The sequence below is a fragment of the Pseudomonas sp. W3I7 genome, from assembly GCF_030816095.1.
Classification (GTDB): domain Bacteria; phylum Pseudomonadota; class Gammaproteobacteria; order Pseudomonadales; family Pseudomonadaceae; genus Aquipseudomonas; species Aquipseudomonas salomonii.
Genome location: NZ_JAUSXP010000001.1, coordinates 5,595,758 through 5,711,100, shown reverse-complemented (window position 1 = coordinate 5,711,100; position 115,343 = coordinate 5,595,758). Strand labels below are relative to the sequence as shown.

Here is a 115,343-nt window from a genome sequence, read left to right as displayed (position 1 = left end):
CCGCCGAAGAAGAGCGCTTCGTACGCGACAAACATGCAAAGAACCGCATGCCCTACGAATCGGCGAAGTTCTGCCTGGAACAAGCCGGCATCAAGCCTTCCGACGTTGACGTGGTGGCGATTCCGTTCGCCCCGATCAGCCTGTTCGGTGAGGCGCGCTGGCACTACGCCAAGCGTTACTGGTACGCCCCGGACCGCGCCCTTGACGCGATCCTGATGGGCAACCGTCGCTACAAGCGCTACCGCAACAAGATCGTCTGGTGCCTGGAGCAACTGGGCTTCGATCCGAAGAAAATCAAGATCGAACCGGTTGAACACCACCTGGCTCACGCCTCCAGCGCCTACCACTGCTCGGGTTTCCAGGAAAAAACCGCGATCCTGGGCATCGACGGCAAAGGTGAGTACGCCACCACGTTCTTCGGCTACGGCGAAAACGGCAAGATCCACAAGATCAAGGAATTCTACGACCCGGACTCCCTCGGCGGCCTGTACGGCGCGATCACCGAGTTCCTCGGTTTCGAGATGCTCGACGGCGAGTTCAAGGTCATGGGCATGGCGCCCTATGGTGACGCCAGCAAATACGATTTCTCGCGCCTGGCCTCGTTTGAAAACGGCGAGTTGGTGATCAACACCGACTACGCCAACGTCATCGGCCTGCGCCGTTATAAAGAGAAGGGCAAGGGGTTCTACTTCTCGCCGAAACTGATCGAGTGGCTGGGTCCCAAGCGCGAAGGCGACATCGCCGACGAGCCGTACATCCACTACGCGGCCAGCATGCAGGCGCTGTTCGAGAAGCTGGCCTTGCAGATGATTGACCACTACCTGGGCGACATCCTCAAGGACACCGGCAAGCTGGCATTCGCCGGTGGTTGCGCGCTGAACGTCAAGCTGAACCAGAAGATCATTGCCCGCGATGACGTTAAAGAGCTGTTCGTGCAGCCGGCGTCCGGCGACGCCGGCACCGCGGTTGGCGCGGCGGCCTATGTGTCCCACGCCCGTGGTGTGCCGGTGGAGAAGATGGAACACGTCTATCTCGGCCCGTCCTACAGCAACGAAGACGTGATTGCCGCGTGCGCCAAGCACGAAAGCAAGCCGGTATGGCGCAAGATCGAAAACATGCCCAAGCGCATCGCCAAGATCATGGTCGACGGCAACCCGGTGGCCTGGTTCCAGGGCCGCATGGAGTTTGGCCCGCGTGCGTTGGGCGGTCGTTCGATCATCGGTTGCCCGAGCGCTACCGGCGTGGCTGACCGTATCAACCACCAGATCAAGTTCCGCGAGCGCTGGAGGCCTTTCTGCCCGTCGATGCTCGACACCGTGGCTCCGCAGATGATCAAGGTCGATCACCCGGCGCCGTTCATGACCTTCACCTTTGAAGTGTCCGAAGAGTGGAAAACCCGCGTACCGGAAGTGGTCCATGAAGATGGCACCTCCCGCGCCCAGGTGCTCAAGCGCGAATACAACCCGCGTTACTACGACATGATGAAAGAGCTGGAAGTATTGACCGGCAACGGCGTGTCGTTGAACACCTCGCTCAACCGCCGTGGCGAGGCGATGATCTGCTCGCCGACCGACGCGCTGAACATGTTCTTCGGCTCCGACCTGCAGTACCTGATCATGGAAGACATCCTGGTCGTCAAAGACGGCGTGGACCCTTATGACTCGGTCGGCTGAACGCCACGTCCTGCAGTTCTGCCACGGCTATGACGGGCCGTTCCTGGACTGCGCGCGGCAGTACGCCAGCCTGTTCGCAGGCACCGGCTACAAGGTGACCACGGTGTTTCTCACCGGGGTCGCCGACCCCGATGTCGCCGCCGGTTGCGCCTCTGATGAAGTGCTGTTCATGGAGTTCAGCTCCAAGGCCATTCGTGGCCTCAAGCTGGGCGCCATCCGTGAATTACGCAAGATCGCCGCATCGCGCAACTTCAGTTTCTGCATTGCCCACCGCTTCAAGCCGATCTACATCGCCTTGCTCGGTACACGCCTGCCAGTGATCGGCGTGCATCACGCCTTTGGTGATTATCAGCGCCGCAGCCGCAAGCTGTTTGCTTCGATTTTCAGCAAGCGCTTGAGCTTGCTCGGTGTGTCCGATGCGGTGCGCGACGATATGCGCCGCTGCCTCCCGGCCTGGCCGGCGGCCCGTATCCAGACCTTGTATAACCGCATCGATGTGCAGGCCATGCAAGCGTTGCAGGTGTCAGCCGATGAGGCGCGTGATGCCTTGGGGCTGTCGCCGGATGAGTGGGTGGTCGGCAATGTCGGCCGCCTGCACCCGGACAAGGATCAAGCCACCTTGCTCAAAGGCTTTGCCTTGGCCTTGCCGCATTTGCCGGCGCAGAGCCGGTTGGCGATCCTCGGCACCGGCCGCCTGGAGAAGGACCTCAAGTCGCTGGCCCGCGAGCTGGGCATTGCCGAACAGGTACTGTTCCTCGGCCAGGTGCCGGATGCGCGCCGGTATTTCCGTGCATTCGACGTCTTTGCCCTCAGCTCCGACCATGAGCCGTTCGGCATGGTGCTGCTGGAGGCCATGGCCGCTGGCGTGCCGCTGCTCGCCACGTCGTGTGGCGGCGCGCGGGAAGTGGTTGAAGGCGTGGGCATCCTGTTTCCGTTTGGCGATGCCGACCACTTGGGGCAGGGCCTTCGGCATTTGGCCGCGATGGATCGTCAGCAGCACCAGCAGTGCGCCCAGATGATGCTTGAGCGCCTGCACCAGCGGTTTTCGGATCAGGCCGTGCGCGATACCTTCTGGCAGTTGCCTGCTGTCACCGAACTGACCGCGAGGGCTTGATGCTCAATCGATTCCAAGGCTTTCGCGAGCGCGGTTGGTCGGTCGTCGACGCGCCAACCTACAGCGATGCCTGGCAGCGTTTTGGCGGCAGTGTCGCCACCCATCCGCAGGTGGTCGAGCGTCTGGCCGGGCTGGCCGAAATTCCGGTGCGCTATTTGGCCTGGGAGCAGGGCGGTGAACTTAAAGCCTGCATTGCGACCTGGGGGCGCGACCTGGCGTTGTCCAAGGACGTGCTCAAGCGCAATGGCAAAAAAGGCTTGTTCGACCTCGGCAACGCCGAGTTGATCCTGCCCGCCGCCGTCGATGCCCAGGCGCCGCTGCGCCATCGCGCGCGCTACCTGTCGGCCCTGAATGAAGACCGTTTTACCGGTATCAAGCTTCAGGCCGAACAGTTGGCCATGGCGCGTACGCCTGAAGAACTGTCGAAAAAGTTTCGCTATAACCAGCGCCGCGAACTGCGCCTGCTGGAAGAAGCGGGCGGTGTGGTGCGGCCGGTGCAGGATTTCTCCAGCGCCGAGCTGGCGGCGATCTACTGCGACCTGTTCCAGCGCCGCTGGGGCTTCGCGGCCACCGGTGCCGCGCACATGGCGCAGGTGATCGAGCTGCTGCGTGAGTGGCTGATCGGATCGGTGATTTTCCTCAACGATGCGCCGATTGCCGTGCAACTGGTGTATCGCGTTGAAGCGCCGCAGTGGGTCAGCGTCGAATACATCAATGGCGGCGTAGACCCCGAAACCCGTGCCTTCAGCCCCGGCAGCGTGCTGAGCTTCCTCAATACGCAAAGTGCCTGGGAACAGGCGCGGGAAGTCGGCAAGCCCCTGCGCTTTTCGTTCGGCCGCGCGGACCGTGAGTACAAGGACCGCTGGTGCAACCCCGTGCCGGTGTTCACCGTATGAGTGCCTCGACAAGCCGCAAGCAGGCGCTGCTCAAGCGCCATCGCCGCAATAAGCGCATCGGGCTGCTGGTCAGCTTGCTGGTGCTGATTGCGGTGGGTGTGCTGGTGGCCTGGTGGTTGCCGCTGCTGTTGGCGGTGCTGGCCTGGGTGGCCCATGAAGCCTGGTTCGCCGACCATCTGTTTTACTCGCCCAAAGACGACTATCAGTATCAATTTGCCGCCGATACCGAACAGCCCAAGGTGACCCTGGACAAAGGCCGGTTGGTGCTGGGCCAGGCGCTGGAGCTGGCGGGTGATGAGACCTTGGTCCTCGCGCTGCGGCTCAAGAGCAACCTGCTGGGGCGTTTTATCGACCCGTCTGTCGCGTTGCCGGGCGGCGACCGCCAAGTGTTCGAGCGCGGCGTCAACGGCCTGCGCTACCTCAACCTCACCGGCCAGGCGCAAGCCTTGCTGGCTGGGCAGTTGCTATTGCGTGGCCGGTTTTGCCGAGTACAGGGTGAGCCTGTGCTGTCGGTATTCCGCCAGCCGGATGTGCGTCAACAGCGGGTGATGGTGATTGCACCGCATGCCGACGACGCCGAACTGGCTGCCTTTGGCCTGTACAGCCAGGCAGCACAGCCCTGGATTGTGACGCTGACCGCCGGTGAGATCGAAGCCGAGCATTATCAGCACATGGGCCTGGGCAAGCCTGAAGCGGCGCGCCTCAAGGGCCGGCTGCGAGCCTGGGACAGTATTGCCGTGCCACGCTGGGCTGGCGTGCCGCAGGAACACTGCGTTCAGCTCGGGTACTTTTGCCTGCAGTTGGCGGCGATGAAAGCTGAGCCTGGGCGCGCCATTGCGTCGCGGGAAGCCGAGTTGAGCGATATTCGCCTGTTTCGCCAATTCAACCCGTTCCCGCTGCCCGCCGATGCCGACGGCCAGCCGACCTGGAACAACCTGCTGGCGGACCTGCGTGCCGTGCTGTTGAGGGCGCGTCCTGAGGTCATCGTGTTGCCGCATCCGGTGATCGATCCGCACCCCGACCATATCTGCGCGCAGCAAGCGGTCTTGGAAGCCTTGCAGGGCCTGGAATGGCAGCCGACTACCTTGCTCGGCTACGCCAACCACCTGCATGACAACGACCGCTGGCCGATGGGGGATTCGGGCAATAGTGTCGCTTTGCCGCCATGCTTCGATTCCTCTTACATTTTGCAACCATATTGCCTGCCAGTATCGGAGGAGCGGCAGTGTGAAAAGGCCATGTCGCTGGGCATGATGCATGACTTGCAACCGCAGATGCCGTTCAAACGGCGGGTGCGGCGAGTCGTACAGCGTCTGCTGGCTGGAAGGGCCGTCTCGCCGTGGGGTGAGAACGAGTTTTTCCGCAAGGCCATTCGGCGTCATGAACTCTTTTGGTTCATCAAGCACAAGTAACGTTAAGCAACGTGGTGGCGCGTAGCGCGCCCCAGTATCAAATGACAGTGAGTCCCCCTTGAGCAATCCGTGCCCCCGCATCCTTTTCATTATTCCTTACTTTGGCCGCTGGCCATTCTGGATGCCGTTTTTTCTCGAAAGCTGCCGCCACAACGCTGACATTGACTGGTTGCTGTTCAGCGACTGCCCGATGCCGGCCAATGTGCCGGACAATGTCCGCATCGAAAGCATCACCTTTGCCGATTACTGCGCGCTGGTTTCCCAGCGGCTGTACATCCATTTTGCGCCGCAAGCGCCGTACAAGCTGTGCGACATCAAGCCGGCGCTGGGGCATATCCACGCTGACCGCCTCAACGGTTACGATTTTTGGGCGTTTGGTGATCTGGACCTGATCTACGGCAACCTGCGCGAGTATTTCACCGCCGAGCGCCTGGCCAGCTATGACTTGTTTTCAACCCACGAGCGGCGGGTCGCCGGGCATTTGTGCCTGATGCGCAACACGCCCCGCAAGCGGCATGCGTTCATGCACATCAAGGATTGGGAGGCGCGTTTTACCGATCAGGCGCATCATGCGCTGGATGAAGGCGCCTTCAGTCGGATTTTCCTGTGGCGCAAGAATTTCCCCAAGCCGCTGTTCGAGTTGGTCGGCAAGTTAAACCCATGGCGTCGGCGCAGTGAGTTCACCGAGGCGTTCAGCACGCCCGGTGGTGTGATCAAATGGCACGACGGCAGTGATCGCTTCCCGCATCAATGGTTCTGGAACAAGGGCCGCCTGACCAACGACAGGGATGGTGAACGGGAATTTCCGTATTTCCATTTTGTCTGCTGGAAGCGTAATCAGTGGCCGTTGCTACCGGAACCTGACGCCGAGTACGTCGAGACGCTGGCGGCTGAAACAGCCTGGGTGGTTGATGCCACAGGTTTCCATCGAGGAGAGTTATGAGTCGGCGTTTCAAGGTCCTGCAACTGCAGCCTGACTACAATGTTAAATCCCATGACTTTGCCGACCTGGCCGAGCAGATCGTCAAGGCATTGCCTGCCGAGCGCTACGAGGTCACCGCCGCGTTCCTGCGTGGCAAGCCGGCGCCTGGCGAACCGGTCAGCCGGGCGGCCAAGTCGGTCTACTTCGAGTTTTCCGACAAGTCGCTCAAAGGCTTGCGGCTGCGCGCCATGTGGCAACTGTATAAGTTCTGCCGTCGCGAACAGTTCGACGTGGTGGTGTGCAACCGCTTCAAGCCGGTCAACATGATGTTGCAGCTCAACCGTTGGTTGAAGATCCCGCTGTGCATCGGCATCTCCCACGGTTTTGGCGAGTATGACCGCCTGTACCGGCGCAAGCAGGCGCAGCGCTGGATCGACGCGCACTGGCGCTTTGTCGGGGTGTCACCGGCGGTCAAGCAATACCTGCTCGATTGCCAGTGCGGGTTTACCGACCAGAATACCTACGCGATTACCAACGCCATCGACATCGAACAGGCCGAAGGCTTGCAGCATTCACGCACGCGCGCGCGCGAGTTGCTGGGCATCGACCCTTCGGTGCGCTTGATCGGCGCCTTGGGCCGGCTGGTGCCGGTCAAAGGCCACACCTATTTGCTGCAAGCGTTCGCGGCGCTCAAAGACAAATACCCAACCGCGCAGCTGGCGATCATTGGCGCCGGGCGCGAAGAGGCCAACCTGGCCACGCAAATCCAGAGCCTTGGCCTGGATGGGCGCGTGCACCTGCTGGGCTTCAAGGAAAACGCGCTGCAATACGTGCGTGCCTTTGACATTTGGGCAATGCCGTCGCTCGCAGAAGGCCTGGGCCTGGCGCTGCTGGAAGGTATGAGCGGCCGCCTGCCGGTGATTGCCTCCAGCGTGCCGGCCATGTTGCCGTTGATCGAAGGCGCCGGTGGCCTGGCGGTGGAGCCGGCCAATGTGCCCCAGTTGACCGAGGCGCTGGACACTTACCTGGCGCTGTCCGACGAGGCGCTGGCACAAAAAGGCGAGCAGGCCTACCAGTACCTTCAGGCGCAACACGACATTGAGGTATTCCGTCAGGAGTACCTGGAGCTGATCGATTCAGGGTTGGCTCAAGCACGCGGGAAGAATGTATGAACCAGAGTCAGCCCTTGGTCACGGTGATCATTGCGTCGTATAACCATGCGCCCTACATTGAGGAAAGTATCCTCAGTGTATTGAACCAGACCTATCCCAACATCGAACTGCTGGTGGTCGACGATGGCTCGACAGACGACAGTGTCGAGCGCATCCGTCGCCTGCAGGAACAGCATACCTTCGACTTTCGTGTGCAGCAGAACCAGGGGCTGACCAACACCCTCAATGGCGCGATTGCACGGTCCCAGGGGCCGCTGATCGTGCCGTTCGGTTCGGACGACATCATGATGCCCGAGCGCATCGCAACCCAGGTGGCCTATATGGATGGCAAGCCTGAGGTGGGCATCTGCGCGGGGAATATCGAGCTGATCGACTCCCACGGCGAGCTGTTCCCGGAGAAGCGCCAGCGCCGTGATGTGCCGTTTCGACGCCTGGATTTCGACGACATGTTCCTGGAGCGCAAACCTTACCCGCCGGCGCCTACGCTGATGATCCGGCGTGAAGCGCTGGAAAAGGTCGGTGGGTTTGACCCGCAGATTCGCCTGGAAGACTTGCTGATCGAGTTGAAGATTACCCACGCCGGGTACTTCATTGATGGTTTGAACGTGGTGATGGCGCGCTACCGCAAGCACGCCACCAATTCGTACAAGAATCATCGCTTCATGATCGATAACATCCTGCGCACCTACGCGTTGTTCAGTGATCACCCGCTGTACGACGAGGTGCGTTACAAATTCCTCAGCTCCATGTTCCTCAAGACCTCCAACCGCAACCGTGCATTGGCGCGGGAGTTGTTGGCGCAGATCCCGTTTCGAGCCTGGAACAAGAAGACGTGGCGCGGCTTGGCTCGCTTGTATTTTTCCCCGCTGGAAAAAGACTGATACCAAGAGCAGCGCGGTACACCTCTGCTGGGTATACCGCAATCTAAATGTGGGAGCGGGCTTGCTCGCGAATGCGGTGGATCAGTCGACATCTTCGGTGACTGACACTCCGCATTCGCGAGCAAGCCCGCTCCCACATTTGGCCCAATACAGCCTCAGGGATCAGGTCGGCTGTCAGGCCGCCGGGCGCGCGAGTGTCAGCACCTGTTCGCGGATTTTCTGCGTGGCGTGCGGCGAAGCCACCGAGGCATAGCCCTTGGCCAATTGCTCAAAGTGCGCTTCGAACAACCAATTGCGATCCTGCGCATAGCGTTGCATATGCTTGAGGTTGCGCTGGCGCAGCGTGTTGCGCAGCGCTGACGGATAGACGCGCATATCCGCCACGTCGATCAGGCCGAACTCTCCGTCTTCCAGCAGCAATACATTGCCCAGGTGCAGGGAGCGGAAGTAGACACCGCGCTCATGCAACTGGGCCATAAACCGGCCGAACCGTTCGATCAGCGATTCGCGCAGGCTGCTGTCCAGGCTTTGCAAGGCCTGGCGCAACGTCAGGCCCGGCAGCGGCTGGTAACGCACGGCGGTGCTGCCGTCGTGCAGGCTGTACAGGTCAAGGATCGGCGGTGACACAATGCCCAGTGCCTGGAGCTGTTCGCTGTTGCAGGCAAACCGTTCCGAATACGGATTGAATGTGCCCGAGGTGTACCAGCGTCGAGCCCTGAACAGCTTGAGGTAGCTACCATCGCCCAGGCGCAGGACTTTAGGCCCCAGGCCATCTTCCTCGACGATATGGGCGCCTTCGCACAGGGCTTTGAATGCCTGTGGCTTGGGCGTGCTCACCACAATGCGCAGCAGGCTATGGCGCCGCTTGGCGATGCTCAGGCCGGCAATCAGAGCGAGGGGGATCCACAGCAGAAACCAGTGCTCCTTGGGCCGCGACAGGATGCCACCGCCTTCGGTGAGCCCCGCGCCAATGCCGTAGGCCAGCAGCGAGGAGGTCAGGATAAACAGCGGCTGCGCGCGTTCCTTAAGCCCTGCGTACAGCCCGCGGCCCAGCATGAAGATCCACGGGATAAAGCCGATGATGCCGACGTAATAAAGCACGCCCAAGGCAAAGCTGTGGGGTTCGCGCAGCGGTTCAAAATCGTAGTTGGCAGGTTTCACATACAGTTCGGAGTCGTAGCTGTGGCCGAGCCATGGATGGTCGGAGATGCGTTCGAGGATGATTTGCCAGATTTCGAAGCGGAATGAGCTGCCGCGCTCGGTGATATGTTGCGGGTAAAACAGCAGCAGGCCGGCGGCCGCCAGCACCAGGGCGGCAATCATCAGCGCCGAGCGCCGGTTGCGGCTGAGCAGGCCCATCCAGAGAACTGCCATCACCAGTGCAACCAATGGCGTCCTGGAACCGGTGGCCAGAATTGCCAGGGCCATGACCGCCAGGGCAGGTGCACTGAGCCACAGTACGCGCAAGCGTTTGGTGGTGACGCAGAGGTACAGCCAATACACGCAGAAAAAGCCGAACAGGTGGGAGCTGAGCAGCGGATTGTCCAGGGCGCCCAGGCCGCCAATCATGCGCATGCTCGGCGCAAAGCCTTTGACGAATGCCACCAGATTCAACAGCGTCACCACCAGCGCAATCACGGCGGCGCTGAAGAAGATCGGCTTGAACAGGTCATTGCGGTAATGCAGCAGCAGCCCGCAGCCGGCAAACAGCATGAACGTCTGCAACGGGATCTTGAACAGGTTCGAGTCGCCAGTGGGCTCCGGGCTCCAGAGCACCGTGATCATGGCCCATGCGCAAAACGCCGTGAAGGCAAGCACCAGCGGCTCGCGCAGTAACGCTTTGAGTTCCCGTGGGCGCAGGCACAGCAGGAGCAAGGCCGGCAGGGCGAAGAAAATGTAGAAGCCGCGATGCATGACATTGCGGTTGTTGACGAAGAACAGCGAGCTCAGAAGCAACAACAAGCCAATGGGCAAAATCCAGAGGACCAGGAAGTCGAAAACGCGATTTGTGCCATAGGTAAGGCGCTTGGAGTGCATACAGTAAAGCCGTTCCAGAATAGAGAAAGCCGACCATGTTAAGACAGTGGCTATATAATGTCGCCCTTTGGGTCCAGCCGGGCCGCGGGTTACGTCGGGTGCAAGTACAACAGAGAAGCTGTGCTAAAGTCAGCCTCCTTTTTCAAAACGCCGCGTGATATGACCGACTCCAGTCCGAGCGCAAGCCCTTCGAGCTTGAAAATATACTTCCGCCTGCTCATGTACGTTAAGCCCTACGCCGGCTTGTTCGCGTTGAGTATTGTCGGATTTCTGATTTTCGCGTCGACCCAGCCTATGCTGGGGTACATCCTCAAGTACTTTGTCGACGGCCTATCCAACCCTGACGCCGTGCTGTTCCCCAGCGTACCCTTCCTGCGTGACATGAAATTGTTGCAAGCCGTGCCGTTGCTGATCATTTTGATCGCTGCCTGGCAGGGCTTGGGTTCGTTCCTGGGCAACTACTTGCTGGCCAAGGTATCCCTGGGCCTGGTCCATGACCTGCGCGTGCAGTTGTTCAACAACCTGCTGACGCTGCCCAACCGCTACTTTGACAACCACAACTCCGGGCACCTGATTTCGCGCATCACCTTCAACGTCACCATGGTGACGGGCGCGGCCACCGATGCCATCAAGGTGGTGATCCGTGAGGGCATGACGGTGATCTTCCTGTTTGCCTCGCTGCTGTTCATGAACTGGCGCCTGACGCTGGTGATGATCGCCATCCTGCCGTTGATTGCGGTGATGGTCAGCACGGCCAGCAAGAAATTCCGCAAGCAGAGCAAGAAAATCCAGGTGGCCATGGGCGATGTGACCCACGTGGCTTCGGAAACCATCCAGGGCTATCGCGTGGTGCGCAGCTTCGGCGGTGAAGTCTACGAAGAGAAACGCTTCTTCAAGGCCAGCCAGGGCAACACCGACAAGCAACTGCGCATGACCCGCACCGGAGCCATTTACACCCCGTTGCTGCAACTGGTGATCTACACCGCCATGGCGGTGCTGATGTTCCTGGTGCTCTACCTTCGTGGTGACGCATCGGCCGGTGACATGGTGGCTTACATCACCTTGGCCGGGCTGTTGCCCAAGCCGATCCGCCAACTGTCGGAAGTCAGCTCGACCATCCAGAAAGGCGTGGCCGGTGCTGAAAGCATCTTCGAACAGCTGGACGAAGAGCAGGAAGTGGATCGCGGCAGCGTCGAGCGCGACAAGGTCAGCGGCCGCCTGGAAGTGCGTAACCTGAACTTCACTTACCCAGGCACCGAGCGCCATGTGCTCAAGGACATCACCTTTACCGCAGAGCCTGGGCAGATGATTGCCCTGGTGGGCCGTTCCGGCAGCGGCAAGTCCACACTGGCCAGCCTGATCCCGCGTTTCTACCATCACGAAAGCGGCGAAATCCTGCTCGACGGCGTAGAGATCGAAGACTACAAGCTGCTCAACCTGCGCAAGCACATTGCCCAGGTGACCCAGCATGTCACGCTGTTCAGCGACACCGTGACCAACAACATCGCCTACGGCGACCTGGCCGGCGCCCCACGGGCCGACGTTGAAGCGGCGGCGGCGGATGCTTACGCCAAGGACTTCATCGACCAGTTGCCAAAAGGCTTCGATACCCAGGTGGGTGAAAACGGCGTGCTGCTGTCCGGCGGCCAACGTCAGCGCCTGGCAATCGCCCGGGCCTTGCTGAAGAACGCGCCACTGCTGATTCTGGACGAGGCCACCTCGGCCCTCGACACCGAATCCGAGCGGCACATTCAGGCGGCCCTGGACAAGGTCATGCAAGGCCGCACGACCCTGGTGATTGCCCACCGCCTGTCCACCATCGAGAAGGCCGACCTGATCCTGGTGATGGACGACGGCCGGATTGTCGAGCGCGGCAGCCACGCCGAGCTGCTGGCACAGAACGGCTACTATGCCCGGCTGCATGCCATGGGCCTGGATGCCCCGGTGCCGGCCGACATCACCTGAATTAAAGGTGTGGATGCTTAATGTGGGAGCGGGCTTGCCCGCGAATACGGTGGATCAGTCGATATCTTCGGTGACTGACACTCCGCATTCGCGAGCAAGCCCGCTCCCACATTTGTTCCTTAGTGAATTCACTGCTGTGTCCTTCATCTTCTGTCACACCCTCCACAAGCCTCCCATAACCCTGTGCTAATATCGCGCCCCTGTTCATTTTGTATGTGGGTTGCTCCATGAAGTTGTCCATGCCGCGATTCGATCAAGCCCCTGTCTTGGTGGTCGGCGATGTCATGCTCGACCGTTACTGGCATGGCGGTACCTCACGGATTTCCCCTGAGGCACCGGTACCGGTAGTCAAGGTCGAGCAAATCGAAGACCGTCCAGGTGGCGCTGCCAACGTTGCCCTCAATATTGCCGCCCTCGGCGCCCCGGCCTCCCTGGTGGGTGTGACCGGCGACGACGAAGCCGCCGACAGCCTGGCCAACAGCCTGCGCGGTGCCGGCGTGCGTGCGTTGTTCCAGCGCATTGCCCATCAGCCGACCATCGTCAAGCTGCGGGTCATGAGCCGTCACCAGCAATTGCTGCGTATCGATTTCGAAGAACCCTTCGCCACCGACGCCCTGGCCCTCAGTGGTCAGGTCGACGAGTTGCTCGAAGGTATCAAGGTGCTGGTGTTGTCCGACTACGGCAAAGGCGCCTTGAAAAACCACCAGATGTTGATCCAGGCCGCCAAGGCCCGTGGCATTCCGGTTCTGGCCGATCCCAAGGGCAAGGACTTCTCGATTTATCGGGGTGCCAGCCTGATCACGCCGAACCTCAGCGAGTTCGAAGCCATCGTCGGCGGTTGCGCCGATGAGCATGAGCTGGTGACCAAGGGCGCGGCGCTGATGGCCGACCTCGACCTGGGCGCCTTGCTGGTCACCCGTGGCGAGCACGGCATGACCCTGCTGCGCCCGGACCACCCGGCGATGCACTTGCCGGCGCGTGCCCGTGAAGTGTTCGACGTCACCGGTGCCGGTGACACGGTCATCTCCACCCTGGCGGCCTCGATTGCGGCCGGTGAAGAACTGCCCCACGCCGTGGCCCTGGCCAACCTGGCGGCGGGCATTGTGGTCGGCAAACTGGGTACCGCGGCTATCAGCGCGCCTGAGCTGCGCCGGGCGATCCAGCGTTCCGAAGGCTCGGAGCGCGGCGTGCTGGGGATCGAGCAATTGCTGCTGGCCATTGATGACGCCCGTGCCCACAAAGAAAGCATCGTGTTCACCAACGGCTGCTTCGACATCCTGCATGCAGGTCATGTGACTTATCTGGAACAGGCGCGCGCCCAAGGCGACCGCCTGATCGTGGCGGTCAACGACGACGCATCCGTCAGCCGCTTGAAAGGCCCGGGCCGCCCGATCAACAGTGTCGATCGCCGCATGGCCGTATTGGCCGGTTTGGGCGCGGTGGACTGGGTGATCAGCTTCTCTGAAGGCACCCCGGAAAACCTGCTGGCCCAGGTCAAGCCGGACGTGCTGGTCAAGGGTGGCGACTATTCTGTCGACCAGGTTGTGGGGGCCGACATCGTCAGCGCCTACGGCGGTACGGTCAAAGTGCTGGGGTTGGTTGAAAACAGCTCGACCACGGCCATTGTCGAGAAGATCCGCAACAATGAGTAATGCTCAAAAGTGGGTGTTGATCACCGGAGGTGCCGGCTTTATCGGCTCGCACCTGGTCGATGCGCTACTCGCCAAGGGCTATGCCGTGCGGGTGCTGGATGACTTGTCCACCGGCAAACGCAGCAATCTGCCGCTGGATAACCCCCGCGTAGAGCTGATTGAAGGCAATGTCGCCAATGCCGAGCTGGTGGCGCAAGCTGCCATCGGCGCCACCGCCGTGGTGCACCTGGCCGCAGTGGCCTCAGTGCAGGCCTCGGTGGATGATCCGGTGAGCACGCACCAGAGCAATTTCGTCGGCACCCTGAATATCTGCGAAGCCATGCGCAAGGCCGGCGTGAAGCGCGTGGTGTTTGCCTCCAGCGCGGCGGTATATGGCAACAACGGCGAGGGCGCTTCGATTGACGAAGAGACCACCAAGGCGCCGTTGACGCCTTATGCGTCGGACAAGTTGGCGGGTGAGCACTACTTCGATTTCTATCGCCGCCAGCATGGCCTGGAGCCGGTGATTTTCCGTTTCTTCAACATCTTCGGGCCACGCCAGGATCCGTCATCGCCGTATTCCGGCGTGATCAGTATCTTCAGCGAGCGCGTGCAGCAGGGTGTGCCGATCAGCGTGTTCGGCGACGGCGAGCAAACCCGGGATTTCATGTACGTGGAAGACTTGGTGGATGTGCTGGTCCAGGCCATCGAAGCACCCGAAGCGCCACTGGGCGCGATCAATGTGGGATGGAACCGCACGACCACGCTCAAGCAGGTGTTGCAGGCGCTGGAAGAGGTGGTGGGGCAGTTGCCGGTGATCACTTACGGGCCGGCGCGCTCGGGGGATATTCGCCATTCGCGGGCGAATAACCAGCGCTTGTTGGCGAGCTTTACGCTGCCGGAGCCTACCCCGCTGAAGGTCGGCCTGGAGCGGCTCCTAAAGGCTTGATGCATTCCAATGTGGGAGCGGGCTTGCTCGCGAATGCGGTGGTTCAGTCACATATGCATCGACTGACACTCCGCTTTCGCGAGCAAGCCCGCTCCCACATTTGGATCGCAGCACGGCAGCCCAATAGGTAGGTGCCTTCAGCCCCTGGCCTTTTTCTTCGGCACGATCTTGCGCAGCACACGCTGCGCCAATCGCTTCAACTTCGACTCTTTCTCGGGCGCCGCCAAGCCTTGCTGACGCAGCCAATCCTTCCAGCGAATGCGCTCATCGCGCACCAGCCAGCCTTCCTGCTGGGCGAAGCTTTCTGCCAGGTATAAGCCGCGTGTGCTGGCCGGATACAGCTGGTCTTTCTTGACGGTGTACAGCTCGGCCAGCGGCTGGCCATCCTTCAGCGGCATCAGGTACAGGTCGGGCCGCTGACGGTCCAGGCGCGCTACGAGTTGGTCGCCTTCGAGGCGTTCATCCACATGGAACAGGCTCAAGGACTTGGCTTCCTTGGGGACTTCCAGGCGCAAGTCATAAATCAATTGCAGCGACGCGGTCGGCAAATGCACATACGCCCGTGGGCGCTCGATCAATTGCATGGTGGCGCAGCGCACCGGGCGGGCGGCGCCGGACAGCGGGCTCAAGCGAAACGGCAGGGCTTCACGGTAATGCAGGGCGGCGGAGTAGGGCGCGGGCAGCCAGGTGTCATTGAAGCGCCCGCCCAGCCAGCCTTCGGGTGTCTCCAGCAGGCATTCTTCAGCAATTTCCTGGATGGCGGTGTGCAGCGGCAGGTTCAGTTCGTGGGCGGGGACGTAGCCGGAGATCAGCTTGAGCACCACGTCGCCACGGTCCTGGCGGCGTTGGCGCACCAGTACCCAGTAATCCTTGTTCTGCCAATGCAGGGTCAGGCGCACCGACACGCCGAGGTTGGCCAATTCCAGGGCGAAACGTTCAGGGTCTGCCACCCTCCACCGGCTTGCGCCGTTGCAGGGTCTGGGCGAAGTTGAGCGGCATGCCCACGCTCTGGTAACTCAGGCCTTCGGGGGTGGCTTCGACGTGCAGCGGCAGTGTCTTGAAGTTGCTGGGGTTTTTTCTAATCAGCGTTCGCGGCATGTCGGCTCCTTCTTGCGACGGGGTCGGCCGCGTGGGCGGCATCAGAGTTGACGGATGACTTGGGCAGCGGTCGCCACGTTGTGGGCCAGGTGCAGCGGGTTAATGGTCCCGACAATAGCACTGGCGACACCCGTTTGCGCAAACAACAGCATGAAACTGGCATGAATTGGATCCATTCCTGGCTCAAGACACACGTGGCCGCTGGCCAGGGCCTTTTTCACCAGGATGCCTTTGCCGTGGGCGGCGGCGTAATCGATCACGGCTTTCTCGGCCTGTTCATTCAGATTGTAGGTGACCATCGCGCAATCACCTTGTTCCAGAGCCTTCACGCCCCCTTCTACGGTTTTGCCGGAGAAGCCGAAACCACGGATCTTGCCCTCTTTTTTCAGCTGCGCCAGGGTTTCATACACCTCGCAATCGTTGAGGATATGCAAGTCATTGCCATCAGAGTGCACCAGCACCAGATCGATGAAATCCGTTTCAAGTCGTTTCAAGCTGCGCTCGATGGACATCCGCGTATGTGCGGCGCTGAAATCATGATGGGACACGCCGTCGGCAAACTCTTCGCCAACCTTGCTGACAATCACCCAATCGTTGCGCTGACCGCGCAACAGCGGCCCCAGGCGTTCCTCACTGCGGCCGTAAGCCGGCGCAGTGTCGATCAGGTTGATGCCCAACTGCTGGGCCTGGCGCAGCAACATCCGCGCTTCATCGTCATTGGGGATCTGAAAACCGTTGGGGTATTTCACCCCTTGATCACGGCCCAGCTTGACGGTGCCCAGGCCCAGTGGCGAAACCAGCAGGCCGGTGCTGCCCAGCGGGCGATGCAGGTCGTGCAGGGTTGGCAGGCTCATGGCAACAGTTGCTCCCAGGCAGGTTGGCCGAGGGCCGGTTTTGGAAATTCAGGCAGCGCGTCGCTGGCGCTTGGGCGGATGCCGTCGCGTTCGAGGGCGTTGAGCACGCGATCGGCGAAGTCCGGTGCCAGCGCCAGTTTGGTCGGCCAGCCCACCAGCAGGCGGCCCTGTTCGGCGAGGAAGGCATTGTCGGGGCGGCTCAGGCCCGATTGCAGCGGCTCGGCACGGTCGACGCGCAGGGTGGCCCATTGGGTCTGGCTCATGTCGATCCACGGCAGCAACTGCCCGAGTTCTTTTTGCGCAGTGGCGATCTGTTCTTGTGGTGTGCGGGCCACGCCATCCGCTTCGGCGATATCGCCGCCCATGTACCACACCCAGTTGCCGTCGGCAGCCGGGTGAGTGGTGATGGTGAGGCGCGGCTTGGTGCCGCCGCCCAGGCAGTGCGCATACAGCGGCTTGAGGCCCGGGCCTTTGGCGATGATCATATGCAGTGGGCGGGTTTGCATGGTCGGCTGGCTCAGGCCCAGCGCGCTGAGCAGGCCAGCCGTGCCGCCACCGGCACTCAGCACGATGCGCTGGGCGCGGATCTCGCGGCCATCGACCTTCAGGCCCACCAGCGTGTCGCCTTCCAGCAGCGGTTCGATATGTTGCCCGGCGAGCAGGCCGTCGCCGGCCAGTTGCGCCAGGCGTTCGATCAGGCTGGGCACATCGATGACCAGTTCGGCCAGGCGATAGACCTTGCCCTTGAAGCGCCGGTCTTGCAGCGCAGGCGGCAATTCGTCGCCCTTGACCTGATCGACGCGGCCACGCACGGCTTTACTGGCGAAGAAGCTGGTGAGGTTGCCGGCGATCGTGCCGGGCGACCACAGGTAATGGGCTTCGGAGAGCAAACGCACGCCGGTCAGGTCCAGCTCGCCGTTACCCGCCAGGGCTTCGCGCCAGCGGCGCGGCATGTCGGCAATGGCTTCGGACGCACCGGTGAGGGCGCCGTGCAGGGCGTATTTCGCGCCGCCGTGAATGATCCCCTGGGACTTCACGCTTTGCCCGCCGCCCAAGGTAGCGCTTTCCACCACCACCGTGGAAAACCCCTGGCGGCGCAGGCGTGCGTTAAGCCAGAGGCCAGCAACCCCGGCGCCGACAATCAGAACGTCGGTGGAAATAACGGATGGCATCGGCGACCTCAGTGTTCAAGACAAGAGGCGCAGTATACAGGCTGTTACGTGGCGGTCAGTGCCCGGCGGTTTTCGAGAACAGCTGAATCACCACCACGCCCAGCACAATCAGGCCCATGCCCAGCATGGCCGGTACATCCAGCTTCTGCCCGTAGATAAACAGCGCGGCGATACTGACCATCACAATGCCCAGCCCGGCCCAGACCGCGTAGGCGATGCCTACCGGCACTGTGCGCACCACCAGCGTGAGCATCCAGAAGGCCACGCCATACCCCACAATCATCAGCAACAGCGGAATCGGCGTGCTCAAGCCCTTGACGGCTTTCATGGAAACGGTGGCGATCACTTCCGAGCAAATGGCAATGGCCAGATAAACGTAGGCAACATTCATGGGGGAATCCTCGGTGTGATACGTGCTTGATTAGGTCCGCATTTTAACCCTTCGTCAGATGAGATAAAGTCATTACCTATCCGATTTAAAGATGGGTTGAGTCATGAGCGTGCAATGGAACCTGGAACAGATGCGCCTGTTTGTCAGCGTCGCCGAGCAGCGCTCGTTTTCGGCGGTGGCGCGTGGGCAGCGCAAGGCGCAATCGGCAGTGAGCAATGGGATCGCCCTGCTGGAAGCGGACTTGGGTTTGAGCCTGTTCGAGCGCAGCAGCGGCCGTCAGCCCCGCCTGACTGAAGCCGGCAGTGTGTTGCTGGAAGAAGCGCGTGAGGTGCTGCGCCAATGTGAACGGCTCAATGGAAGGGCGTTGTCACTGACCCGTGGTGAAGAAGCCTGCCTGCGCCTGGCCCAGGATGAAGCCATGCTGTTCCAGCCGGTGCTCGACAGCCTTGAAGCGCTGGCCCGGCAATACCCGCTGCTGGAAGTGCAACTGTCCAGCGCCGCGCAAGGCGATGTGGCGCGCAAGCTGGTGGAGCGCAAGGCCGACCTGGGTTTGCTGTTCTATCACGACCAGATCCCCGAAGCGCTTGAGCGGCGGGTGGTGGGCAGTGTGGAAATGGTCACGGTCTGCGGCGTGAATCATCCGCTGGCCCAGGACAACTACGTGACCTGCCAGCGCCTGGCGCAGTTTCGCCAATTGCTGATGTCGACCCAGACCAGCGTGTACCCCGGCAGCGAAGCCGCGAGCCCCTTGGTGTGGCGTGCCGACAGCTTCTACGTTTTGGCCGAATGGCTGATGAGTGGCCTGGGCTGGGCCTGGCTGCCTCGGCACATCGTGCAGTACCCGGCCTATCAACAGCAGATGGTCGAGCTGGACAGCGAATGGACGCCGCCGGCGCTGGTGGTGGAGCTGGTCTGGCGCCGCGATGAGCATTTGGGCCCGGCCGCACGCTTTTTGACCGAGCGATTTGCCGAGTGCTTGCAGGCGATCGACTGAAAAAGCCGATAAACTCCGCCGCCATGAATAGAACTCTCTACAGCTGTCTGTTTTACCTGGCGCTGCCGTTGGTGGCTTTACGTCTGTGGCTGCGCGCGCGCAAGGCGCCGGCGTATGCAAAACGGATAGGCGAGCGGTTTTCCTATGGCCTGCCGGTGATGCAGCCGGGCGGGATCTGGGTGCACGCGGTATCGGTAGGTGAAAGCATTGCCGCCGCGCCGATGATTCGCGGGCTGATGGAGCGCCACCCGACGCTGCCGATCACCGTCACCTGCATGACGCCCACCGGCTCGGAGCGTATCCAGGCGCTGTTCGCCAATGAACCGCGCATTCAGCACTGTTACTTGCCCTATGACTTGCCTTGCGCCGCCAAGCGTTTTCTTGATCGTGTACAGCCCAGGCTCGCCGTGATCATGGAAACCGAGCTGTGGCCCAACCACATTCATGCCTGCGCTCAACGCGGTATTCCGATAGCGCTGGCCAATGCGCGGCTGTCGGCACGCTCGGCCAAAGGTTATGCGCGCTTCGCCAAGCTGACCGCGCCGATGCTGGCCGAGATGAGCCTGTTTGCGGTGCAGACACACACCGAAGCCCAGCGCTTTCTAAGCCTGGGCGCGCGACCTGAAACCGTTGAAGTCACCGGCTCGATCAAGTTCGACCTGACCATCGACCCTCAGTTACCGGTACGCGCCGCCGCCTTGCGCGAGCAATGGGGCGCCACCGAGCGCCCGGTGTGGATCGCCGCCAGCACCCACGAAGGCGAGGATGAAGTGGTGCTCGCCGCCCATCGCCAACTGCTCGAAAGCTACCCCAATGCGCTGCTGATTCTGGTGCCGCGTCATCAGGAGCGCTTCGGCCCGATGTTCGAGTTGTGCGGGCAACAAGGCTTTGCCACGGTGCGCCGCTCCAGCGCTGAGCCGGTGACGGCGCAGACCTCCGTGCTGCTCGGCGACACCATGGGCGAGCTGCTGTTTCTTTATGCGCTGGCCGACAGCGCCTTCGTAGGCGGCAGCCTGGTGCCCACCGGCGGCCACAACCCACTGGAACCGGCGGCGCTGGCCAAGCCTGTGATCATGGGGCCGCACCTGTTCAACTTCCTCGAAATCAGCGCGATGATGCGCGAAGCCGGGGCGTTGCGTGAGGTGGAGGATGCGCAAGGATTGGCCGAAGCTGTGCGGCAGTTGTTCGAACTGCCGCAGGATGCGCGCAAGATGGCAGAGGCGGGATTGAAGGTGATGCAGGCCAATCAGGGCGCGCTCAAGCGTTTGCTGGATGGTTTGGACAAACTGCTCAATCACTGAACCAACACGGACCAACATGTGGGAGCTGGCTTGCCTGCGATAGCATCACCTCGGTGCATCAGAAGTACCGAGGTGTCTGCATCGCAGGCAAGCCAGCTCCCACACAAGCCAGCGCCCACATTGTTTTTGCTGTGTTGTTAATACCCGGGGCGGGCTTTGAGCTGCTCGGCGGCGGCCTTGGCCAGATCCGGCGGCAGGAAATCCTTGTCCGGGTTGTAATCAGCCTTGAGGTAACGCGTCAGGTCCTGCAAATCCCCTGGGCTCAGCGTGCCGGCCGCCTGCTTCAAGCGCAGGTTGTCGAGAATGTAGTCGTAGCGGCTGTTGTTGTAGTTGCGCACCGACGAGTACAGCTGGCGCTGCGAGTCCAGCACATCGACGATATTGCGCGTACCCACCTGATAACCGATTTCCGTGGCTTCCACCGCGCTCTGGTTGGAGATGATCGACTGGCGACGCGCCTGCACCTGCTCCACGTCGGTGTTCACTGCACGGTGCAGATTGCGGGTGTTTTCTACTACCTGGCGGCGCAGGCCTTCGCGTTGCTGTTCGGTCTGGTCGAGGCGGGAATAGGATTCGCGCACCTGCGAGCTGGTCAAACCGCCGCTGTAGATCGGGATATTCAGGCGCAGGCCGATGGTGCGCTGGGACACATCACCGCCGTACGGCACGGGCAACTGGTTCGGGTTGCTGAAACCCAGCGCGTCGTTGTCGCCTTTCTCGTATTGCGCCACGGCGTCGAGGGTCGGCAAGTGGCCGGCCTTGCGCTGGCGCAGGGTTTCTTCGGCAGCGGTCACGGCGTAGTTGCTGGCCAGCAAGTTCAGGTTCTGGCGGCCGGCGGTTTCAACCCAGGACTTGGCGTCGTTCGGCGCCGGTGGCAGCACCGGCAGCGTGTGCACGATGCCCTGGATCGCATTGTACTGGCGGTTGGTCAGGGTGATCAGCGCTTCAAAGGCGTCGTCCACCTGGCGCTGGGCGACGATGCGGTTGGCGCGGGCGGTGTCGTAGCTGGCCTGGGATTGCAGCACGTCGGTCTTGTCCGACAGGCCCACATCAAAGCGTTCGTTGGACTGGTCGAGCTGGCGCTTGAAGGCGTTTTCTTCGGCCTTGGTCGAGGCCAGGTTGTCCTGGGCGCGCAGCACGGCGAAGTAGCTTTCGGCGCTTTGCAGGATCAGGTTCTGTTCGGTCGCCGAGAGTTGCAGCGCAGCTTGTTCGTTGACGGCTTCGGCGGCTTGCAACTGGAACCAGCGGTCAGCGCGGAACAACGGCTGGCTCAAGGTCGCACGCCAGGAGTGCGCGTCACGGTTGGCGGTGGCTGCCGGTTGGTGGATCTGGGTGCGCACGTTGTTGCTGTCGGCACCGGCCGACAGGTTGGGCAGCAAGCCGGCGCGGGCCTGGGGCACCACTTCTTTTTGCGCGCCGTATTGCGCACGGGCGGCGGCCAGGTCGGCGTTGTTGTTCACCGCTTCCTGGTAGACGCTGACCAAGTCGGTTTTGGCGGACAAGGGCGCTTCAGCTGCCCAGACCATTCCATTGGTCGCACAAGACACGGCAAGAGCCAGTGAGAGTTTGCGCAGCATGAGGCGATCCCTAGTGTGAATATTACGGCTGTAATTAAGCGCCCAAGGCTAAGGCTGGCCATTCCTGGCGTCAAGCATTGTGACGACGCCCGAGTGTAGTGGCGCTGACCCCGCGCAACAATCCCGTAATCACGCCATTCATCACGCTGAATACAGCGCTATTGGCAATTTGCCCACGCCATGGTCTAGACTGGCCGCGTTCTTGTCGGGGTGCCTTGTTGGAAGGCTGAGATCGGTAAATACCGGATCCCGTTGAACCTGATCAGGTTAACGCCTGCGTAGGGAACAAGATTTCTCGTCACCCGGCGAGTCCTCTTGTGCTTCGTCCGGGATGTTGTTCGACAATCGAACAGCCCTCGTGCCTTGCACAGCACTGGTTTCAGTGCGTCCATCCGTCACAGGTTCGCTCCGACAAAAATCCACCGCCTGGATCAGTTGGAGAGCCCGTGATGAGTACAAGACCAAAAAACAACACCGTGCATTTGAGTGAGTCGGCCAAGGTCGACACAGGCTCCGTGCAGCCGTTTACCCGCTCGCAGAAAATTTATGTGCAGGGCTCGCGTCTCCCGATATCCGCGTGCCCATGCGCGAAATCAGCCTGGACGTGACACCCACCGAGTTCGGCGGTGAAATCAACGCCCCCGTGGTGGTCTACGACACCTCCGGCCCTTATACCGACCCAAATGTCATTATCGACGTGCGCAAAGGCCTGGCCGATGTGCGCTCGCCGTGGATCGAAGAGCGCGGCGACACTGAGCGCCTTACCTGCCTGAGCTCAAGCTACGGCCAGGAGCGCCTGGATAACCCGGACCTGGCCTACCTGCGCTTTGCCCACCTGCAAAACCCGCGCAAAGCCAAGGCCGGCGCCAACGTGAGCCAGATGCACTACGCGCGCAAAGGCATCATCACGCCGGAGATGGAGTACGTCGCCATCCGCGAAAACATGAAGCTCGAAGAGGCCCGTGCCAGCGGCTTGCTCAAGCAGCAGCACCCGGGCCACAGCTTTGGCGCGAGTATCCCGAAAATCATCACGCCTGAATTTGTCCGCGAAGAAATCGCCCGCGGTCGCGCGATCATTCCGGCCAACATCAACCACACCGAACTGGAACCGATGATCATCGGCCGTAACTTCCTGGTGAAGATCAACGGCAACATCGGCAACAGCGCCCTGGGTTCGTCCATCGAAGAAGAAGTGGCGAAGATGACCTGGGGTATTCGCTGGGGCTCGGACAACATTATGGATTTGTCCACCGGCAAACACATCCACGAAACCCGCGAGTGGATCATCCGCAACTCGCCGGTGCCGATCGGCACCGTGCCGATCTACCAGGCCCTGGAAAAAGTCGACGGCGTGGCCGAAGACCTGACTTGGGAGCTGTTTCGCGACACGTTGATCGAACAGGCCGAACAGGGCGTGGATTACTTCACGATTCATGCCGGTGTCTTGCTGCGTTATGTGCCGCTGACCGCCAACCGCGTGACCGGCATCGTCAGCCGTGGCGGCGCGATCATGGCCAAGTGGTGCCTGGCTCACCACAAGGAAAACTTCGCTTACACGCATTTCGAAGAAATCTGCGAAATCATGAAGGCCTATGACGTCAGCTTCTCCCTCGGCGACGGCCTGCGCCCAGGCTCGGTGGCCGATGCCAACGACGCAGCGCAGTTCGGCGAGCTGGAAACCCTGGGCGAGCTGACCAAGATCGCCTGGAAGCACGACGTGCAAACCATGATCGAAGGCCCCGGCCACGTGCCGATGCAGTTGATCAAGGAGAACATGGACAAGCAGCTCGAATGCTGCGACGAGGCGCCGTTCTACACCCTCGGCCCGCTGACCACCGACATTGCGCCGGGCTACGACCACATCACCTCGGGTATTGGTGCGGCGATGATCGGCTGGTTCGGTTGCGCCATGCTCTGCTACGTCACGCCCAAGGAACACTTGGGTTTGCCGAACAAGGATGACGTGAAGACCGGGATCATCACCTACAAGATCGCCGCGCATGCCGCCGACCTCGCCAAAGGCCACCCCGGCGCGCAGATTCGCGACAACGCCCTGAGCAAGGCGCGTTTCGAATTCCGTTGGGAAGACCAGTTCAACCTCGGCCTGGACCCGGACACCGCGCGGGCTTTCCACGATGAAACCTTGCCGAAGGAGTCGGCCAAGGTCGCGCACTTCTGCTCGATGTGCGGGCCGAAGTTCTGCTCGATGAAAGTCACTCACGAAGTACGCGAGTACGCCGCCAACCAGCGCATTGAAGCGGTGGATGTGGATGTGGCCAAGGGCTTGGCCGAGCAGGCGCAGCGGTTCAAGCAGGAAGGCAGTCAGCTGTACAAGAAGGTCTGACACGCAATTGGAGGTGCCTGTACGGGCCTCATCGCGGGCAAGCCCGGCTCCCACATTTGAAATGCGTTCAAGTGTGGGAGCCGGGCTTGCCCGCGATAGCGATCTGACAAACAACACCTGTCCCTCAGAGATAACACCCTTGAGCATTCAACCGAGTACTTACTCCCCTGAAATCGCGGTGCCGGCTGACAAGCGCGTGTTTGGCGCCCGCGACCTGTTCTCCCTGTGGTTCTCCCTCGGCATCGGCCTGATGGTCCTGCAAACCGGTGCCTTGCTCGCGCCGGGCCTGGGCTTGTGCGGCTCGTTGCTGGCGATTTTCCTCGGCACGCTGGTCGGCGTATTGCTGCTGGCCGCCGTCGGTGTGATCGGCAGCGATACCGGCCTGTCCGCCATGGCCGCGCTCAAACTCAGCCTCGGCAGCAAGGGCGCGAGCCTGCCGGCGCTGCTGAACCTGCTGCAATTGATTGGCTGGGGCTCGTTCGAGATCATCGTGATGCGCGACGCCGCCAGTTTGCTCGGTACGCGCGCGTTCAGCGAGGGCAGCCTGCTCGCCAGCCCATTGCTGTGGACTCTGTTTTTCGGTGGCTTGGCGACCTTGCTGGCAGTCAGCGGTCCTTTGACGTTTGTGCGGCAAATCCTGCGTAAATGGGGCATCTGGCTGCTGCTCGCCGCCTGCGTATGGCTGACCTGGAACCTGTTCGCCAAGGCCGACCTCGCGGCGTTGTGGGCCAGGTCCGGCGATGGCTCGATGCCGTTTGCGGTGGGGTTTGATATCGCCATCGCCATGCCGCTGTCGTGGTTGCCACTGATCGCCGATTACTCACGCTTCGGCCGGCGCGCCAAAAGCGTGTTCGGCGGGACGGCGTTGGGCTTCTTTATCGGTAATTTCTGGCTGATGAGCCTGGGCGTGGCCTACACCCTGGCGTTTGCGCCCAGTGGTGAAGTAAATGCGCTGTTGCTGGCGCTGGCCGGTGCTGGCTTGGGCATTCCGCTGCTGCTGATTCTGTTGGACGAGTCGGAAAACGCCTTTGCCGATATTCACTCGGCGGCGGTGTCCAGCGGTATGTTGTTGCGCTTGAAGGTCGAGCACCTGGCCTTGGCCATCGGCGTGATCTGCACCTTGATCGCCTGCCTGGCGCCGTTGGCGCAGTATCAGAACTTCCTGCTGCTGATCGGCTCGGTGTTTGCGCCGCTGTTCGGCGTGGTGCTGGTGGATCACTTTATCCTGCGCCGGCGTGGCCAGGGCATGGTTGCCAACCTGCATTGGCCGGCGCTGGTGGCCTGGCTGGGTGGCATCGCCACCTATCACGTGCTGGCCAACCTGTATCCGGATATCGGCGCAACCCTGCCGGCACTGGTACTGGCAGGGTTGTTACAGCTGGTGTTAGGGCGTGCGGTCAGTGGCGCGCAGGCATCAGCTCAGGCTTGAGAACGCCGGTGAGGCGCGCATAGGGGATGGTCATTTCGATCAGCCCCAGTGCGTAAGGGGCGATGGTGCTCACGTTGTACTTGAGTACCACACCGGCGCTGGTCAGAGCCACGTTCGGGGTTTTCTGGAACGGCCAGTTCTTCACAAACTCCGGATCGCGGTCCATCTGCGAATTGATCAGCCAGGTGTTGTGGGCGACTTTCGCGGTGTTCCAGAACGCCTGTTCCTGGCCCGGCAGCAACATGTCGGCCAGGCTCAGCTCTTTGTGCAGCAGGCGTGAATAGTTGATGAAACCGCGGCCGGGCTCGCCGTGGGCGGTGCCGGTATCCAGATAACTGGACACTTCAACGATCACCAGTCCGTCATGCTGCTCACGTACCTTGGCTTGCAAGTACATGCTGTTGCGGTTCGGCGAATCGCGCAGGAACTTGTCGCGGTAGGCATTCAGGGTCGGCGGCACGCTGGCGCCGGGCGTGGTGCGGGTCATTTGCAGCAGGCGTTGCTCAACAATGCTGTCCAGCTGCGGCTCGCTGGGGAAGTGCACGGTGTCGATGTTCACCAGCGGGCATTCCGGGCTGTTGCAGCCGGGTTTGATCTGTTCGGAAGTGTCCGGCTTGGTGTCCAGGGGCTTGAGGTAGCTGGGCTGGAACAGGCTCTGGCAAGCGCCCAGAGTCAAGGCAATACAGGCCACGGAGGCGATTTTTAAAAGCGACATGTGCGTCCTTCGGAAATCGATGGAAAGCGAAAAAGAGTAGCGCTTCGACTGCGAACAAAGCCGTCAGTTCGCCACTAAGCTGATTAGAGTGAGTTTGACGCTCGCCGTCTATCCCGGCAACTGGAAAGGGGCTGCATCAAGGGCCATGGGCGCGTTAGGATGGCGCGAATTGCACCTGCGTAACGAGGAAGGATATGACGGACATTGCCAAATCGACGCCGAACACCATCGAGATCGTTCAGCGCGACAATGCCTACAAGGGCTTCTACCAGCTTGACCGCGTGCAACTGCGCCACGAGAAGTTCGATGGCGGCATGAGCCGGGTGATCAATCGTGAAGTCTTCGTTCGCCATGACGCGGTGTGCGTGTTGCCCTACGACCCGCAGCGCGATGAGGTGGTGTTGATCGAGCAGTTCCGTATCGGCGCCATGGGCCGTACCGGCAACCCATGGCTGGTGGAAATGGTCGCGGGGCTGATTGATAAGGACGAACAACCGGAGGAGGTTGCACGCCGTGAGGCCGAGGAGGAAGCTGGCCTTACGTTCTCTGCGCTGTGGCCGATCACCAAATATTTCCCGTCGCCCGGTGGCAGTACCGAATTCGTGCACTTGTATCTGGGCCGTTGCGACAGCTCAGGTGCAGGTGGTGTCCATGGACTGGAAGAAGAAGCAGAAGATATCCGTGTCACCCCCTGGGCGTTCGAAGATGCCCTGCAAGCGGTGCGTGACGGCAAAATTTCCAACGCAGCCAGCATTATCGCCCTGCAATGGCTTGCGCTTAATCGCGCGGAAGTGAGGGGGTTATGGCAGTAAAGGCACGGGAACGATACCGAGTTGACCTGATCGGGCTGCAAGCGGCCTGCGAGGCCAACTACGCGCGGCTGATGCGCCTGCTCCCCGACATGCGTCACGCGCCTGAGGCGCGGCGTATTGCCGTGACCCATGGCGACCAGATGCTGGGCGTGCTGACCCTTGAGGTCATCGTCAACTGCCCGTACACCACCACCCTGCGGGTGCGCCAGGAGCACAGCCTGCCCTGGCTGCCGGTGCCGCAGCTGGAGGTTCAGGTGTATCACGATGCGCGCATGGCCGAAGTTATCAGCGCCGAACATGCGCGACGCTTTCGCAGCATCTATCCTTATCCGAATGTGTTCATGCACCAGCCCGATGAGAAAGCACAACTCAATGTGTTCCTCGGCGAATGGTTGAGTCACTGCCTGGCCCTGGGCCATGAGTTCGAAGTCGTGCGCTAGATGTGAACTGCGTCTTTCCTCTTTGTGTCCTGCCCCAGCATAATCGCGCCAGTTATCCATTCCTGTGATTGCCCTGGGAGAGCGCCTTGCCGAGCGTATCCACCGTGAACCCTGATGCGCCGGCGCTGCTGGTGCAGTTGTCCGACAGCCACCTGTTTGCCGAGGCCGACGGTTCGCTGCTGGGCATGAACACCCACGACAGCCTGCAGCGCGTGATCGGGTTGGTGCGCGAGCAGCAGCCGCAGATCGATCTGGTGCTGGCCACGGGGGACTTGTCCCAGGACGGCTCGCTGGCGTCTTACCAGCAGTTTCGCGACCTGACCGGGCAGATCGACGCGCCGGCGCGCTGGATTCCCGGCAACCACGACGAACCGCAGGTCATGGCCCATGCCGCCGTGCACAGTGATTTGCTTGAACCGGTGGTCGACATTGGCCATTGGCGCGTCACTTTGCTGGATTCGGCGGTACCGGGCTCGGTGCCCGGTTACTTGCAGGACCAGCAGCTGCAATTGCTCGCCCAGGCGCTTAGCGAAGCGCCACACCGTCATCATTTGGTGTGTTTTCACCATCATCCGGTCTCCATCGGCTGTGCGTGGATGGAGCCGATCGGCCTGCGCAACCCTGAAGCCCTGTTTGCCGTACTCGACCGCTTCCCACAGGTAAAGGCGGTGCTGTGGGGCCATGTGCATCAGGAAATCGACCGCGAGCGCAACGGCGTGCGCCTGCTGGCGTCGCCGTCCACCTGTATCCAGTTCGCGCCGGGCAGCGAGGACTTCAAGGTCAGCGAGCAGGCGCCAGGGTATCGCTGGCTGCGATTGCATGCCGACGGACGGTTGGAGACGGGTGTGGAGCGGATAAAAGGATTCGAATTTACCGTCGATTACGGCAGTAACGGCTACTAATACGTTGCAAACACTGATCAACATGTGGGAGCTGGCTTGCCTGCGATAGCGGTGTGCCAGTCAATCACTCGGTGGCTGATACACCGCCATCGCAGGCAAGCCAGCTCCCACATTCGATCCGCATCTGTCTGTATTCCCTGTAAACTGCGCCTCTTTGGCTGATGCACGGAGAGCCCGGCATGTCCGCTTCGATTCTATATATCCACGGTTTCAACAGCGCGCCTGCGTCCAACAAGGCCACCCAGTTGACCACCGTGATGGACAGCCTCGGTTTGAGCGACCAATTGCGTGTGCCGGCCCTGCATCACCACCCGCGTCAGGCGATTCCTCAATTGGAAGAGGCCATTGCAGAACTGGGGCGGCCGCTGCTGGTGGGAAGCTCACTCGGCGGCTACTATGCAACCCATCTTGCCGAGCGGCATGGCCTCAAAGCGCTGCTGGTGAACCCGGCGGTCAGCCCGCATCGGATGTTTGACGGTTACCTGGGCACCCAGAAGAACCTCTACACCGATGAAACCTGGGAGCTGACCCACGACCACGTCACGGCCCTGGCCGAACTGGAAGTGCCGGCGCCCCAGGACGCCGCGCGTTATCAGGTGTGGTTGCAGACCGGGGACGAAACCCTGGATTATCGCCTCGCCCAGCAGTATTACCGGGCCTGTGCCTTGCGCATCCAGGCCGGTGGCGACCATGGTTACCAGGGGTTCGCCCAGCAATTGCCGGCCATGTTGAGTTTTGCCGGCATTGGCGCAGATCAGTATCAATCCTTCGACTTTGCAGCACTGTAAAGTCCAAGGTTACTTTTTAATCGAACGACTCACGACGAGACCCCATGGCCACTCCCAGCGCTAGCTCTTATAACGCCGACGCCATCGAAGTCCTCTCGGGCCTCGACCCGGTGCGCAAACGCCCCGGCATGTACACACCGACACCAGTCGGCCGAACCACCTTGCCCAGGAAGTCATCGACAACAGCGTCGACGAAGCCTTGGCCGGGCACGCCAAGTCGGTACAGGTCATCCTTCACGCCGACCATTCCCTGGAAGTGTCCGACGATGGTCGCGGCATGCCGGTGGACATTCACCCGGAAGAGGGTGTGTCGGGCGTCGAGCTGATCCTTACCAAGCTCCATGCCGGTGGCAAGTTCTCCAACAAGAACTACCAGTTCTCCGGTGGCTTGCACGGTGTGGGTATTTCCGTGGTCAACGCCCTGTCCACGCTGGTGCGGGTCAAGGTCAAGCGCGACGGCAACGAGTACCAGATGACCTTCGCCGATGGCTACAAGGCCACCGACCTGGAAGTCATCGGCAGCGTCGGCAAGCGCAACACCGGCACCAGCGTGTACTTCGCGCCGGACCCGAAATACTTCGATTCGCCAAAATTCTCCATCAGCCGCCTCAAGCACGTACTCAAGGCCAAGGCGGTGTTGTGCCCGGGCCTGCTGGTCAGCTTTGAAGACAAGGGCACCGGCGAAAAGGTCGAGTGGCACTACGAAGATGGCCTGCGCTCCTACCTGGAAGACTCGGTCAGCGACTTTGAACGCCTGCCCAACGAGCCGTTCTGCGGCAGCCTGGCGGGGAATAAAGAAGCCGTCGACTGGGCGCTGCTGTGGTTGCCCGAAGGTGGCGACAGCGTGCAGGAAAGCTACGTCAACCTGATCCCCACCGCCCAGGGCGGCACCCACGTCAACGGTTTGCGTCAGGGTTTGCTGGACGCCATGCGCGAGTTCTGCGAATACCGCAGCCTGTTGCCACGCGGTGTGAAGCTGGCGCCGGAAGACGTGTGGGAGCGCATCGCGTTCGTGCTGTCGATGAAAATGCAGGAGCCGCAGTTCTCCGGCCAGACCAAAGAACGTTTGTCGTCCCGTGAGGCGGCGGCGTTTGTCTCCGGTGTGGTCAAGGACGCGTTCAGCCTGTGGCTCAACGAGCACCCGGAACTGGGCCTGGCCCTGGCTGAGCTGGCGATCAATAACGCCGGCCGTCGTTTGAAGGCCAGCAAGAAAGTCGAGCGCAAGCGCATCACCCAGGGCCCGGCACTCCCAGGCAAGCTGGCCGATTGCGCCGGGCAAGACCCGATGCGCTCCGAGCTGTTCCTGGTCGAAGGTGACTCCGCCGGCGGTTCCGCCAAGCAAGCGCGGGACAAGGAATTCCAGGCGATCCTGCCGTTGCGCGGCAAGATCCTCAATACCTGGGAAGTCGACGGCAGCGAAGTCCTCGCCAGCCAGGAAGTGCACAACATCGCCGTGGCCATTGGTGTAGACCCGGGCGCGGCGGACATGAGCCAGCTGCGCTACGGCAAGATCTGCATCCTCGCCGACGCCGACTCCGACGGCCTGCACATCGCCACCTTGCTCTGCGCGCTGTTTGTGCAGCACTTCCGCCCGTTGGTGGATGCCGGCCACGTCTACGTCGCCATGCCGCCGTTGTACCGTATCGACCTGGGCAAAGAGATTTTCTACGCCCTCGACGAAGCCGAGCGCGATGGCATCCTTGACCGCCTGGTGGCCGAGAAGAAACGCGGCAAGCCGCAGGTCACGCGATTTAAAGGCCTGGGTGAGATGAACCCGCCGCAGTTGCGTGAAACCACCATGGACCCGAACACTCGGCGCCTGGTGCAGTTGACCCTGGAAGACTTCGCCGGCACGTCGGAAATGATGGACATGCTGCTGGCGAAGAAGCGTGCGCCGGACCGCAAAGCCTGGCTGGAGTCCAAGGGTAACCTGGCCGAGGTATTGGGCTGATGCGCACAGGCTTCGCCCTGGCGATCCTGATGTTGAGTGGGTTGGTGGCCACCCAAGGCGTGGCCGCGCCCGTGGCTGAGCTTAAATGGGTCTCCGAACACCCGGTGGACGGCATGCGCGGTGGCAACCTGTCGGGCCTGGCGCTGTGTGGCCAGGACTTGTGGACGGTTTCCGACCGCGATGACGACCAGATCTACCGCCTCGATATCAGCGCGCCGACCTGGAAGGCCGAAACCGTGAAGATCGAGGTGCCGCCGGTGCCGGAGTCCGGTCTGCCTTGGGGCTTGCGCTCGCGCACCAAGGCTGCGTCGTTCATTCGTGGCGGCGACCTGGATTTTGAAGGCATCACCTGTGACGCCGCCGGCAACCGTTACATTGTCAGTGAAGCCCATGCGGCGGTGCTGCAAGTGCCGGTGAACGGTGCGCCGCAATGGTTGAAGATTGCTCCGGGCATGGTCCGCGAAGCGCGGGCCAGTGGGATGTTGTTGCACTTCAATGCCTTGTTCGAAGGTTTGGCGATCAGCCCCGAAGGCAATCAGATTTGGCTGGCCGCCGAGCGTGAGCGACGAGGGTTGATCTCGATCAAACGTGGCCAGAGCGTGTGGGATTGCGACGGGCCCTGTGTGTTGCTGAGCGAGGCCGGCCAGGAAGTGCAGCCGGCACAGTTCACCAACGCCAAGGCGGTGTCCAAGGACTTTGCCGACCTGGCGCTGTTCAACGGCAAGCTGTTTACTCTGGAGCGCAATGCGTTCCAGATTTGCCGGCGCGATGCGGTCACGGCCAAAGTCGAGCTGTGCTGGTCGTTTGCCGACGAAACCCTGACACCGAACCGGCGTTATGCCCAGCCCTATGGCCTGGCCGAGGCCCTGGTCATGGATGCCGAAGGGGCGTGGTTGGGCATCGACAATAATTTTGGCCCGCGCGCCGACGGTGAAAAACGCCCGGTGGTCTATCGTTTTGCCGCGCCGGCCGGTGGCTGGGGCGCGCAACCATGACGGCAGCGCCGCCCGGCAAACGTGCCGGACGTGTACTGATGTTCGTGGCATGGGGCGCCGGGCTGTTTTTGGCCACGCGTTTTTTTGGGCAGTGGGAAGCGCGTCAGGAAAACCCTAATGCTGTGGTGACCTCGGAGCAGCACGAGGGTTACATCGAAGTGAAATTGCTGGGCAACGGCCAAGGGCATTTTGTCGCCAGCGGCCAGATCAACGGATCGCCGGTGGAGTTTATGCTCGACACCGGCGCGACCGATGTGGCGGTGCCGGCCGAATTGGCCGACCGCCTCGGGCTCCAACGTGGCCCGCCCGTAACCTTGAGCACCGCCAATGGGCGTAGCCAGGGCTACCGCACCCGCCTTGATCGCCTGAAGCTGGGCGATATCGTCCTGCAGGACGTGCGCGCGCTGGTGGCGCCGGGCCTGGGCGGCGAGCAGGTGCTGTTGGGCATGAGTGCATTGAAACAACTTGAATTTACCCAGCGCAGCGGCACCATGCTGCTGCGCCAGACCAAACAATGATGAGGCCCGCATGAGTGACATCCTCGCAGACAGCTTAGATGGCGTAGAACGCCGATCGCTGGCTGACTTCACCGAAAATGCCTACCTCAACTACTCCATGTACGTGATCATGGACCGTGCCTTGCCGCATATCGGCGACGGCCTGAAGCCCGTGCAGCGGCGCATTATCTACGCCATGAGTGAGTTGGGCCTGGACGCAGATTCCAAGCACAAGAAATCGGCGCGTACCGTCGGTGACGTGCTCGGTAAGTTCCACCCCCACGGCGACTCGGCCTGCTACGAAGCCATGGTGCTGATGGCCCAGCCGTTCAGCTACCGCTACACCTTGGTGGATGGCCAGGGTAACTGGGGTGCGCCGGATGATCCCAAGTCCTTTGCCGCCATGCGGTACACCGAGGCGCGCCTGTCGCGCTACTCGGAAGTGCTGCTCAGCGAGTTGGGCCAGGGCACCGCGAACTGGGGGCCGAACTTCGACGGCACCTTGGACGAACCGCTGGTGTTGCCGGCGCGTTTGCCGAATATCCTGCTCAATGGCACCACCGGCATCGCGGTCGGCATGGCCACTGACGTGCCGCCGCACAACCTGCGCGAAGTCGCGACTGCCTGTGTGCGTTTGCTTGATGAGCCAAAAGCGACGGTCGAGCAGCTCTGCGAGCATATTCAAGGCCCGGATTACCCGACCGAAGCGGAAATCATCACGCCGCGTGCCGACCTGCTGAAGATGTACGAGACCGGCAAGGGCTCGGTGCGCATGCGCGCGGTTTACCACATTGAAGACGGCGACATTATCGTCACCGCACTGCCGCACCAGGTGTCCGGTGCCAAGGTGCTGGAGCAGATCGCCGCGCTGATGCAGGCCAAGCCGTCGAAATTGCCGCAAGTGGCTGACTTGCGTGATGAGTCCGACCACGAAAACCCCTGCCGCATCGTGATCATCCCGACCAACAGCCGGGTCGACCACGAAGTGCTGATGCAGCATCTGTTCGCCAGCACCGACCTTGAATCCAGCTATCGGGTCAACGTCAACATCATCGGCCTGGACGGCAAGCCGCAGCTGAAAAACCTGCGCAACCTGCTGGTGGAATGGCTGGAGTTTCGCGTACAGACCGTGCGCCGCCGCCTGCAATTTCGTCTCGACAAGGTTGAGCGCCGCCTGCACCTGTTGGACGGTTTGCTGATCGCCTACCTCAACCTGGATGAAGTGATCCACATCATCCGCACCGCTGAGCACCCGAAAGCCGAGCTGATCGCGCGTTTCGAGCTGAGCGAGATCCAGGCCGACTACATCCTCGACACCCGCTTGCGTCAGTTGGCGCGCCTCGAAGAGATGAAGTTGCGTGACGAGCAAGACGCGCTGCTCAAGGAGCAAGCCAAGCTGCAAGCCCTGTTGGGCAGCGAATCCAAGCTCAAGAAGCTGGTGCGCAGCGAACTGATCAAAGACGCCGAAACCTATGGCGATGACCGTCGCTCGCCGATTGTCGAGCGCGCAGAAGCGAAAGCTCTGACAGAAACCGAGTTGCTGCCTAACGAGAAAATTACCGTCGTTCTGTCGGAAAAGGGTTGGGTTCGTTCCGCCAAAGGGCATGATATTGACGCCACCGGCCTCTCGTACAAGGCCGGCGATGGTTTCAAGACCGCTGCTGCCGGGCGTTCCAACCAGTTTGCGGTGTTTATCGACTCCACCGGGCGCAGCTACTCGGTGCCCGCGCACACCTTGCCATCGGCACGCGGGCAGGGCGAGCCGCTGACCGGGCGCCTTACGCCGCCACCGGGGGCGAATTTCGAGTGCGTGCTGCTGCCCGACGACGATTCGCTGTATGTGATCGCCTCCGACGCGGGTTACGGTTTTGTGGTCAAGGGTGAAGACCTGCAGGCCAAGAACAAGGCGGGCAAAGCGTTGTTGAGCTTGCCGAACAACGCCAAGGTGATCCTGCCGCGTACCGTGGAAGACCGCGAGAGCAATTGGCTGGCATCGGTGACCACTGAAGGGCGTTTGCTGGTGTTCAAGATCAGCGATTTGCCGCAGTTGGGTAAAGGCAAGGGCAACAAGATTATCGGGATTCCCGGGGAGCGCGTGGCCAGTCGCGAAGAGTACGTGACCGACATCGCGGTGATCCCGGAAGGCTCTACCCTGGTGCTTCAGGCCGGTAAGCGCACGTTGTCTCTGCGCCCTGACGACCTTGAACACTACAAGGGTGAGCGTGGCCGACGGGGTAATAAACTGCCGCGTGGCTTCCAGCGCGTGGATGCTTTGCTGGTGGAAACGCCTGTTTAAGGCGGATTAGAGGGCTCGATCTACGATTTAACGCGTAGATCGACGCTTTCGCGCTGGAGTCAGGGCGCATATTCACGGATGATATGGCCTTTCCAGCGCCGGCGTGGCCGAGCGTGTTTAGGTTATTTTTAGTATTACATTGTGGTTCGCCTTGTGGCAGCCACCTGGATGGGATGATGACTGCTCCACGCCTTCCTTTATTTTTGATGCTCGCTGGCCTTTTGGGGCTGGCGGGTTGCAGCACACACCAACCGGTGTCGCTGTACCAGCTGGACAGCGGAAGTCCGGCTCAGCCTGCGCAAACTGCAGGCATGGCCGTTTTGCTTGGCCCGGTCGTCGTTGCTGATTACCTGCAACGCGAAACCCTGCTTCAACGTCAGAACGACGGCAGCCTGCAAGGTTCAACCGATGGTCGTTGGGCGGGTAGTTTGTCGTCCGATATCAACCAGCTGATGTTGCGTCAGGTGGCTGGCCATCTCGACAGCCAGCGTGTGGTGCTTGCACCTGGGCCAGCCGGTTTTACCCCGGATGTGCAGGTATTGCTGACCATCACGCGGCTCGATTCGGGTGCTTCGCAACCGGCAATTCTTGACGCTCAATGGCGCCTGATCGACCGCCGTGGCCAGGTGCGCGATAACCGCATCGTGCACCTGCAGGAAGAACATACCGGCACCACCGCGTCCCAGGTCCAGGCCCAGGGCGTGTTGTTGCAGCATCTGGCGCAACAGTTGTCGGTGGCGCTCAAGCCATTGGCCAACCAGCCGCCAGTGGCCGAGGCACCGCGCAAGCAAGCGCCGGCCCAGGCCAAACCGTCAGCTCCGCAGAAGCCGAAGATGCCGATGGCTACGCCGATTCGCACGGATATGGAAGTGTTCAGGTTCTGATCTGAATCGCGCCCAAACAAAAGGCCCGCTGACTCAGCGGGCCTTTTTATTGTCTACGATTTGAGCCCTTTTGAAGATCCAATGTGTGGGCTTGCTGTGGCGAGGGCGCTTGCTCCGTTGACTGCGCAGCAGTCTCCGGCTTTTTGGGGGCGCTTCGCACCCCAGCGCAAGCAAGCTTGCTCGCCACACAAGCCCGCTCCCACAGGGGCCCTATGTAGCCATCAGGGCTTGTTACGGGTCTCATGCATGCGCGCCAACTGCCGTTCGAGCATCGACGGGTACGGCTCCATCAGCCGCTCTACACAGCTCGCGCCTTCAGGGCTGGCAATCGGGCGGATACGTGCGCGCTGGCGGATCAACGCATCTTCACTGATCTTGCGCTCCACCAGCAGCAGGTTGCGGCTGTGTTGGGACAAGGCCAGCGCATCCTGGGCAATCTCGGTAAGCAACAGGTCGATCTGGCTCATGCCGAACAGATCGTCACCGACGGTCAGGCCAAGTTGCAGCTGCAAGGTAATGCCGCTGTCGGCCACTTCAATCTGCAAGGCATGGCCGAGGGCGCGCAGCAGCTCGCCGCAGCAAATCGCGTTGGTCAGGTAGTCTTCGCCGCTGTCTTCACTGTGGAACAGCATCAACGTGCTGCCGTCGTTCAGGGTGTGCAGCTCGCTCTGATAGAGCGACGCAGCCTGGTCGAGGCAGTCGCGGTAGCGCTCCAGCAATTCGGTGAGGCGGGCGCGGGGCAGGCGACGCAGTTGGTCCTGCGAGCCCAGTTGCACAGCCAGTACGGCGCTGTGCTGCGGCTCGGTATTTTTCACCGGCGCAGGTTGCGGAGCCACAACGGGTGCGGCGGCCGCGGTGTCGCGCAGGTCGGCGAACGGGTCTTCGTCGTCCAGTTCGTCTTCTTCGGCCTTGATCACCTGGCGTGGCGCAGGCTTGAGGGCGGCCACCGGCGCGCTTTCGTCAAAGCCTGGGTCACGCAGGTTGCGCACTTCAAACTCGGGCTCGTCGTCATAGTCGGTGTCGTCGTACTCAGGTTCGGGTTCAACCTCAGGTACCACCGGCTCGGGAGCGAAGCTGGCGTGAAGCTGGCGGGCGAGGTCGCCGATTTCATCCTGGCGGTCGGTGGCCGGGGTGTGTTCGTCGATATCGCGCAGCCAGATGCGCAGTTGCATCAGCGGCGTGGAGATATGCCGACCCAGGCGCAAGCTCAGGGCCAGGGCCAAGGCCAGCAGGATCGCGCTGAGGATGCCCATGCTTTGCAGGCTGATGGTCATCGGCTGCTGGAATTGCTGCATGTCGAGGCTGATGCGCAGTTGCCCGGCCTTCACATCCTGAAACGTAATATTGCTCGAATACAGACCTTCGGCTTCACCCAGCAGGCCGTTTTTCGGGCGCTGCCCGGCTTCGGCCATGATCCGGTTGTCCACGCTGTAGATGGCGGCGTGGGCCACCAGCGGGTTCTTGGTCAGGTTATTGAGCAGCACGTTGAGGCTGAGGATGTCGTTGGACACCAGCAACTCAGTCGCCGAGGTGGCGGTCTGGGTCGTCAGGCTCTCGCCCAGGGCGTCGGCTTGCTCGTGCATGGCCTGCTTGAACTGCAAACCCATCACGCAGGCGTAGATCACCAAGGCCAGAGCGACCAGGATCACGTTATGGCTGGCGATGCGTAATGCGATCGGTACACGGCGGTGGCGCAGTGCCCGGAAGATCAGCAGGAAGAAGTTATCGGTTTTTACTGGCGTGGGCCGGTTCACTTGCGCTCGGCTCTTGGTCCGTGAAGTTGACGCGCAGTATAGCGACAGGCCTAGAACCGGCAAAGCGCTCGCTGTGCCCGATGGTCACTGAAAGTGGGTAGAATGCGGTTTTTTTCCAGCCTGGGGGTGCGCTTTGCGCGAAATTGTCCTGATAAACATCACTGGCGAAGACCGCCCGGGTCTCACCGCAGCCATTACCGGTGTTCTGGCCCAGGGTGGTGTGAACATTCTCGACATCGGCCAAGCGGTGATCCACGACACGTTGTCGTTCGGCATCCTGGTGGAAATCCCCAGCACCGAGCAGGCCTCGTCGGTGCTCAAAGACATCCTGTTTACGGCCTATAAGCTTGATCAGCAGGTGCGTTTCACCCCGGTTTCCGAAGCCGATTACCAGCATTGGGTCGAAGGTCAGGGCAAAAAGCGCCATATCGTGACGCTGCTGACCCGCAAAGTAACCGCCGAACAATTGCAGCGGGTCAGCTCGATCACCGCTCAATATGGTTTGAATATCGACCACATCGACCGTCTGTCGGGTCGTATGCCATTGGACACACCGGCTGACAAAGGCAAGGGCTGCATCGAGTTCTCCGTGCGCGGCGAACCGGCCGACCCGCAAGCCCTGCGCGCCGAATTTCTCAGCGTGGCCCAGGAACTGAATGTCGACATCGCCTTCCAGGAAGATTCGCTGTTCCGCCGTAACCGCCGCCTGGCGGTGTTCGACATGGACTCCACGCTGATCGAAGCCGAAGTCATCGACGAGCTGGCCAAGGCCGCGGGCGTGGGCGAGCAAGTGTCCGAAATCACCGAGCGCGCCATGGCCGGTGAGCTGGACTTTCGCGCCAGCTTCAAGGAGCGCCTGGCGCTGCTCAAGGGCTTGGACGTAAGCGTGCTGGATTCGATCGGTGCTTCGCTGCGCCTGACCGAAGGCGCCGAAACCTTGTTTGCCGAACTCAAGCGCCTGGGCTACAAAACCGCAATCCTGTCCGGTGGCTTCACCTACTTCGCCAAGCAATTGCAGGCCAAGCTGGGCATCGACTACGTGTTTGCCAACGAGCTGGAAGTGGTGGATGGCAAGGTGACCGGCGTGGCGGTCGAGCCGATTGTCGACGCACAGCGCAAGGCGGACCTGCTGAAGGAATTGGCCCACAAGGAGGGTTTGCGCCTGGAGCAGACCATTGCGGTCGGCGATGGCGCCAATGACTTGCCGATGCTGGCGATTGCCGGGTTGGGCGTGGCGTTCCGTGCCAAGCCGTTGGTGAAGCAATCGGCCAAGCAGGCGATTTCGACGCTGGGGCTGGATGGTGTGCTGTATCTGTTGGGCTTTCGCGATCGCGACGGGCAGTTGTAAGCCGATCTAACTGCAAGATTGCAGTAACTGTGGGAGCCGGGCTTGCCCGCGATAGCGGTAGTTCAGTCATTGAAGTATTGACTGATACGCCGCTATCGCGGGCAAGCCCGGCTCCCACATTTGATTTGCATCAGCTTCAAATCAGGCTTTCGGCAGTGCGATACCCTGGCCCATCTGCACTGGCGTACCTGCCACCAGCTCTTCTGCCCACTTCACCTGATCCGGCCCGAACAGCACGATGGCGGTCGAACCCAGTTTGAAACGGCCCAGCTCAGCACCTTTCTCCAGATGGATCGGCGCACGTGCAGCTTCGTCGTAGCGGAAGGTTTTCAGCTCACGCTTCGGCGGCGTCACCAGCCCGGCCCATACGGTTTCGATCGACGCCACAATCATCGCGCCCACCAACACCACAGCCATCGGGCCGCGTTCGGTGTCGAACAGGCAGACAACACGCTCGTTGCGCGCAAACAGTTCCGGCACATTTTCGGCCGTGGTCTGGTTGACCGAGAAAATCCGGCCTGGCACGTAGACCATCTCGCGCAGTGTGCCGGCCAGCGGCATGTGCACGCGGTGGTAGTCTTTCGGCGACAGGTAAATAGTGGCGAAATCACCGCCCATGAACGGTGCAGCCAGCGCCGCATCGCCCCCCACCAACTCCAGCACGCTGTAGCTGTGGCCTTTGGCCTGGAACACCCGGCCATGTTCGATCGGGCCAAGCTGGCTGACCGCGCCGTCGGCTGGGCTGAGCACCGCGCCTGGGGTTTCGTCCAGCGGGCGGGCGCCGTCTTTCAGGGCGCGGGTGAAGAAGGCGTTGAAGTGCTCGTAGGCGGTGAGGTCTTCAACCAGTGCCTGAGACATGTCCACTTGGTAGCGCTTGGCGAACCACGCCGTGAAGGCATTCTTGAACCAGCGTACGCGGCACTCGGCAATGCAGCCGGCCAGGCGCGACAGCAAGTGGTGGGGCAGCAAGTACTGGCTGAGGATAAACAACTGCTTTTTCATAACTGTCCTTAAACCTTAAATCTCGACGGGGGTGTCGGGGTGGTTACCCCATTCGCCCCAGGAACCGGCATAACCTTTGACTCGCGGATAACCGAGCGCCTTGGCCACCAGGTAGGTGAAGCCAGAGCGGTGGTGAGTCTGGCAGTGGGTGATGATTTCTTTGTCGCGGGTCAGCCCGAGGTCTTCGAGGATCTGCGGCATGTCGCGGCGGATGCGCAAGTTGCGCGCCTTGTCCATGCCGGCAGTCCATTCGAAGTTGACGGCGCCGGGGATGTGCCCACCCTTGGCGGCGAGCACTTTCTCGCCGGAATATTCCAGCGGGCCGCGCGCGTCCCAGATGCCCAGGTCGGCTGCACCAAGACGGCTTTGCAGGTATTCGCGGGTGGCGGTGGGGCCGTCGTGCAGCGTGAGGCTGACCGGGCCGCCAACCGGGGCGGGCACTTCGGTGGTCACCGGGTGTTTTTCGTCCAGCCAGGCCAGCAGGCCACCATCCAGATAGTGGTACTTCTGGTGGCCGATCACGTCGAGCAGCCAGATAAACCGCCCGGCCCAACCGCCGCCTTCGTCGTCGTAGACGACGTAAGTGGCGTCCGGGGTGTGGCCCAGTTCGCCGAACAGCTTTTCCAGCTCGGCCTTGTGCGGCAGCAAGCCGGGTGCTGGCGGCTGGCCCAGTTGGGTGCGCTTGGGATCAACGAAATGCGCGCCGGGGATATGCCCTTCGGCGTAGCGGGCGGCACTGGTGAGGTCCACCAGAATCAAGTGGTCGGCATCCAGGCGACCAAGCAGGTCGCTGGACTCGATCACCAGCGGCAAGCCAGAGAAGTCAGGCATGTGAGGTCTCCTGGGCACAAATGTTGGCGATAAAAGAGCGCGATTGTAGCGCAAGCATCAGGCGCTGCGGTTGGTAAAGCTGTGCAGCGCTTTCTCGATGCATTGAGCGGTTTTGCCGAAAGCCTGCACGGTGGTTTCCGAGAACGGCCCGCCGCCCTGGTCGGCGACCATCAGCATCACCACGCGGCCATTGCAGCTCAGAGAGCGTAGCAGCAGGTGTTCACCGGTAAACCAGCGGCGCAGGATCGGCGGCAGCAACGCGGAAAATTGCGCGTGATTGTCTGGCGTGAGGCGCACCTGGGCGGACTTTTCCAGCAGGCGCTGCAGCAGCGTGCTGTTGACGACGTCCAGGCTCAGGTTGGCAGCGTCCTTGGGCAAGCCATCGGCCTGATGCACACGCAAGGTACTCAGGGCGCGGTCGGCCATAAACAGTAAAACCCGCTGCATGCCACTGGCGACCAAGGCTTCCCTGGCGCAGGTGGTCAAGTGCATGGCGTTGGCAAAGCGGCTCGGCTCGACCAGCAATTCGGTACAGCGCTTGCGCCACACGGCCAAGGATTCGGCCGTAGGCGGCGGTGCGGGCAGCAGGCCGCGATGGACCTTCTGCACATGCCACGGCCAGATCAGTGACAGCGCCGGGTGCCACAGGTCCGGCATCAAGGTGGTGCGCGCGCTGGTCACCGCTTGTTGGTGAGCCTGCTGCTGCACGTCACACAGCGGCGCTTGCAGGTACAGCGCGGTGAGGTACTGCCAGCGCTCGGTGTGCGGGCAGGTCCAGGATTCCTGGGCCGACATTGCCAGGCCGTTGGCCAGCAGCACGGTGTTGGCGGGTTGGTTCAACCAGCGCCGCAGGTTGGGTTCGGCATCGAGCAATTGCTGTTGGCGCAGCGCGTCGTCTTCGCGGGCGATGTGCAGCGTCTTGACCAGCAGGCGCTGCTCGGTCAGCAGCAGGTTGTAGCCATAGGACACCCAGATCGGCAGGTGCCAGGCTTCGGTCAAGCCCAGGCACAGGTCGAGCAAACGTACACCGAACAGTGCCTGCTCGACCTTGCGCGCCGACTGGCCTTTGTGGATGACCCGCAGTTCCCATTCTTCCAGAAGCTTGGGGTAGGCCACGGCCAGCGGCCACAGTGGCGACAGGAACAGCAGGCTGCCCCAGTGGATGTCTTGCCACAGCCGCGCCAGGCGGCTGGCGAACAAACCGTTGGCTTGCTGTGAGGCGTGCTGGCTCACCAGCAGCAGTTGGCGCAAGGCCACCGGAATGTCTTTTTCCGGCACCGAGGGCAGACGCGCGAGCAATTCTTCGGCGCGTTTGAGGCCCAGGCGGTTCAGCGCCACTTCGAGGTTTTCTGCCGGCCCCGACAGGCTGCCGTGCGCCTGGCTGTTGGCCTCGCGCATCACACTGAGCACCAGCGCCGGGCTGTTTTGCATCAGCTCGGCAATATCTCGCAATGAACTACGGCTGTCGCGGATGGCCTTGCACACGCGTTCGTGACTAGCCTGAGGAACAGGCAGCAGCACATCGTCCAGGCGCTTGATCCAAGCGGCGAGGGTGGTGGGTTTTGTATTTGGAACTGTCGTTTCGTTTGCCATGATTGGGGCGCGATCATCACTTGCGTTCAACACACCCGGAACGGGCCGAATTGGTTTTTCGCCTTAACGGGCTATAGTCTGGCGCAGTTTTGCCGATAAGTAGAACAAGAGTTTTCTGCAGCACCCACTATGTCCATGAACCCGACGGCGCAAGTACCAATCTCCTATGGCTAAAATTATCGGCATCATCGTCGTCATCGCAAGTGTGCTCGGTGGGTACGTCCTGTCCCACGGTAAAATTGCCGCGCTGATCCAGCCCTTCGAAGTGTTGATCATCGGCGGCGCCGCGTTTGGTGCGTTCCTGCAGGCCAACCCCGGCTACATGACCATGCATGTGATCAAGAAGTCGCTGGGCATGTTCAGCTCGCGCTTCTCTCACACCTTTTATCTCGAGGTGCTGGGGCTGGTCTACGAGATCCTCAACAAGAGCCGCCGCGAAGGCATGATGGCCATCGAAGGCGATATCGAAGACGCTGCCGCCAGCCCGATTTTCGCCAAGTACCCGGCCGTGCTCAAAGATGAGCGCATGACCGCCTACATCTGTGACTACCTGCGCATCATGTCCTCCGGCAACATGGCCCCCCATGAGCTGGAAGGGCTGTTCGACATGGAGCTGTTCAGCCTTAAAGAAGAGCTGGAGCACCCGTCCCACGCCGTGACCGGCATCGCCGACGGCATGCCCGGTTTTGGTATCGTCGCGGCGGTACTCGGTATTGTGGTGACCATGGCCTCCCTGGGCGAAGGCGACCAGGCCGCCATCGGCATGCACGTGGGTGCGGCGCTCGTCGGGACCTTCTTCGGTATCCTCGCGGCCTACGGCTTCTTCGGCCCGCTGGCCACGTCCCTGGCCCATGACGCCAAGGAAGAAATCAACCTGTACGAATCGATCAAGGCCAGCCTGGTAGCCTCTGCTTCCGGCATGCCGCCATCGCTGGCGGTGGAGTTCGGGCGCAAGGTGCTGTACCCGAAACATCGCCCAAGTTTTGCCGAGCTGGAACAAGCGGTTCGCGGTCGCTAAGCCATGGAAAACAACCAGCCGATAATCATCAAGCGCGTCAAGCGCTTCGCTGCGGGGCACCATGGCGGTGCCTGGAAAATCGCCTTCGCCGACTTTGCCACGGCGATGATGGCGTTCTTCCTGGTGCTGTGGCTGATGTCGACCGCCACGCCGGAACAGAAGATTGCCATCGCCGGTTACTTCAAAGACCCGATTGGCTTTTCGGAAAGCGGCACGCCCTTCGTGATCGACCTGGGCGGCTCGCCACAACTGGCGCCTGAGCGCACCATCAATCCCGAGGTCAAGACCGAGTCGCCGCAGGAAAACATCCCGATCGAGCGCGACACCGTCGAGAGCATGGCCGAGCAGGTCGAGAAAGAGCGCCTGGAATTGCTGCTGCAAGAGCTGCAGACCAAGGTCGAAGAAAACCCGCAGCTGCTGAAATTCAAGGATCAGATTTCCTTCGAGATCACCCCCGAAGGCTTGCGCATCCAGATCACCGATGCGGCCAATCGGCCGATGTTCGATTCCGGCAGTGCGCGCTTGAAACCGTACTTTGAAGACATCCTGCTGGCCATGGCCGACACCATCAAGGCGGTGCCGAACAAGATCAGCATCAGCGGTCATACCGACGCCAAGCCCTATGCGGGCCAGGGCGACTTCGGCAACTGGGAGCTTTCGGCCAACCGCGCCAACGCCGCCCGCCGTGCGCTGGTGGCGGGCAGCTATCCCGACCCGCAAGTGGCACGCGTGGTAGGTTTTGCTTCCTCGCAGTTGTTTGACCCCAAAGACCCGTTCAACCCGATCAACCGCCGTATCGATATCGTCGTGCTGACTAAAAAAGCCCAGCGTGCGATTGAAGGTGACCAGCCACCCCCTGCGGCACCGACCCAGGGCGAAGGCGCACCGGGTGAAGTGCCGGCCGATCCGAATGCCATTCCGCCCGGGCAGGAGCCGCTGCCGGCCCATGAACTGCGGCAGAAGCTGAACCTATTTGATGACGGCGGGGTGAAAGACCCGACGGCGCCTGCGCCGGCGCCGGGTTCGTAAGCGGTCTTTGTTGGTTGTAAATGAAAACGCCCCGACTTTGTCGGGGCGTTTTCATTTGTGTTCAGAGAGGAAGGTAGGCTTTGACGCCGCTGATGACACCTTGCATGTCCTCCACGCACCGGCGCGGCACGAAGTACTCCCGGCCCTTGGAGCGAGTCTTTCTGTGCAGTTTGTCGAGACGCTCGAAGCTGACGGTGTAAATCATGTCGCACTTCACCCATAGCTCTTTATAGCCGTCGGATTGAAGTGGGTTGGTGCGCAGCAAGTGATGCCAGTCGTACTGAATATCGGGAGCGGTAGAAGATATGGGCACTACGGTACACAGCTTGCGGTTGTGAGTAGCAGTGGGCGATATCACCACGACCTTGCGGATCTTCAGCATTTCCGGCGCCACAAAGCCTCGGGTGAAGTCGCAGAGCAGCACATCGCCTTGTTTGGGGTGATAGTAGAGAGCCAAATGTTAATGCCCCACAAAAAGCAAAGCCGCCCGAAGGCGGCTTCATTCGACGCGCAGTGGAGCTTGCTTCGCCCCTTCTGCGCCGCTGGATCAACCCCGAAAAGGATCCAGACTCCTGCCAGCTTTCGCTGGTGACGGAGCAATTATGCGCATCGAGAAATCCGAATACAAGCTGGCTTGTGCGTATGAGCCACCCAGTTGGTCCGGATTCTTGATGCCTGCTCCTATTAAATCAATGGACTAGGGGCCTCAGTACACTGGTTTATGTGTATCAAGAAGTGGATCGTTAGTAGCTGCTCTCCGGCAAGCTCGCAATAATCGACCGATAGCTGTTCATTCGCTGCTGCTGCACACGCCCATCTTCCAGGGCCTTGAGCAACGCACAGCCCGGCTCGCGGTCGTGTTTGCAGTCGCGGAAGCGGCAGGTGCCGATCAGGTCGTTGAACTCGATAAAGCCTGCTTCCACATCGCTGCGGCTGACGTGGCCGAGGCCGAATTCACGGATGCCTGGGGAGTCGATCAACTCACCGCCGCCGGGGAAGTGGAACAGCCGCGCGGTGGTGGTGGTGTGGGTACCCTGGCCGGACAGTTCCGACAGCGGGCCGACACGGGTGTCGACTTCCGGCAGCAGGCTGTTGACCAGCGATGACTTGCCCACGCCCGACTGGCCGACGAACACGCTGATGCGTCCGTCCAACTGCTGTTGCAGCTGTTCCATGCCATTGCCGTGATGCGCAGACACTTCCAGTACCGGGTAACCCAGGGTGCGGTAGACCGCCAGCAACGCATTGAGCGCCGGGGCGTTCTGTTCGTCGATCAGGTCGAATTTGTTCAGCAGCAGCAGCGGGCGAATACCGGCGTGCTCGGCTGCGACCAGGTAGCGGTCGATCAGGTTGGCGTGCGGCTCGGGCAGCGGCGCGAACACGATCACGATCATGTCGACGTTGGCCGCCACCGGCTTGAGCTGGCCACGGCTGTCGGGGCGGCGCAGTTCGGTGGTGCGCGGCAACTGGGCGACGATCACGCCGATGCCCTGGTTGCCGGCACGCCACACGACCTTGTCGCCGGTGACCAGCGCAGGCAGGTTGGCGCGCAAGTGGCAGCGGGACACCGAGCCTGCGAGTTCGCCTTCGAGCGCCTCGACTTCGACCTGCACGCCGAAGTGCGCGATCACCAGGCCCGTTTGTTCAGGGCCCAGGTCGCCGCCCTCGAGCGCTTCCACGGCGGAGGATTCACGTTTGGCGGCGCGAGCGGCGCGTTCGCCTTGAATCTTTTCGATGCGCCAGTTTTGGCGGCGATTGAGCTGGCGTTTGGCCATTGGTGTTCCGTGTCGATAATGCAAAGGTTGGGTAAAACGGTCGCGAGTCTAGCACGCCCCGCCTGCTAAACTGCGCAGCTAAGCCAAGGGCCAAGAGAATCAAGCCATGCAAAACCCACAGAACCTGATTTGGATCGATCTGGAAATGACCGGTCTGAACCCCGACACCGACGTCATCATCGAGATGGCGACCATTGTCACCGACAGCAACCTCAATACGTTGGCCGAAGGTCCGGTGATCGCGATCCATCACAGCGACGCTGTACTGGCCACCATGGACGAGTGGAACACCCGCACCCACGGCAACTCCGGCCTGACCCAGCGCGTGCGCGACAGCCGCATCAGCATGCGCGACGCCGAAGCTGAAACCATCGCTTTCCTGGAAAAGTGGGTGCCCAAGGGCAAGTCGCCGATCTGCGGCAACAGCATCTGCCAGGATCGTCGCTTCCTTTATACGCACATGAAGGGGCTGGAAAGCTACTTCCACTATCGCAACCTGGACGTGTCCACGCTCAAAGAGCTGGCGGCGCGTTGGGCGCCGGAGGTGAAGGACAGCTTCCATAAGGGCAGCACGCATTTGGCGCTGGATGACATTCGCGAGTCGATCGCCGAGTTGCAGCATTACCGCAAGCATTTCATCAAGGCTTGAATTTGTGGCGCCTGCTTTGGCCCCATCGCAGGCAAGCCAGCTCCCACACTTTGACTTGTGAACACATTCAAATGTGGGAGCTGGCTTGCCTGCGATGCTGTCGACATGGTCTTTCGCCATGCGCCCCCTTTTGGTGCCATCACCCAATGATTAGAATGCGCGCCTATTCGCAAGGATCGCCATCATGCTGTTGATGCTCTACCTCGTCGCCATCACCGCCGAAGCCATGACCGGCGCGCTGTCTGCCGGGCGCCGTGGCATGGACTGGTTTGGCGTAGTGCTGATCGCCTGCGTCACCGCACTGGGCGGTGGTTCGGTGCGCGATGTGCTGCTGGGGCATTACCCGCTGACCTGGGTCAAACACCCGGAATACCTGGTGTTGACCTCCATCGCAGCACTGGTGACGATCTTTATCGCGCCGCTGATGCGCCGCTTGCGCTCGCTGTTTCTGGCGCTGGATGCCTTGGGCTTGGTGGCGTTTACCCTGATCGGCTGCATGACTGCGTTGGAGATGGGCCACGGCATGTTGGTGGCTTCGGTCAGCGGCGTGATCACGGGCGTATTCGGCGGCATCCTGCGCGATATCTTCTGTAACGACATCCCGCTGATCTTTCGCCGCGAGCTGTACGCCAGCGTGTCGTTTCTCGCTGCCTGGTTCTACATGCTGTGCCTGTATCTGCAACTGCCCAGCGAGCAGGCGATTCTGCTGACGCTATTCAGCGGTTTTCTGCTGCGCCTGCTGGCGATCCGTTTTCACTGGGAAATGCCCAAATTCGTCTACAACGACGACGTGCACTAGCGCGTAGCGTGCTGGTTCAGCGCCCATTCCACATGTTCGCGCACCAGTTCGGACGGGTAATCGCGACGTGCTTTCAAGGCTTCGAGCACCGGAATGCTTGATGGCGCATTGCCCAGGCCCACTGCCAGGTTGCGCAGCCAGCGCTCATAACCGGCGCGACGCAGGGGCGAGCCTTCGGTGCTGCTGAGGAATTTATCCTCGTCCCACATAAACAATTCGGCCAGTTCTGCGTTATCCAGATTGTGCCGTGGCTTGAAATCGCTTTCGGCAGTGGGTCGGGCGAAACGATTCCACGGGCAAACGATCTGACAGTCATCGCAGCCGAATACCCGATTGCCGATCAGTGGGCGCAGGTCCTGGGGGATCGCGCTCTTGAGTTCGATGGTCAGGTAGGAAATGCAGCGCCGCGCGTCGAGCACATAAGGGCCGACGAAGGCATTGGTGGGGCAGATATCCAGGCAGGCGGTGCAGCGGCCGCAATGCTCGGTGGCGTGGGGCGCGTCCACCGGCAAGGGCAAATCGACAAACAGTTCGCTCAAAAAGAAATAGCTGCCGGCCTTGCGATTGAGCACCAGGGTGTTTTTGCCGATCCAGCCCAGGCCGGCTTGTTCGGCAATGGCTTTTTCCAAAACGGGCGCGCTGTCGACAAAGGCGCGAAAGCCAAACGGGCCGATCTGTGCCTGGATGCGGTCGGCCAGTTGCTGCACGCGCTTGCGGATCAGCTTGTGGTAATCGCGGCCCAGGGCGTAACGGGAGATGTAGGCTTTTTCTGGCTTGGCCAGCAACTGCGCCATTTGTGTGTCGCCTGGCAGATAATCCATGCGCAGCGACACCACGCGCAGCGTGCCCGGCACCAGTTCATCGGGGTGCGAGCGTTTGCTGCCATGGGCGCCCATGTAGTCCATCTCGCCGTGGTAGCCCGCGTCGAGCCAGCGTTGCAGGTGCTGCTCATGCTCGGCCAGGTCCAGGCCGCTGATGCCGACTTGTTGAAAGCCCAGCTCGCGGCCCCAGTCTTTGATCGATTGGGCGAGGGCGGGCAGATCGGAGGTAATTGCGGGCATGAGACACGGGAAACCACAGGTTAGATGCGTATAATTCTGCCAGACATCGGAGCTTGAAGACGCATGCCGCAGACAAAACACACAATTACCGACGTACAGCCGCTGTTGCACGGCCATTTGCCGCAACTGGCTGCACGTTCCCCGGACGCCCATAAAGGCCAGTTCGGCCACCTGCTGGTCATCGGCGGCGACCATGGCTTTGGCGGTGCTGCGCTGTTGAGTGCCGAAAGCGCTCTGCGCAGCGGCGCCGGCATGGTTTCGTTGGCGACTCGCACGGAACACGTGCCAGCCGCACTCGCGCGCTTGCCGGAAGTCATGACCGTCGGCGTCAGTTCGGCCAACCAGTTGATGGGGTTGCTGGAAAAAATTTCGGTGATCGTTATCGGTCCCGGCCTGGGTGCAGCGTCCTGGGGCAAAAGCCTGCTGTCTGTTGCCGCCAACGCCCGGCAGCCGCAGGTCTGGGATGCCGATGCCTTGAACCAGCTGGCCGCAGGCGGTGTAAACCTGCCCGCCAACAGCGTAATCACGCCGCATCCCGGTGAGGCGGCGCGGTTGATGGGCATCACGACAGCCGAGGTTCAGGCCGATCGCCTTAACGTGGCGCGCGCTTTAAGCCAGAAATTCAATGCAGTGGCTATCCTCAAGGGTGCTGGCAGTTTGATTGCCAGCCCGGACGGCCGTGTTTCGCGCTGTGACCAAGGCCACCCGGCAATGGCGACGGCCGGTTTGGGTGATGTGCTGAGCGGCTTGGTGGGCGCCTTGCTGGCCCAAGGCATGCCTGCCTATGAGGCAAGTTGCCTGGCCGTGTGGTTGCACGCTACGGCAGGGGATCGCCAAGGCACTTATGGTCGCGGCCTGGCCGCCAGCGACCTGATACCCGCCATTCGTCAATTGCTGGAGGAGCAGTCGCCGTGTCTGAAGTAAGCCTTTTTCTGGCTGATGAAGGCGCCATGGTCGCGTTGGGTCAGCGTATTGCACAGGTTACGGCCGGCGTGGGACTGATTTTCCTTGAGGGCGACCTGGGCGCGGGCAAAACCACGCTGTCGCGGGGAATTATTCGTGGGCTGGGCCACACGGGCGCAGTAAAAAGCCCGACGTTCACCTTGGTCGAACCCTACGAGATCGGCACGGTTCGCGCCTTCCACTTCGACCTGTATCGGCTGGTCGACCCCGAAGAGCTGGAGTACATGGGCATCCGTGATTACTTCGATGAAGATGCACTGTGCCTGATCGAGTGGCCAGATAAAGGCACAGGCTTTTTGCCAAAGCCGGACCTGACCATTACCATTACGCCGCATGAGCATGGACGTCAGCTGAAGTTGTTGCCCCAGAGTACGCGCGGCCAGTCTTGGTGCGCGGCCCTGGCATTGGAATTCAAATAAAATTGGTGGGGTTAGGTATGCGCTTTCGCGCGATGGTTGCTGTCGTAGGGGTGTTGCTTGCGGCAATGACTTTCAATGCTCTGGCTGCTTCACAGGTGAAAAGTGTTCGCCTGTGGCGAGCGCCGGATAACACGCGACTGGTGTTCGACCTGTCTGGCCCGGTCCAGCACAGCGTCTTTACCCTGACGGCGCCCGATCGCCTGGTGATCGACATCAACGGCGCCACCCTGGGCGCGCCGCTGAAAGTATCCACCGCTAATACCCCGATCACCTCGATGCGCTCGGCCCAGCGCACGCCGACGGACCTGCGTGTGGTCATCGACCTGAAAAAGGCCGTGACCCCGAAAAGCTTTGTCCTGGCACCTAACGCCCAATACGGCAATCGATTGGTGGTCGACCTGTTCGACAACGCCGCCGATGCCAACCCGCCGCCAGCGCCGCCGCCGAGTGTTGCGACGGTGCCGGCCGTGCCGGTCAACCCGTCGCAGCCGCAGGTCAAGTTGCCGCCACCACCACCGGCGCCTGCGGGCAAGCGCGACATTATCGTGGTGATCGACGCCGGTCACGGCGGTGAAGACCCGGGCGCTTCCGGCTCGCGCGGCCAGCATGAAAAAGACGTGGTACTGGCTATCGCCCGTGAACTGCAGCGCCAGGTTAACGGCATGAAAGGCTATCGCGCCGAGCTGACCCGTACCGGTGACTACTTCATCCCGCTGCGTGGCCGTACCGAAATCGCCCGCAAGAAGGGCGCCGACCTGTTTGTGTCGATCCACGCCGACGCCGCACCGTCGACCGCGGCCTTCGGTGCCTCGGTGTTTGCCTTGTCCGATCGTGGCGCTACGTCCGAAACCGCACGCTGGCTGGCGGACAGTGAAAACCGTTCCGACTTGATCGGCGGGGCCGGCAACGTGTCCCTCGACGACAAGGACAAAATGCTCGCCGGTGTGCTGCTCGACCTGTCGATGACCGCTTCGCTGACGTCCAGCTTGAACGTCGGCCAAAAAGTCCTCAGCAACATTGGCCGCGTGACGTCCCTGCACAAGCAGCGCGTGGAGCAGGCCGGGTTCATGGTGTTGAAGTCGCCGGATATCCCGTCGATCCTGGTGGAAACCGGGTTTATTTCCAACTCCAACGAAGCCTCGAAACTGGCCAGCGCCAGCCACCAGCAGGCATTGGCGCGTTCGATCAGCGCCGGTATTCGCCAATTCTTCCAGCAGAACCCGCCGCCGGGCACCTACATTGCCTGGCTGCGTGATTCCGGCAAAATCGCCCAGGGCCCGCGTGACCATCGCGTGCAGCCTGGTGACACCCTGGCCATGCTGGCCGTGCGTTTCCAGGTATCGGCCGCGACCTTGCGCAGCGCCAATAACCTGAAGACCGATGAGTTGAAAGTTGGCCAGGTGTTGACCATCCCTGGCACTGAATTGGCGGCGCAGTAATGAGCGAATCCTTATTGAACAGCGGCTCGCGTATCGAGCTGCTCAGCCCGCGCCTCGCCAACCAGATTGCGGCAGGTGAGGTGGTTGAGCGCCCGGCGTCGGTGATCAAGGAGTTGCTGGAAAACAGCATCGACTCCGGCGCCAAGCGCATTGATGTCGACGTGGAGCAAGGTGGGGTCAAGCTGCTGCGGGTGCGTGACGACGGCAGCGGCATCTCTTCGGACGACCTGCCGCTGGCCCTCGCTCGGCACGCCACCAGCAAGATTCGCGACCTCGAAGACCTCGAGCGGGTGATGAGCCTGGGTTTTCGCGGTGAGGCATTGGCGTCCATCAGCTCCGTGGCGCGCCTGACCCTGACTTCGCGCACCCGCAGCGCCGAGCAGGCCTGGCAGGTGGAAACCGAAGGCCGTGATATGGCGCCTCGTGTGCAGCCGGCCGCGCACCCGGTGGGCACGTCGGTTGAAGTTCGCGACCTGTTTTTCAACACGCCAGCGCGACGCAAATTCCTCAAGGCCGAAAAAACCGAATTCGATCACCTGCAAGAAGTCATCAAGCGTCTGGCCTTGGCGCGCTTTGATGTGGCGTTCCATTTACGCCACAACGGCAAGACCATCCTCAGCCTGCACGAAGCCCACGACGACGCCGCGCGCGCTCGGCGTGTATCTGCGATTTGCGGAGCGGGTTTCCTGGAGCAGGCGCTGCCGATTGAAATCGAGCGCAATGGCTTGCGCCTGTGGGGCTGGGTGGGTTTGCCGACCTTCTCCCGCAGTCAGGCGGACTTGCAGTACTTCTTCGTGAATGGCCGCGCGGTACGCGACAAACTGGTGGCCCACGCGGTGCGCCAGGCGTATCGCGATGTGCTGTTCAATGGGCGGCACCCGACGTTTGTGCTGTTCTTTGAAGTCGACCCGTCGGTGGTCGACGTCAACGTGCACCCGACCAAGCACGAAGTGCGTTTCCGCGACGGGCGCATGGTGCATGACTTCCTCTATGGCACGCTGCACCGCGCCTTGGGCGATGTGCGCCCGGATGATCAACTGTCTGCGCCGATCGTGACGGCGGTGGTAAGGCCGAGCGGTCCGGAGGCTGGCGAGTTCGGGCCTCAGGGCGAAATGAGCCTGGCGGCCAACCTGCTGCAATCGCCGCAGCCGCAGCCTTCCTATACGGCGCCGGGTTCCGGTTCGGGCGCGGGGTACCAGTACCAATACACGCCACGCCCGCAATCGACAGTGCCGGTGGCTGAGGCTCAGGCCGCTTATCGCGAGTTTTTTGCCCCGCTGCCGGGTGCCGAGCCCGGCGCGGTGGCGTTGCCCGAAGGTGGCGGTGATATTCCGCCGCTGGGTTATGCGCTGGCGCAGCTCAAGGGCATTTATATCCTGTCCGAAAACGCCCACGGCCTGGTGCTGGTGGACATGCACGCCGCCCACGAGCGAATCATGTACGAGCGATTGAAGATCGCCATGGCCAGTGAAGGTCTGAGCGGCCAGCCGTTGTTGGTGCCGGAGTCCCTGGCGGTGAGCCAGCGTGAAGCCGATTGCGCCGAGGAACACCACAGCGTATTCCAGAAGCTGGGTTTCGAACTGCAACGCCTGGGCCCGGAAACCCTGGCTATTCGCCAGATTCCCGCGCTGCTCAAGCAAGCCGAAGCCAACCGCCTGGTCGCCGACGTACTGGCCGACCTGATGGAATACGGCACCAGCGACCGCATCCAGGCACATATCAACGAACTGCTCGGTACCATGGCCTGCCACGGTGCAATCCGCGCCAACCGCCGCCTGGCGTTGCCGGAAATGAACGGTTTGCTGCGCGACATGGAGAACACCGAGCGCAGCGGGCAATGCAACCATGGCCGACCGACCTGGACCCAAATGGGCCTGGATGACTTGGACAAACTGTTTTTGCGCGGCCGTTGATGAGCGCCTTGCCCCCCGCCATCTTCCTGATGGGCCCTACGGCCGCCGGCAAGACCGACCTGGCCATCGAGCTGACCAAAGTGCTGCCCTGCGAGCTGATCAGCGTCGACTCTGCCCTGGTTTACCGGGACATGGACATCGGCACGGCCAAGCCTTCAAAAGAACTGTTGGCCCAGTATCCGCACCGGTTGATTGACATCATCGACCCGGCCGAGAGCTATTCCGCCGCCGATTTCCGTACCGATGCCCTGGCCGCCATGGCCGAAATCACCGCGCGGGGCAATATTCCGCTGCTGGTGGGCGGTACGATGCTCTATTACAAGGCTTTGCAGGAAGGCTTGGCGGATATGCCAGCGGCCGACGCCCAGGTGCGCGGCGAAATTGAAGAAGAGGCTGCACGCCTTGGCTGGCAAGTCCTGCACGACCAGTTGGCGGCAGTCGACCCGGTTTCCGCTGCGCGCATTCACCCCAATGACCCCCAGCGCCTCAGTCGCGCCCTGGAAGTTTGGCGGGTGAGTGGCCAGACCATGACTGAACACAGGCTGAAACAAACTGCGCAAAGTGCTGACGCAGGCGCATCTGGACAGTCACAATTGCCCTATACTGTGGCGAACCTGGCCATTGCTCCGGCAAATCGCCAGGTGTTGCATGAACGAATTGCACAAAGATTCACAATTATGTTGGAACAGGGGTTTGTGGACGAGGTCGTAGCACTGCGTTCCAGAGGTGACCTGCATGCCGGGTTGCCTTCGATACGTGCTGTTGGCTACCGCCAAGTCTGGGAACACCTGGATGGCAAGCTGACGTCAGCCGAAATGCAGGAGCGCGGCATCATTGCCACGCGCCAATTGGCGAAGCGCCAGTTCACCTGGCTGCGCAGCTGGAGCGATTTGCACTGGTTGGACAGCCTGGACAGCGACAATCTGTCACGCGCCTTGAAATACTTGGGATCGGTCTCCATATTGAGCTGAGTCCTTGCAATTGCCGTCTATCCTTGGGGGTGTGACGGCCATGAGCTATCTATTTTCCGAATTTTATTATTGATCCTTAAAGGAGTGCGGCACATGTCAAAAGGGCATTCGCTACAAGACCCTTACTTGAATACTTTACGTAAAGAGAAAGTTGGGGTTTCCATCTACCTGGTCAACGGTATCAAGCTGCAAGGCACGATCGAGTCGTTCGACCAGTTCGTGATCCTGCTGAAAAACACCGTCAGCCAGATGGTTTACAAGCACGCTATCTCGACAGTCGTTCCAGTTCGTCCAATCCGTCTGCCTAGCGCAGCAGGTGATGAACAGGGTGACGCTGAGCCAGGTAACGCCTGATAGGAGTCTCCTTTGTTCTTTGAGCGCCACGGTGGTGGTGAGCGAGTAATCCTCGTTCACTTGGATGGACAGGACCCTGAGGCGCGCGAAGATCCGCAGGAGTTTCAGGAGTTGGCAAATTCGGCCGGCGCCGAGACCGTTGCGTTTTTTAACGTACCGCGTCATCGGCCAACCGCCAAATACCTGATTGGCAGCGGCAAGGTCGAGGAATTGCGCGACCTGGTTCACGCCGAAGAAGCCGATCTGGTGATCTTCAATCACACCCTTACGCCCAGTCAGGAACGTAACCTCGAACGTGTTTTCGAGTGTCGCGTGATCGACCGCACCGGTCTGATTCTCGATATTTTCGCCCAGCGCGCCCGTACCCATGAAGGCAAGCTCCAGGTAGAACTGGCCCAGCTTGACCACATGAGCACCCGGCTGGTGCGTGGCTGGACTCACCTTGAGCGTCAGGGTGGTGGCATCGGCATGCGCGGCCCCGGTGAGACCCAGCTGGAAACCGACCGTCGTCTGCTGCGGGTGCGCCTGCGCCAGATCAAGGGCCGCCTGGAAAAAGTACGCAGCCAGCGCGAACAATCACGCCGTGGTCGCTCGCGTGCGGATATCCCTACCGTGTCCCTGGTGGGCTATACCAACGCCGGCAAATCCACGCTGTTCAACAACGTGACGAAATCGGACGTGTACGCGGCCGACCAACTGTTCGCCACCCTCGACCCGACCCTGCGCCGTCTGGACATCGACGACCTGGGGCCGATTGTCTTGGCCGACACCGTAGGTTTCATTCGTCATCTGCCCCACAAGCTGGTCGAAGCATTTCGGTCTACGCTCGAAGAGTCGAGCAATTCCGACCTGCTGTTGCACGTGATCGATGCGGCCGAACCGGATCGCATGTTGCAGATCGAGCAGGTGATGGTGGTGCTGGGCGAGATTGGTGCACAAGACTTGCCGATCCTCGAGGTCTATAACAAACTCGATTTGCTTGAGGGTGTCGAGCCGCAAATCCAGCGCGATGAAGACGGCAAGCCCCAGCGGGTTTGGCTGTCGGCACGCGATGGCAGTGGCCTGGAGTTGCTTGAACAGGCGATTGCCGAGTTGCTGGGCAGCGATTTGTTTGTCGGCACCTTGCGCTTGCCGCAACGTTTTGCTCGACTGCGTGCACAGTTTTTCGAACTGGGCGCCGTACAGAAAGAAGAATACGACGAAGAAGGTGTCAGCTTGCTGGCCGTTCGATTGCCGCGCTCGGAGCTGAATCGGCTGGTCAGCCGTGAAGGTGTGGTACCGACAGAGTTCATCGAACAACACACTTTGCAATAAAAGCCTCCGAAAGCGGTTGTGCCGCAGTAGCAGGCATTCTGTAGCATTGGTCGGCGCGCCGTGGGTGCGTCTTTGCTTTATCAGATGGAGAGCGCTATGGCTTGGAATGAGCCGGGTGGCAACTCGAATAATCAGGATCCTTGGGGTGGTAAACGCCGCAATAATGGCGACCGCAAGGGGCCACCAGATCTCGACGAGGCCTTCCGAAAGCTGCAGGAAAGCCTGAATGGGTTGTTCGGTGGTGGAAAAAAACGTGGTGGCGGTGACGACGGCGGTCGCACAAGCAGGGGCGGCGGCTATGGCCTGCTGGGCCTCGGGCTTGTCGTGCTCGCAGCCGTGTGGCTGTACAGCGCTGTGTACGTAGTCGACGAGCAGGAGCAAGCCGTGGTGCTGCGCTTCGGCAAGTACTACGAGACTGTCGGACCGGGCCTGAACATCTATTTCCCGCCGATCGACAAGAAGTACATGGAGAACGTCACGCGTGAGCGTGCCTACACCAAGCAGGGCCAGATGCTGACCGAAGACGAGAACATCGTCGAAGTGCCGCTGACCGTGCAGTACAAGATCAGCAACCTGCAGGATTTCGTGCTGAACGTTGATCAGCCGGAAATCAGCCTGCAACACGCTACCGAAAGCGCCCTGCGCCACGTGGTGGGTTCCACCGCCATGGACCAGGTGCTGACCGAAGGTCGTGAATTGATGGCCAGCGAAATCAAGGAGCGCCTGCAACGGTTCCTCGATACCTATCGCACCGGCATCACGGTGACTCAGGTGAACGTACAAAGCGCAGCTGCACCGCGCGAAGTGCAGGAAGCCTTTGATGACGTGATCCGCGCCCGTGAAGACGAGCAGCGTTCGCGCAACCAGGCTGAAACCTACGCCAACGGCGTCGTGCCGGAAGCCCGTGGTCAGGCCCAGCGTATCCTTGAAGATGCCAACGGTTACCGCGACGAAGTGGTCTCCCGCGCCAAGGGTGAGGCTGACCGCTTCACCAAACTGGTTGCCGAGTACCGCAAGGCTCCGGAAGTCACGCGTGAGCGTCTGTACCTGGACACCATGCAGGAAGTCTTCAGCAACACGAGCAAGGTTCTCGTGACCGGCAGCAAAGGTGGGCAGAACAACCTGCTGTACCTGCCGCTGGACAAGATGATCGAAGGTGGTCGTAGCGGCACCAGCGCACCGTCCAGCAGCTCGAATGCCGCCGCCAACGAAGCGAGCGCCCGTGCAGCCGCTGACTTGCTGCAACAGCAAACACGTACCAGGGAGAGTCGTTGATGAGCAATAAATCGCTGACCGCCCTGATTGTGGGCGTCGTCGTGGTCATCGCTGCCTGGAACTGCTTCTACATCGTGTCTCAGACCGAGCGCGCGGTGTTGCTGCAATTCGGTCGTGTGGTGCAGGCGGATGTCCAGCCGGGCCTGCATGTGAAAGTCCCCTACGTGAACCAGGTGCGCAAGTTCGACGGCCGCCTGATGACCCTGGATGCACCGACGCAACGCTTCCTGACCCTGGAAAAGAAAGCCGTGATGGTTGACGCCTACGCCAAGTGGCGCGTCAAGGATGCCGAGCGCTTCTACACCGCGACTTCCGGCCTCAAGCAGATTGCCGACGAGCGTTTGTCGCGCCGTCTGGAATCGGGCCTGCGTGACCAGTTTGGTAAGCGCACCCTGCACGAGGTGGTATCCGGTGAACGTGATGCGCTGATGGCTGACATCACCCGTTCGCTGAACACGATGGCAGAAAAAGAGCTGGGCATCGAAGTAGTCGATGTTCGGGTCAAGGCCATCGACCTGCCGAAGGAAGTGAACCGCAGCGTGTTCGAACGTATGAGCACTGAGCGTGAGCGTGAAGCCCGTGAGCATCGCGCCAAAGGTAACGAGTTGGCTGAAGGTATCCGTGCGGATGCCGATCGTCAGCGCCGTGTACTGCTGGCAGAGGCTTATCGCGAGTCTGAAGAGGCCCGTGGTGACGGCGACGCCCAAGCTGCGGCGATCTACGCCAAGGCTTACGGCCAGGACCAGGAGTTCTACGCGTTCTACCGTAGCCTGCGTGCCTACCGTGAAAGCTTCGCGAACAAAACTGACGTCATGGTGCTGGACCCAAGCAGCGACTTCTTCCGCTACCTGGAAAAGTCCAAGTAACCAAGCCTGTGACTTTAGGGCGCACTCCGTCGGGCGGCTAAAATGCCTGGCGGGGTGATCCTTTCAGAAAACGGGTGTATGATGCGGCAGCCGGGAAATTCCCGGCTTTTTTGCGTCTGCATGTTTGATTCGGCAGGCGCCACAGGTTTTTCGAGGAAAGTGCCCGACGAGGCCGCTGGCAGGCCGTTCGTCACGTCGCTCTTGCGCGTGGATTATGCAAAGCGTGGGTATTTTCTGCTTCACTCAAGGCTCGGCCGAGGGCTGGCCGCCCGGATCATAGGGGAATGGCGTAATGGCAACGGTAGACCGCTGGCTGCTGCCAGATGGCATCGAAGAAGTACTGCCACCAGAGGCTGCGCGCATTGAAGTAGCGCGTCGCCAGGTGTTGGATCTGTTCCAGAGCTGGGGTTACGAGTTTGTCGTGACCCCCCATATCGAGTACCTGGAATCCCTGCTGACCGGCGCGGGCCAGGACCTGGATCTGCGCACCTTCAAGGTCATTGACCCGCAATCGGGCCGGCAAATGGGTTTCCGTGCCGACATCACGCCGCAAGTGGCGCGCATTGATGCGCACACCCTGCGCCGCGAAGGCCCGAGCCGCCTGTGCTACGCCGGCAGCGTGCTGCATGCTCAGCCGCGTGCGTTGTCATCGTCGCGCAGCCCGATCCAGTTGGGCGCCGAGTTGTACGGTGATGCCAGCCCGAGCAGCGACGTTGAAGTGATCAGCCTGATGCTGGCTATGCTGCAACTGGCCGATGTGCCGGATGTACACATGGATCTGGGTCACGTGGGTATCTATCGTGGCCTGGCCCGTGCAGCCGGTTTGTCCGGTGAAGTGGAGCAACAGTTGTTCGATGCCTTGCAGCGCAAGGCGATCGATGAAGTGATCGCCCTGACCGCAGGCGTGCCTGCGGACCTGGCCGACATGCTGCGTGCACTGGTGAACCTGTGCGGCGGTCGTGAAGTGCTGGTGGCTGCCCGTGAGCGCCTGGCCAATGCGCCGGCGCCGGTCCTGGCTGCGCTGGATGATGTGTTCGCGATTGCCGAGCAATTGTCGGCGCGCTTCCCTGAGTTGCCGCTGTATTTCGACCTGGGTGAGTTGCGCGGTTACCACTACCACACCGGTGTGGTGTTCGCCGTCTTTGTACCGGGTGTTGGCCAGGCCATCGCCCAAGGCGGTCGTTATGACGATATCGGCGCCGACTTCGGTCGTGCCCGTCCGGCGACTGGCTTTTCTACCGATTTGAAAACCCTGGTGACCCTGGGGCGTGCTGAGGTCGAGCTGCCGTCTGGTGGCATCTGGATGCCCGACAGTACGGACGCAGCACTCTGGCAGCAGGTTTGCCAGTTGCGCAGTGAGGGTCAGCGTGTCGTCCAGGCTTTGCCTGGGCAGCCATTGGCCGCCGCCCGTGAAGCGGACTGCGACCGGCAATTGATTCTGCAGAACGGGCTTTGGCAAGTATCGCCACTGGCTTCTTGAGTTTTCCTGCCGGCCATCGCCGGCACCAAGTTTGCGCGAATGAGGACAAGTGTTATGGGTAAGAATGTCGTAGTCCTGGGCACCCAATGGGGTGATGAGGGCAAAGGCAAGATCGTTGATCTGCTGACCGAACATGCTGCCGCCGTAGTGCGCTACCAAGGTGGCCACAACGCTGGCCACACCCTGGTCATCGATGGCGAAAAAACCGTCTTGCACCTGATCCCGTCGGGCGTGCTGCGCGAAGGCGTGCAGTGCCTGATCGGCAACGGCGTAGTGGTTGCACCTGACGCCCTGTTGCGTGAGATCACCAAGCTGGAAGAGAAAGGCGTACCGGTGCGCGAGCGCCTGCGTATCAGCCCATCCTGCCCGCTGATCCTGTCCTTCCACGTTGCGCTGGACCAGGCCCGTGAAAAGGCGCGTGGCGAGCTGAAGATCGGTACCACCGGTCGCGGCATCGGCCCAGCGTACGAAGACAAGGTTGCACGTCGTGGCCTGCGTGTGGGCGACCTGCTCAACATGCCGCGCTTTGAAGACAAGCTGCGTGAACTGGTGGATTACCACAACTTCATGCTGGTGGGTTACTACAAAGAGCCGGCCATCGAGTTCGAAAAGACCCTGGCCGAGTGCAAGGAATACGCTGAGCTGCTCAAGCCGCTGATGCTGGACGTGACGGCCGAGCTGCACGACCTGCGTCGCGCCGGCAAAGACATCATGTTCGAAGGCGCCCAGGGTTCGTTGCTCGACATCGACCACGGTACCTACCCGTACGTGACCAGCTCCAACACCACCGCTGGCGGCGTTGCGACCGGTTCGGGCGTTGGCCCGATGTTCCTGGACTACATCCTGGGCATCACCAAGGCTTACACCACGCGCGTGGGTTCGGGCCCGTTCCCGACTGAGCTGTTCGACGAAGTTGGCGCGCACCTGGCCAAGCAAGGTCACGAGTTCGGTGCCACCACCGGCCGTGCCCGTCGTTGCGGCTGGTTCGACGCCGTTATCCTGCGCCGCGCTATCGATGTGAACAGCATCTCGGGCATCTGCCTGACCAAGCTGGACGTTCTCGACGGCCTGGAAGCCATCAATATCTGCATCGGCTACAAAGATGCAGACGGCAAGGACGTTGCACCGACCGACGCTGACAGCTACGTCGGCCTGCAGCCTGTGTACGAAGAAGTGCCGGGCTGGACCGAATCGACCGTGGGCGCCAAGACCCTGGAAGAGCTGCCGGCCAACGCCCGTGCATACATCAAGCGTGTTGAAGAGCTGATCGGCGCGCCGATCGACATTATTTCGACAGGCCCGGACCGCAACGAGACCATCGTTCTGCGTCACCCGTTCGCTTAATAAGCTGTTGATGTAAAAAGCAAAGGGCTCCTTCGGGAGCCCTTTTTTGTGGCTGACTGGCAATCGGCACGACCCTTGCTACGGTTCTTTCTTTCGCGGTGCTATCAAATTAATGGCACCCGTGGTGGAGGGATTTACCGTGTCTGCCGTTCTCTCATTGTTACAAAGCCGGCTGTTGCGGCCGGTGTTCGTTACCCTAGGTATCGCTCTTTTGGTGCAAGTGCTGGTGGCCGTTGCCCTGACGCGAAGCACCGTGACGGCGTTGGAAGCGGATTTAAGCAACCGCCTGGGGGCCGACAGCCAGAAACTGTCAGGCGAATTGGCGCAAGCCGGCAAGGAAGTCACCTCGAGCCTGGACAGCTTGTCTTCGAGCACGCGCCAGCGTCTGACCGCGGGGCTTTCCACGCGCCTGCAAGAGGAGCAGAAGCAACTGCGTGCGACCCTGGAAAAAGACCTGCAGGATTCGGCCAATGACATGGCCCAACTGCTGGCGTCGGTGGCGCCCCGCGCCATGTGGGACAGCGACGTGCCGACGTTGTCGGAGTTCGCCCGGCGCGCCCAGCGCAATCCCAACGTGTTGTTCGTGGTGTATGACGACGCGGCTGGCGAGCACCTGACCCGTTACCTCAATCGCGAAAACCCGATCAACCAGGCACTGCTGGACAAGGGCAAGGGCGACCGAGCCTTGGACAAGGTCCTGGATGCGGCTAAAAACGACCCATCGGTGTTCTACGTCGAGGCGTCCATCAGCCCCAACGGCACCGAGATTGGCAAAGTCCGCATGGGCGTTTCGACCAAAGCGGTAGAGGCCGACCTGGCAGCCCTGGACAAGCGCTTTGCTGCCTTGATCGCCAGCAGCGATCAGTTGGTCGGTGACAGCCTCAAGGGCGCCGCCGCCGACAGCGCAGCGGCCATGGGCGCGCGCCTGCAATCGGCGCAAGCCACCGCCACCCAGATGACCGCCAACACCAGCAGCGCCGTACAGGACGCTGCGGGAGCGCTGCGCTGGCGCATCGGTATGGGGCTCGCCATTGTCGGGTTTGGCGTATTGCTGTTGATCGCCATCGTGCTGGGGCGGCGTGTGGTCAATCGGCTGAAGTTGTTGATTGCCGCCATGGACGACCTGGCGGCGGGCGAGGGCGACCTCACCAAGCGTGTGCAGATCAACAGCAAGGACGAAATCGGCGACATGGCCTCGGCGGTCAATCGCTTTGTGGATAAGTTGCAGCCGATCGTGCGTGAGGCGGGCGACGTAGCGCAGCGCACCGGTGTCGAAATCGGCGCCATGACTTTACGCAATGCCGGGGCTGATAAGGCGGCCGGTTTGCAGCGCGACGAAGTTGCCGAAAGCCTGCGCGCGCTTTCGCAAATGGCCGATGAGGCCCAGGCCGAAAGCCATGCGATGCAGGCAGCGTTGCAGCAGGTGGTGGATATTCGCCAGGCCACGGATGAAAACTCACGGACCTCGGCAGAGGTCGGCAGCCTGATCGAGGCGCTCGCGGGGCAAGTGCAGGCCGGTTCCCAGGTGATCGAGCGGTTGGCGCAGCAAAGCGAGCAAATCGAAGTGGTGTTGACGGTGATCCACGGGATTGCCGAGCAGACCAACTTGCTGGCCCTGAACGCGGCGATTGAAGCAGCGCGTGCCGGTGAGACCGGGCGAGGTTTTGCGGTGGTGGCAGACGAAGTGCGGGCGCTGGCAAGTAAAACCCAAAGCTCCACCGGCGACATCCAGGCGCATATCGTTGCATTGCAACAGGGTGCGCGCGAGGCCGTGGAAACCATCAGCAAGGCCGGGCGTCAGGCGAATGAAGGGTTGTTGGTGCTGCGCGACAGTGTGCGCTTGCAGCAGTCGGTGCAGGCTTCGGTGGAGCAGGTGCATGCGGCGATTGGCCTGGCGACGCGTGCGGCCGAGCATCAAGCTCAGGGCGCGCATGCAGTGCGTGGGCGGGTCGAGGTGATCCATGCCCAGGCTGAGCGGGCCGCGCAGGCGGTGGTGGAAACCACGGCCAGTGGCAAGGTGCTGGATGGGTTGGCGGCACAGTTGAAGGCGAGCTTGGGGCAGTTTCGGGCTTAGCGTCGTCTGCACCGGCCTCATCGCAGGCAAGCCAGCTCCCACATTTGACCGAGTTCCAACGTTGGAATGCAATCGAGTGTGGGGGCTGACTTGCCTGCGATAGTGGTCTCAGCGACTCAAATACATCCGCGTCGTCAGCAGGTACACCGGCAACCCCGACACCAGAATCAACAACGCCGCATACGGCGCCGCCGCCGCAAACTCCACATTCGAGGTATGCGCCCACACGGCTGTGGCCAGGGTATTCAACCCTGTGGGGCTGAGCAGCAAAGTCGCCGTCAGCTCCTTCATTGCATCCAGAAACACCAACGCAAACGCCGCCCCCAATGCCGGGAAAATAATCGGCAAGGTTACCCGGCAAAACGCGCTGAATGACGAGGCGCCCAGCGTGCGTGCAGCTTCTTCCAGTTGCGGCGCAGCTTTGTTCAGTGCGGTTCGAATCGGCGCTTGAGCAAGCGGCAGAAACAACAGCGCATAAGCAATCAGCAGCAGCGCCGAGGTCTGATACAGCGCGGGCACGTAATGCAGTGCGAAGTACACCAGCGTCAGCGCAATCACCAGCCCTGGCAGGGCATGCAGCAGATAAGGCAGGCGCTCAGCCCAGATCGCCAACTGGCCTTTGTAGCGCACCACCAGCAGGCCTACCGGCACAGCCAATACCAGACAAAGCGCAGCGCCGCCCAAGGACAATGCCAGCGAAGACATCAATGCCTCGCCAATTTCGGCCACCGGGAATGCCGCCGATGAACCCACCGCCAGCCAATAAGCGAGCATCCCCAACGGAATGCCGCTACCGATGACCGCCAGCGCCAGGCAATACAGCTGGCCCACGGTCGACCATTTGCCCAGCTTCACCTGTTCCGCATGCCGCGCCGCGCCCTGGCCGATGCGCACATGCCGGCCCTTGCCGCGCACCCGCAGCTCCAGCCATAGCAGCGTCAGGCACATCACCAGCAGCACCGCCGAGAGCATCGCGGCATTGGCGTTGCTGAATTCCAGTTCGAACTGTTGGTAGATCGCGGTGGTAAAGGTTTGCAGGCCGATGATCGACAGTGCGCCGAATTCCACCAGCATATGCAGCGCGATCAGCAGCGCTCCGGCCAGCAGCGAAGGCCAGAGCAACGGCAGTGTAATTCGAAAAAATACGCCCCAGCGATTCAGTCCCAGCGTGCGGGCGGACTCTTCAAGGGATGGATCAAGATTGCGCAATGTCGCCGCCACCGGCAGAAACACCAGTGGGTACTTGGACAGGGTCATCACCAGGATCGCCCCGCCCAGGCCCTCGAAGTTGGCGCTCAGCGAGACCCAGGTGAAGCTGCTGACGAACGCAGGCACTGCGAACGGCAGGCACAGGATCACGCCCCAGATGCGCCGCCCCGGCAGGTTGCTGCGCTCCAGTAGCCACGCCAGTGACAGGCCGATTACGCCGCACGCCACGGTCACCCCAACCATCAATGCCAGGGTGTTGCGCAGCAGTCCGAATACATACGGCCGCCACAGCAGATGCACCGCCTCCGCCCAGCCCGCCTGCCAGGCCTTGGTGCCGACATACACCAGCGGCAGCAGGCTCAAGCCCACCAGAAACAGCACGGGCAGCAGCAGCCAGATCGACGGGCGTTTGCGCCGGGGTATGAACCCGGCGGCGGAAAGCGATGGGTTCATCAGTTCAAGCCAACGTCACGTTCCAGGTCCAGGGCTTCTTCGGCATTGCCAAGGTCGGCCGGGGTGACTTTCGGCGGCTGCAGCTCGCTGAACGGCTTGAGGCCACGATTGGATTGCATGCCTTTGCGCAGCGGGTATTCAGCCGAGGTGTTAGTGATCACACGCTGGCCTTCTTCACTGGCCATGAAGGCGAGCAACTGTTGAGCTTCTTTGGGATGTTTGCTGGATTTCAGCGCGGCAGCGGAAGACACGGTGATCAGGCCACCGGCGTCGCCATCGGTGAAGTAGTGCAGTTGCGAATCCAGGTTGGTTTTTTCTTTTTTCAGGGCGAACCAGTAGTAGTTGTTCACCAGCACGGTGGCGACTTCGCCGTTCTCCACGGCTTTGAGGGCGACCATGTTGTTGCTGTAAACCTTGCCGAAGGCGCGCAGGCCGGTCAGCCATTCTTCAGCCGCTTCGCGCCCGTGCAGCTTGATGATGGCTACCGCTTGCTCCTGGAATGCGCCGCTGGTGGGCACAAAGCCGACTTTGCCTTGCCACTCGGGGCCGGCGAAATCGAGCACCGATTTGGGCAGGTCTTTTTCGGCGATCAGTTTGGGGTTGAAGGCCACGACGCGGGTGCGAGCGGTTACGCCCATCCAGTCACCGTTGCTGCCGACGTAATCCTTGGGCAACACGTCCAGCGTGCTCGCATCAATTTTGGCCAGCAGGCCTTGCTCGCCGAGTTTGTTCAGCGGCGGCGACTCTTCGGTGTAGATCACATCGGCAGGGGAGCGCTCGCCTTCTTCCACGACCTGGCTGGCGAGCTGGTTGCTGCTGCCTTTGCGCACGTTGACGTGAATGCCGGTCTTGGCTTCGAAGGCCTTGGCGAGTTCATCGCCGACTTCTTTGTGCTGGCCGTTGTAGAGGGTCAGGGAAACCTTGTCGGCGGAGTAGGCGGTGGGCGAGAGTAGGGTCAAGCCGAGCAGGGTGAGGGTCAGGCCACGCAGAAGGGATGTCTTGAGACGGTTATCGCGGATCATCATCCGAAGTGTTCCTCGCTTGTATGCAACAAATCATTGCAAGGATAAACGATAAAACTTCTCAAGTGCGGACGAGGGGAGAATCCTTGGGGAAGTTTTCAAACCCCGGAAACGAAAAAACCCGCTTTCGCGGGTTTGATCTGAATTTGGTGCCCAGGAGAAGACTCGAACTTCCACGACCTTGCGATCACCAGCACCTGAAGCTGGCGTGTCTACCAATTTCACCACCTGGGCATTATCAACAACGCTTGCGCCGTTGATGGAGCGAACTATACGGAGCGCTTTTAAATCTGTAAACCCCTGATATCAAAAATATAAATCGATATTCTTGTTAAAAATCAAAGGTCTGAAACGAAAAAACCCGCTTTCGCGGGTTTGATCTGAATTTGGTGCCCAGGAGAAGACTCGAACTTCCACGACCTTGCGATCACCAGCACCTGAAGCTGGCGTGTCTACCAATTTCACCACCTGGGCAACATCAACAACGTTGCCGTCGTCGATGGCGCGCACTATACGGAGACGCTTTTGCGCTGTAAAGCCCTGCCATGAAAAAAGCCTGGAAAATTTCGCCAATGGTCATGCAAGGTGCTTTCCGAGGGCGGCAAAGGCCTTTTAAACACTTGTCGACACCTGAAATTTCCCGTTTCAATACGCGTATGCCAAACTAACCCGCATATAGACAAGGTGAAAACTCTCTAATGGCCGATTGGCAGTCCCTCGATCCCGAGGCCGCTCGTGAAGCGGAAAAATATGAAAACCCTATTCCTAGCCGCGAACTGATCCTGGCGCATCTCGCCGATCGTGGTTCGCCTGCTAGCCGCGAGCAGCTGGTTGAAGAGTTCGGTCTGACCACCGAAGACCAGCTCGAAGCCCTGCGCCGCCGTTTGCGTGCCATGGAGCGCGATGCTCAACTGATCTACACCCGTCGTGGCACCTATGCGCCTGTGGATAAGCTCGACTTGATCCTGGGCCGCATCGCCGGCCATCGGGATGGCTTCGGCTTCCTGATCCCGGATGACGGCAGCGACGACCTGTTCATGAGCCCGGCGCAAATGCGCCTGGTATTCGACGGCGACCGTGCCCTGGCGCGCGTTTCCGGTCTGGACCGTCGTGGTCGCCGTGAAGGCGTGATCGTCGAAGTGGTGTCCCGTGCCCACGAGTCCATCGTGGGTCGTTACTTCGAAGAAGGCGGCATCGGCTTTGTGGTGCCGGATAACCCGAAGGTCCAGCAGGAAGTGCTGATCACCCCGGGCCGCAATGGTGCCGCCAAGGTTGGCCAGTTCGTCGAGGTGAAAATCACCCACTGGCCAACGGCGCGCTTCCAGCCACAAGGCGATATTGTTGAAGTGGTCGGCAACTACATGGCGCCGGGCATGGAAATCGACGTTGCGCTGCGCACCTACGATATCCCTCACGTCTGGCCCGAGGCTGTGCTCAAGGAAGCCGCCAAGCTCAAGCCGGAAGTGGAAGATAAAGACAAAGAAAAACGCATCGACCTGCGCCATCTGCCGTTCGTCACTATCGACGGCGAAGATGCCCGCGACTTCGACGATGCGGTCTATTGCGAAGCCAAGCCTGGCAAGCTGCGCCTGTTCTCCGGCGGCTGGAAGTTGTTCGTCGCGATTGCCGACGTGTCCAGCTACGTGAAGATCGGTTCGGCCCTGGACAACGAAGCCCAGGTGCGCGGCAACTCCGTGTACTTCCCTGAGCGCGTGATCCCGATGCTGCCTGAGCAGCTGTCCAACGGCCTGTGCTCCCTGAACCCTAAAGTCGACCGTTTGGCCATGGTGTGCGAGATGACCATCTCCAAAACCGGCGAAATGACCGACTACCAGTTCTACGAAGCGGTGATCCACTCCCAGGCGCGCCTGACCTACAACAAGGTCAGCACCATCCTGGAAGCACCGAAGACCAGCGAAGCCAAGGCCCTGCGTGGCGAATATGCCGACGTCGTGCCGCACCTCAAGCAGCTTTACGCGCTGTACAAGGTGTTGCTGGGCGCACGTCATGTGCGTGGCGCAATCGACTTTGAAACCCAGGAAACCCGGATTGTGTTCGGCTCCGAGCGCAAGATCGCGGCGATTACGCCGACGACGCGTAACGATGCGCACAAGCTGATCGAGGAATGCATGCTGGCGGCCAACGTGGCCACCGCAGAATTCCTGAAAAAGCACGAAATTCCTGCCCTGTACCGCGTGCATGACGGCCCGCCACCGGAGCGCCTGGAAAAACTGCGCGCCTTCCTCGGCGAGCTCGGCCTGTCTCTGCACAAAGGCAAGGACGGCCCGACGCCGAAGGATTACCAGGCGTTGCTGGCCAGCATCAAGGACCGTCCGGATTACCACGTGATCCAGACCGTGATGCTGCGCTCCCTGAGCCAGGCGGTGTACAGCGCTGATAACCAGGGCCACTTCGGCCTGAATTACGAGGCGTACACCCACTTCACTTCGCCGATTCGTCGTTACCCGGACCTGCTCACGCACCGGGCGATTCGCAGTGTGATCCACTCCAAGCAGAACACCCCGCACGTCAAGCGCGCCGGCGCCATGACCATTCCGAAGGCACGGATCTATCCGTACGACGAAGCGGCTCTGGAACAGCTGGGCGAACAGTGCTCGATGAGCGAGCGCCGCGCCGACGAAGCCACTCGCGACGTAGTGAACTGGCTCAAGTGCGAGTTCATGAAAGACCGCGTGGGCGAGTCGTTCCCGGGTGTGATCACCGCCGTGACGGGTTTCGGCCTGTTCGTCGAGCTGACCGACATCTACGTCGAAGGCCTGGTGCACGTCACTGCGCTGCCGGGCGACTACTACCACTTTGACCCTGTGCATCACCGCCTGGCGGGCGAGCGCACCGGTCGCAGCTTCCGTTTGGGCGACACCGTGGAAGTGCAGGTCATGCGCGTCGACCTCGACGAGCGCAAGATCGACTTCGGCATGCCCGACAAGCCGACCGAAACGCCGGCTGGCCGTAAAAAGCGTGGCAGCGAACCGACTGCACCCGCCAGCAAAGGCAAGGGCGCGCCTGCGAAAGCAGCTGCCGCCGAGCCTGCGCCAGCCAAGGCCGGTCGTCGTTCGTCCACCAAGGAAAAGGCCCCTGAGGCCTACCGCCCGAGCGATGCTGCGGCGAAAAACGCCGAAGTGCGCAAGAGCCGTGAGTTGAAGCAGCAGTTGCTCAGCGAAGCCAAAAGCGGTGGTAAAGCGGCGTCTGGGGGAAAGTCCCACGGGGCGGAAAAGCCTTCGAGCAAACCGAGTAAACACCGTAAAGGCCCGCCTAAAGCGGGCTCGGCCCCCGCGAAGAGCGGCGGGTCGCGCAAACCTAAGGCCAAGTCATGAGTCTGGAAAAAATCTACGGCGTGCACGCCGTAGAAGCACTGCTGCGTCATCACCCTAAACGCGTCAAGCAGGTGTGGTTGGCCGAAGGCCGTAGCGAGCCGCGCGTGCAAGCGCTGGTCGAACTGGCCACGCAAAACAAGGTTGCGATCGGTCAGGCCGAGCGCCGTGAGATGGACGTGTGGGTTGAAGGCGTTCACCAGGGCGTGGTTGCGGACGTAAGCCCGAGCCAGGTCTGGGGCGAAGCGATGCTCGACGAGCTGCTCGACCGTACCGAAGGCGCACCGCTGTTGCTGGTGCTGGACGGCGTGACCGACCCGCACAACCTCGGCGCTTGCCTGCGTTCGGCCGATGCTGCCGGTGCGCTGGCGGTGATCGTGCCTAAAGACAAGTCGGCAACCCTGACGCCGGTCGTGCGTAAAGTTGCGTGCGGCGCGGCGGAAGTGATTCCGCTGGTGGCCGTGACCAACCTGGCGCGCACTCTGGAGAAACTCCAGCAGCGCGGCCTGTGGGTCGTGGGCACGGCGGGCGAGGCCGAGGTCAGCATTTATGACCAGGACCTCACCGGCCCGACCATCCTGATTATGGGTGCCGAAGGCAAAGGCATGCGCCGCCTGACCCGCGAGCACTGCGATTACCTGGTGAAACTGCCGATGGCCGGTAGCGTCAGCAGCCTCAACGTGTCGGTTGCCACCGGCGTGTGCCTGTTCGAAGCCCAGCGCCAGCGTGGCGTCAAGGCCAAGAGCAAGAAGTAACCCGATCAAAAATCTGGGGGCCGCGCTTGTGTGGGAGCTGGCTTGCCTGCGATAGCATCACCTCTGTATCACTGATACACCGAGGTGCCTGCATCGCAGGCAAGCCAGCTCCCACAGAATGTCAGCGCCCGCAGTCGTTTCAGGGTGTTTAGGAGATTGTTCAAATAATCACCAATCACCTTGCGCCGTTTCTCCCCCTTCTCTACAATTGCGCCCCTTGCCTTCCTGGCAGGCACTTATGTGCCTCCCTGCGGCAAGATCCATAAGTGTCATTCACTCCTTGTCTGACCGTTTTTGAGCGGCAGGCTACAACCCGTAAGGAGCATTCATGCGTCATTACGAAATCATCTTTTTGGTCCACCCGGATCAAAGCGAGCAAGTCGGCGGCATGGTTGAGCGTTACACCAAGCTGATCGAAGAAGACGGCGGCAAAATCCACCGTCTGGAAGATTGGGGCCGTCGTCAACTGGCCTACGCAATCAACAATGTTCACAAGGCTCACTACGTGATGCTGAACGTTGAGTGCACTGGCAAGGCCCTGGCCGAGCTGGAAGACAACTTCCGCTACAACGATGCAGTGATCCGTAACCTGGTCATCCGTCGCGAAGAAGCCGTTACCGGCCAATCCGAGATGCTCAAGGCTGAAGAAAACCGCAGTGAGCGCCGTGAGCGTCGCGACCGTCCTGAGCACGAAGGCGCTGAAAGCGCTGATAGTGATGACAGCGACAACAGCGATAACGCTGACGAGTAATCCACGGACCTTTTAAGGAGCCTATCAAATGGCACGTTTCTTCCGTCGTCGTAAATTCTGCCGCTTCACCGCTGAAGACGTGAAAGAGATCGATTACAAAGATCTCAACACTCTGAAAGCCTACGTATCCGAGACCGGCAAAATCGTTCCAAGCCGTATCACCGGTACCAAAGCACGTTATCAGCGTCAGCTGGCCACCGCTATCAAGCGCGCCCGCTTCCCTGGCCCTGCTGGCCTACACCGACAGCCACGGCCGCTGAGACCGGGCAGTCGACAAGTAGTAAGGGATTGAATGCATGCGCGCCTTAGCTGAGTTCATCATGCGCGGTCGCGTGCAGGCCACTCTGGTAGTGGCCGGATGTGCGGCATTGCCGCTGCTTTATTGGTTGGGTGCTGCTGCAGGTTGCCTTGTGCTCCTGCGGCGCGGTTTGAAGGACGCCCTTGGCGTTCTTGCCCTGGGATTGTTGCCGGCCTTGATCTGGTGGCTTCAATTCGGTGATCCACGGGTACTTCTGGTACTGCTGGGGTCGTCGAGCCTTGCGTTGGTTTTACGCGCAAGTGAGTCCTGGGTCCGCACGCTGCTGGTCAGCGTGGCATTGGGGTTGGTGTACTCAGTGATGCTTGGCGCGGCTTTCCGCCCGCAAATCGAAGCGCTGTCGCAAGAGATCGTCAAGATCCTGCCGATGGCCCTCGGGGATCTCTACCAGCAATTGTCGGTAGATGAGCGAGCGCGGTTTGCGTCACTGATTGCCCCGGTCCTGACCGGCCTGATTGCGGCTTTGTTGCAGGTCGTCAGCGTGCTGAGCCTGATTGTTGGGCGTTATTGGCAAGCGTTGTTGTACAACCCGGGTGGTTTTGGTCGCGAATTTCGCAGTATCAGAATCCCAGCGGGGCCGGCGATGTTGCTGCTGGCGTGCATGGTTGTCGGGCCGAACTTCGGCCCACAGATGGCCTTGCTGGCGCCGATTTGCAGCGTACCGCTGGTGTTTGCCGGGCTGGCCCTGATGCATGGGCTGGTCGCGCGAAAGCGCCTGGCCAAGTTCTGGCTGGTGGGGTTGTACGTCACGATGTTGCTGTTTATGCAGCTGATCTATCCGTTACTCGTGGTGTTTGCCATTGTCGACGGCCTGATTGATTTTCGCGGTCGTCTGGCGTCGAAAGACGCCGATAACGCGAACGGTGAAGGTTAAAAGTTAGAGGATTTTCACATGCAACTGATCCTTCTGGAAAAAGTCGCCAACCTGGGCAACCTGGGCGACAAAGTGAACGTTAAGGCCGGCTACGGTCGTAACTACCTGCTGCCATACGGCAAAGCCACCGCTGCAACCGCTGCCAACCTGGCTGCGTTTGAAGAGCGTCGTGCTGAGCTGGAAAAAGCCGCAGCAGACAAAAAAGCTTCGGCCGAAACTCGCGCTGCCCAACTGGCTGAGCTGGAAGTGACTATCACTGCCACCGCCGGTGACGAAGGCAAGCTGTTCGGTTCGATCGGCACCCACGACATCGCTGATGCACTGACCGCCTCCGGCGTTGAAGTGCAGAAGAGCGAAGTTCGTCTGCCGAACGGCACCATCCGCAACGTAGGCGAATTCGACGTAGCCGTGCACCTGCACGCCGAAGTTGAAGCCACCGTACGCGTTGTAGTGGTAGCAGCTTAAGCAACACCTAACTGACTGGCACCTCGCGTGCCAGGCGGTTAACATCGGGCACGATCCTGTTTACAGGTCGTGCCTTTTGTTTTTCTACACACCCCTAATTCCAAGTGGCCATGAACGATATTTCAGCTCCTGAGCAATACGATCTGCAAACCGCTGCCCTGAAGGTGCCGCCGCATTCCATCGAGGCCGAACAGGCCGTGCTCGGTGGCTTGATGCTGGACAACAACGCCTGGGAACGTGTGCTGGATCAAGTCTCGGACGGTGATTTCTATCGCCATGACCACCGCCTGATCTTCCGCGCCATCGCCAAACTGGCCGACCAGAACTCACCGATCGACGTGGTGACCCTGGCCGAGCAGTTGGACAAGGAAGGCCAGACTTCCCAGGTCGGCGGCCTGGGCTACCTGGGTGAGCTGGCGAAAAACACGCCATCCGTCGCCAACATCAAGGCCTATGCGCAGATCGTTCGCGAGCGCGCCACCTTGCGCCAGTTGATTGGCATCAGCACCGAAATCGCCGACAGCGCCTTCAACCCTGAAGGCCGTACTGCCGCCGAGATTCTCGATGAGGCTGAACGGCAGATCTTCCAGATCGCCGAAGCCCGCCCGAAGACCGGCGGCCCGGTCAGCGTCAACGACCTGTTGACCAAGGCCATCGACCGTATCGATACCTTGTTCAACACCGACAACGCCATCACCGGTATTTCCACCGGCTATACCGACCTCGACGAGAAGACCAGCGGCCTGCAGCCGTCCGACTTGATCATCGTCGCCGGCCGTCCGTCCATGGGTAAAACCACCTTTGCGATGAACCTGGTGGAAAACGCCGTGTTGCGCAGCGACAAAGCCGTGCTGGTTTACTCGCTGGAGATGCCAGGCGAATCGCTGATCATGCGTATGCTCTCGTCGCTCGGCCGTATCGACCAGACCAAGGTACGTGCCGGCCGCCTGGAAGACGACGATTGGCCGCGCCTGACGTCGGCGGTCAACCTGCTCAATGACCGCAAGCTGTTTATCGATGACACCGCCGGTATCAGCCCATCGGAGATGCGCGCGCGTACCCGCAGGCTGGTGCGTGAACACGGCGACATCGCCCTGATCATGATCGACTACCTGCAGCTGATGCAGATCCCAGGCTCCAGCGGCGACAACCGTACCAACGAGATTTCCGAAATCTCCCGGTCGCTCAAAGCCCTGGCCAAGGAATTCAACTGCCCGGTGGTGGCGCTGTCCCAGCTCAACCGTTCCCTCGAGCAACGCCCGAACAAACGCCCGGTGAACTCCGACTTGCGGGAATCCGGAGCGATCGAGCAGGATGCCGACGTGATCATGTTCGTGTACCGCGACGAGGTGTATCACCCCGAGACGGAGCACAAAGGCATTGCCGAAATCATCATCGGCAAGCAGCGGAACGGGCCGATCGGCTTTATCCGCCTGGCGTTTATCGGTAAGTACACGCGCTTCGAGAACCTGGCGCCGGGCAGCTATAACTTCGACGATGACGAGTAAGTTTCAGCGCCTGTAAGGGCCTTATCGCAGGCAAGCCAGCGCCCTCATTTGAAGATACTCACAGTTCAAGTGTGGGCGCTGGCTTGCCTGCGATTGCATCACCACAATTCCGACCATTACCGTCGGAATTGGTCAAAATTTGTGCTATATTCCGCGCCCGCGATTTTTCATCTCAACACCGGTCACCGTCATGCAAACAGCCAAGCCGTTATTTGACTATCCCAAGTACTGGGCCGAATGTTTCGGTCCTGCGCCATTCCTGCCGATGAGCAGGGAGGAGATGGATCAGCTTGGCTGGGATTCCTGCGACATCATCATCGTCACCGGTGATGCGTATGTGGATCACCCATCGTTCGGCATGGCCATCATCGGCCGGCTGCTGGAGTCCCAGGGCTTTCGCGTCGGGATTATTGCCCAGCCGAACTGGCAGTCCAAAGACGACTTCATGAAGCTCGGCGAGCCGAACCTGTTCTTCGGCGTCGCGGCCGGCAACATGGACTCGATGATCAACCGCTACACCGCCGACAAGAAAATCCGTTCCGACGACGCCTACACCCCAGGCGGCATGGCCGGCAAACGCCCGGACCGCGCCAGCCTGGTGTACAGCCAGCGTTGCAAGGAAGCCTACAAGAACGTGCCGATCGTGCTCGGCGGCATCGAAGCGTCCCTGCGCCGCATCGCCCACTACGATTACTGGCAGGACCGTGTGCGCAACTCGATCCTGATCGATGCCTGCGCCGACATCCTGCTGTACGGCAACGCCGAGCGGGCCATCGTCGAAGTTGCCCAGCGCCTGTCGTGGGGCCACAAGATCGAAGACATCACCGACGTGCGCGGCACCGCGTTCATTCGCCGTGACACGCCTGAAGGCTGGTACGAGGTGGACTCCACGCGTATCGACCGTCCGGGCAAGATCGACAAGATCATCAACCCGTATGTGAATACCCAGGACACCCAGGCCTGCGCCATCGAGCAGGAAAAAGGCCCGGTTGAAGACCCGGAAGAAGCCAAGGTCGTACAAATTCTTGCCAGCCCGCGCATGACCCGTGACAAGACGGTCATTCGTCTGCCGTCCATGGAAAAAGTCCGTGGCGACTCGGTCCTGTACGCCCACGCCAACCGCGTGCTGCATCTGGAAACCAACCCAGGCAACGCCCGCGCCCTGGTGCAGAAGCACGGTGAAGTGGACGTGTGGTTCAACCCGCCGCCCATCCCGATGACCACCGAAGAAATGGACTACGTGTTCGGCATGCCGTACGCCCGCGTCCCGCACCCGGTGTACGGCAAGGAAAAGATCCCCGCTTATGACATGATCCGTTTCTCGGTAAACATCATGCGTGGCTGCTTTGGTGGCTGCACCTTCTGCTCGATCACCGAGCACGAAGGCCGCATCATCCAGAACCGTTCCGAAGAGTCGATCATTCGCGAGATCGAAGAAATCCGCGACAAGGTGCCAGGCTTTACCGGCGTGATCTCCGACCTCGGCGGCCCGACCGCGAACATGTACCGTATCGCCTGCAAGAGCCCGGAAATCGAATCCGCGTGCCGCAAGCCGTCGTGTGTGTTCCCGGGCATCTGTCCGAACCTGAACACCGACCACTCGTCGTTGATCCAGCTGTATCGCAGCGCCCGTGCGTTGCCGGGTGTGAAGAAGATCCTGATCGCTTCCGGCCTGCGCTACGACCTCGCGGTCGAGTCGCCGGAGTACGTCAAAGAGTTGGTGACCCACCACGTCGGCGGTTACCTCAAGATCGCTCCGGAACACACCGAGGAAGGTCCGCTCAACCAGATGATGAAACCGGGCATTGGCAGCTATGACAAGTTCAAGCGCATGTTCGAGAAGTACACCAAGGAAGCGGGCAAGGAGCAGTACCTGATCCCGTACTTCATCGCCGCCCACCCCGGCACCACCGATGAAGACATGATGAACCTGGCCCTGTGGCTCAAGGGCAACGGCTTCCGCGCCGACCAGGTGCAGGCGTTCTACCCGTCGCCGATGGCCACTGCCACTGCCATGTATCACTCGGGCAAGAACCCGCTGCGCAAGGTCACCTACAAGAGCGACGCGGTGACCATCGTCAAGAGCGAGGAACAGCGCCGTCTGCACAAGGCGTTCCTGCGCTACCACGACCCGAAAGGCTGGCCGATGCTGCGTGAAGCACTGACGCGCATGGGCCGTGCCGACCTGATCGGGCCGGGTAAAGACCAGTTGATTCCGCTGCACCAGCCGTCCACCGACAGCTACCAGAGCGCCCGTCGCAAGAACTCGACGCCGGCCGGCAGCCACAAGGTTGCCAAGGAAACCACCACCAGGATCCTCACCCAGCACACCGGTTTGCCACCGCGCGGCAGTGATGGCAGCAACCCGTGGGACAAGCGTGAGCAAGCCAAGGCGGCAGCCCAGGCGCGTAACAAGCAGGCGGCTAAAGAACGCAGTGATGCGGCGAAGGGCAAGGGCGGCAAGCCTGCGCGCAAGCCCGTCGTGCCGCGTTGATCGCAACCTGAATATGCAAGACGCCAGCCTCGTGCTGGCGTTTTGCTTTCTATTCGCTGGCGTGCCTGTTTGTTAAGGTGGCGCCCATTAGATCGCCATCGCAGGCAAGCCAGCTCCCACAATTGCAATGCATTTCCCTGTGGGAGCCGGGCTTGCCCGCGATGGGGCCCGCCCGGCCACCCTCATATTCAAGGAAGAACACCCATGAGCAACCCCCTGCTCTCCATCGGCATGGACTCCAACCGCTCCCAATTCATGGCGCGCCAGCGCATCGAAAGCCAGATCAACCTGCCACGGTTGTTCGCCGCCATCGATGCCGACCCCGGCATTGTCGGCGCCGGTGTGGTGTACATCGACGCCGACTTCAATGTCATCACCCTGCGCGAATTCAAGCCCCTCTGCAGCATCAAGCCCAAGCGCATCATTTTGCGCGAGGCGCAGAAGTACATTTCTCCCGCGCAATTTGTAGAACAGGTGAAGACGGATCCCCGTGAAGGCCGCCTCAGGAAAGAGGCGTTTGATATGGGCTTGTCGTGCACCGCCGCGATTATCGGTTGGGTTGTGGTGTTCAGCGGCAGCGTCGCCGTGCCATTTACGGCGGGCGCCAGCGCGTTCGTGGTGGGCATTGGCGTGACGGCGGCGCTGGCCAGCAGTGCGCAATGCGGGTTCGGCGTGGCGCGTACTTACAACGAAGTCCTCGACCCCGACGCCAACGACCGCATGGATGACGCCGAATGGTACGGCGCTGTTTCTACCATCCTCGATACGGCCTCCCTGGTGGGGATCGGCACCGGCGCGCTGACCACGGTGAAACTGCTCAAGGCCAATAAGGCCGCGGCGTTGGGCAAAAGTTGGTATGAATTGCTCAAGGGCCTGAACCGCCAGGAGCGCAAGAAGCTGACCAAGGAGCTGCTAAGCCTGCGCGACCCCAGCCTGACGCCCAAGCTGCTCAAGTTGCAGCAGCGTGCAGGCAAGCTGACCAAAAGCTTCAGCTCCACGGAAATCCGGCATGCCACCCTGACCCAAATGAAAGACGCGTTGGGCGGTATTCTCGGCATCGTGGGCAGCTACCGCACCGGCAGTGTGGGCACCGCCACCACCCTTGCAATCGGCTTGTACGAGGACCTCACCGAATGAAAGGCTTCCCCGACATGGGCAGTTTCCTCGCGCGCTATTTCCCGGTGTTCATGGGCACGATCTTCATGGCGATTTTTTCCGGCGCGTCTGCTGTAGCACTCGCCGGCGTGACGTATTTGCGTGGTGTCGATCCGTCACTTAAATCCGATTACTCCGGCCTGGCAATTTTGCTGCTGGTGGCGGTGCTGGTATTTGGCAATGTAATGATCGCGCGCGGACGCCCCTGGGCCACCGGCCTGGTGGCGGGTTACCTGGGCTGCTGCCTGCTGTTCGTGCTGCCGATGATCCAGTACCCCATTCCCAAGCTGGTCTACGGCTCGGCCGTGCTCTTTCCGCTCCTGGGTTTGTTGCTGCTCAATAGCCAGCGCCACCGCGAAATGCGCCAAAAGCTGCTCGAAGTTCGCCACCTGCGCGAAGCCATGGTCGCCCGCCACAAAACCCGCTGACTGGGTAGATTCACCACCCGGCCTCACACGCACGCCACAAATATGTGCAAGCCTTGCACCACGGCACCCCCGTTGGCGCCGTTTTGGTGCTGTACTGCACCGGGTCTTACGATAAAGCGCAATGACGGCCGCTCTGGCATAAGTCTTGCGCGCTTTGTGCTCATGCCCTGGCTCGCAGGAGGCCGCCGTGTCGATTCATGTCGCGTTGCACCACGTTACGCATTACCGCTACGACCGCGCTGTCGAACTCGGCCCACAGATCGTGCGCTTGCGCCCGGCTGCCCATAGCCGCACGCGGATCTTGTCCTATGCACTCAAAGTGCTGCCCGAGCAGCACTTCATCAATTGGCAGCAGGACCCGCAGGGCAATTACCTGGCGCGTCTGGTGTTCCCGGAAAAGACCGATGAGTTGCGCATTGAGGTCGACCTCGTCGCCGAGATGGCGGTATTCAACCCGTTCGACTTTTTCCTCGAGCCCTACGCCGAAAAAATCCCCTTCAGCTACGCCGCCGATGAGCAGCGCGAGCTGGCGCCGTACCTGGAAACCTTGCCGCTGACGCCAAAGTTTGCCGACTACCTGGCTGGCATCGACCGCACACCGCTACCGGCGGTGGATTTTCTGGTCGGGCTCAATCAGCGCCTGGCGGCCGACATCGGCTATTTGATCCGTATGGAACCGGGCGTACAAACGCCGGAATTCACCTTGGGCGCCGCATCCGGCTCCTGCCGCGATTCAGCGTGGCTGCTGGTGCAACTGCTGCGCAACCTGGGGCTGGCGGCGCGGTTTGTGTCGGGCTACTTGATCCAGCTCACCGCGGACGTCAAAGCCCTGGATGGCCCTTCCGGCACCGAAGTCGACTTCACCGACCTGCATGCCTGGTGCGAAGTGTATTTACCCGGCGCGGGCTGGATCGGCCTGGACGCCACCTCCGGGCTGTTCGCCGGTGAAGGGCATATCCCATTGGCCTGTAGCCCTGATCCTTCGTCCGCTGCGCCAATCAGCGGGCTGGTGGAACCCTGCGAGTGCGAATTTACCCACGAGATGTCGGTGGAGCGCATTTGGGAAGCACCGCGCGTCACCAAGCCCTACACCGAAGAGCAATGGCTGGCGATCCAGGCGTTGGGCCGGCAGATCGACGCCGACCTGCTCAAGGATGACGTACGCCTGACCATGGGCGGCGAGCCGACCTTCGTCTCCATCGATGACCCCGACGGCGCCGAGTGGAATACCGCAGCGCTGGGGCCGGACAAGCGCCGCCTGTCCGCCGAGCTGTTCCAGCGCATGCGCGCGCACTACGCGCCCAAAGGCCTGGTGCACTTTGGCCAGGGCAAGTGGTACCCCGGCGAGCAACTGCCGCGCTGGTCGCTCAATTGCTACTGGCGCCGCGACGGCGTGCCGATCTGGCACAACAGCGCGCTGATCGCCGATGAACAACAGGACTACGGCGCCGATGGCGTGATGGCCGGGCGTTTCCTCGCCAGTGTCGCCGAACGCCTGAAACTGCCGGCACGCTTTGTGTTCCCGGCTTTCGAAGACAACTTCTACTACCTGTGGCGCGAAGGTGCGCTGCCGCAAAACGTCACCGCCCAGGACCCGCGCCTGAGTGATGACCTGGAGCGCGAGCGCCTGCGCAAAGTGTTTAGCCAGGGCCTGGATAAAGTCATCGGCCAAGTGCTGCCGCTGGCGCGCACGGCGGCCAATGACCGCTGGCAGAGCGGGCGCTGGTACCTGCGTGACAACCACTGCCGTCTGGTGCCAGGTGATTCGCCGTTGGGTTACCGCCTGCCATTGGCCTCGCAACCGTGGGTGACGGCGGCAGAGTATCCGTTTGTGCATCCCACCGACCCGAATCAGGATCAGCCGGAACTGCCGACCACCGCGCAATTGCACAGCCATGACACGCCTGCGCCGAGCGACGAGCGCGAGCCCAAGGTCGACGAATCCGCCGACTGGCTGACCCGCACCGCCTTGTGTGCCGAAGCACGGGACGGGCGCTTGTACCTGTTTATGCCGCCGCTGGAACGCGTTGAGGATTACCTGGAGTTGGTGGCGGCCATCGAAGCCACCGCCGAAGAGCTGCATTGCCCGGTGTTGCTGGAAGGTTACGAACCGCCGTTCGATACACGCTTGAGCAACTTCCGGGTCACGCCCGACCCCGGTGTGATCGAGGTCAATGTGCAGCCATCCGCCACCTGGGATGAGTTGGTGGAACGCACCGAGTTCCTTTACGAAGAGGCGCGGCAAACCCGCCTGACCACCGAGAAGTTCATGATCGACGGGCGCCACACAGGCACCGGCGGTGGTAACCACTTTGTGCTGGGCGGCGCGACGCCGAAAGACTCGCCGTTCCTGCGCCGCCCGGATTTGCTGCGCAGCCTGATCAGCTACTGGCATAACCATCCGTCCTTGTCGTACCTGTTTTCCGGGTTGTTTATCGGCCCGACCTCCCAGGCGCCAAGGGTGGATGAAGCGCGTAACGATGCGCTGTACGAGCTGGAAATCGCCTTCGCGCAAATGCCCGAGCCTGGCGAGGAATGCCCGCCGTGGCTGGTCGACCGGCTGTTGCGCAACCTGCTGATCGACGTGACCGGCAATACTCATCGCGCCGAATTCTGCATCGACAAACTCTATTCGCCCGATGGCGCCACCGGCCGCCTGGGCCTGCTGGAACTGCGTGCGTTTGAAATGCCGCCCCATGCGCGCATGAGCCTTACCCAGCAATTGCTGCTGCGGGCCTTGGTCGCGCGCTTCTGGCGTGAGCCATATGCTCCGCCAAAACTGGCGCGCTGGGGCACTGAGCTGCACGATCGCTTTTTGCTGCCGCACTTTATCGAGCAGGATTTTGCCGATGTGATCGTCGAGCTCAATGCCGCCGGTTACCCGCTGCGGGCCGAATGGTTTGCCGCGCACCTGGAGTTCCGTTTCCCCAAGGTCGGCGACTACGCCGTCAGCGGCATCGAACTGGAACTGCGCCAGGCCCTGGAGCCTTGGCACGTGCTGGGTGAAGAGGGCGCCGTCGGCGGCACGGTGCGTTACGTGGATTCATCCCTGGAACGCTTGCAGGTGAAGTTGAGTGGCCTGGCGCCGCAGCGCTATCTGCTGACCTGCAACGGCATCCCGGTGCCGTTGCAGCCGACCGGGCGTATCGGCGAGTTTGTCGCCGGTGTGCGTTATCGCGCCTGGCAACCCGCCAACTGTTTGCAGCCGACCATCGCGGTGCACGCGCCGTTGGTGTTCGATGTGCTCGACACCTGGATGCAACGCTCGCTGGGCGGCTGCCAGTACCACGTCGCGCATCCGGGTGGGCGCAATTACGACAGCTTGCCGGTGAATGCCAATGAGGCCGAGAGCCGGCGCATGGCGCGGTTTTTCCGCTTGGGACATAGCCCTGGCAAGCTGCCGGTGCCGCCTTTGGTGATTAACGATGAACTACCGATGACCTTGGATTTGCGGCGTTTCCCCAATAAAAAATGACCAATCCCAATGTGGGATGGCTTTTGTGGCGAGGGAGCTTGCTCCCGCTGGGGTGCGAAGCGCCCCCAAAGCAGGCGACTGCTACGCAGTCGAACGGGAGCAAGCTCCCTCGCCACAACAAGCCAGCTCCCACATAAGATCGCGTTGGATTTGAGTTAATCTGAGCCCCCTTGCCTCTGCCGAGCGTTCCATGTCCGACTTGCTCGACCGTTACCCGCTCACCGCGGGCACCTATCACGAACTGCTCGACGACAGTGGCGCGGTGCGTGCCCATTGGCAGCGCCTGCTCGATCACCTGCAACGCAGTACACCCGTGCAACTGGCCCAGCGCCAGGCGTTGCTGACCCGGCAGATCCAGGAAAACGGCGTGACCTACAACGTCTACGCCGACCCCAAAGGCGCCGATCGCCCGTGGGAGCTGGATTTACTGCCCCACGTGCTGGCCGCCGATGAGTGGCAGCACCTGTCGGCCGGTATCGCCCAGCGTGCGCGCTTGCTCAATGCCGTGCTCGCCGACCTGTACGGCCCGCAGCGATTGATCAAAGAAGGCCTGTTGCCGGCCGAACTGGTGTTCGGGCACAACAACTTCCTGTGGCCGTGCCAGGGTATTCAACCGCCGGACGGCGCGTTTCTGCACCTGTATGCCGTGGACCTGGCGCGCACCCCGGATGGCCGCTGGTGGGTCACCGCCGACCGTACCCAGGCGCCATCGGGCGCAGGTTACGCGCTGGAGAACCGCACCATCGTGTCCCGTGCATTCCCGGATCTGTACCGTGATTTGCAGGTGCAGCACCTCACCGGTTTTTTCCGCACGCTTCAGGAAACCTTGGCCCGTCAGGCGCCCGGTGATGACCAGCCGCCGCTGATCGTGCTGCTCACGCCGGGGCGTTTCAACGAAAGCTATTTCGAACACCTCTACCTCGCACGCCAACTCGGCTACCCGCTGGTTGAGGGCGGCGACCTCACGGTGCGCGACAGCACGGTGTTCCTCAAAACCCTCAGCGGCCTGCGCCGGGTGCACGCGATCATGCGGCGCCTGGACGACGATTTCTGCGACCCGCTGGAGCTGCGCACCGACTCGGCCCTGGGCGTGCCCGGCCTGCTGGACGCGGTGCGCCAGGGCAATGTGCTGGTGGCCAATGCCTTGGGCAGCGGCGTGCTGGAGTCGCCCGGTTTGCTCGGCTTTCTGCCGAAGATCAACGAGTTCTTGTTTGGTGAGGAACTGATCCTGCCGTCTATCGCCACCTGGTGGTGCGGCGAGGCGCCGGTGCTGGCCGAAGCCTTGGACAAACTACCGGAATTGCTGATCAAACCGGCGTTCCCCTCGCAAAGTTTCGCGCCGGTATTCGGCCGCGATTTGAACGAAGAACAACGCCTGGCCCTGGCTGAACGCATGCGTGCGCGGCCTTACGCCTATGTGGCCCAGGAGCTGGCGCAGCTGTCCCAGGCGCCGGTGTGGCACACCGTCGACGACCACCTGCAACACCGCGCCATCGGCATGCGCGTGTACGCGGTGGCCAGCGCTGACGGTTACCGTGTACTGCCCGGCGGCTTGACCCGTGTGGCGGCCGAGGCGGATGCCGAAGTGGTGTCGATGCAGCGCGGTGGCGCGAGCAAAGACACTTGGGTACTGGGCGACCGCGCTGTCGGCGGCGAGCTGTGGCGTGCGCAGCGGGCGATTGGCGTACATGACCTGGTGCGGCGCGACCCTTATCTGCCGTCGCGCGTGGTGGAAAACCTGTTCTGGTTTGGCCGTTACTGCGAGCGCTGTGATGACAGCGCGCGCTGGCTGCGTATTGTGCTGGCGCGCTATGTCGATGGCGACGACCCGCAAGCCTTGCAGGCCGCTGTCGAACTGGGCGAGACCTTGCGCTTGTTGCCGGAGGAGGGCGAGTTGCCCGAGCGTCTGCTTGCCGCTTTGCTTGGCGATGACTGGCCGTCGAGCCTGCGCGCCAACCTGCAGCGCTTGCAGTGGGCGGCGTCCCAGGTGCGCGGCAAGTTGTCCCGCGAGAACTGGCAGGCGCTGGTGGAGTTGCAGCGCGAAGCCCTGGAGCTGGAAAGCGAAACCCCGGACTTTGGCGAGTTGCTGGACTTCCTCAACCGTCTGGTGATGTCCCTGGCAGCCTTGTCCGGCTTCGCCCTGGACGACATGACCCGCGACGAAGGCTGGCGCTTTTTGATGATGGGCCGGCGTATCGAGCGCCTGCAATTTCTCAGCAGCAGCCTTGCCGCGTTCCTGCGTGGCGTGGCGGTATTTGATCAGGCCGGGCTGGAATGGCTGCTGGAGCTGGGCAACAGCAGCATCACCTATCGCTCGCGCTACCTGGCGGTGCCGCAACTGATCCCGGTGCTCGACTTGTTGCTGCTCGATGAACAGAACCCGCACGCGGTGCTGTTCCAGTTGAAGCTGGTCAGCCGCACCCTGCGCCGTCTCAATGATGACTTTGGGGTGCCACGGGAAACCGGGCTGGCGCCGTTGGTGGAGCGCCTGTCGCGTTTCGACCTGGGCTGCCTGGAAAACCCGTTGTTTGGCGAATCCAGTGTGCGCGCCGCGTTGGACGGCCTGGCGGACCTGCTGCAAGCGGTCGCCGATGAGAGCGGGCAAGTGTCGGATCGCCTGGCGTTGCGTCATTTTGCCCATGTGGATGATGTCAGCCAGCAAACGGTGTCGGTGTGATGAGTGCGCGCTACCAGATTTTTCACGATACCCATTACCACTACGACAGCCCGGTGTCCCTGGCCCAGCAGTTGGCGCACCTGTGGCCGCGGCCGTGCGCGTGGCAGCGCTGCAGTTCCCAGCAATTGGATATCAGCCCGCAGCCGTCGTCGCGCCGTGATGAGCTGGACGTGTTCGGCAACCCGATCACGCGGCTGGCGTTCGAACGGCCCCATGATGAATTGCTGGTCAATGCCGGGCTGACCGTGGAAGTGTTGGCGCGGCCAACGCTGGATTTTCAGCAGTCGCCGGCCTGGGACCAGACCCGCGACAGCCTGACCTACAGCAGCCAGGTGCTGTCGTCTGAGAGGCTTGAAGCCTGCCGTTATCGTTTCGAGTCGCCCTACGTGCACCTGAAGAACACCTTCGTCGCGTTCTCCGAAAGCTGCTTTCCGCCAGGCGTGCCCTTGCTGCTGGGCGTGCAGGCCCTGATGCAGAAAATCTTCAGCGAATTCACCTTCGATGCCGAAGCCACCCAGGTCGCCACGCCCTTGGTGGAAGTGCTGGAGCGCCGACGCGGCGTGTGCCAGGACTTTGCTCACCTGATGCTCGCGTGCCTGCGCTCGCGGGGCCTGGCCGCGCGTTACATCAGCGGCTACCTGCTGACCCAGCCACCGCCCGGCCAGCCACGGCTGATCGGCGCCGATGCATCCCACGCATGGGTCTCGGTGTTTTGCCCGGAGGCGGGCTGGGTGGATTTTGATCCGACGAATAACGTGCAGCCGGCACTGGAGCACATCACCCTGGCCTGGGGCCGTGATTTCTCTGATGTGTCGCCGTTGCGTGGGGTGATACTGGGAGGAGGGAGCCATGACCCGGAGGTGCGGGTGACGGTGATGCCGCTGGAGTAACAGTGGGTTGTGGTGAGCAGGGAGGGCCTGCTCACCCCAACAAAATTTATTCAGCCGGGTCCTTCGGTGTCTCGGTGTCATCAGCAGCCACTTCACCTTCAGCATCCGGGTTCAGTGCGCCTGCTTCTTCATCTGCAGCGGCTTTCTTGCGTTGCAGCTTTTCCTCTTTCTTCTGCTCCTTGGCCAAGTCTCTCTGACGTTTGGCGAAGGAGTAATTAGGTTTGGCCATGGGCGATCCTCTAGGGTCGAAGGTGAGGGTGGGCGGCGCGCAGCTGCCTTGGGTCGCTATGGTAGCAGCTTAGCAGCGCGATTGGCCTTCACTTACCGCAGGCATACGCGGCCAACAGGCCGTTTAAGAATTGATTGAAGTGCATGGCAGACGCTCCGGTGGGTGATGGAGCGATCATAGGCGGGCGGCGGTTGTTTGGCTGGTAGATTGTGTTGATCAGTCTGATAGCCTAAAGTTGTATACAATCTGTTGATTCAGATCATAAGAATTTCAGCCTGCTTGAGGCACCCTAGCCGCAATACGCGTTTTTTAAACCCTGCCTTGGAGATTCACATGTTTGCCAAAATCGTTGCTGTTTCCCTGCTGACACTGGCGAGCGGCCAGTTGCTTGCTGCAGAGTGCGCGGTCACTGTTGATTCCACCGACCAGATGTCCTTCAACACCAAAGAAATCACCATCGACAAGAGCTGCAAGAAGTTCACCGTGAACCTTGAGCACTCCGGCAGCTTGCCGAAAAACGTCATGGGCCATAACTGGGTACTGAGTTCCGCCGCCGACATGCCTGGCGTTGCCAGCGACGGCATGGCCGCCGGTATCGACAAGAACTACCTCAAAGACGGCGACACCCGCATCATCGCCCACACCAAGATCATTGGTGCTGGCGAGAAGGATTCGGTGACCTTCGATGTGTCGAAACTGGCGGCGGGTACGGATTACGCGTTCTTCTGCTCGTTCCCGGGCCACATCTCGATGATGAAAGGCACTGTGGTCGTCAAGTAACACCGCGTTATCGTTCTTCGCAGGCAAGCCAGCTCCCACATTTGACCGCGTTCCCCTGTTGGAACTCGGTCAAGTGTGGGAGCTGGCGTGCCTGCGAAGTCGATCTAACAAACACCGCTGGACTAACAGGCTTACCTCACGGCGCGAAGGGCATGACCCGCTTGTGCTCAGTCTTGCGGTACGTGTCGCAGATAATCTTGAACGCTTCCTCACGCACCGGCTCGCCGTGCAGGAACGCATCGATCTCGGCGTAGGTCACGCCGTGTGACGCTTCGTCCGGTTTGCCCGGCGACAGGTCTTCAAGGTCGGCAGTCGGGATCTTCTCGACCAGCGACTCCGGCGCACCAAAGTGTCGCGCAATCGCACGTACCTGGTTCTTCACCAATCCGCTCAGCGGCGCCAGGTCGCAGGCCCCGTCACCGAACTTGGTGAAAAAGCCCATCACCGCTTCCGCTGCATGGTCGGTACCGATCACCAGGCCACCGGCCGCGCCGGCGATGGTGTACTGCGCCACCATGCGCATACGCGCCTTGGTGTTGCCCAGCACGAAATCACGCGACACCGCCGCCTTGCCTTCAAACGCCGCCACTTCATTGGCCAGGGCTTTCACCGCCGGGCCGATGTTCACGGTGTGGCGTTCGTCCGGGTCGATAAAGTCCACCGAAGCCTGGGCGTCGTGTTCGTCGAACTGGGTTTCGTAGGGCAGGCGCACCGCGATAAAACGGTAAGCCTCATCACCTGTGCTGGCGCGCAGTTCTTTCATTGCACGCTGGGCCAGCAGGCCGGCGGTCAGGGAGTCGACACCGCCGCTGATGCCCAGCACCAAGCTCTTGAGCCCGGAATTGCGCAGGCAGTCCTGGATAAACCCTACGCGGCGCGCCACTTCGGCCTCAAGGGCGGCCTGGTCGTTGAACGGTGCTTGGACCTTGAGCTGCTGCGCAATCTCACGCTGTACGGCTTGCATGATTCACTCCTTGCTGGAAAGGGCAGGTACTTTGAAAACGTGGCGCAAATAGGCGACAAAATTCGGATCGGTGCAGTGGGTCTTGCCCGCTTCATCGGAAATTTTCGCGACGGGCTGGCCATTGCAGGCGGTCATTTTAAGCACGATGCTCATCGGTTCAACACCCGGAATGTCACAGGTCAGGTTGGTGCCGATGCCGAAGCTGACATTAATGCGACCGCGCAATGCGCGGAAAATCTCCAGGGCCTTGGGCAGCGTCAGGCTGTCGGAGAACACCAGGGTCTTGCTCATCGGTTCGATACCGAGCTTGTGGTAGTGGGCGATGGCTTTTTCGGCCCATTGAATCGGGTCACCGGAGTCGTGGCGCAGGCCGTCGAAGAGCTTGGCGAAGTACAGGTCGAAATCGCCCAGGAACGCGTCGGTGGTGATGCAGTCGGTCAGGGCGATGCCCAGCAGGCCACGGTACTCGCGTACCCAGCAATCGAGGGCGGCGATCTGGCTGTCGATCAGGCGCGGGCCGAGTTGCTGGTGGGCCATGATCCATTCGTGGGCCATGGTGCCCAGGGGTTTCATGTCGAACTCGCGGGCCAGGTGCACGTTGCTGGTGCCGACAAAACGCCCGGGGAAATCGTGCTTGAGCACGCTGACCACTTCTTCCTGCACGCGGTATGAGAAGCGCCGACGGGTGCCGAAATCGGCAACTTGCAGCTCCGAGAGCTCTTCGCTGCTGGCATTGGCGGTCAGCCAGTCGAACTTGCGGTACAGCTGTTCGCGGGCCTGTTCGAGGATGACGGTCTGGTAGCGGTAGCGGTTACGCACTTCGCTGACGATGGCCAGCATCGGCACTTCGAACAGGATCACATGCAGCCACGGCCCGCGCAGGCGGATAAACAGCTCGCCGTTTTCGATGCCGGTTTGCACGTAGCGCAGGTTGAAGCGAAACAGCCCCAGAAAGCGCAAGAAGTCCGGCTTCATAAAGCTGATGCGTTCCAGGAAACCCAGCTGGTCCGGGCTCAGGCTCAGCTCCGCGAGGCGTTCGATCTGGTAGCGAATTTCCGCCAGGTACGGGCGCAGGTCTTCACTGTTGCGGCAACGAAACTCCCATTCAACTTCCACGTTCGGGTAGTTGTGCAGCACCGCCTGCATCATGGTCAGCTTGTAGAAGTCGGTGTCGAGCAAGTTCTGCACGATGCGATCGGCAAACACACTCTCGCTCATAACGGGAATCTCCAGACGGGTCGGCGATGGGCGCCGGCCTTTACGCACTATTAAGGAAGGGTGCTAGTGGCGCATAGACCTGTAGGGTTTTGCCAGTGATTTTTTCAGTGCGGCCAATAGCCTCATCGCAGGCAAGCCAGCTCCCACACTTGAAATACATTCCAAATGTGGGAGCTGGCTTGCCTGCGATGACGGTGGTGCAGCCCAAAAAGAGCTAAACCTGCTCCATCATCCACTTCACAAACTCACGCACCTTGGGCACCTCCGCCGAATGCTCCGGATACGCCAGGTAATACGCATCCTGGCTGGGCATCGCATGCTGCCAGGGAATCACCAGCTTGCCCTCGGCCAGCTCCTCTTCCACCAGAAAGCGCGGCAACAAGGCCACGCCACAGCCGACCTGCGCCGCCCGAATGCACATGTAAAAGGTATCAAAACGCGGCCCGTGGTAACTGTGCTCGGTCTGGTAGCCCTGGCTGGCGAACCAGTCATGCCAGCCCTGCGGTCGCGAGGCGTTCTGCAACAGCACCAGATTGCTCAGTTGCGTGGGGTCGGTAAACGGCTGCGCAGGCAGGCTTTCCGGCGCACACACAGGTACAAGCTCTTCGCTGAACAGTTTCAGGCTCTCGGTGCCCGGCCGTGAGCCCTGGCCGAAGTAGAAGGCCATGTCGGCCTTGCCTTGCAGCAACTCGTCCGGCGCCTGCTCGTTGCACAGGTCCAGGTGGATCTGCGGGTGGCGCAGGCGCCAACCTTTCAGGCGCGGCACCAGCCAGCGCGCGCCGAACGTGTAGGGCGTGGACACGCGCAGCACTTCGGTCTCGCCGCCGTAGGAGCGCAGGTAGTGGGTGGACATCTCCACTTGCGTGAGGATCTTGCGCACCTCCACCAAGTACAGATCCCCCGCCGGGGTCATCTGCAAGCGGCGGCGTACCCGGCGAAACAGCAGGTGTTGCAGCAACTCTTCCAGCTGCGCCACCTGCTTGCTCACCGCGCTTTGCGTGAGGTTCAGTTCCTCGGCAGCGCGGGTGAAGCTCAGGTGACGGGTGGCGGCTTCGAAACACTGCAGGGCGGTGATCGAGGGCAAATGTCTTTTGTTGAGCACGGCACGCCTCTTTTTATTCTTTGCATGAGTAAACGGAATGATATCTCGCCTAATCGTCGTTTGTTGGCAAGTCTTGGGCCAGCTACAAATAAGGTCTGGATCGCCGTGTCTGTGGCGGCGCGAATTTTCTGTTTGAGTTTGAAGGAGTGACCCATGGTTGCCGCATTGCTTGATCGTCTTGGGGTAAACCCGGCGCTGTACCAGTCGGGCAAACAGCCCGTGCATTCGCCGATTGATGGCAGCCGTATCGGCACTGTGCACTGGGAAGGTGCCGCTGAAGTGGAGCAGCAGGTCAGTCGCGCCGAGCATGCATTCGAGGCCTGGCGCAAGGTGCCGGCACCACGTCGCGGCGAGCTGGTGCGTCAATTTGGCGATGTGTTGCGCGAATATAAAGCCGACCTGGGCGAACTGGTGTCCTGGGAAGCCGGCAAGATCACCCAGGAAGGCTTGGGTGAAGTGCAGGAGATGATCGACATCTGCGACTTCGCCGTGGGCCTGTCCCGTCAGTTGTACGGCTTGACCATCGCCTCCGAGCGCCCTGGCCACCACATGCGTGAAACCTGGCACCCGCTGGGCGTGGTCGGCGTGATCAGCGCCTTCAACTTCCCGGTCGCGGTGTGGGCGTGGAATACCACGCTGGCGCTGGTGTGCGGCAACGCGGTGATCTGGAAACCCTCGGAAAAGACCCCGCTCACCGCCTTGGCCTGCCAGGCATTGTTCGAGCGCGTACTGAGGAAGTTCGACGGCGCCCCCGAATACCTCAGCCAAGTGATCATCGGCGGCCGTGACGCCGGTGCGGCGCTGGTGGATGACCCGCGCGTTGCGCTGATCAGCGCCACCGGCAGCACCCGCATGGGCCGCGAAGTGGCGCCGAAAGTCGCCGCCCGTTTCGCCCGCAGCATCCTTGAACTGGGCGGCAACAACGCGATGATCCTCGGCCCAAGCGCCGACCTGGACATGGCCGTGCGCGCCATCCTGTTCAGCGCTGTCGGCACTGCCGGCCAGCGTTGCACCACCTTGCGCCGTTTGATCGCCCATGAGTCGGTCAAGGAAGAAATCGTCACCCGCCTCAAAGCCGCGTATTCCAAAGTGCGCATCGGCCACCCGCTGGAAGGCAACCTGATCGGCCCGCTGATCGACAAGCACGGCTTCGAGAATATGCAGGACGCCCTGGAGCAAGCCTTGAGCGAGGGCGGCAAGGTGTTCGGCGGCAAGCGCCAGTTGGAAGACAAGTTTCCGAATGCCTACTACGTGTCGCCGGCGATCGTGGAAATGCCCGAGCAAAGCGACGTGGTATGCACCGAAACCTTCGCGCCGATTCTGTATGTGGTCGGCTACAGCGACTTCACCGAAGCGCTGCGCCTGAACAACGCTGTGCCGCAAGGCCTGTCGTCGTGCATCTTCACCACCGACGTGCGTGAAGCCGAGCAGTTCATGTCGGCGGTGGGCAGTGACTGCGGCATCGCCAACGTCAATATCGGCCCGAGCGGCGCAGAGATTGGTGGCGCGTTTGGTGGCGAGAAAGAGACCGGCGGCGGCCGTGAGTCGGGTTCGGATGCGTGGCGCGGGTATATGCGTCGCCAGACCAATACCGTGAACTACTCGTTGGAATTGCCGCTGGCGCAGGGCATTACCTTCGACTGATCCCTCAAGTCGAAGGGCGGTCAGTGTGGGAGCGGGCTTGCTCGCGAAGGCGGTGTGTCAGTCAACAGATGTATAACTGATCCACCGCATTCGCGAGCAAGCCCGCTCCCACATTTGGTCTCATTTGCAATTCAGAACAATCGTTGTTTGTTGGGTCTCATCGGAGTCTGGCAATGGCACTGCGCGAAACATGTTTGTGGGAACAACTCACCCCAGGCCGGCCGGACCGCGCCGCGCTCAAGGGCGAGGTCAAGGTCGATGTGTGCGTGATCGGCGCTGGGATCACCGGTTTGTCCGCCGCGATTCACTTGCTGGAGCAAGGTAAAAGCGTCGCCGTGTTGGAGGCTCATCGCACCGGCCATGGCGGTTCGGGGCGTAACGTCGGGCTGGTCAACGCCGGAATGTGGATCCCGCCGGACGAGATCGAAGCCGGTTTTGGCGAGGCGGTGGGCAGTCAGCTCAACCGCATGCTGGGCGCGGCGCCGTCGCTGGTGTTCAGCCTGATCGACAAATACACGATTGATTGCCAACTGCGCCGTGAGGGCACCTTGCACATGGCGCACAACGCCCGTGGCGAGGCGGATTTGCGCAGTCGCGAAGAACAGTGGAAGCGCCGTGGCGCCCCCGTCGAGCTGCTGACGGGCCAAGCGTGCGAACAAGCCACCGGCACCCAAAAGATCGCCGCCGCCTTGCTGGACCGGCGTGCCGGCACCTTGAACCCAATGGCCTATACCACTGGCCTGGCGAATGCCGCCATGGGGCTCGGCGGGCAGTTGTTCGATCATTCGCCGGTCACTCAGCTTGAACGCCAAGGTGCAGTCTGGTCGGTGCAGACAGCCCAAGGTTCAGTGCAGGCGGCGCAAGTGGTGATCGCCTCCAACGCCTATACCGAAGGTGAATGGACTGAGCTGCGGCGCAACTTCTTTCCCGGTTACTACTACCAGGTCGCCTCGGCCCCGCTGACGGACGAAGCCGCCAAACAAATCCTCCCCGGCGGGCAGGGGCTCGTGGGACACACGCCAGGTATTAAGCAGTATCCGCCGCGACGCTGATGGCCGCTTGTTACTCGGCAGCCTGGGCAATGGCAACCAGAAACCGACGTGGTTCCTCAAGGCGTGGGCCGATCGGGTGCAGCAGCATTACTTCCCGTACCTCAAATCGGTGCAGTGGGAGTGCACCTGGACCGGCTGCATCGCCTTCACCCCGGACCACCTGATGCGCCTGTTCGAACCGGCCCCCGGTCTGGTCGCGGTCACCGGTTACAACGGGCGCGGCGTGACCACCGGCAGTGTGGTGGGCAAGGCCTTTGCCGACTACTTGTGTCACCAGAACCCACAGGCGCTGCCGATTCCGTTTGCGCCGATGCAACCGCTGGCCGGGGTGGGCCTGCGCAGTTGCCTGTATGAAGCCGGATTTTCGCTGTATCACGCCGGGCAATGCCTGCGGATCGTGGTCTGATCAGCGAAATAGCTGTCAGAAGCCTGCATTTTCTTAGCAGGCTACTAATCTGTATTGGTGCAAGTCGTAGCAATCACGCACTGTAAATGTGCAGTTCCGTTACGCACATTGTTACAGCTGTAGGAACTGTCGTTTAGGCATCCGGTTGCAGGTGCGACCTGCCAGGGTTGTACTTTTTGGATCCATTGGTTGCACCTTTCGATGCTAGACGGTTGCACGTCCTGGCAAAGGGAGTCGAAACGCCTGTAATAACAATGACACCGTGTCTTTTTGAAGAATAAAAAAGTAATGGCACGCGCCTTGCTCTGGGCTTTCCTGTGAAAGTTTGACGCGAATTCGTAGTGCCAATAAACAAAAACCTCGGAGCACCACTCATGTCCCAGACGTTTTACAAGAAAGGTTTTCTGGCCCTCGCCGTTGCAGCGGCGATGGGTGTTTCTGCGTTTGTTCAAGCTGATGTGAAGATTGGCGTGGCGGGGCCGATGACCGGCGCCAACGCTTCGTTCGGTGAGCAGTACATGAAGGGTGCCGAGGCGGCAGCCGAAGTGATCAACAAGGCTGGCGGCATTAACGGTGAGAAAGTCGTGCTGGTTGCCGGTGACGATGCTTGCGAACCCAAGCAGGCCGTGGCCGTGGCTAACCGTCTGGCGGACCAGGACAAAGTGATCGGCGTGGTCGGGCACTTCTGCTCGTCGAACACCATTCCCGCCTCTGAGGTCTACGACGAAGCAGGCATCATCGCGATCACTCCAGGCTCTACCAACCCACAAGTGACCGAGCGCGGCCTGGGCGCCATGTTCCGCATGTGCGGTCGTGACGACCAGCAGGGCATCGTTGCCGGCGATTACATCGTCGACGTGCTCAAGGGCAAGAAAGTCGCGGTCATCAACGACAAGGACACCTACGGTAAAGGGCTGGCCGATGCCACCGCTGCCCAACTGACCAAGCGCGGCGTCAAGCCAGTGCTGGAAGAAGGCCTGACCCGTGGCGAGAAAGACTTCAGCGCCCTGGTTACCAAAATCCGCTCCCTGGGCGCCGACGTCGTGTATTTCGGCGGTCTGCACCCTGAAGCCGGCCCACTGGTTCGCCAGATTCGTGAAGCCGGCCTCAAGGACGTCAAGTTCATGTCCGATGACGGCGTAGTGACTGACGAACTGGTTGCCACCGCTGGCGGCAAGCAATACGTAGACGGCGTGTACATGACCTTCGGCGCCGACCCGCGTCTGCTGCCAGACAGCAAGGCCGTAGTGGAAGAATTCCGCAAAGCCGGCTACGAGCCAGAAGGCTACACCCTCTATGCCTATGCCTCACTGCAAGCCCTGGCCGCCGGCTTCAACGGCGCCAAGTCCAACAAGGGCGAAGACGCGGCCAAATGGCTGAAAGCTCACCCGGTGAAAACCGTGATGGGTGAAAAAACCTGGGATGCCAAGGGCGACCTGAAAATCTCCGACTACGTGGTTTACCAGTGGGATAAAGACGGCAAATACCACCAGCTGGAAAAGCAGAAGTAAGCCTGAGCGCCACATAACCCCTGTGTGAGCGGGTTTGTGTGGGAGCTGGCTTGCCTGCGATACGGGCACCTCGGTACTTCAGTAATACCCGGGTGATGCAATCGCAGGCAAGCCAGTTCCCACACAGGGCCCCGCTCCCACAGGGGGACTGTGTCGTGATCACGATCTGTCTTTTCCTCCAGAAGCACCGCGCACCCTCCTGTGTGCAGGTGCTCACCGCGTGAGATTGCGTTATGGATGGTATTTTCCTGCAGCAACTGGTCAACGGCCTGACCCTCGGGTCGGTCTACGGCCTGATCGCCATCGGCTACACAATGGTCTATGGCATCATTGGCATGATCAACTTCGCCCACGGCGAGGTTTATATGATTTCCGCTTACCTCGCGGCGATCAGTCTGGCACTGCTGGCTTACTTCGGCATCGAATCCTTCCCGCTGCTCATTCTCGGCACCTTGATCTTCACCGTGGTCGTCACCGGCGTTTATGGGTGGGTCATCGAGCGTGTCGCCTACAAACCGCTGCGCAACTCCACCCGACTGGCACCGCTGATCAGCGCCATCGGTATCTCCCTGATCCTGCAAAACTATGCGCAGATCGCTCAGGGCGCGAAACAACAAGGCATTCCAACCCTGCTGGCCGGCGCCTGGCGCGTTGATATCGGCACGGGTTTTGTGCAGTTGACCTACACCAAGGTGTTTATCCTGGTGGCCGCGTTTCTCGGCATGGGCCTGCTGACCTACATCATCAAATACACCAAGCTCGGCCGCATGTGCCGCGCCACCCAGCAAGACCGCAAGATGGCCTCGATCCTGGGCATCAACACCGACCGCGTAATCTCCTACGTGTTCGTCATCGGTGCCGCCATGGCCGCCCTGGCCGGCGTGCTGATCACCCTCAACTACGGCACCTTCGACTTCTATGCCGGCTTCATCATCGGCATCAAGGCATTTACCGCAGCGGTACTCGGCGGCATCGGCTCCCTGCCTGGGGCGATGTTGGGCGGGATCATCCTGGGTATCTCCGAGTCGCTGTTCTCGGGGTTGATCAACTCTGACTACAAAGACGTGTTCAGCTTCTCCCTGCTGGTGGTGATTCTGATCTTCCGTCCCCAGGGCCTGCTGGGTCGCCCACTCGTGGCTAAGGTGTAAACATGTCTGCTGCCAAATCTATCGATATCAAGAAAAGTGTGGTCGATACGGTCCTTGCCGGGCTGATTTCGTTGATCGTATTCGGCCCGATTGTCGGCGTGGTCCTCGACGGCTACAGCTTCAACCTGGAACCTGCGCGGGTGGCCACGTTGGTCGCCATCGTGATGGCCGGGCGTTTTGCCTTAAGCCTGTTCCTGCAAACCCCCAAGGGCATCAAGATCCTGCAGGGTTTCGAGAGCAGTGGCTCCGGTGTGCACGTGTTGCCGCCGGACTACAAATCGCGGCTGCGCTGGATCATCCCGGCACTGATCGTGATCGCCATCGTGTTCCCGATCTTCGCCAACAAGTACCTGCTGACCGTGGTGATCCTCGGGCTGATCTACGTATTGCTCGGCCTTGGCCTGAACATCGTGGTGGGTTTGGCCGGCTTGCTCGACCTGGGTTACGTGGCGTTCTACGCTATTGGCGCCTACGGCCTGGCACTCGGTTACCAATACCTCGGCCTGGGTTTCTGGAGTGTGTTGCCTCTGGCGGCCATCGCTGCCGCGCTGGCGGGCTGCATACTCGGGTTTCCGGTGCTGCGAATGCACGGCGATTATCTCGCCATCGTGACCCTGGGCTTCGGTGAAATCATCCGCCTGGTGCTCAACAACTGGCTGTCGTTCACCGGTGGCCCCAACGGCATGCCAGTGCCTTCGCCGACCTTCCTCGGCCTGGAATTCGGGCGCAAGGCCAAGGATGGCGGGATTCCGTTCCACGAGTTCTTCGGCATCGATTACAACCCCAACATCAAGTTCATGTTCATCTACATCGTGCTGTTCCTGGTGGTGCTGGCCGTGCTGTACATCAAGCACCGCCTGACCCGCATGCCAGTGGGCCGCGCCTGGGAAGCCTTGCGCGAAGATGAAATCGCCTGCCGTTCCATGGGCCTGAACCATGTGCTGGTCAAGCTCTCGGCGTTCACTATCGGGGCCTCGACTGCGGGCCTGGCCGGGGTGTTCTTCGCCAGCTACCAAGGCTTCGTCAACCCGTCGTCGTTTACCTTCTTCGAGTCGGCGCTGATCCTGGCCATCGTGGTGTTGGGCGGCATGGGCTCGACGGTCGGCGTGGTGATTGCGGCGTTCGTATTGACGGTTGCGCCGGAGTTGCTGCGCAGCTTCTCCGAGTACCGTGTGCTGCTGTTTGGCGTGTTGATGGTGGTGATGATGATCTGGCGACCGCGCGGCTTGATCCGCATCAGCCGAACCGGTGTGACCCCACGTAAAGGTGCCATAGCGAATAGAGAGCCGCGCCATGAGTAAGGAAGTCGTTCTGTCCGTGGAACATCTGATGATGCACTTCGGTGGCATCAAGGCCTTGAGCGACGTGAGCCTCAAGGTCAAACGCAACTCGATCTTCGCCCTGATCGGCCCCAACGGCGCCGGCAAGACCACGGTGTTCAACTGCCTCACCGGCTTCTACAAAGCCAGCGGCGGCAAGATCGAACTGAACATTCGCGGCAAGCAGACCAACGTGATCCAGTTGCTTGGCGAACGCTTCAAGGCCGTCGACTTCGTTTCGCCAAAAAGCTTCTGCAGCCGCGTGTACTACAAGATGTTCGGCGGCACCCACCTGGTAAACCGCGCCGGGTTGGCGCGGACCTTCCAGAACATTCGCCTGTTCAAGGAAATGTCGGTGCTGGAAAACCTGCTGGTGGCCCAGCACATGTGGGTCAACCGCAACATGCTGGCGGGCATCCTCAACACCAAGGGCTACCGCAAGGCCGAAAGCGATGCCCTCGACCACGCGTTTTACTGGCTCGAAGTGGTGGACCTGGTGGATTGCGCCAACCGCCTGGCCGGTGAGCTTTCCTACGGGCAGCAACGCCGCCTGGAAATCGCCCGCGCCATGTGCACGCGGCCGCAGATCATCTGCCTGGACGAACCGGCAGCCGGCCTCAACCCGCAGGAAACCGAAGCCCTCAGCGCGATGATTCGCCTGCTGCGCGACGAACACGACCTGACAGTGGTGCTGATCGAACACGACATGGGCATGGTGATGAGTATTTCCGACCACATCGTGGTGCTCGACCACGGCAACGTGATCGCCGAAGGCGGCCCGGATGCAATCCGCAACGACCCGAAAGTGATCGCCGCCTACCTGGGCGCAGACGAAGAGGAGCTGGTATGAGTGCGCCTATCCTCGAAATGAAGGACCTGGACGTGTTTTACGGCCCGATCCAGGCCCTGAAAAAAGTCTCGCTGCACATCAACGAAGGCGAAACCGTGAGCCTGATCGGCTCCAACGGCGCGGGTAAATCCACGTTGCTGATGTCGATTTTCGGCCAGCCGCGCGCCGAGTCCGGGCAGATTCTGTACAACGGCGTCGACATTACCCACAAGTCGTCCCACTACATCGCCTCCAACGGCATTGCGCAGTCGCCGGAAGGGCGGCGGGTGTTTCCCGACATGACCGTCGAGGAAAACCTGCTGATGGGCACCATCCCGATTGGTGACAAGTATGCGCAGGAAGACATGCAGCGCATGTTCGAGCTGTTCCCACGGCTCAAGGAGCGGCGCACCCAGCGTGCAATGACCATGTCCGGTGGTGAGCAGCAAATGCTCGCCATCGCCCGAGCGCTGATGAGCCGGCCCAAATTGCTGTTGCTGGACGAACCGAGCCTGGGCCTGGCGCCCATTGTGGTGAAGCAGATCTTTGCCACGCTGCGCGAGCTGGCCGCCACCGGCATGACTATCTTCCTGGTGGAACAGAACGCCAACCACGCGCTGCGCCTGTCAGATCGGGCGTATGTGATGGTCAACGGCGAGATTCGCCTGACGGGCACCGGCAAGGAATTGCTGGTGAATGAGGAAGTGCGCAACGCCTACCTCGGCGGGCATTGATCTGAAGGCCTGACGCAATAACCCCATGTGGGAACCGGCTCTCTGTGGGAGCTGGCTTGCCTGCGATGCAAGCACCTCGGTCTTTCAGGTAGGCCGAGGAGATGCCATCGCAGGCAAGCCAGCTCCCACATGAAACGGTTTCCACATTCATTTTTGGGGTGTTTTCAGTGCTCCCGCCAAATTGTGGAAAACAAATCCAGAGACCCTCCAAAGCGCGACATATAGCCGCCGCAAATCCCTGTTTTGTCACAGTTTTGACTTGTCCCCATCCGCTGTGGAACCGGCTGTGGGTAACGTGGGAGTAGCTGGCTGCAAGCCTTTAAAACCGTGGCTTGCAGCGTGGTGGTTGTTTATTGATCAGCCGGTTTTTGCTGGCCTGCCGAGGGCTTTGTCAACCTGTTTAAAGACACAGGTATATGACCGATTTATGTCGGATCAGCCTGTGGATAAGTCTGTGACTAAACTCTGGAAAGACCGCCGCAGAGGCCGGAATGACTGGCCTGGAGCCATCGTTCGGATTTTCCCTCTTGCCATTGGGCTACATACGCCCCGGCCAAGGTCAAGCAAAAAACTTTCTGAAACTGTCTGTAAGCCTTGTATCGAGCGGCCTGGGGCTTTTTACACTTGCCCCCAAAGACTGTGGGCGCAGTTGTGGATAACCTGCGTGCATATGGCTGCAAGCCACGTTCTATAAGGCTTTGCTTGGGGTGATCAAAAAACAGCCAGCCGTGCATGAAGTTATGCGCTTAGCGGTTGCCGCAATCGCGGCGTAAGGGCATTCTGCTGGCTGTTTTTTTCCCGATGCCCGCAAGGAGAACACCATGTCCGACACGCTGTTTATTACTGGCGCCACCTCAGGTTTCGGCGAAGCTTGCGCCCGTCGTTTTGCCGACGCCGGCTGGAAACTGGTGCTTACCGGCCGTCGTGCTGACCGTTTGAATGCCTTGGTTGAAGAGCTTTCCAAGCAGACCGAAGTGCATGGCCTGGTGGTGGACGTGCGTGACCGCAAGGGTATGGAAGAGGCCATCGCCAACCTGCCGCCGTCGTTTGCCAAGCTGCGCGGGCTGATCAACAACGCCGGCCTGGCCGTGGGCACCGACCCTGCGCCCAAGTGCAGCCTCGACGATTGGGAAACCATGGTCGATACCAACATCAAAGGCTTGCTGACCACCACCAACCTGCTGTTGCCGCGCCTGATCGCCCATGGCCGTGGCGCCGGCATCATCAACCTGGGTTCCATCGCCGGTAACTACCCGTACCCGGGCAGCCACGTGTATGGCGGCTCCAAGGCGTTCGTGAAGCAGTTCTCGCTGAACCTGCGTTGCGACCTGCAAGGCACTGGCGTGCGTGTGACCAACATCGAGCCGGGCCTGTGTGAGAGCGAGTTCTCGCTGGTGCGCTTTGGCGGTGACCAGGCGCGTTATGACGCGACCTATGCCGGTGCCGAGCCGATCCAGCCACAGGATATTGCCGACACGATCTTCTGGGTGATGAATACCCCGGCGCACGTGAACATCAACCGGTTGGAGCTGATGCCGGTGAGCCAGACCTGGGCTGGGTTTGCGATTGAGCGTGGGGCCAAGGGCTGAAGCTGATTGTTGTTGTTGTTGTTGTTGTTGTTGTTGTTGTGGCGAGGGAGCTTGCTCCCGCTGGGGCGCGCAGCGGCCCTAAGATTTTGGGGCTGCTGCGCAGCCCAGCGGGAGCAAGCTCCCTCGCCACAATAGGTTTCACTGGGCTTTAATAGGCGTCAAATCGGCCAAAACACGACATAAGGTACACTCCACTCCTGAAAACCCCTCCGCACTGTGCGGTTTAAAGGTTTTGACGGGAGGAAATGTGAGTAACCGAGGTGAGCAGGCACTGCTCAAACAATCGACGATTCTGATGTTCGCAGTCGCGATCGCCGGGATTGTCACGGGTGTGATATCTGGCGCCCAATCCATTCTATTCGACGGCTTTTTCTCGCTGATCGCCACCGCCATCAAGGTGCTGATGCTGATCACGGCCAAGCTGATCGCCAAGAAAAGCAACGAGCGCTTCCAGTTCGGCTACTGGCACCTGGAGCCGATGGTGCTGCTGATCGAAGGCAGCTTCCTGTTGCTGATCGCGATCTACGCGTTTCTCAACGGCGTGTTCGGCATCATCAATGGCGGGCGTGAGATCGAATTGGGGCTGGTGATCGTCTACGCGGCGGTGTTTACCGTGGTCGAGTTTGCCTACTTCTTCTACGTGCGTTATCGCAATCGCACGCTGAAGTCTTCACTGATCCAGTTCGACAACATCAGTTGGCTGGTGGACGCGATGCTGTCGGTGGGCTTGCTGATCAGCTTTCTTGCCGCGCTGTTGCTCAAGTCCCAGGGCTATGGCGAGTGGGCGGTGTATGTCGACCCATTGATCCTGATTCTGCTGGCACTGAGCATGCTGGCGCCGGCGTTCAAGATCCTGCGCCCGGCGTTGCGCGAGGTGCTGGGCATTGCCCCGGACCACTTGGACGACAAGGTGCGTGAAGTGATGGACGCGGCCCAGGCCAGGCATGGTTTCGATGACTATGTGTCGTACGTGCAAAAGCACGGGCGGGCGCGGTTTATCGAGATTCACGTGGTGTTGCCGGCCCATTACCCGGTGGCTAACGTGGCGACGCTTGATGGGCTGCGCGAGGAGATATCCACAGGGTTGGGTACGCCGGATGCGGCGCGCTGGTTGACGATCAGTTTTACTGGGGATCGCAAGTGGATTGCGTGAGGTCAGTAAGACCGAGGTGAGGCTATCGCAGGCAAGCCAGCTCCCACATTTTGATGTGTGAATACAGTCAAATGTGGGAGCTGGCTTGCCTGCGATGAGGCACTGAAGGTCAACCCAGATGCTGGATCAGGCCCTGATAGCAGGTCGCCAAGTGATACGGCGTAGTCGACGGCATATCCCGCCGGCTCACCGCGCCCTTGGCATCCAGACACTCATGCCAGCCTTTCTCATGCAAAAAGTGCTGTTGCAGCGCCAGCAATTGGCGCTGCAACAGCGCTTCACTGCCCGGCCGCAGGGTCAGCGCCCGCAGGTATTCAGCCTGAGCCCAGATCCTTTGAGTGCCGTCGCGCACGCTGCCGTCCCGGGCGAGCATGCCGCTGACTGCGCCACTTAACTTATCCACACCCTTGAGCTCTGCATAGGCAAATGCCCGCGTCAGCGAGGCATGCAAGGGTGTGCCGCGCAGCACGTCTGAAGAATCGAGCAAAAAGAACCACTCGAACTGGTGCCCCGGCTCAAACCAGTTATCCACAGCGCCCAGCGGTTTTTCCATCATCACGCCGTGCTGGCGGTCGATGAAGCGCTTCTGCAGGGCCGTGGTGAGGTCCAGCAGCGCATCCTGGGTGAGCGCGTCTTCACGCACGGCCAGCGTGGCGAGAAAGCCTTCGGCCAGGTGCATCAGCGGATTTTGCAGGGGGCCGGACTTGAGGGATGACCAGTTGCGTTCCAGCACCGCTTCGTACAGGCCGTCGCCCGTGGCGAAACGTTCGGCGACCACGGCCAGGGCCGCATCGAGTACCGACTCCACCAACGGCTCGCGTACCTTGGCCCAATAGTGGGCGCAGGCGAAGATGATGAAGGCGTGGGTGTAGAGGTCTTTGCGCTTGTCCAGCGGTTTGCCCTGGGCGTCGATGCTGTAGAACCAACCGCCATGCTCGGCATCATGGAAGTGCCGTTGCAGTGAGCGGAACAGCGCCGCTGCACGCTCTTCGGCAAACGCCGCACCGGGCTCGCCGATCAGGCTGGCGAACAGGTACAACTGCCGGGCGCAGGCCATGGCGCGGTAGCGTTGCGGGGGCAATGGCTGGTGATCGGCGCCCAGCGCCTCGTAGGGCAGCGCCAAGTCGGCGTTCCAGCCCGGGCCTTGCCACAGCGGCACGATCAGGGTGTGGAAGTGCGTGAGCACGGCATTCAAGGAAGGTTGGGAAGCGATGGGCATCGGCTGGCGTCGTCACGGCAGAGGTGTAGGCGCGCATGGTAGCAGGCTTGAGTTCTGTGGTGTTTGTGCCACCGCCATCGCAGGCAAGCCAGCTCCCACCTTTGGATCTGTGAACACAGTCAAAGGTGGGGGCTGGCGTGCCTGCGATGGGGCCCTCAACTGCGGCGCCAATCAGCCCGCCAGCAACCAGACCCCCGTCGCCGCCGAAGCTGCCCCGGCAACCCGTACCAACGGTGCAGCAGCAGCCGGCAGAAAACGCACCACGGCATACCCAGCCGCATGCAGAGCCGCCGTCGCGCCGACAAACCCGGCGGCATACGCCCACGGGCTGGACATGTCCGGCAGCTCCAGGCCGTGCGCCACACCGTGGAACAGCGCAAACAACGCCGTCGCCGCCACCGCCACAAACAGCGGCGGCCGCACTGCCAGCGCCACCGCCAAGCCCAGCGCCAGTACCGAAGCGGCAATCCCGCTTTCCAGCGCCGGCAGTTCCAGGCCTTCAAAGCCGAGCAGGCCGCCGATCAGCATGGTGCCGACAAACGCGCAAGGCAGTGCCCAGCGCGCCTTGCCTTGTTGCTGCGCGGCCCACAGGCCGACGGCGACCATGGCCAGTAAATGATCAATACCGCCCAATGGGTGGCTGATACCGGCCACCAGCCCATTATCGCCATGCCCTGGGTGAGCGAAGGCAAGGGCCGGTGCCAGCAGCAGGGCAGCGGTAGCGAGAAGTTTGTTAAGACCCATACAGGCTCCTTTTTAGAGGTGGGATCAGGCCGCAGTCAGCAGGCCCTGACGTTCGATAAAGGCGACGATTTCATCCAGGCCGACACCGGTTTTCTGGTTGCTGAACACAAAAGGCTTACCGTTGCGCATGCGTGTGGTGTCGCTGTTCATCAGTTCCAGCGAGGCGCCGACCAGTGGCGCCAGGTCGATCTTGTTGATCACCAGCAAGTCTGATTTGCAAATACCGGGCCCGCCCTTGCGCGGCAGCTTGTCACCGGCAGACACATCGATCACGTAGATGGTCAGGTCTGACAGTTCCGGGCTGAACGTGGCCGACAAATTGTCGCCACCGGATTCCACCAGGATCAGGTCCAGGCCGGGGAAGCGGCGGTTGAGTTGGTCCACCGCTTCGAGGTTGATCGAGGCGTCTTCACGGATGGCGGTGTGCGGGCAGCCGCCGGTTTCCACGCCGATGATGCGCTCGGGCGCCAGGGCCTGGTTGCGCACCAGGAAATCCGCGTCTTCGCGGGTGTAGATATCGTTGGTGACCACCGCCAGGTTGTAGCGGTCGCGCAGCGCCAGGCACAGCGCCAGGGTCAGTGCGGTCTTGCCGGAGCCCACCGGGCCGCCGATGCCGACACGCAAAGGTTGTGTGTTCATATAGGTCTCCTAGGAACGGAACAGGCGGCTGTATTGGCGCTCATGGGCCATACACGCCAGGGACAGGCCGAACGCGGCGCTGCCGAAATGGATAGGGTCGATGTGTGCGGCGTCCTGCTGGGCTTGTTGCAGCAGGGGCAGCAATTCGCTGGTCAGGCGTTGGGCGGCTTGCTGGCCCAGCGGCAGGGTTTTCATCAGCACCGCCAATTGGTTTTCCAGCCAGCTCCACAGCCATGCGGCGAGGGCGTCGTCGGGGCTGATGTGCCAGGCGCGGGCGGCCAAGGCCCAGCCCAGGGCCAGGTGCGGCTCATCACGTTGGGCCAGAAAGTGGCGTGCGGCGTCGTCCAGCTCCGGTAAACCGTTGAGCAGCTGTTGCAGGGAATAGCCCATCTGCCGGCTCTCTTGATACAGCTCGCGCGTCTCGCGGCTGGCGCGGTGCTCTTCGCACAGCTGCGCCAAACGCGGCCAATCCTGTTCGGCGGCGGCGCGGCAATGGGCGAGCAACAGCGGCGCTTCAAAGCGGGCGAGATTGAGCAGCAACTGGTCGCTGATCCAGCGCCGGGCACTGGCGGCATCCTTGACGCGGCCGTTATCCACCGCCATCTCCAGGCCTTGGGAATAGCTGTAGCCACCAATCGGCAATTGCGGACTGGCCAGACGCAACAGCGCCCAGGCTGGGTTCATAGACGCACGCCGAACTGGTGGAGCTTGGGCGGGTAGTTGAAGTCTTCGTCGCCATGGCGCGAATGGTGATGGCCGCCGCCATAGGCGCCGTGTTCCGGCTGGAACGGAGCCTCGAGGGTTTGCGTGGTGGCGCCGAGCTGTTCGAGCATGGCCTTGAGCACGTAGTCATCGAGCAGGCGCAGCCAGCCGTCGCCGACTTGCAAGGCCACATGGCGGTTGCCGAGGTGATAGGCCGCGCGGGTCAGTTCGAAGGCGTTGCTGCAGGTGACGTGCAGCAGCTGTTCAGGGCGGGCGACCACGCGTACCACGCGCCCGTCTTCCGCTTGCAGGCATTCGCCATCGTGCAGCGGCGGCTGGCCACGCTCCAGAAACAGGCCGACGTCTTCGCCGTCGGCACTGAAACAGCGCAGGCGGCTTTTGCTGCGGGCTTCGAAGTTCAGCAGCAGTTCGGCGGCCCAGAGGGCTTGGGGGGCGATTCGGCGGTGGATCACCAGCATCAGGAGGCTTCCAGCTATGAGCGATAAAGGAGCTAGAGCAAGGGGCTTGCCAACCGTGTGTAAGGGCGGTAAATCCCTGTAGGCAAGCACTGACATGCCACCGAATAGGGCGTCAGTCATTTCCTACTGCGCTTCAATTTGGTGCGTTATCGGATTTATAGCACTGGATGTGGGCGTTTTTCGTTGAGAACCGTAGCGTGATGGATGAAATTTCCTTCATCTACTTCGCACTGGATTTTTCTCGGAATTGTCCTACGCGATTGAAGGATTTGGCGTTCAAAAAGTTACGTGCTGTTTCATTACGATGTGCGCCGTGTTTAATCCACTGCGACGCCGATCATGTTCAGAGTATTTTTGGTTTCACTCATTGTCAGCTTGTCCTGCGCGGTCATACCGGCTTCGGCCAATTTAAAAGCGCCTGTGCCCTTCGAGCGCTCCGCCACCATCGACAACGTGATCGATCGTGCCCACGAGCTGCTCGGCACGCCCTATAAAAGTGGCGGTACCAAAGTTGACCAAGGGTTCGATTGCAGCAGCTTCCTGGTTTACCTGTTCAAGACCGAAGCCAATATCCGCCTGCCGCGCACCACCACAGAAATGCATCGATCAAGCGCTGCCACCGTTAAGCGCGAGGCGCTCAAACCCGGCGACGCGGTATTTTTCAACGGCAATGGGCGCGGCCAGGTCAGCCATGTCGGCCTTTATATCGGCCAGGGCAAATTCATTCACTCGCCCAGCACCGGCAAACACGTGCGTATCGATTCATTGAGCAACAGCTACTGGAAAAAGCACTACACCACCGCCAAGCGCTTCCACACGGCGGGCTGACCGGGTTTATTCGGTACTGCCCAGCCCTTGCCAGTGCTTGAGGCCGATAAAGATAAAGCGCAGTTGCTGGGTGATTTTCGCCTGGGGCGTAAGGTGCGCAGGCAGGGCCTGGGCCGGAGGGTCGATGATGTCGGGCAGGGTGGCAAACACGCTCTTGACGATCAGGTCGGCCATGACGTGCAGGCCGTCGGCATCCAGGTGCTGGAGCTTGGGCATCAATGTGAGGTCGGCGGCCAGGTCGCGGGTGATGTCTTCGCGCAGGGCGCCGATGGCTTGGCGCACGGCCAGGCAGCCACCGTATTGCTCGCGGGCCAGGAACAGGAATTGCGAGCGGTTGGCCGAAACCACGTCGAGAAAGATCCGCACAGAGGCATCGATGATGCCGCCCATCACGAACTCGTTGTGACGGACCAGGCGAATGGTGGCGCGAAAGGTCTGGCCGACTTCACTCACCAGCACGAGCCCCAGCTGGTCCATATCCTCAAAATGACGATAGAACCCGGTCGGCACGATCCCGGCGGTCTTGGCCACTTCGCGCAGGCTCAGGCTGCCGAACCCACGGCCACACTCCATCAGATGGCGGGCTGCGTCCATCAAGGCGAGGCGGGTCTGTTGCTTTTGTTCGGCGCGGGGCAGCATCGGCGGGCGGGCTTTGTCGGCAAGTACAGCGTTGCACTCTAGCAAAACAGCTTCATCTACGTCGAACTTGGCGGGGTGTTCAGGGTGTGATGCAGTCTAGATAAAAGCAAAAGCCCGATCTTCTGATCGGGCTTTTTTCTCGGCCACCACGGGGTTAGCTCTGTGCTTGATGCAGTTCTTGCAGACGGTCAGCACCGCCTTCAGCAACGCCTTCGGTGTAAGCACGTTTGTTGGCTTGTTCAGCGCCACCTTCTACCAGGCCTTTCTGTTCCAGGCGATCACGGCCACCTTCAGCAACGCCTTCGGTGTAGGCGCGTTTGTTGGCTTGTTCAGCGCCGCCTTCTACCAGACCTTTCTCTTCCAGGCGGTTGCGACCGTTTTCAGCAACAGCGCCTTTGGCGTAGTCACGGTTTTCATCTTCTTGCGAACCGCTGCGGGCCAGGGTCTGGCTCGACTGAACGGCTTGAGCTTTGTTCTGTGGGGTGGCTTGTTCAGCGGCTGGCAGGGCAAATGCGCTCGAAGCGAGGACCGACAGCAGAACAGTAGCGAGTATTTGGCGTTTCATGATGGGTTGCTCCTTGGGAGGGCGATAAAGTGGGTACAGGGCTAATGTTACTCTCGAGAAGTCGATATAAAAGTTCATAAACACAATGGTAATAATCAACAGAATTGATTGTTCCCCGCAGAGGCTCTAGAACGCGCCTCTCAAGCCCGCGCTTTTGCACCGTGGTGGGTATTTTCGATACGAACGTGGGTAACAATGGTGCGCCGTCGATGAAGAAAACTGTCTGATCGATCAGGAAAGTGGCTTATTGCGACTAAATCGCTGTTCGGGTTAAACCCCTAGGCGGTTTGCCAGTCGTAGCCTTATAAGCTGTAGTTTTGCTATCTGTGTTGAGGAGTCCTGTGCAATGACGCGCACTCGTAAAATCGTGGTTTGGAGCTGCGCCAGCTTCGCGGTGTTAATCGCCATTCTGGTCTTGGTGCTAGTGTTTTTTGATTGGAACCGCATCAAGCCGCCGCTCAATGCCAAGGTCTCCGAAGAGTTGCATCGCCCGTTTGCCATTAATGGCAACCTCGCCGTGGTGTGGGCGCGCGAGCCCGATGAAGGTGGTTGGCGGGCCTGGGTGCCGTGGCCGCACGTGATTGCCGAAGACCTGACCCTGGGCAATCCGGACTGGTCAAAAAAACCGCAGATGGTCACGCTCAAGCGCGTGGAATTGCGCATTTCGCCCCTGGCTTTGCTGGCCCAGCGCGTGGTGATCCCGCGTATCGACCTCACCGAACCGAGTGCCGACTTGCAGCGCCTGGCCGACGGCCGCGCCAACTGGACCTTCAAGTTCGACCCCAAAGACCCCGACGCCGAGCCTTCCAGCTGGGTGGTGGACATCGGTTCCATCGGCTTCGACAAGGGCCACGTCACCCTCGACGACCAAACCCTCAAGACCCAACTGGATGTGATCATCGACCTGCTCGGCAAGCCGATTCCCTTCGGTGAAATTGTCGGCGACGCGGACGCCAAGAAGGCCCTGGAAAAAGGCTCGGCGCCGCAGGACTATGCATTCGGTCTCAAGGTCAAAGGCCAGTACCACGGCCAGAAACTCGACGGCACCGGCAAGATCGGCGGGCTGCTGGCCTTGCAGGACGCGGCCAAGCCGTTCCCGTTGCAAGCGCAAGTGAAAATCGCCGACACCAGCATCGCACTGGCCGGCACCCTGACTGACCCGCTGAACCTGGGCGCCCTGGACTTGCGGCTGAAACTGTCCGGCAGCAGCCTGGGCAACCTTTACCCGCTGACCGGCGTGACGCTGCCCGATTCTCCGGCCTATTCCACCGACGGCCATCTGATCGCCAAACTGCATGAGGCCAGCGGCGCGTCATTCACCTATGAAAACTTCAACGGCAAGATCGGCAACAGTGACATCCACGGCAACCTCAGCTACGTCGCGAGCCAGCCACGCCCCAAGCTCAGCGGTACGCTGGTGTCCAACCAACTGCTGATGACTGACCTTGCGCCGTTGATCGGTGCCGATTCCAACGCCAAGCAAAAGGCCCGTGGCGGCGAGAGCAAGCAACCGGCAACCAAAGTGCTGCCGGTGGAAGAGTTCCGCACCGAGCGCTGGCGCGACATGGACGCCGATGTGGAATTCACCGGCAAGCGCATCGTGCACAGCGCCGACCTGCCGTTCACCGATCTCTACACCCACTTGGTCCTCAACGATGGCGAGCTGAGCCTGCAACCCCTGCGTTTTGGTGTGGCGGGTGGCAAGCTGGATGCGCAGATTCGCTTGAACGGGCGTATCACGCCGATGGAAGGGCGCGCCAAGCTGACCGCGCGCAACTTCAAGCTCAAGCAGCTGTTCCCGACGTTCGAACCGATGAAAACCAGCTTTGGTGAGCTCAACGGCGATGCCGATATTTCCGGGCGCGGCAACTCCGTGGCGGCCTTGTTAGGCACGTCCAACGGTGACCTGAAAATGCTGATTAACGACGGCGCCATCAGCCGCGGCCTGATGGAAATTGCCGGGCTCAACGTGGGCAACTACGTGGTCGGCCGTCTGTTCGGTGACAAGGAAGTGAAGATCAACTGCGCGGCGGCGGACTTTGGCATCAAGACAGGTCTGGCGACGACGCGGCTGTTTGTGTTCGATACCGAGAACGCGATCATTTATATCGATGGCACGGCGAACATGGCGACTGAGCAATTGGACTTGACCATCACGCCCGAATCAAAAGGTTTCCGCCTCTTTTCCCTGCGCTCGCCGCTGTACGTCAACGGCCCATTTATCAAGCCCAATGCTGGTGTGAAAGCGGTGCCGTTGATGTTGCGGGGGGCCGGCATGGTCGCGCTCGGAGTGATCGCCGGGCCGGCTGCTGGTCTGTTGGCCTTGGTCGCACCGAGCGGCGATGAGCCCAACCAGTGCGGGCCGTTGCTGCAACAGATGAAGGAAGGCAAGGCGCCCAAGACCGTGAAATAACAGAAGGAGCGCGAACCAAATGTGGGAGCGGGCTTGCTCCCACACTGTTTTGTGGTGTTAGTTACAGGTCCTGCAGAATATCCGCCATGTCATCGGCGTGTTCTTCTTCCTGGGCCAGGATGTCTTCGAAGATTCGACGTGTAGTCGGGTCTTTATCACCGATGTACTGGATGATTTCGCGATAGCTGTCCACCGCAATCCGTTCGGCCACCAAGTCTTCGTAGACCATTTCCTTCAGGGTATTGCCGGCCACGTATTGAGCGTGGGAGTTCTTCGACAGCAGGTCGGGGTTGAACTCCGGCTCACCACCCAACTGCACGATGCGCTCGGCCAGTTTGTCGGCGTGTTCGGCTTCCTGAGTGGCGTGCTCCAGGAACTCATCGGCGGCGACACTGGCTTTCAGGCCGCTGGCCATGAAGTAGTGACGTTTGTAGCGCAACACGCAGACCAGTTCAGTGGCCAGCGACTCGTTGAGCAGGCGGATAATTTCCTCACGGTCGGCATCGTAGCCTTCGGTCACGGCGCCGTTTTCGACGTGCTGGCGGGCGCGGCTGCGCAGGGTTGCAACGTCGGTCAAGTTTGCTTGGGTCATCTCAATCTCCTGGTGCTAATCCGGTTTTGCGCCACGCTCTGTCGGCGTGATCACTCCAAGTTGTGAGTCCTGGCTGAGGCAAAAAGTTTTATCGGATTTCACACCGTCTGGCCGGGCACTTCTAAACGGCTTAGTCATGGGGCAGTCATGTCGGTTGGTCTAGGATGGCATTATCGCTATTCCGACCTGGATGCTGCCCCATGCCCGATTCCCTCGCCACGCGTTACCCCTTGGTGCTGGTGCCCGGCATGCTGGGCTTTGTGCGCGTAGGCTTTTTCCCTTACTGGTACGGCATTGTCCCGGCGCTGCGAGCGGGCGGGGCGCAGGTATTTGCGATTCAGGTGGCGCCGCTGGATTCCAGCGAGGTGCGCGGCGAGCAGTTGCTGGCGCACATCGAACAGATCCGCCGCGAAACCGGCGCCGACAAGGTCAACCTGATCGGCCACAGCCAGGGCGCGCTCACCGCGCGTTATGCCGCCGCCCTGCGCCCGCAGTGGGTGGCGTCCGTGACGTCGGTGGCCGGGCCCAACCATGGCTCGGAACTGGCGGACCATATCCACGCCCATTACCCGCCGGCCAGCGCGAAAGGCAGGTTGATGAGCGCGATGTTTCATCTGGTTGCCTGGGTGATGGGCCTGCTGGAAACCGGCTATCGCGGCCCGCGCTTCAAGGCCGACTTGCAGGCCTCGCACCAATCCCTGACCCGTGACGGTGTGGCCTTGTTTAACCGCCAGTATCCCCAAGGGCTGCCCGAAACCTGGGGCGGGCAGGGCGCCGAAGTGGTCAACGGCGTGCGTTATTACTCGTGGTCCGGCACCTTGCAGCCAGGCAAGACCGATCGCGGGCGCAACCTGCTGGACGGCACGAACCGCAGTTGCCGGTTGTTCGCCCGCAGCTTTGTGCGTGAGAAGGGCCAATGTGACGGCATGGTCGGGCGCTACAGCTCACACTTGGGCATGGTCATCGGCGATGACTACGCCCTGGACCACTTCGATATCGTCAACCAATCCATGGGGTTGGTGGGCAAGGGCGCCGAGCCGATTCGGTTGTTTGTCGAGCATGCCCGGCGGTTGAAGGCGGCCGGGGTTTAGCCGGGAGACCGGGTTATCGTTCATCGCAGGCAAGCCAGCTCCCACATTCGACCCGGTTCCAGCTTTGGAATGGGGTCAACTGTGGGAGCTGGCTTGCCTGCGATAGCGATCTGTCAGGCAACCCCGACCTCACGGCGCACCGGCGTGGTCCAACGCTCCGACAAAATCACCCCACCCAAGGTCAGCAAGCCACCGACCAAGTGATACAGCGCCAACTCTTCCTTCAGCACCACCGCCGCGATCAAGGCGGTAATCAACGGCAGCAAGTTGAAAAACAGTGTGGTGCGGCTTGGCCCCAGGTGTTTCACCGAGTGCATCCACGCCAGTGGCGCCAGCATTGACGCCAGCAGACACGCGTACAGCACCAGCGGGATATTCGCCCAGCCCAAGCCGGCCTTGGCCGAGAACAGGAACAGCGGAAACAGCACCAGCACCGCCACCAGTATCTGCAAATACAGCAACACCAGCGGCGGCAGGCGCAGTTGCCATTTTTTCAGCAAGGTGCTGTAGACCGCGTAGGCCAGGGTGGCGAACAGCATCATCGCGTCACCCAGGTTGAGCCCGTGTTGCAGCAACGCGCCGAGGTTGCCGGCCGACACCACCACGACCACGCCTGCGAACGACAGCACCGCGCCGGTCAGCGCGCCGAAGGTGAGGCGTTGGCCGAGGCTGATGATGGCGGCCGTCAGCGACATCAACGGCATCAGCGACAGGATGATGCCCATGTTGGTGGCGCTGGTCAGCGTCGCGGCGTAATAGGCCAGGCTTTGATACACCGCCATGCCCAGTACGCCGAGGATAAAAATCTTGCCCAGGTTCGGGCGGATCAGCGCCCAGTTGGCCAGCACCGGCTTGAGCATGAACGGGGTAAACAGCAACGCCGCCAGCAACCAGCGGTAAAAGCCGATTTCTGCGGGGAAGATCGAGCCCACCGCCAGTTTGTTGACCACGGTGTTGCCGGCCCAGATAAAGATGGCCAGCAGGGGATACGCGTATTGCATCGAAAGAAACCAGGTGTGTTGATGAGTCGGGATTATCCCCTGTCTGGATAGAAGCCTATACTGCGATCCAGACAACCGACCTTTGTATCCAGACAATATGGCCAGACACACCGTACGCCTCGCGGACTTTCGCAGCCTGCCGAGCCCCGTCTACTTCCGCTACTCCGAATTTGCGCCCGACACCGAATGTACGCCGCATCGGCACGGCTGGGGCTCGCTGGACTATTCGGCCAGTGGCGTGATGCGCATGGAAGTGGCCGGCAACCGCTTTATGTCGCCGCCGCAGTACGCGGTATGGATCCCACCCAATACCGAGCACAGTTCCTACAATGCCCAGGCGATTGTGTATCGCTCAGTGGGCCTGGCCCCGGAACTCTGCGCGCAACTGCCGCAGGCGCCGTGCACCTTGGCGATCAGTGACATTCTCAAGGCCATCCTCAGCGACTTCGCCCAGCGTGACGTCAATATCGCGCAGACCGAGGCGGATATACGCCTGGCCCAGGTGCTGGTGGACCAGCTCAAACAAGCGCCGATGCATGATTGCTTCCTGCCTTACGCGCGCCATCCCGGCCTGCTCGGTGTACTTGAAGGCATGCAGGCCGAGCCTGGCGACAATCGCCCGCTGGCGCAGTGGGCCGAGCAAGTGCATGTGAGTGAGCGCACGTTGGCGCGCCAATTTGTGCGCGAGCTGGGCATGAGCTTCGGTGAATGGCGCCAGCGCCTGCGTTACCTCGCCGCCATCGAAGCCCTGGACAGCGACCGCAGTGTGCAACACGTAGCCTTTGACTTGGGCTACAGCACCGCCTCGGCGTTTATCGCCATGTTCCAGCGTCACGCCGGTTGTACCCCGGAGCAGTACCGCCGGTCGAATATTCGCGGGCGCTGAAGATGTAACAGGTTTTGACTACACTGCTGCGTAGGCCGTGCCCCTTTGGTACGGCAACAGGGAGAAAACTCCATGAAGATGCTGCGTATTCCGTTGTTGATGATGGGCCTGCTGCTGTGTTCCCAAGGCTTCGCTGCCACTGCCCAGCAAAATAAAATGACCACCTGCAATGCCCAAGCTTCCACCAAGACGCTCAAAGGTGATGACCGCAAGGCCTTTATGAAGACCTGCCTGTCGGCGCCAGCCGCCAACGATGCCAAGACCCTGACCCCGCAGCAGCAGAAAATGAAAGACTGCAATGCCTCGGCGAAAACCAAGGCGTTGGCTGGCGATGCGCGTAAAACCTTTATGAGCACGTGCCTCAAAGGCAGCTAACAACATAGATCCCATGTGGGAGTCGGGCTTGCCCGCGATGCAGACGCCGCGGTACATCAGCCATACTGAGGTGATGCCATCGCAGGCAAGCCAGCTCCCACACTGACGGTGTTCGCCATTCAGACCTCTCGCTTGATTCCCTCAAGGCTGGCAGACTGCCCATCCTTTAACGCCGTTCGTTTTGAGGCTGTATGCCAACGTTTTCTCAGCGTCACGTGTTGTTGCTGGTCAGTTGCATCATCATTTTCGGCGGGCTCCTGCTGGTGCTGCCACTCAAGCTGCTGCCCAGCCTGCTGGCCGGCCTGTTGGTTTATGAACTGGTCAACATGCTCACCCCGCAGTTGCAGCGGTTGATCGAAGGCCGGCGTGCGCGTTGGCTGGCGGTGGCCTTGCTGGGCACCTTGATCGTCAGCGTGCTGACCCTGATCTTCGCCGGCGCCATCAGTTTCCTGCTGCACGAAGCGGAAAACCCCGGGGCTTCCCTGGACAAATTCATGGGCGTGGTCGACCGCGCGCGCGGGCAACTGCCGCCGTTCGTCGACGCCTACCTGCCCGCCAGTGCCGCCGAGTTCCGCGTGGCCATCGGCGATTGGCTGAGCAAACACCTGAGCGAGCTGCAACTGGTCGGCAAAGACGCCGCCCACATGTTCGTCACCTTGTTGATCGGCATGGTGCTCGGCGCCATCATTGCCCTGCAACGCGTGCCCGACCTGACCAAACGCAAACCCCTGGCCGCCGCGCTGTTCGACCGCCTGCACCTGTTGGTCCAGGCGTTTCGCAATATCGTCTTCGCCCAGATCAAGATTGCCGCGCTCAATACGGCCTTCACTGCGATTTTTCTCGCCGTCGTGTTGCCGCTGTGCGGTATCCATCTGCCGCTGACCAAAACCCTGATCGTGCTGACCTTTCTGGTCGGCTTGCTGCCGGTGATCGGCAACCTGATCTCCAACACCCTGATCACCATCGTCGCGCTGTCGCTGTCGATCTGGGTGGCGGTGGCGGCGTTGGGGTATTTGATCGTGATCCACAAGGTCGAGTACTTCCTCAACGCGCGCATCGTCGGCGGGCAGATCAGTGCCAAATCCTGGGAATTGCTCCTGGCGATGCTGGTGTTTGAAGCCGCGTTCGGCCTGCCGGGCGTGGTGGCGGGGCCGATTTATTATGCGTATTTAAAGAGTGAGTTGAAGCTCGCCGGTATGGTTTGACGCAGTAAGCTGCACTTTAAAGGGACTTAGAGGGGAACAAGCGGTGAACGACAACATCTACGCTGCGCCAACGGCGGAGCTGACCGAGACGGTAAAGACGTCTTCAGAGTTTTACGTCATTTCCAAAACTAAGCTGCTGGTACTCAGCTTCCTCAGTTTTGGGCTGTATACCTATATCTGGTCGTATAAAAACTGGAGCTTGTACAAAAAAGCCCATCAGCTGGATATCTGGCCTCTGGCCCGCGCCATTTTCTTTATTTTTTTTATGCACCAACTGTATCGCCGCGCCGCCGATCGCGTTGCTCGCAGCGGCCGAAAATTCGACTTTGACTTCGAACAGTGGGCGACCGTGTTTGTGGTGGTGACGGTCGGCGCCAGGGTTTTCGAAGTGGCGGCTAAACGGATCGACAGTTGGTCTGTGTATCAACCTCTGGCGATCCTGGCGATTCCGCTGTGTGCCTACATCCTCCAACAAGCCCAGGGCCTGATCAATTTTGCGGCAGACGATCCCGAGGGCAAGAGTAACGCGCGTTTTAACCTCTGGAACTACCTGGTAATCGTGCTGGGCGCAGTCATGTGGGGCCTGACGCTGATGGGGTTGTGGACGATCTATCACCGCTAGATGATCTTCCGGCAGGGCGACTGAAAAGCCGCCCTGTTCGTGCTTTGGAGGGTCTTGGAATGACTTGCGCCCGATCACATCCGTCCCGCAAGGGGATGGCCAGTCATTGTGGCACCGCCTTTGTGGCGAGCGGGCTTTCAAGTGTACGCAGGTCAAAATGTGGGAGTTGTGTGAGCGAGGGTCAGCTGCCGTAACGCTTGCTCGCCTCAATCGCCAGACCACTGCCGATACTGCCGAAGATATTGCCTTCCACATGCCGTGCATTCGGCAGCATCGCCGAGATGCTGTGGCGCAGTGCCGGAATGCCGCTGGAGCCGCCGGTGAAGAACACCGTGTCCACCTGGGCCACGCTCACCGAGGCATCGTTAAGCAGTTGCGTGACGCTGTTGCGCACGCGCTCCAGCAACGCGTCGATGGACGACTCGAACAATGCCCGGCTCAGGTCGACGCTCAGGCCTTTTTCGATGCGGTCCAGGGCCACGTGGCGGTTGTCTTCGT

General features: G+C 61.0%; 95 protein-coding genes, 2 tRNA genes, 5 pseudogenes and 1 riboswitch (2 of these 103 running past the window's edge). Of the genes and pseudogenes, 70 read left to right on the top strand and 32 right to left on the bottom strand.

Going from position 1 to position 115,343, the window contains the following annotated elements:
- The 7 genes in view from QF043_RS26335 to QF043_RS26305 are tightly spaced (at most 58 nt apart) and all read left to right on the top strand, a layout consistent with a single transcriptional unit that may run on beyond the window.
- Positions 1-1,673: the 3' portion of a carbamoyltransferase gene (locus QF043_RS26335; protein ID WP_017138507.1), read on the top strand. 85 nt of this gene lie to the left of the window's left edge; the window shows 1,673 of its 1,758 coding nt (coding positions 86-1,758); its start codon lies off the left edge, out of view; its stop codon occupies positions 1,671-1,673.
- Positions 1,657-2,787, top strand: a complete 1,131-nt coding sequence (locus tag QF043_RS26330) for a glycosyltransferase (RefSeq protein WP_307420732.1) — start codon at positions 1,657-1,659, stop codon at positions 2,785-2,787. Before QF043_RS26335 ends, QF043_RS26330 begins: the two co-directional genes overlap by 17 nt.
- Complete coding sequence (locus QF043_RS26325) at positions 2,787-3,683, top strand: antimicrobial resistance protein Mig-14 (protein WP_307420731.1); 897 nt, start codon at positions 2,787-2,789, stop codon at positions 3,681-3,683. Before QF043_RS26330 ends, QF043_RS26325 begins: the two co-directional genes overlap by 1 nt.
- A complete protein-coding gene (locus tag QF043_RS26320; RefSeq protein ID WP_307420729.1) occupies positions 3,680-5,095 on the top strand; it encodes a PIG-L deacetylase family protein in 1,416 nt (471 codons plus the stop codon). The genes QF043_RS26325 and QF043_RS26320 overlap by 4 nt, the downstream gene beginning before the upstream one ends.
- A gap of 58 nt (positions 5,096-5,153) precedes the next feature.
- Complete coding sequence (locus QF043_RS26315; protein WP_307420728.1) at positions 5,154-6,038, top strand: DUF6625 family protein; 885 nt, start codon at positions 5,154-5,156, stop codon at positions 6,036-6,038.
- Positions 6,035-7,189 carry a glycosyltransferase family 4 protein gene (locus QF043_RS26310; RefSeq protein ID WP_307420727.1) on the top strand — a complete coding sequence of 385 codons (1,155 nt, stop codon included), beginning with the start codon at positions 6,035-6,037 and terminating at the stop codon, positions 7,187-7,189. The genes QF043_RS26315 and QF043_RS26310 overlap by 4 nt, the downstream gene beginning before the upstream one ends.
- Positions 7,186-8,070: a glycosyltransferase gene (locus tag QF043_RS26305; RefSeq protein WP_307420725.1), complete on the top strand. Its 885-nt coding sequence runs from the start codon at positions 7,186-7,188 to the stop codon at positions 8,068-8,070. The genes QF043_RS26310 and QF043_RS26305 overlap by 4 nt, the downstream gene beginning before the upstream one ends.
- Positions 8,071-8,244: 174 nt before the next feature.
- Here QF043_RS26305 and QF043_RS26300 read toward each other — a convergent pair whose 3' ends face one another.
- Positions 8,245-10,107, bottom strand: coding sequence for an O-antigen ligase family protein (locus QF043_RS26300; protein WP_307420723.1), 1,863 nt, complete (start codon positions 10,105-10,107; stop codon positions 8,245-8,247).
- 159 nt (positions 10,108-10,266) lie between these two features.
- Here QF043_RS26300 and msbA point away from each other — a divergent pair, with 159 nt between their 5' ends.
- From msbA to QF043_RS26285, 3 genes are all read left to right on the top strand, one after another.
- Positions 10,267-12,072, top strand: coding sequence for a lipid A export permease/ATP-binding protein MsbA (msbA, locus tag QF043_RS26295; protein WP_056860554.1), 1,806 nt, complete (start codon positions 10,267-10,269; stop codon positions 12,070-12,072).
- Positions 12,073-12,299: 227 nt separating this feature from the next.
- Entirely contained in the window at positions 12,300-13,724 is a 1,425-nt protein-coding gene (gene hldE, locus QF043_RS26290) for a bifunctional D-glycero-beta-D-manno-heptose-7-phosphate kinase/D-glycero-beta-D-manno-heptose 1-phosphate adenylyltransferase HldE (protein ID WP_138817139.1), read from the top strand.
- Positions 13,717-14,652 (top strand): NAD-dependent epimerase/dehydratase family protein, encoded by a 936-nt coding sequence (locus QF043_RS26285; RefSeq protein WP_307420718.1) that lies wholly within the window; start codon positions 13,717-13,719, stop codon positions 14,650-14,652. The genes hldE and QF043_RS26285 overlap by 8 nt, the downstream gene beginning before the upstream one ends.
- A gap of 137 nt (positions 14,653-14,789) precedes the next feature.
- On the opposite strand, the pseudogene QF043_RS26280 reads toward QF043_RS26285, so the two are convergent.
- The 4 genes and pseudogenes from QF043_RS26280 to QF043_RS26265 all read right to left on the bottom strand — a co-directional run bounded on the left by QF043_RS26280 (position 14,790) and on the right by QF043_RS26265 (position 18,167).
- Positions 14,790-15,750 (bottom strand): annotated as a pseudogene (locus tag QF043_RS26280) (metal ABC transporter ATPase).
- A 41-nt stretch (positions 15,751-15,791) separates the two neighbouring features.
- A complete protein-coding gene (locus QF043_RS26275) occupies positions 15,792-16,604 on the bottom strand; it encodes an aldo/keto reductase (RefSeq protein WP_138450526.1) in 813 nt (270 codons plus the stop codon).
- Positions 16,601-17,776 carry an FAD-binding oxidoreductase gene (locus tag QF043_RS26270; protein WP_307420715.1) on the bottom strand — a complete coding sequence of 392 codons (1,176 nt, stop codon included), beginning with the start codon at positions 17,774-17,776 and terminating at the stop codon, positions 16,601-16,603. The genes QF043_RS26275 and QF043_RS26270 overlap by 4 nt, the downstream gene beginning before the upstream one ends.
- A 55-nt stretch (positions 17,777-17,831) precedes the next feature.
- Positions 17,832-18,167: a multidrug efflux SMR transporter gene (locus QF043_RS26265; protein ID WP_017138493.1), complete on the bottom strand. Its 336-nt coding sequence runs from the start codon at positions 18,165-18,167 to the stop codon at positions 17,832-17,834.
- A 103-nt stretch (positions 18,168-18,270) separates the two neighbouring features.
- Here QF043_RS26265 and QF043_RS26260 point away from each other — a divergent pair, with 103 nt between their 5' ends.
- The gene (locus QF043_RS26260) at positions 18,271-19,161 is read left to right on the top strand and encodes a LysR family transcriptional regulator (protein WP_056860549.1); all 891 of its coding nucleotides are present in this window, start codon (positions 18,271-18,273) and stop codon (positions 19,159-19,161) included.
- Between the two features lie 23 nt (positions 19,162-19,184).
- Positions 19,185-20,462 (top strand): lipid IV(A) 3-deoxy-D-manno-octulosonic acid transferase, encoded by a 1,278-nt coding sequence (gene waaA, locus QF043_RS26255; protein WP_307420712.1) that lies wholly within the window; start codon positions 19,185-19,187, stop codon positions 20,460-20,462.
- A gap of 137 nt (positions 20,463-20,599) precedes the next feature.
- On the opposite strand, the gene QF043_RS26250 is transcribed toward waaA, so the two are convergent.
- Positions 20,600-22,039, bottom strand: a complete 1,440-nt coding sequence (locus tag QF043_RS26250) for a TolC family outer membrane protein (protein ID WP_056860547.1) — start codon at positions 22,037-22,039, stop codon at positions 20,600-20,602.
- A 196-nt stretch (positions 22,040-22,235) separates the two neighbouring features.
- Positions 22,236-22,341: riboswitch (TPP riboswitch) on the top strand.
- A gap of 147 nt (positions 22,342-22,488) precedes the next feature.
- On the opposite strand from QF043_RS26250, the pseudogene thiC reads away from it, so the two are divergent.
- Positions 22,489-24,383: pseudogene (gene thiC, locus QF043_RS26245) on the top strand (phosphomethylpyrimidine synthase ThiC).
- 139 nt (positions 24,384-24,522) lie between these two features.
- Positions 24,523-25,812 carry a putative hydroxymethylpyrimidine transporter CytX gene (cytX, locus tag QF043_RS26240; protein ID WP_307420710.1) on the top strand — a complete coding sequence of 430 codons (1,290 nt, stop codon included), beginning with the start codon at positions 24,523-24,525 and terminating at the stop codon, positions 25,810-25,812.
- Here the strand turns inward: cytX and QF043_RS26235 are convergent.
- On the bottom strand, positions 25,781-26,527 hold the full coding sequence (locus tag QF043_RS26235) for an RsiV family protein (protein WP_307420709.1): 747 nt from the start codon (positions 26,525-26,527) through the stop codon (positions 25,781-25,783). The genes cytX and QF043_RS26235 overlap by 32 nt on opposite strands.
- 194 nt (positions 26,528-26,721) lie before the next feature.
- Here QF043_RS26235 and QF043_RS26230 point away from each other — a divergent pair, with 194 nt between their 5' ends.
- From QF043_RS26230 to QF043_RS26190, 9 genes and pseudogenes are all read left to right on the top strand, one after another.
- A complete protein-coding gene (locus QF043_RS26230) occupies positions 26,722-27,339 on the top strand; it encodes an NUDIX domain-containing protein (RefSeq protein WP_305457272.1) in 618 nt (205 codons plus the stop codon).
- Positions 27,330-27,779 carry a DUF1249 domain-containing protein gene (locus QF043_RS26225; protein WP_017138485.1) on the top strand — a complete coding sequence of 150 codons (450 nt, stop codon included), beginning with the start codon at positions 27,330-27,332 and terminating at the stop codon, positions 27,777-27,779. Before QF043_RS26230 ends, QF043_RS26225 begins: the two co-directional genes overlap by 10 nt.
- Positions 27,780-27,865: 86 nt before the next feature.
- Entirely contained in the window at positions 27,866-28,681 is an 816-nt protein-coding gene (gene cpdA / locus QF043_RS26220; RefSeq protein WP_307420708.1) for a 3',5'-cyclic-AMP phosphodiesterase, read from the top strand.
- 179 nt (positions 28,682-28,860) lie between these two features.
- On the top strand, positions 28,861-29,469 hold the full coding sequence (locus QF043_RS26215; protein ID WP_056860542.1) for a YqiA/YcfP family alpha/beta fold hydrolase: 609 nt from the start codon (positions 28,861-28,863) through the stop codon (positions 29,467-29,469).
- 44 nt (positions 29,470-29,513) lie between these two features.
- Positions 29,514-31,420 (top strand): annotated as a pseudogene (parE, locus tag QF043_RS26210) (DNA topoisomerase IV subunit B).
- A complete protein-coding gene (locus tag QF043_RS26205) occupies positions 31,420-32,415 on the top strand; it encodes an esterase-like activity of phytase family protein (RefSeq protein WP_307420707.1) in 996 nt (331 codons plus the stop codon). Before parE ends, QF043_RS26205 begins: the two are co-directional and overlap by 1 nt.
- Positions 32,412-32,933 (top strand): TIGR02281 family clan AA aspartic protease, encoded by a 522-nt coding sequence (locus QF043_RS26200; RefSeq protein ID WP_058422427.1) that lies wholly within the window; start codon positions 32,412-32,414, stop codon positions 32,931-32,933. The genes QF043_RS26205 and QF043_RS26200 overlap by 4 nt, the downstream gene beginning before the upstream one ends.
- A 10-nt stretch (positions 32,934-32,943) precedes the next feature.
- Complete coding sequence (gene parC / locus QF043_RS26195; RefSeq protein WP_056860538.1) at positions 32,944-35,208, top strand: DNA topoisomerase IV subunit A; 2,265 nt, start codon at positions 32,944-32,946, stop codon at positions 35,206-35,208.
- 176 nt (positions 35,209-35,384) lie between these two features.
- The gene (locus QF043_RS26190; protein WP_307420706.1) at positions 35,385-36,092 is read left to right on the top strand and encodes a membrane integrity-associated transporter subunit PqiC; all 708 of its coding nucleotides are present in this window, start codon (positions 35,385-35,387) and stop codon (positions 36,090-36,092) included.
- Positions 36,093-36,313: 221 nt separating this feature from the next.
- Here the strand turns inward: QF043_RS26190 and QF043_RS26185 are convergent, their stop codons facing one another.
- Complete coding sequence (locus tag QF043_RS26185; RefSeq protein WP_307420705.1) at positions 36,314-37,846, bottom strand: AhpA/YtjB family protein; 1,533 nt, start codon at positions 37,844-37,846, stop codon at positions 36,314-36,316.
- A gap of 133 nt (positions 37,847-37,979) precedes the next feature.
- Between QF043_RS26185 and serB the strand changes: the two genes are divergently transcribed.
- On the top strand, positions 37,980-39,194 hold the full coding sequence (serB, locus tag QF043_RS26180) for a phosphoserine phosphatase SerB (RefSeq protein ID WP_017138476.1): 1,215 nt from the start codon (positions 37,980-37,982) through the stop codon (positions 39,192-39,194).
- A 141-nt stretch (positions 39,195-39,335) separates the two neighbouring features.
- Here serB and asd read toward each other — a convergent pair whose 3' ends face one another.
- From asd to QF043_RS26165, 3 genes are read right to left on the bottom strand one after another with little or no spacing between them, the layout of a single operon-like run.
- A complete protein-coding gene (gene asd, locus QF043_RS26175) occupies positions 39,336-40,196 on the bottom strand; it encodes an archaetidylserine decarboxylase (RefSeq protein WP_236369486.1) in 861 nt (286 codons plus the stop codon).
- Between the two features lie 15 nt (positions 40,197-40,211).
- The gene (rhdA, locus tag QF043_RS26170; RefSeq protein ID WP_307420703.1) at positions 40,212-41,027 is read right to left on the bottom strand and encodes a thiosulfate sulfurtransferase; all 816 of its coding nucleotides are present in this window, start codon (positions 41,025-41,027) and stop codon (positions 40,212-40,214) included.
- Between the two features lie 57 nt (positions 41,028-41,084).
- Positions 41,085-42,620, bottom strand: coding sequence for an HDOD domain-containing protein (locus tag QF043_RS26165; RefSeq protein WP_307420702.1), 1,536 nt, complete (start codon positions 42,618-42,620; stop codon positions 41,085-41,087).
- A gap of 166 nt (positions 42,621-42,786) precedes the next feature.
- Here QF043_RS26165 and motA point away from each other — a divergent pair, with 166 nt between their 5' ends.
- Positions 42,787-43,638, top strand: coding sequence for a flagellar motor stator protein MotA (gene motA / locus QF043_RS26160; protein ID WP_307420701.1), 852 nt, complete (start codon positions 42,787-42,789; stop codon positions 43,636-43,638).
- A 3-nt stretch (positions 43,639-43,641) separates the two neighbouring features.
- On the top strand, positions 43,642-44,667 hold the full coding sequence (gene motB, locus QF043_RS26155) for a flagellar motor protein MotB (protein WP_200432027.1): 1,026 nt from the start codon (positions 43,642-43,644) through the stop codon (positions 44,665-44,667).
- Positions 44,668-44,728: 61 nt separating this feature from the next.
- Here the strand turns inward: motB and QF043_RS26150 are convergent, their stop codons facing one another.
- Both QF043_RS26150 and rsgA read right to left on the bottom strand, forming a co-directional pair.
- Entirely contained in the window at positions 44,729-45,124 is a 396-nt protein-coding gene (locus QF043_RS26150) for a type II toxin-antitoxin system PemK/MazF family toxin (protein WP_307420700.1), read from the bottom strand.
- 286 nt (positions 45,125-45,410) lie between these two features.
- The gene (gene rsgA, locus QF043_RS26145) at positions 45,411-46,442 is read right to left on the bottom strand and encodes a small ribosomal subunit biogenesis GTPase RsgA (RefSeq protein WP_003171340.1); all 1,032 of its coding nucleotides are present in this window, start codon (positions 46,440-46,442) and stop codon (positions 45,411-45,413) included.
- Between the two features lie 106 nt (positions 46,443-46,548).
- Here rsgA and orn point away from each other — a divergent pair, with 106 nt between their 5' ends.
- Both orn and QF043_RS26135 read left to right on the top strand, forming a co-directional pair.
- Positions 46,549-47,091 (top strand): oligoribonuclease, encoded by a 543-nt coding sequence (orn, locus tag QF043_RS26140; protein ID WP_056860533.1) that lies wholly within the window; start codon positions 46,549-46,551, stop codon positions 47,089-47,091.
- Positions 47,092-47,272: 181 nt separating this feature from the next.
- Positions 47,273-47,890 (top strand): trimeric intracellular cation channel family protein, encoded by a 618-nt coding sequence (locus QF043_RS26135; RefSeq protein ID WP_170039141.1) that lies wholly within the window; start codon positions 47,273-47,275, stop codon positions 47,888-47,890.
- Here the strand turns inward: QF043_RS26135 and queG are convergent.
- Complete coding sequence (gene queG / locus QF043_RS26130) at positions 47,887-48,951, bottom strand: tRNA epoxyqueuosine(34) reductase QueG (RefSeq protein ID WP_307420698.1); 1,065 nt, start codon at positions 48,949-48,951, stop codon at positions 47,887-47,889. The genes QF043_RS26135 and queG overlap by 4 nt on opposite strands.
- 63 nt (positions 48,952-49,014) lie before the next feature.
- Between queG and QF043_RS26125 the strand changes: the two genes are divergently transcribed.
- The 12 genes from QF043_RS26125 to QF043_RS26070 all read left to right on the top strand — a co-directional run bounded on the left by QF043_RS26125 (position 49,015) and on the right by QF043_RS26070 (position 63,363).
- The gene (locus QF043_RS26125) at positions 49,015-49,875 is read left to right on the top strand and encodes an NAD(P)H-hydrate dehydratase (RefSeq protein ID WP_307420697.1); all 861 of its coding nucleotides are present in this window, start codon (positions 49,015-49,017) and stop codon (positions 49,873-49,875) included.
- Positions 49,863-50,333 carry a tRNA (adenosine(37)-N6)-threonylcarbamoyltransferase complex ATPase subunit type 1 TsaE gene (gene tsaE / locus QF043_RS26120; protein ID WP_307420696.1) on the top strand — a complete coding sequence of 157 codons (471 nt, stop codon included), beginning with the start codon at positions 49,863-49,865 and terminating at the stop codon, positions 50,331-50,333. The genes QF043_RS26125 and tsaE overlap by 13 nt, the downstream gene beginning before the upstream one ends.
- Before the next feature lie 17 nt (positions 50,334-50,350).
- Positions 50,351-51,772, top strand: coding sequence for an N-acetylmuramoyl-L-alanine amidase (locus QF043_RS26115; RefSeq protein ID WP_099487906.1), 1,422 nt, complete (start codon positions 50,351-50,353; stop codon positions 51,770-51,772).
- On the top strand, positions 51,772-53,685 hold the full coding sequence (gene mutL, locus QF043_RS26110) for a DNA mismatch repair endonuclease MutL (protein ID WP_058422430.1): 1,914 nt from the start codon (positions 51,772-51,774) through the stop codon (positions 53,683-53,685). The genes QF043_RS26115 and mutL overlap by 1 nt, the downstream gene beginning before the upstream one ends.
- Positions 53,685-54,656, top strand: a complete 972-nt coding sequence (miaA, locus tag QF043_RS26105; RefSeq protein WP_307420695.1) for a tRNA (adenosine(37)-N6)-dimethylallyltransferase MiaA — start codon at positions 53,685-53,687, stop codon at positions 54,654-54,656. The genes mutL and miaA overlap by 1 nt, the downstream gene beginning before the upstream one ends.
- 93 nt (positions 54,657-54,749) lie before the next feature.
- The gene (gene hfq / locus QF043_RS26100) at positions 54,750-55,010 is read left to right on the top strand and encodes an RNA chaperone Hfq (RefSeq protein WP_003188059.1); all 261 of its coding nucleotides are present in this window, start codon (positions 54,750-54,752) and stop codon (positions 55,008-55,010) included.
- A gap of 12 nt (positions 55,011-55,022) precedes the next feature.
- Complete coding sequence (gene hflX, locus QF043_RS26095) at positions 55,023-56,324, top strand: ribosome rescue GTPase HflX (protein ID WP_017138462.1); 1,302 nt, start codon at positions 55,023-55,025, stop codon at positions 56,322-56,324.
- Between the two features lie 96 nt (positions 56,325-56,420).
- Positions 56,421-57,599, top strand: coding sequence for an FtsH protease activity modulator HflK (gene hflK / locus QF043_RS26090; RefSeq protein WP_307420694.1), 1,179 nt, complete (start codon positions 56,421-56,423; stop codon positions 57,597-57,599).
- A complete protein-coding gene (hflC, locus tag QF043_RS26085; protein WP_017138460.1) occupies positions 57,599-58,465 on the top strand; it encodes a protease modulator HflC in 867 nt (288 codons plus the stop codon). Before hflK ends, hflC begins: the two co-directional genes overlap by 1 nt.
- A 292-nt stretch (positions 58,466-58,757) precedes the next feature.
- A complete protein-coding gene (locus QF043_RS26080) occupies positions 58,758-59,945 on the top strand; it encodes an ATP phosphoribosyltransferase regulatory subunit (RefSeq protein WP_017138459.1) in 1,188 nt (395 codons plus the stop codon).
- A 54-nt stretch (positions 59,946-59,999) separates the two neighbouring features.
- The gene (locus QF043_RS26075) at positions 60,000-61,289 is read left to right on the top strand and encodes an adenylosuccinate synthase (RefSeq protein ID WP_065930676.1); all 1,290 of its coding nucleotides are present in this window, start codon (positions 60,000-60,002) and stop codon (positions 61,287-61,289) included.
- Between the two features lie 139 nt (positions 61,290-61,428).
- Entirely contained in the window at positions 61,429-63,363 is a 1,935-nt protein-coding gene (locus QF043_RS26070; protein ID WP_305457311.1) for a methyl-accepting chemotaxis protein, read from the top strand.
- Between the two features lie 108 nt (positions 63,364-63,471).
- Here the strand turns inward: QF043_RS26070 and QF043_RS26065 are convergent, their stop codons facing one another.
- The 4 genes from QF043_RS26065 to QF043_RS26050 all read right to left on the bottom strand — a co-directional run bounded on the left by QF043_RS26065 (position 63,472) and on the right by QF043_RS26050 (position 66,521).
- Entirely contained in the window at positions 63,472-65,025 is a 1,554-nt protein-coding gene (locus QF043_RS26065) for an iron ABC transporter permease (protein ID WP_305457313.1), read from the bottom strand.
- Positions 65,025-66,050, bottom strand: a complete 1,026-nt coding sequence (locus QF043_RS26060; protein ID WP_056860523.1) for an iron ABC transporter substrate-binding protein — start codon at positions 66,048-66,050, stop codon at positions 65,025-65,027. Before QF043_RS26060 ends, QF043_RS26065 begins: the two co-directional genes overlap by 1 nt.
- 144 nt (positions 66,051-66,194) lie before the next feature.
- Positions 66,195-66,281 (bottom strand) — tRNA-Leu (locus tag QF043_RS26055).
- A 153-nt stretch (positions 66,282-66,434) separates the two neighbouring features.
- Positions 66,435-66,521, bottom strand: a tRNA-Leu gene (locus QF043_RS26050).
- 224 nt (positions 66,522-66,745) lie between these two features.
- Between QF043_RS26050 and rnr the strand changes: the two genes are divergently transcribed.
- From rnr to QF043_RS25985, 13 genes and pseudogenes are all read left to right on the top strand, one after another.
- Complete coding sequence (gene rnr / locus QF043_RS26045) at positions 66,746-69,382, top strand: ribonuclease R (RefSeq protein ID WP_307420692.1); 2,637 nt, start codon at positions 66,746-66,748, stop codon at positions 69,380-69,382.
- Entirely contained in the window at positions 69,379-70,134 is a 756-nt protein-coding gene (rlmB, locus tag QF043_RS26040; RefSeq protein WP_058422435.1) for a 23S rRNA (guanosine(2251)-2'-O)-methyltransferase RlmB, read from the top strand. Before rnr ends, rlmB begins: the two co-directional genes overlap by 4 nt.
- A 328-nt stretch (positions 70,135-70,462) precedes the next feature.
- A complete protein-coding gene (gene rpsF / locus QF043_RS26035) occupies positions 70,463-70,885 on the top strand; it encodes a 30S ribosomal protein S6 (RefSeq protein WP_003217491.1) in 423 nt (140 codons plus the stop codon).
- Between the two features lie 28 nt (positions 70,886-70,913).
- Positions 70,914-71,145: pseudogene (gene rpsR, locus QF043_RS26030) on the top strand (30S ribosomal protein S18).
- A 36-nt stretch (positions 71,146-71,181) separates the two neighbouring features.
- Positions 71,182-72,075, top strand: coding sequence for a hypothetical protein (locus tag QF043_RS26025; RefSeq protein WP_056860520.1), 894 nt, complete (start codon positions 71,182-71,184; stop codon positions 72,073-72,075).
- Between the two features lie 18 nt (positions 72,076-72,093).
- Positions 72,094-72,540, top strand: coding sequence for a 50S ribosomal protein L9 (gene rplI, locus QF043_RS26020; protein ID WP_003171376.1), 447 nt, complete (start codon positions 72,094-72,096; stop codon positions 72,538-72,540).
- A gap of 110 nt (positions 72,541-72,650) precedes the next feature.
- Positions 72,651-74,048: a replicative DNA helicase gene (dnaB, locus tag QF043_RS26015; RefSeq protein ID WP_017138451.1), complete on the top strand. Its 1,398-nt coding sequence runs from the start codon at positions 72,651-72,653 to the stop codon at positions 74,046-74,048.
- 190 nt (positions 74,049-74,238) lie between these two features.
- Entirely contained in the window at positions 74,239-76,542 is a 2,304-nt protein-coding gene (locus tag QF043_RS26010) for a YgiQ family radical SAM protein (protein WP_017138450.1), read from the top strand.
- Between the two features lie 204 nt (positions 76,543-76,746).
- Positions 76,747-77,679 (top strand): NAD synthetase, encoded by a 933-nt coding sequence (locus QF043_RS26005; protein WP_307420690.1) that lies wholly within the window; start codon positions 76,747-76,749, stop codon positions 77,677-77,679.
- On the top strand, positions 77,676-78,125 hold the full coding sequence (locus tag QF043_RS26000; RefSeq protein ID WP_307420689.1) for a hypothetical protein: 450 nt from the start codon (positions 77,676-77,678) through the stop codon (positions 78,123-78,125). Before QF043_RS26005 ends, QF043_RS26000 begins: the two co-directional genes overlap by 4 nt.
- Positions 78,126-78,312: 187 nt before the next feature.
- Positions 78,313-81,600: a DUF2126 domain-containing protein gene (locus QF043_RS25995; protein WP_307420688.1), complete on the top strand. Its 3,288-nt coding sequence runs from the start codon at positions 78,313-78,315 to the stop codon at positions 81,598-81,600.
- A 190-nt stretch (positions 81,601-81,790) separates the two neighbouring features.
- Positions 81,791-84,277 (top strand): circularly permuted type 2 ATP-grasp protein, encoded by a 2,487-nt coding sequence (locus QF043_RS25990; RefSeq protein ID WP_056860516.1) that lies wholly within the window; start codon positions 81,791-81,793, stop codon positions 84,275-84,277.
- Positions 84,277-85,167, top strand: coding sequence for a transglutaminase family protein (locus QF043_RS25985; RefSeq protein ID WP_307420687.1), 891 nt, complete (start codon positions 84,277-84,279; stop codon positions 85,165-85,167). The genes QF043_RS25990 and QF043_RS25985 overlap by 1 nt, the downstream gene beginning before the upstream one ends.
- 46 nt (positions 85,168-85,213) lie before the next feature.
- Here QF043_RS25985 and QF043_RS25980 read toward each other — a convergent pair whose 3' ends face one another.
- A complete protein-coding gene (locus tag QF043_RS25980) occupies positions 85,214-85,396 on the bottom strand; it encodes a hypothetical protein (protein ID WP_017138444.1) in 183 nt (60 codons plus the stop codon).
- A 333-nt stretch (positions 85,397-85,729) separates the two neighbouring features.
- Here QF043_RS25980 and azu point away from each other — a divergent pair, with 333 nt between their 5' ends.
- On the top strand, positions 85,730-86,176 hold the full coding sequence (gene azu, locus QF043_RS25975; RefSeq protein WP_017138443.1) for an azurin: 447 nt from the start codon (positions 85,730-85,732) through the stop codon (positions 86,174-86,176).
- 136 nt (positions 86,177-86,312) lie between these two features.
- On the opposite strand, the gene nadE is transcribed toward azu, so the two are convergent.
- From nadE to QF043_RS25960, 3 genes are all read right to left on the bottom strand, one after another.
- A complete protein-coding gene (gene nadE, locus QF043_RS25970) occupies positions 86,313-87,140 on the bottom strand; it encodes an ammonia-dependent NAD(+) synthetase (protein ID WP_307420685.1) in 828 nt (275 codons plus the stop codon).
- A gap of 3 nt (positions 87,141-87,143) precedes the next feature.
- Positions 87,144-88,358, bottom strand: coding sequence for a nicotinate phosphoribosyltransferase (pncB, locus tag QF043_RS25965; protein ID WP_110623864.1), 1,215 nt, complete (start codon positions 88,356-88,358; stop codon positions 87,144-87,146).
- Between the two features lie 214 nt (positions 88,359-88,572).
- Positions 88,573-89,460: a LysR family transcriptional regulator gene (locus QF043_RS25960; RefSeq protein WP_307420684.1), complete on the bottom strand. Its 888-nt coding sequence runs from the start codon at positions 89,458-89,460 to the stop codon at positions 88,573-88,575.
- 153 nt (positions 89,461-89,613) lie between these two features.
- Between QF043_RS25960 and QF043_RS25955 the strand changes: the two genes are divergently transcribed.
- The 9 genes and pseudogenes from QF043_RS25955 (at position 89,614) to QF043_RS25915 (ending at position 100,845) form a co-directional block, all read left to right on the top strand.
- Positions 89,614-91,104 (top strand): aldehyde dehydrogenase family protein, encoded by a 1,491-nt coding sequence (locus QF043_RS25955; protein ID WP_307420683.1) that lies wholly within the window; start codon positions 89,614-89,616, stop codon positions 91,102-91,104.
- Between the two features lie 173 nt (positions 91,105-91,277).
- Positions 91,278-92,562 (top strand): annotated as a pseudogene (locus QF043_RS25950) (NAD(P)/FAD-dependent oxidoreductase).
- 374 nt (positions 92,563-92,936) lie between these two features.
- On the top strand, positions 92,937-94,073 hold the full coding sequence (locus QF043_RS25945) for a branched-chain amino acid ABC transporter substrate-binding protein (protein ID WP_307420682.1): 1,137 nt from the start codon (positions 92,937-92,939) through the stop codon (positions 94,071-94,073).
- A 233-nt stretch (positions 94,074-94,306) separates the two neighbouring features.
- On the top strand, positions 94,307-95,221 hold the full coding sequence (locus QF043_RS25940; protein ID WP_017136076.1) for a branched-chain amino acid ABC transporter permease: 915 nt from the start codon (positions 94,307-94,309) through the stop codon (positions 95,219-95,221).
- 2 nt (positions 95,222-95,223) lie between these two features.
- Positions 95,224-96,522, top strand: coding sequence for a high-affinity branched-chain amino acid ABC transporter permease LivM (gene livM / locus QF043_RS25935; protein ID WP_307420680.1), 1,299 nt, complete (start codon positions 95,224-95,226; stop codon positions 96,520-96,522).
- Complete coding sequence (locus QF043_RS25930; protein ID WP_307420679.1) at positions 96,515-97,390, top strand: ABC transporter ATP-binding protein; 876 nt, start codon at positions 96,515-96,517, stop codon at positions 97,388-97,390. Before livM ends, QF043_RS25930 begins: the two co-directional genes overlap by 8 nt.
- Positions 97,387-98,103 carry an ABC transporter ATP-binding protein gene (locus QF043_RS25925; RefSeq protein ID WP_069786861.1) on the top strand — a complete coding sequence of 239 codons (717 nt, stop codon included), beginning with the start codon at positions 97,387-97,389 and terminating at the stop codon, positions 98,101-98,103. The genes QF043_RS25930 and QF043_RS25925 overlap by 4 nt, the downstream gene beginning before the upstream one ends.
- An 821-nt stretch (positions 98,104-98,924) precedes the next feature.
- The gene (locus QF043_RS25920) at positions 98,925-99,692 is read left to right on the top strand and encodes an SDR family oxidoreductase (protein ID WP_017136080.1); all 768 of its coding nucleotides are present in this window, start codon (positions 98,925-98,927) and stop codon (positions 99,690-99,692) included.
- Positions 99,693-99,939: 247 nt separating this feature from the next.
- On the top strand, positions 99,940-100,845 hold the full coding sequence (locus QF043_RS25915) for a cation diffusion facilitator family transporter (protein WP_307420678.1): 906 nt from the start codon (positions 99,940-99,942) through the stop codon (positions 100,843-100,845).
- 109 nt (positions 100,846-100,954) lie between these two features.
- Here QF043_RS25915 and QF043_RS25910 read toward each other — a convergent pair whose 3' ends face one another.
- The 5 genes from QF043_RS25910 to ureE all read right to left on the bottom strand — a co-directional run bounded on the left by QF043_RS25910 (position 100,955) and on the right by ureE (position 104,628).
- A complete protein-coding gene (locus QF043_RS25910; protein WP_307420677.1) occupies positions 100,955-102,064 on the bottom strand; it encodes an AGE family epimerase/isomerase in 1,110 nt (369 codons plus the stop codon).
- A 171-nt stretch (positions 102,065-102,235) separates the two neighbouring features.
- Complete coding sequence (locus QF043_RS25905) at positions 102,236-102,808, bottom strand: HupE/UreJ family protein (protein ID WP_307420676.1); 573 nt, start codon at positions 102,806-102,808, stop codon at positions 102,236-102,238.
- A 24-nt stretch (positions 102,809-102,832) separates the two neighbouring features.
- A complete protein-coding gene (gene ureG, locus QF043_RS25900; protein WP_028615537.1) occupies positions 102,833-103,447 on the bottom strand; it encodes an urease accessory protein UreG in 615 nt (204 codons plus the stop codon).
- A gap of 9 nt (positions 103,448-103,456) precedes the next feature.
- On the bottom strand, positions 103,457-104,131 hold the full coding sequence (locus QF043_RS25895; RefSeq protein ID WP_307420675.1) for an urease accessory protein UreF: 675 nt from the start codon (positions 104,129-104,131) through the stop codon (positions 103,457-103,459).
- Positions 104,128-104,628: an urease accessory protein UreE gene (ureE, locus tag QF043_RS25890; protein ID WP_017136794.1), complete on the bottom strand. Its 501-nt coding sequence runs from the start codon at positions 104,626-104,628 to the stop codon at positions 104,128-104,130. The genes QF043_RS25895 and ureE overlap by 4 nt, the downstream gene beginning before the upstream one ends.
- 339 nt (positions 104,629-104,967) lie before the next feature.
- Between ureE and QF043_RS25885 the strand changes: the two genes are divergently transcribed.
- The gene (locus QF043_RS25885) at positions 104,968-105,456 is read left to right on the top strand and encodes a C40 family peptidase (RefSeq protein ID WP_307420674.1); all 489 of its coding nucleotides are present in this window, start codon (positions 104,968-104,970) and stop codon (positions 105,454-105,456) included.
- Between the two features lie 6 nt (positions 105,457-105,462).
- On the opposite strand, the gene QF043_RS25880 is transcribed toward QF043_RS25885, so the two are convergent.
- Entirely contained in the window at positions 105,463-106,095 is a 633-nt protein-coding gene (locus tag QF043_RS25880) for a TetR family transcriptional regulator (protein ID WP_056860501.1), read from the bottom strand.
- Between the two features lie 154 nt (positions 106,096-106,249).
- Positions 106,250-106,660: a hypothetical protein gene (locus QF043_RS25875; protein WP_056860500.1), complete on the bottom strand. Its 411-nt coding sequence runs from the start codon at positions 106,658-106,660 to the stop codon at positions 106,250-106,252.
- A 346-nt stretch (positions 106,661-107,006) separates the two neighbouring features.
- Between QF043_RS25875 and QF043_RS25870 the strand changes: the two genes are divergently transcribed.
- Positions 107,007-109,073: an AsmA family protein gene (locus tag QF043_RS25870; protein WP_307420673.1), complete on the top strand. Its 2,067-nt coding sequence runs from the start codon at positions 107,007-107,009 to the stop codon at positions 109,071-109,073.
- Between the two features lie 61 nt (positions 109,074-109,134).
- On the opposite strand, the gene QF043_RS25865 is transcribed toward QF043_RS25870, so the two are convergent.
- The gene (locus QF043_RS25865; protein ID WP_017136789.1) at positions 109,135-109,665 is read right to left on the bottom strand and encodes a bacterioferritin; all 531 of its coding nucleotides are present in this window, start codon (positions 109,663-109,665) and stop codon (positions 109,135-109,137) included.
- A gap of 200 nt (positions 109,666-109,865) precedes the next feature.
- Here QF043_RS25865 and QF043_RS25860 point away from each other — a divergent pair, with 200 nt between their 5' ends.
- Positions 109,866-110,756 carry a triacylglycerol lipase gene (locus tag QF043_RS25860; RefSeq protein WP_307420672.1) on the top strand — a complete coding sequence of 297 codons (891 nt, stop codon included), beginning with the start codon at positions 109,866-109,868 and terminating at the stop codon, positions 110,754-110,756.
- A 113-nt stretch (positions 110,757-110,869) separates the two neighbouring features.
- Here the strand turns inward: QF043_RS25860 and QF043_RS25855 are convergent, their stop codons facing one another.
- A complete protein-coding gene (locus QF043_RS25855; RefSeq protein ID WP_307420671.1) occupies positions 110,870-111,757 on the bottom strand; it encodes a DMT family transporter in 888 nt (295 codons plus the stop codon).
- Positions 111,758-111,854: 97 nt separating this feature from the next.
- On the opposite strand from QF043_RS25855, the gene QF043_RS25850 reads away from it, so the two are divergent.
- The 4 genes from QF043_RS25850 to QF043_RS25835 all read left to right on the top strand — a co-directional run bounded on the left by QF043_RS25850 (position 111,855) and on the right by QF043_RS25835 (position 114,845).
- Entirely contained in the window at positions 111,855-112,643 is a 789-nt protein-coding gene (locus tag QF043_RS25850) for a helix-turn-helix transcriptional regulator (RefSeq protein ID WP_307420670.1), read from the top strand.
- A gap of 72 nt (positions 112,644-112,715) precedes the next feature.
- Positions 112,716-113,018: a PsiF family protein gene (locus QF043_RS25845; RefSeq protein WP_307420668.1), complete on the top strand. Its 303-nt coding sequence runs from the start codon at positions 112,716-112,718 to the stop codon at positions 113,016-113,018.
- A 191-nt stretch (positions 113,019-113,209) separates the two neighbouring features.
- On the top strand, positions 113,210-114,223 hold the full coding sequence (locus tag QF043_RS25840) for an AI-2E family transporter (RefSeq protein WP_056860493.1): 1,014 nt from the start codon (positions 113,210-113,212) through the stop codon (positions 114,221-114,223).
- A gap of 43 nt (positions 114,224-114,266) precedes the next feature.
- Entirely contained in the window at positions 114,267-114,845 is a 579-nt protein-coding gene (locus QF043_RS25835) for a hypothetical protein (RefSeq protein ID WP_307420667.1), read from the top strand.
- 181 nt (positions 114,846-115,026) lie between these two features.
- Here QF043_RS25835 and QF043_RS25830 read toward each other — a convergent pair whose 3' ends face one another.
- Positions 115,027-115,343, bottom strand: partial view of an Hsp70 family protein gene (locus QF043_RS25830; protein WP_307420666.1) — the 3' portion only. Its footprint extends 952 nt past the window's final position; the window shows 317 of its 1,269 coding nt (coding positions 953-1,269); the start codon falls outside the window, past its right edge; the stop codon is at positions 115,027-115,029.

What these genes read in the sequence shown, in the direction of transcription:
- QF043_RS26330 (WP_307420732.1), top strand. Translation starts at nt 1,657, where the DNA reads ATGACTCGGTCGGCTGAACGCCACGTCCTGCAGTTCTGCCACGGCTAT.
- QF043_RS26325 (WP_307420731.1), top strand. Translation starts at nt 2,787, where the DNA reads ATGCTCAATCGATTCCAAGGCTTTCGCGAGCGCGGTTGGTCGGTCGTC.
- QF043_RS26320 (WP_307420729.1), top strand. Translation starts at nt 3,680, where the DNA reads ATGAGTGCCTCGACAAGCCGCAAGCAGGCGCTGCTCAAGCGCCATCGC.
- QF043_RS26310 (WP_307420727.1), top strand. Translation starts at nt 6,035, where the DNA reads ATGAGTCGGCGTTTCAAGGTCCTGCAACTGCAGCCTGACTACAATGTT.
- QF043_RS26305 (WP_307420725.1), top strand. Translation starts at nt 7,186, where the DNA reads ATGAACCAGAGTCAGCCCTTGGTCACGGTGATCATTGCGTCGTATAAC.
- QF043_RS26300 (WP_307420723.1), bottom strand. Translation starts at nt 10,107, where the DNA reads ATGCACTCCAAGCGCCTTACCTATGGCACAAATCGCGTTTTCGACTTC.
- msbA (WP_056860554.1), top strand. Translation starts at nt 10,267, where the DNA reads ATGACCGACTCCAGTCCGAGCGCAAGCCCTTCGAGCTTGAAAATATAC.
- hldE (WP_138817139.1), top strand. Translation starts at nt 12,300, where the DNA reads ATGAAGTTGTCCATGCCGCGATTCGATCAAGCCCCTGTCTTGGTGGTC.
- QF043_RS26285 (WP_307420718.1), top strand. Translation starts at nt 13,717, where the DNA reads ATGAGTAATGCTCAAAAGTGGGTGTTGATCACCGGAGGTGCCGGCTTT.
- QF043_RS26275 (WP_138450526.1), bottom strand. Translation starts at nt 16,604, where the DNA reads ATGAGCCTGCCAACCCTGCACGACCTGCATCGCCCGCTGGGCAGCACC.
- QF043_RS26270 (WP_307420715.1), bottom strand. Translation starts at nt 17,776, where the DNA reads ATGCCATCCGTTATTTCCACCGACGTTCTGATTGTCGGCGCCGGGGTT.
- QF043_RS26265 (WP_017138493.1), bottom strand. Translation starts at nt 18,167, where the DNA reads ATGAATGTTGCCTACGTTTATCTGGCCATTGCCATTTGCTCGGAAGTG.
- QF043_RS26260 (WP_056860549.1), top strand. Translation starts at nt 18,271, where the DNA reads ATGAGCGTGCAATGGAACCTGGAACAGATGCGCCTGTTTGTCAGCGTC.
- waaA (WP_307420712.1), top strand. Translation starts at nt 19,185, where the DNA reads ATGAATAGAACTCTCTACAGCTGTCTGTTTTACCTGGCGCTGCCGTTG.
- QF043_RS26250 (WP_056860547.1), bottom strand. Translation starts at nt 22,039, where the DNA reads ATGCTGCGCAAACTCTCACTGGCTCTTGCCGTGTCTTGTGCGACCAAT.
- QF043_RS26235 (WP_307420709.1), bottom strand. Translation starts at nt 26,527, where the DNA reads ATGTCGCTTTTAAAAATCGCCTCCGTGGCCTGTATTGCCTTGACTCTG.
- QF043_RS26230 (WP_305457272.1), top strand. Translation starts at nt 26,722, where the DNA reads ATGACGGACATTGCCAAATCGACGCCGAACACCATCGAGATCGTTCAG.
- QF043_RS26225 (WP_017138485.1), top strand. Translation starts at nt 27,330, where the DNA reads ATGGCAGTAAAGGCACGGGAACGATACCGAGTTGACCTGATCGGGCTG.
- QF043_RS26215 (WP_056860542.1), top strand. Translation starts at nt 28,861, where the DNA reads ATGTCCGCTTCGATTCTATATATCCACGGTTTCAACAGCGCGCCTGCG.
- QF043_RS26205 (WP_307420707.1), top strand. Translation starts at nt 31,420, where the DNA reads ATGCGCACAGGCTTCGCCCTGGCGATCCTGATGTTGAGTGGGTTGGTG.
- QF043_RS26200 (WP_058422427.1), top strand. Translation starts at nt 32,412, where the DNA reads ATGACGGCAGCGCCGCCCGGCAAACGTGCCGGACGTGTACTGATGTTC.
- parC (WP_056860538.1), top strand. Translation starts at nt 32,944, where the DNA reads ATGAGTGACATCCTCGCAGACAGCTTAGATGGCGTAGAACGCCGATCG.
- QF043_RS26190 (WP_307420706.1), top strand. Translation starts at nt 35,385, where the DNA reads ATGACTGCTCCACGCCTTCCTTTATTTTTGATGCTCGCTGGCCTTTTG.
- asd (WP_236369486.1), bottom strand. Translation starts at nt 40,196, where the DNA reads ATGAAAAAGCAGTTGTTTATCCTCAGCCAGTACTTGCTGCCCCACCAC.
- rhdA (WP_307420703.1), bottom strand. Translation starts at nt 41,027, where the DNA reads ATGCCTGACTTCTCTGGCTTGCCGCTGGTGATCGAGTCCAGCGACCTG.
- QF043_RS26165 (WP_307420702.1), bottom strand. Translation starts at nt 42,620, where the DNA reads ATGGCAAACGAAACGACAGTTCCAAATACAAAACCCACCACCCTCGCC.
- motA (WP_307420701.1), top strand. Translation starts at nt 42,787, where the DNA reads ATGGCTAAAATTATCGGCATCATCGTCGTCATCGCAAGTGTGCTCGGT.
- motB (WP_200432027.1), top strand. Translation starts at nt 43,642, where the DNA reads ATGGAAAACAACCAGCCGATAATCATCAAGCGCGTCAAGCGCTTCGCT.
- rsgA (WP_003171340.1), bottom strand. Translation starts at nt 46,442, where the DNA reads ATGGCCAAACGCCAGCTCAATCGCCGCCAAAACTGGCGCATCGAAAAG.
- orn (WP_056860533.1), top strand. Translation starts at nt 46,549, where the DNA reads ATGCAAAACCCACAGAACCTGATTTGGATCGATCTGGAAATGACCGGT.
- queG (WP_307420698.1), bottom strand. Translation starts at nt 48,951, where the DNA reads ATGCCCGCAATTACCTCCGATCTGCCCGCCCTCGCCCAATCGATCAAA.
- QF043_RS26125 (WP_307420697.1), top strand. Translation starts at nt 49,015, where the DNA reads ATGCCGCAGACAAAACACACAATTACCGACGTACAGCCGCTGTTGCAC.
- QF043_RS26115 (WP_099487906.1), top strand. Translation starts at nt 50,351, where the DNA reads ATGCGCTTTCGCGCGATGGTTGCTGTCGTAGGGGTGTTGCTTGCGGCA.
- mutL (WP_058422430.1), top strand. Translation starts at nt 51,772, where the DNA reads ATGAGCGAATCCTTATTGAACAGCGGCTCGCGTATCGAGCTGCTCAGC.
- miaA (WP_307420695.1), top strand. Translation starts at nt 53,685, where the DNA reads ATGAGCGCCTTGCCCCCCGCCATCTTCCTGATGGGCCCTACGGCCGCC.
- hfq (WP_003188059.1), top strand. Translation starts at nt 54,750, where the DNA reads ATGTCAAAAGGGCATTCGCTACAAGACCCTTACTTGAATACTTTACGT.
- hflK (WP_307420694.1), top strand. Translation starts at nt 56,421, where the DNA reads ATGGCTTGGAATGAGCCGGGTGGCAACTCGAATAATCAGGATCCTTGG.
- hflC (WP_017138460.1), top strand. Translation starts at nt 57,599, where the DNA reads ATGAGCAATAAATCGCTGACCGCCCTGATTGTGGGCGTCGTCGTGGTC.
- QF043_RS26080 (WP_017138459.1), top strand. Translation starts at nt 58,758, where the DNA reads ATGGCAACGGTAGACCGCTGGCTGCTGCCAGATGGCATCGAAGAAGTA.
- QF043_RS26075 (WP_065930676.1), top strand. Translation starts at nt 60,000, where the DNA reads ATGGGTAAGAATGTCGTAGTCCTGGGCACCCAATGGGGTGATGAGGGC.
- QF043_RS26065 (WP_305457313.1), bottom strand. Translation starts at nt 65,025, where the DNA reads ATGAACCCATCGCTTTCCGCCGCCGGGTTCATACCCCGGCGCAAACGC.
- QF043_RS26060 (WP_056860523.1), bottom strand. Translation starts at nt 66,050, where the DNA reads ATGATGATCCGCGATAACCGTCTCAAGACATCCCTTCTGCGTGGCCTG.
- rnr (WP_307420692.1), top strand. Translation starts at nt 66,746, where the DNA reads ATGGCCGATTGGCAGTCCCTCGATCCCGAGGCCGCTCGTGAAGCGGAA.
- rlmB (WP_058422435.1), top strand. Translation starts at nt 69,379, where the DNA reads ATGAGTCTGGAAAAAATCTACGGCGTGCACGCCGTAGAAGCACTGCTG.
- rpsF (WP_003217491.1), top strand. Translation starts at nt 70,463, where the DNA reads ATGCGTCATTACGAAATCATCTTTTTGGTCCACCCGGATCAAAGCGAG.
- QF043_RS26025 (WP_056860520.1), top strand. Translation starts at nt 71,182, where the DNA reads ATGCGCGCCTTAGCTGAGTTCATCATGCGCGGTCGCGTGCAGGCCACT.
- rplI (WP_003171376.1), top strand. Translation starts at nt 72,094, where the DNA reads ATGCAACTGATCCTTCTGGAAAAAGTCGCCAACCTGGGCAACCTGGGC.
- dnaB (WP_017138451.1), top strand. Translation starts at nt 72,651, where the DNA reads ATGAACGATATTTCAGCTCCTGAGCAATACGATCTGCAAACCGCTGCC.
- QF043_RS26010 (WP_017138450.1), top strand. Translation starts at nt 74,239, where the DNA reads ATGCAAACAGCCAAGCCGTTATTTGACTATCCCAAGTACTGGGCCGAA.
- QF043_RS26005 (WP_307420690.1), top strand. Translation starts at nt 76,747, where the DNA reads ATGAGCAACCCCCTGCTCTCCATCGGCATGGACTCCAACCGCTCCCAA.
- QF043_RS26000 (WP_307420689.1), top strand. Translation starts at nt 77,676, where the DNA reads ATGAAAGGCTTCCCCGACATGGGCAGTTTCCTCGCGCGCTATTTCCCG.
- QF043_RS25990 (WP_056860516.1), top strand. Translation starts at nt 81,791, where the DNA reads ATGTCCGACTTGCTCGACCGTTACCCGCTCACCGCGGGCACCTATCAC.
- QF043_RS25985 (WP_307420687.1), top strand. Translation starts at nt 84,277, where the DNA reads ATGAGTGCGCGCTACCAGATTTTTCACGATACCCATTACCACTACGAC.
- QF043_RS25980 (WP_017138444.1), bottom strand. Translation starts at nt 85,396, where the DNA reads ATGGCCAAACCTAATTACTCCTTCGCCAAACGTCAGAGAGACTTGGCC.
- azu (WP_017138443.1), top strand. Translation starts at nt 85,730, where the DNA reads ATGTTTGCCAAAATCGTTGCTGTTTCCCTGCTGACACTGGCGAGCGGC.
- nadE (WP_307420685.1), bottom strand. Translation starts at nt 87,140, where the DNA reads ATGCAAGCCGTACAGCGTGAGATTGCGCAGCAGCTCAAGGTCCAAGCA.
- pncB (WP_110623864.1), bottom strand. Translation starts at nt 88,358, where the DNA reads ATGAGCGAGAGTGTGTTTGCCGATCGCATCGTGCAGAACTTGCTCGAC.
- QF043_RS25955 (WP_307420683.1), top strand. Translation starts at nt 89,614, where the DNA reads ATGGTTGCCGCATTGCTTGATCGTCTTGGGGTAAACCCGGCGCTGTAC.
- QF043_RS25945 (WP_307420682.1), top strand. Translation starts at nt 92,937, where the DNA reads ATGTCCCAGACGTTTTACAAGAAAGGTTTTCTGGCCCTCGCCGTTGCA.
- QF043_RS25940 (WP_017136076.1), top strand. Translation starts at nt 94,307, where the DNA reads ATGGATGGTATTTTCCTGCAGCAACTGGTCAACGGCCTGACCCTCGGG.
- livM (WP_307420680.1), top strand. Translation starts at nt 95,224, where the DNA reads ATGTCTGCTGCCAAATCTATCGATATCAAGAAAAGTGTGGTCGATACG.
- QF043_RS25930 (WP_307420679.1), top strand. Translation starts at nt 96,515, where the DNA reads ATGAGTAAGGAAGTCGTTCTGTCCGTGGAACATCTGATGATGCACTTC.
- QF043_RS25925 (WP_069786861.1), top strand. Translation starts at nt 97,387, where the DNA reads ATGAGTGCGCCTATCCTCGAAATGAAGGACCTGGACGTGTTTTACGGC.
- QF043_RS25920 (WP_017136080.1), top strand. Translation starts at nt 98,925, where the DNA reads ATGTCCGACACGCTGTTTATTACTGGCGCCACCTCAGGTTTCGGCGAA.
- QF043_RS25910 (WP_307420677.1), bottom strand. Translation starts at nt 102,064, where the DNA reads ATGCCCATCGCTTCCCAACCTTCCTTGAATGCCGTGCTCACGCACTTC.
- QF043_RS25905 (WP_307420676.1), bottom strand. Translation starts at nt 102,808, where the DNA reads ATGGGTCTTAACAAACTTCTCGCTACCGCTGCCCTGCTGCTGGCACCG.
- ureG (WP_028615537.1), bottom strand. Translation starts at nt 103,447, where the DNA reads ATGAACACACAACCTTTGCGTGTCGGCATCGGCGGCCCGGTGGGCTCC.
- QF043_RS25895 (WP_307420675.1), bottom strand. Translation starts at nt 104,131, where the DNA reads ATGAACCCAGCCTGGGCGCTGTTGCGTCTGGCCAGTCCGCAATTGCCG.
- ureE (WP_017136794.1), bottom strand. Translation starts at nt 104,628, where the DNA reads ATGCTGGTGATCCACCGCCGAATCGCCCCCCAAGCCCTCTGGGCCGCC.
- QF043_RS25885 (WP_307420674.1), top strand. Translation starts at nt 104,968, where the DNA reads ATGTTCAGAGTATTTTTGGTTTCACTCATTGTCAGCTTGTCCTGCGCG.
- QF043_RS25880 (WP_056860501.1), bottom strand. Translation starts at nt 106,095, where the DNA reads ATGCTGCCCCGCGCCGAACAAAAGCAACAGACCCGCCTCGCCTTGATG.
- QF043_RS25875 (WP_056860500.1), bottom strand. Translation starts at nt 106,660, where the DNA reads ATGAAACGCCAAATACTCGCTACTGTTCTGCTGTCGGTCCTCGCTTCG.
- QF043_RS25870 (WP_307420673.1), top strand. Translation starts at nt 107,007, where the DNA reads ATGACGCGCACTCGTAAAATCGTGGTTTGGAGCTGCGCCAGCTTCGCG.
- QF043_RS25865 (WP_017136789.1), bottom strand. Translation starts at nt 109,665, where the DNA reads ATGACCCAAGCAAACTTGACCGACGTTGCAACCCTGCGCAGCCGCGCC.
- QF043_RS25860 (WP_307420672.1), top strand. Translation starts at nt 109,866, where the DNA reads ATGCCCGATTCCCTCGCCACGCGTTACCCCTTGGTGCTGGTGCCCGGC.
- QF043_RS25855 (WP_307420671.1), bottom strand. Translation starts at nt 111,757, where the DNA reads ATGCAATACGCGTATCCCCTGCTGGCCATCTTTATCTGGGCCGGCAAC.
- QF043_RS25850 (WP_307420670.1), top strand. Translation starts at nt 111,855, where the DNA reads ATGGCCAGACACACCGTACGCCTCGCGGACTTTCGCAGCCTGCCGAGC.
- QF043_RS25845 (WP_307420668.1), top strand. Translation starts at nt 112,716, where the DNA reads ATGAAGATGCTGCGTATTCCGTTGTTGATGATGGGCCTGCTGCTGTGT.
- QF043_RS25840 (WP_056860493.1), top strand. Translation starts at nt 113,210, where the DNA reads ATGCCAACGTTTTCTCAGCGTCACGTGTTGTTGCTGGTCAGTTGCATC.